Raw genomic sequence first — 114201 nt, forward strand, 5'->3', positions numbered from 1 at the left:
GCGCCGGATTCCGGCTGGCCCGGGCCGCAGTGAAGGCCCCTCCTTCCGGAGAGAGTTCTTTCACTGCGGCCGGGTGCCTACTTTCCTGCTGCCCCGGGAGCCTGTGCTCGTGCAGCGGCCTGGGGCCTCGGCGGCAGCGGCGCGGGCCGAAGTCCGGGGTACCCTTCCCGGGCCGGCGGCTGGTCCGTCGGGATCTCGGAGAGCATCTCCTTGAGGATCGCCACCCCGGCCTCCAACTGGGGATCCTCACCGGCAGCATAGGAATGCGGCGGGTACGGGACCTCAATGTCCGGCTCGACACCGCGGTTCTCGACCCCGAAGCCGACTCCCCCGGTGAACCAGAACGCATAGCGCGGCTGGGTGACCGATGTACCGTCCGCCAGCTGGAACCGTCCGTCGATGCCCACAACACCACCCCACGTCCGGGTGCCGATAACAGGCCCAATGCCGCGGAGCTTCGCTACCTGCGTGACGATGTCGCCGTCGGATCCGGCAAACTCATCGGCAAGGATCACGACCGGCCCGCGGGGCGACTGGGCAGGGTACGTACCCGCTTCCTGACCGCGCGGAAGCGACCAGGCGGTGACCTTCCTCCCAATCAGCTCGGCCACAAGCTGCGAAGTATGTCCACCGCGGTTGTGCCGGACGTCGATAATCAGCGCCCCCTTAGCTGCCTCGCTGTCCAGGTCCCGGTGCAGCTGGGCCCAGCCGCTGGCTACCATGTCCGGAATGTGGAGATATCCGAAGCGCCCGTCAGAGGCTGCGCGAACAGCCCGGCGGTTTCCGTTGACCCAGTTCTGGTAACGCAGGCGTTCTTCGCTGCGCAGCGGTACGACGGCGATCCTGCGATGCTGCGGTGCTGCGGACTCTTCGCGCCGGAGAACGGTAAGTTCGACCACGCGCCCGCCCGCGCCAACCAGCAGTGCTGCCGGCCCCTTGTCTTCCGGCACCGGCAGGCCATCCACCGCAGCGATCACGTCGCCGGGACGGACATCGGCGCCCGGGGCGCTCAGCGGGGAAATAGCCTGCGGGTCGGAGGACTCGGGATCAAGGATCCGGATTACCTCCCAGCCGCCCGGGCCGGGCCGGAGGTCTGCGCCGAGGAAACCCTGGGATCCACCGGCTTCAGCCACCGGGGCCGGAGTCACGTAGGCGTGGGATGTGCCCAGTTCCCCGTGCAGTTCCCAGAGCAGATCCACCAGGTCGTCATGAGAACCGAGGTTGTCCACCAGCGGACGGTAGCGGGCATGCACGGCCTCCCAGTCCAGGCCGCCCATATCCGGCGTCCAGAAGAAGTCGCGCTGCAGCCGCCATGCTTCATCGAAGGCCTGTCCCCAGACTTTCACCGGTTCCAGGAGAACCCGGATGCGGGTCAGGTCCACAGTGATGTTCTCGACAGAGTCCTCTTCTGTCCGGGAAGCAGCGGGCACCGCCCGGAGCCGGTGCTCATGACGCAGCACCACAGTGCTGCCGTCGCCGCTAAGCTCGTAATCGCCGAGTGCGGGGACAAGGACTGATACGTCCTTCGTGCCCAGGTCGAAGCGTTCGAGCCGCTTGCCCGGGTTACGGTCCGCTGAGGTGGCCCGGCCGTCGCCGGTGACGCCGTAGACGTCCTCAGCGAGCCAGAGCAGGGCACCGTCGGCAGCACGGAGTTTGGAATAGCGCCCCTGCGGAACGGGTACTGCAATGATGCGCTCGGCCAGCCGGTCCAGGTCAACGGCTGTTTCAGCTGCTTGTCCCGGGTCATCCTGGGGATCGTCCGATTCCACCGGCGCGGCAGGCCCGGCCGGCTCCACCACGTGCGCTGCCGGGCCGAACGGCGACGGCGTGGCAGCTGCCAGCGCCACCATGAAGGGCTTGGTGGAAGTGGGGAATCCCAGGTCGAAGCCGTGGGTGTCGTAGACCGGGTCGAAGCTGCGCTCCGACAGGAAGGCGAGGAACCGGCCGTCCCGGGTGAACGAGGGACTGTGGTCGTGGAACCTGCCGTCCGTCACGTCCTGGATCTGGTCTTCGGTGCCGTCTGCCTTCCGGAGCCTGATCCGGGTGCGTGCGCCTTCGCCCGATACTGGTTCCGCCCATGCCAGCCAGCGGGAGTCAGGGCTGAAGGCGAGGTCGTCCACCGCCCCGTGCCCGCTGTCCGCAACCAGGGACAGCTCGGCTGCCTCAACATCAAGGAGGTAAACCTGCCCGAACTCCGTTGCCACTGCCACCAGCCGCCCGTCCGGACTGGGAAGCAGCTCAGAGGTCCGTGTCGGCGAGGGAAACGCGATCCGGGTGAGCCCGGTCTCCGCAGCGGTGTCCTGGGAGGCGAGCACTGCTTCGAAGGCTCCTGTACCCGAAGGCATTGAGGGATCCTGCGGCTGCGTCTCTTCCTGCCCTGTGACATGAGCCGGCAGGGCAGCGCCCGACGCCGAAACCGGTTTGGGCAGCTCAGGCTCCTCCTGTACCGCGGCCGGTGCTGCCGGAACTGCCGAGGAAACCACCCGCTTTTCGGCTCCAGCGGGAAGGGAGCCAAACACGTCCTTGATGAACAGTGCTTCCTCGTTTCCCGGGTCAGCAACGAAGACGGCCCGCCCGCCGGCCAGCGGCCGGCCCAGGCGTGCACGGACGCCGGCCGTAGCTTCGATCACGCGAGAGGGGCCATCCTTGTGCGTGAGCCAGTGCAGCGTACCGTGGCTTTCCACCACGCTGGACTTCCCGGCGGTGTCCGGGGCGGCAGCCATAAGGTGCCGGGCCACGTTGAGCGGACGGGGACGCCGTCCGGTGCCTGCGGATCCAAGCGTGATGTCGAGGCGGACCGGCTCAGCCTCGAGGTCTTCCAGCAGCCACAGCGATCCGGCCGATTCGAAGACCACGCGCGTGCCGTCGGAGGAAGGATGCCGGACATAGAAGTCCTGGAAGTCCGTGTGGCGCCGAAGGTCTGTGCCTGCCGGCGTGACGGAATAGATGTTCCCATAGCCTTCATGGTCCGAGAAGAAGGCAATCCTGCCCTGCACCCACATGGGATAGGCAAGGTTCCCGTCCAGCTGGGGCATCAGCCGGGTGAACTCGCCGTTGCCATCCGCGTCGATCCACAACTTTCCTGCCGTACCGCCGCGGTAGCGCTTCCATCGTGCCGGTTCCCTGCTGAGCACCGACCCCAGGACCAGGGGACGTTCGTCCCCCAGCGCCGGACCGGCCGCAAGCGTGTCCACCGGCCCATAGGGCAGGCGGGACGGCGCCGAACCGTCCAGCGGCACCTCATACGCCCACCGCAGCCGCAGGTCCTCAAACTCGAACGGACTGGTGGCAATGATGTTCCCCGCCGGGCTGAAACCCCGGACCCGGGTGTGCTGGTTACCCCAGAACGTGAGCTGGCGGAAGTTTCCGCCTTCCGTGTCGGCAGCGACGACTTCGGGTGCTCCTCCCTGGACGACAGTCCAGGCGATCATGGACCCGTCGGGAGAGAATCTGGGGTTTCTCGCCGGCAGCTGCAGCGACGAAATACGCCATGCCCGTCCGCCGGCAAGCGGCGCAACCCAGACATCGTCCTCAGCTACGAATGTGACCTGGTCCCCGTGGAGATTGGGATAACGGAGGTAGGGAGTTGAACTCATATCTCCGATCCTATCTTTGTGCTCCCCCGCTCTCGGATTCCGTGCCGGGGAGCACGGCGGCGATCCGCCACCCGCTGTCTGTCAGCACCAGGTCCAGCACCACCTCCCGCCCGGCGGCTGAGCCCGGCGGCCCAACCGGGGACCCGTCAGCCTGGACGCGCTGGAAACCTGAGCTTCCCATGGCGACTGCAACGAGCTCGCCTTCGATCCCGGAGCCCCCTTCTCCCCTGGGAACGGCCCGCAGGACGTCCAGGCGCAGGCCGGAAAGCCGTTCACCCTTCTCCTGGAGCCGCCCAACCTCGGCCGCATCCGCTTCCTCCGCCGGGGACCCAGCCAGGTTGACCCAGCCGAGCAGCGCCGGATCGCCGCGTTCAAAGGACCGGGCACGCAGTGCGGACAGGACATGCACTGCGGCGAGGGGGTCCTGGCCCTGCAGCACGGAAAGCTCGTCGTCAGAAGGAACGTCCTGATCTGCCTGTCCCCGGTCGCCGGAGGCACTCGCAGAGGGGACATGCTCCCCCGCTGCTTCGGGCACAGAACTCTCTTCGGCACCGCCAACCGGGGGAACGTCCGTTGCCGCAGGCAGCAGCAGTTCCTTGGAGGGACCGAGCATTTCCGGCGCCAGCACGGCCACGGCTCCCCAGGCAGCCGTCACCGCCACGACCCCCGTTGCCGCGCCGAGCCACAGCTTCCTGAACCGCCCGCCGGCTGCCCGGCGCACCCTTACGGACCGGGGGTACCCGGTTCCCCATGTCCAGGCTTTCGGCAAACCGAACCGCCGCCGTCGCCTTCGCCCGCGCCGGGGGTGGGGGTGGGCAGTCTCCTGGGCAGCACGCCGGGTCCGCGGGTCAGGCCGGAGGCCGGAAGGGACATTTGCCGGCAAATGCACCGGTTCAGCATCAACAGCCCGGAATGCCGCGGCCGCGAATGCCTCCGCAGTGGGCCGCCTTCCGGCGTCCTCGTCGAGGGCCGCTTCCAAGAGGCTGCTGAGACGCGCGTTTACTCCGCCCAGCACGACAGCGAGCGGCGGACGCAGGCCCGGTTTGAGCGGCCGCCCGGTCAGCATCAACCAGCCCAGCGCTCCCAGCGAGAAAACATCCGCCTCCGGCCCCGCTGCGGAGGAGCCTGCATCGGAAGGGAACTCCGGCTCAAGCCCTGCGCTTCCCACCGGGACTTCCTGCTGCCCGGGGAACATCCGGCCGGTGCCAAAGTCCGCCACCAGCGGCTTGCCGTGCTCCGTGAACAGTACGTTCCCCTGCGACACGGCGCCATGAACGGCACCGTCGGCGTGCAGGCAGGCCAGGGCACGTGCCGCTGCCGTCAGCACGGTAACTACTTCGCCCTCTGAAAGTGTTCCCCGGAGCGCCAGCAGCCCGGCCAGGCTGCCCCCTGCAGCGTATTCCAGCAACAGGGCGGGCCCTTGCTCCGTGTTCAGCAGCCCATGGATGCCAAGCAGGTTCTCGTGCTGCAGCCGGGCGAGGATGGCGGTCTCGCGCCGGAGTTCAAACTCTTCCGCCGTATCCTGCGGCCGGTGCGGAACCTTGAGGGCGAAACCGGCGCCGTCGGCCAACCGCTCCGCTAGCCAGACAGTGCCGTGGCGGCCTTCCCCGAGCAGCCGCCCGATGCGCCACCCGGAACCGGGCACTACTGGACGGCGCATAGTCTGCTCCCCGTGTCCGCCGCCGTCCGGCGCCCGCCCGGCCAACCCAGGACGGTGCACGTCCTCCATAGCGTTCATGGGGACAGTTCTAGCGGGTTCGCGACCCTGCTGCAGGAGTTATCCACAGACAGGCGGCAACGTGATGTGATTCACATCGGCAAGTCTGGAGAACAGCCACTAGGCTGTCCCCTATGGATCTGCACTTCGTGCGCGCAGGGCTCGCTCCGGACTACCTTGATTACAACGACGGATGGGCGCTGCAGCGCACCGCCCACAGCGAGGTTCGGGGCGGCAGCAGGGCAAACACCGTCTTCCTGCTGGAACACCTTCCCGTCTATACGGCCGGCCGCCGCACCGAACCGCATGAGCGGCCTTTTGACGGTACTCCGGTGATTAACGTGGACCGGGGCGGCAAACTCACCTGGCACGGCCCCGGACAGCTGGTGGGCTACCCGGTACTCCGTCTTCCCGACCCCGTCCTCATCGTCGACTATGTCTCCGCCCTCGAAGAAGCGCTGATCGGCGTCCTCGCGGACCACGGACTGGCCGGAGCACGGATCGAGGGACGCTCCGGCGTCTGGATCCGCGGTACCGGCGGGCGCCAGGACCGGAAAATCGCCGCGATCGGAATCCGGGTGGACCACGGCGTCACCATGCACGGATTCTCCCTGAACTGCAGCAATGATCTGGCGCCCTACAGCCAGATCATTGCGTGTGGCATCACGGATGCCGGGACCACCTCGATCAGCGCTGAAACCGGCAGGCCGGTGACACCTGCCGACGTCGTCGGACAGGTGGAAACGCGGCTGCGGCAGAGCCTTGGCGCCCTGCATGCCCCAGCTGTCCGCCCAGACCCGGAACCCCGGGCAGAGTCCGGCACCTACAACGAAGGAGTCCTGAAGTGACACTTGCCCCCGAAGGCCGCCGCCTCCTGCGGATCGAGCAGCGCAATGTTGCCGTTCCGGTGGAACGCAAGCCGGACTGGATCAAAGCCAAGGTCAACATCGGACCGGAGTATGTGCAGCTAAAGGGGCAGGTGAAGAAGGAGGGTCTGCACACCGTCTGCGAGGAAGCCGGGTGCCCCAACATCTTCGAGTGCTGGGAAGACAAGGAAGCGACGTTCCTCATTGGCGGTTCCGAATGCACCAGGCGCTGCGACTTCTGCCAGATCGATACGGGCAAGCCCTCCGCACTGGACAGGATGGAACCGCTGAAGGTGGCACGTTCAGTGCAGTCCATGGGACTGCGCTACGCCACGGTCACCGGTGTGGCCCGGGATGACCTGGAGGATGAAGGAACCTGGCTGTACGCAGAGACCATCCGCCAAATCCATGCCGTGAACCCCGGCACCGGCGTCGAAATCCTGATTCCGGACTTCTCCGGCAAGCCCGAATACATCCAGGCGATCTGCGACGCGGCGCCCGAAGTGTTCGCGCACAACGTCGAGACGGTGCCCCGGCTGTTCAAACGGATCCGGCCCGCCTTCCGGTATGAGCGTTCCCTCGACGTCATTTCCCAGGGGCAGGCTTTGGGCATGGTCACCAAGTCCAACCTGATCCTTGGCATGGGCGAAACGCGGGAGGAGGTAACGGATGCCATGCGGGACCTTCGCGATGCCGGGTGCGACCTGCTCACCATCACGCAGTACCTGCGTCCCAGCGACCGCCACCTCCCCGTGGATCGCTGGGTCAAGCCGGAAGAGTTCGTGGAACTCAGCGCCGAGGCGGAGGAACTGGGGTTCCTGGGAGTCATGAGCGGACCCCTGGTGCGGTCCTCCTACCGGGCCGGCAGGCTGTGGGCGGGAGCGATGCGGAAGAAGGGACGCCAGGTTCCGGCGAACCTTGCACACATCGGGGATTCCGGGACAGCCGCACAGGAAGCGTCGGCAGTCCTGGCGCGCCGCTAGCCAAGCGTTTTCCCCCGTACGGAACCCGCTGCGCGAATGATCCCGCCGGGTGCTCCAGCCAGCCGTGTCACGCGGAGAAGATGCGGGGACTTCATCACGTAGAATTGACGCATTATGGCCAACAGCACTGATTCCGACGCATCCAAGGGCGCCCGCCGCGGCCTCTTCTCCCGCAAGCCGAAGGCGGAAAAGAAGAACAAGCAGCCCGGCCGCATGAAACAGATCGCCGATGTCTTCAAGATGACCCGGCGCAACGACCCCAGCGTTATCTGGCGGATGGTGGGGGCCTTCTTCGGCATCATCGCCATCGGCCTGATCATCGGTTTCCTGATCAACAACTGGGTCACGATGCTCATCATCGCGATCCCGCTTGGCCTGCTGGCCGCCATGTTCATCCTCTCCCGCCGCGCCGAGCGGGCCGCCTTCGCGCAGATCGAAGGGCAGCCCGGTGCCTCCGGCGCTGCGCTCTCCGTGCTGCGCCGGGGCTGGATCCTCGAAGAGCAGCCCGTGGCAGTCAGCCCCCGCACCCAGGACGCAGTCTTCCGCGCGATCGGCCGTCCCGGCATCGTGCTGGTGACTGAAGGCCCTGCCAACCGCGTCCGTGTCCTGGTCGACGGCGAACGCCGCAAGATGAACCGCATCGTTCCCAACGTGCCGGTCCACGTCATCCAGACCGGCCGCGGCGAGGGCCAGGTGCCCCTGCAGCAGGTGGCCAAGAAGGTCAAGAAGCTCAAGAAGTCGCTCACCAAGCAGGAAGTCCAGGCGGTCAACAAGCGGCTCTCCGCCCTCGGCCAGCGCCTGCCGATCCCCAAGGGCATCGACCCCTACCGGGCACGCCCTGACCGCAAGGCCGCACGCGGCCGCTAAGCACAGCAAAACGAACGCCCCCGGCAATCTGCCGGGGGCGTTCCGTTTGTCTACGGGGAGGTTTCAGCGCCCGTGCTTGACCTTCACCAGAACGGTGCCCATGGCCCGGTCGTGCAGGCCGCGCTGATCCGCGTCAAAGATCAGGGGTGGAATCACCAGGCACACCAGGAGTGCACGGACGACGCCGGCCAAGGGACCTGCGGCGCTTCCGTCCATTTTCTGTACCTGGAGGCTGAAGACCCGGTGGCCGATGCTGTACCCCAGCAGTCCCACCAGGACGATCTGCTCTGCGGCGAACACCAGGAGGATGGAAATTTCCGTCCCGCCGAAGAACGCGTAGGCAATGACCGAGGCAAGCGCCCAGTCAATGAGAATGGCACCCAGACGAGGGCCCACCCGTGCAATCGAGCCGGGACCGGACCGAGGGCGTCCGAGCCTCCGTCCCGGCCAGTTCTCTTCGTCGGACGGGGGGCCTTCGAGCCATGAACCTAAGCTTCTTCTGTCAACCACGTTTTAAGACTACCGGGTGGGGCTGCACGGTCCGCCCCCACTGTGACGGCGCCAATTATGACCCCGGGAGCGGACACAGGCTAGGGTGGAGGAAGGCGCCCGGCGCACGTAACGTTGCCGAAACATTGGTGACATGGGCGGGTAACGGGGCGCTCCTAGACTTACTGCTGTTACCGGCCGTCGCGGAACCGGCGCCCGGTGCATGGACAGGTCCACCGCCCGAGGCCCTTCCACTCAAACTGTAAAAGGAGCATAAAAACGATGTTCAAGAATGCGGACGAGGTCCTCAAGTTCATCGCTGACGAAGAAGTAAAATTCGTCGACATTCGATTCACCGACCTGCCCGGCGTGCAGCAGCACTTCAACGTGCCGGCAAAGTCCGTCGATGCCGATTTCTTCGTCAACGGCCAGCTCTTCGACGGATCCTCCATCCGCGGCTTCCAGGGCATCGCCGAGTCCGACATGCAGCTGATCCCGGACGTGACGACCGCGTTCCTGGATCCGTTCCGCATCGAGAAGACCCTCGCCCTGAACTTCTCCATCGTCAACCCGCGCACCGGTGAGCCGTACCACCGTGATCCCCGCGGCGTAGCCGAGCGCGCCGAAGCCTACCTCGCTTCCACCGGCATCGCCGACACCGCGTTCTTCGCTCCCGAAGCCGAGTTCTTCATCTTCGACAACGTCCAGTACGAATCTGCCCCTCAGGGCAGCTTCTACAAGGTCGACTCGATTGAGGCTCCCTGGAACAGCGGCCGTGAGGAAGAAGGCGGCAACCTGGGCAACAAGACCCCCTTCAAGGGCGGTTACTTCCCGGTCGCTCCCGTGGACAAGCAGGCTGACCTTCGCGACGCCATCTGCGTCGAGCTGGACAACGTCGGCCTCGAGGTTGAGCGCTCCCACCACGAAGTCGGCGGCGCCGGCCAAGCCGAGATCAACTACAAATTCACCACGCTGACGCACGCGGCCGATGACCTGATGAAGTTCAAGTACATCGTCAAGAACGTTGCAGATGCCTGGGGCAAGTCCGCCACCTTCATGCCGAAGCCCGTCTTCAACGACAACGGCTCGGGCATGCACTGCCACCAGTCGCTGTGGAACGGCGGCGAGCCGCTCTTCTACGACGAGAAGGGCTACGCCGGGCTGTCTGACGTCGCACGCTGGTACATCGGCGGCCTGCTGAAGCACGCTTCCGCCGTCCTTGCCTTCACCAACCCGACGGTCAACTCCTACCGCCGCCTGGTCAAGGGCTTCGAAGCCCCGGTCAACATGGTCTACTCGCAGGGCAACCGCTCGGCCGGTATCCGCATTCCGATCACGGGCTCCAACCCGAAGGCCAAGCGCATCGAGTTCCGCGCTCCGGACCCCTCCTCCAACCCTTACCTGGCATTCGCTGCGCAGCTCATGGCAGGCCTGGACGGAATCAAGAACCGGATTGAGCCGGCCGACCCGATCGACAAGGACCTCTACGAGCTCCCCGCCGAAGAGGCCAAGCACATCCAGAAGGCTCCGGGCTCCCTTGAGGAAGCCCTGGAAGCGCTGGAAGCCGACAACGAGTTCCTGCAGGCCGGCGGCGTGTTCACCCAGGACATGATCGATGCCTGGATCGAGTACAAGCGCGAGAAGGAAATCTTCCCGCTGTCCCTGCGCCCGAACCCCTACGAGTTCGAGCTCTACTACGGCGTCTAGGACTTCCCGCCGCTGAGGCGGCTAAGCTCCGCTCAAGGGTCCGTATCTTGCCGCAGGGCGGGGTACGGACCTTTTTGTGTTGTCCGGGGGCGGGCGACGCGTGGTTTCGGGTCAGGGTTGACCCGCCCCGGGGCCTGGGACAGGGTGGATCCATGCCTGGAATAACCGATGGACTGTGGGACAGCCTGGACGCCAAGGTTTCCTCGGGATGGTGCCCGGGGCTCGTGGCGGGCGTACGGGTCGGCGGCGAGGTGGAGGTGCACGCGGCCGGAACCTATGGACTCGAAAACCCCCGTCCGATGAGCCCCGTAACGCCGTTCCGGATCTCCTCCCTCAGCAAACTGGTGGGAGGCGCACTGGCCCTGTCGCTGGTTGCGGACGGGACCCTGGAACTGGACGACGACGTCTCCCGCTGGCTGCCCGAGCTGGCCGAACTCCGGGTACTGGCCACGCCCGACGCGCCGCTGGCCGTGACTGGTCCGGCCCGGGGGCCGATGACCCTCCGCCACCTCCTGACCATGACTGCAGGCTTTGGCATCGATTTCGGGCCCACGCCCTACGCCGCGGCTACCCGCGACCTGCTGTGGGGCCCCCATCCCCCGGCCCTGGGTCCGGACGAATACATGGCCCGGCTGGGAAGCCTTCCGCTCGCTGCGCAGCCCGGTGACCGGTGGATGTACCACGCGGGTGCCGATGTGCTGTCCGTGCTCCTGCCGAAAGTCGCCGGGATACCGCTGAGGGAGCTGCTGGCGGAGCGCATCACCGGCCCCCTGGGGCTTACCCGAACAGGCTTCCCGACAGGGCAGGAGGAGTTTCCTGCAGCCTATGAAGCCACGGCCGACGGTCTTCTCGAGGCAGCAGCCTACCAGGACGCGTTCGCGTCACCGCCGGTCTTTGAGTCCCTCGCAGGCGGCCTTGTCTCCACCGTTCCGGACTACGTGGCGTTCCTGGCGGCGCTGGCGGATGACGTCCTGCTTCCAACCGGCCTGGGAGCCCAGATGACCTCCGACCAGCTCACGGAGGCCCAGCGCACCGGATTTGCCGAACTGGCCGGACCGGAGGAGTCCTGGGGCTTTATGAGTGCGGTACAGACCGGTCCGGGAGCGAGCTGGTCCGAACCGGGCATGTGGGGCTGGGCGGGAGGTTCCGGCACCAGCGCCGCTGTCTATCCGAACGGGGACATCGGGGTGGTCTTTACCCAGCGCTTCATGACCGGGCCGGAGGAGAGCTTCGACTGGTTCTGGGCGCCCTTCGGCCAGGCGCGCAGCGAAGCAGCCCCGGACTGACAGGTTCAACGCACGACGGCGGTGCGGCGCCCAGCCGGGCACTGCACCGCCGTCGTCGTCAGCGTTGGCCTTAGAGGACCTTGGCCAGGAAGTCCTGCAGCCGCGGAGACTGCGGGTTCCCGAAGAGTTCCTCCGGGGAGTTTTCCTCCACAATGAGCCCGTCAGCCATAAAGACCACCCGGTCGGCAACTTCACGGGCGAAGCCCATTTCGTGCGTGACCACCACCATGGTCATGCCTTCCTTGGCGAGGTCACGGATGACCTGGAGAACTTCGCCGACCATCTCAGGGTCAAGCGCGGAGGTGGCTTCGTCGAAGAGCATCACGTCCGGCTTCATGGCCAGCGCACGGGCGATCGCCACGCGCTGCTTCTGGCCGCCGGAGAGCTGTGCCGGACGGGCATCGGCCTTGTCCGCCAGCCCCACGCGGTCCAGCAGGGCCAGGGCGTTGGTTCGGACCTCTGCCTTGGAACCCTTCTTCAGTTCCACCGGTGCCAGCATAATGTTCTCCAGCACGGACATGTGCGGGAAGAGGTTGAAGTGCTGGAAGACCATGCCGATGTGCTGGCGGACGTTGTTCAGGTCCACCTTCGGGTCGGTGAGGTCGAAGCCGTCGATCACGACCTTGCCGTCGGTGATGTCTTCGAGCTTGTTCAGGCAGCGCAGGAAGGTCGACTTGCCGGAGCCGGACGGGCCGATCACGCAGACCACTTCGCCCTCGGCGACAGCAACGTCCAGTCCCTTCAGAACCTCGACCGGACCGTAGGACTTGCGCAGGCCGATGGTTTGGATCTTGCTCACTTGTTGAACCTCTTATCCAGGACGTCCGCCAGCTTGGTCAGCAGCGTGATCACGATGAAGTACAGGGCGGCGACGATGATCAGCACCTCGGCGGTGCGGAAGTTCACCGCGTAGACCTGCTGTGCCTGGTACGTCAGCTCCGCGAAGCCGATGACAGCCAGCAGCGATGTGTCCTTCAAGGTGATCACGAACTGGTTGATGAAGGACGGCGTCATGATCTTCACGGCCTGCGGAATGATGATCTTCTGCATCGTCTTGCCGTAGCCAAGGCCCAGGCTGCGGGCCGCTTCCATCTGGCCCGGATCTACTGACTGGATGCCGCCGCGCACGATTTCGGTCATGTAGGCACCGGCGTTAAGGCTCAGCGTCAGGACGCCTGCGGTGAGGACGTCCACCGGCTGGCCGATGAGCTGGGGCAGGCCAAAGTAGAAGAAGAAGGCCTGCACCAGGACAGGGGTGCCGCGGAAGATGCTCACGTAAGTGGTGGCGATACCGCGCAGCACAATCTTGGAGCTGACCTTGAAGAAGCCGAAAATCACACCCAGGATCAGGGCGAAGAACAGGGACAGTGCGGTAGCCAGCAGCGTCAGGCCCAGGCCCTTGGCGAAGGCGGGTGCGTTATCGGTGACCAGGGACCAGAAGCTGGAATCGGCGGCGCCGGCATCCAGGTAGCGGTCCAGGATCTCGTCGTAGTCGCCGGACTCCTGCAGGTTCGCGAGTCCGGCGTTGAACGCCTCCAGCAGTTCCGGGTTGGTGTCCGCATTCACGGCAAAGCCGTAGGAGGAACCAACTTCCTTGTCGGTGACGGTCTTCAGCCCGTTGCCGGACTTGATGCCGTAGGCAAGGACCGGGTAGTCGTCGAACACTGCGACCGAGGAGCCGGCCTTGACGTCGTCGTACATCTGGGCCGACTGGGCGAAAGCGATGACGTCGAAGCCATACTCGTCCTTGATGGACTCGGCAAAGGCCTGGCCTTCCGTGCCGGTCTTGACGGCAACCCGCTTGCCTTCCAGATCTTCGTATCCGGACACGTCGTTGTTGTTCTCCGCCACGGCCATCTGGATGCCGGACTCGAAGTACGGGTCCGAGAAGTCGAAGACCTTCTGGCGTTCCTCGGTGATGGACATGCCGGCGATCACGCCGTCGACCTGGTTGGACTGCAGCGCCTGAAGGGCGGCGTCGAACCCGAGGGAACGGATTTCCACGGCAAAGCCCTGGTCCTCCGCAATCGCGTTCATCAGGTCGATGTCGATGCCGACGAGCTCGCCGTTTTCGCGGAACTCGAAGGGAGCGAAGGTGGTGTCAGTACCGATGGTGTAGGTTTTGCCCGCCACGCTGTCCGGCGCCGGTGAGGTGGCCGCGAAGGCCCCGGTTGCGGGGATGCCCAGCAGCAGCGCCAGCGCTGCAAGCAGGGACGTGAGGGGAACCGCGAGTGAGGCCGGGCTTTTCAGCGCCCGTTTGCCACTGTGCAAAGTAAACGTCTCCTAGCTAATGGTTCGCGGCGATGCGCAGCAAACGCCACCAAAAAGACTACTAGGAATGCGGGCACCCAAATGACAGCGGGCTCCGGGCTCAGGTCCCTTCGAGTCCGTAGCCGTAGAACCAGCGTTCGAAAACACCCCGCGCCCGGCGCGTGATCCGGAGGTAGTGTTCTTCCAACACGCCGCCCTGACCTGCGGAGTAACCGCACCAGCGGGCCACGGCTTCGAGTTCACGCCGCGAGGAAGGAAGCACATCGGCGTTCCTTCCGCCGCGGATCACGTTTGCACAACGGATCCGGCTCGCCAGCAGCCAGCTCTCCCTGAGGATCTGCACGTCGGCTTCCGGAAGGAACCCGCCGTCGCTGATCGCATCCAGCGCCGCCAGCGTCGCCGTGGTCCGCAGGGCTGGGTAGGAATGGGCATGCTGCAGCTGCAGCAGCTGCACGAGCCACTCGACGTCGCTGAGACCGCCGCGGCCCAGCTTGATATGCCGGGAGGGGTCCGCACCGCGGGGCAGGCGCTCGGCTTCGACGCGTGCCTTGATGCGCCGGATCTCCCGGACATCGGCCTTGGCGAGGGATTCGGGATAACGGATGGGGTCGACCAGGGCCAGGAAATCTTCTCCCAGCCTGTCATCGCCCGCCATGGGCCGGGCACGGAGCAGCGCCTGTGCCTCCCAGGCCAGGGACCAGCGTTCGTAGTAGCCCCGGTAGGAATCGAGGGTACGGACCAGCGGCCCCTGCCTGCCCTCGGGGCGCAGTCCGGCGTCGAGCTCCAGGACCCGTTCGGCCAGGACGGCGGGCTGGCAGGGCTGCTGCAGGAGGGATGAGATGAGCCCGACAATCCGCTCGGCCTGCTTCTGCGCAGCCTGCGGATCTGCGCCGGAAAGCGGGCGGTGGACGTACAGGACGTCGGCGTCTGAGCCGTAGCCGATCTCGCGGCCGCCCTGCCGTCCCATGGCAACCACCAGCATGTCCGTGAGCTGCTCCTCCGAGCTGTAGACCTCGTTTTCCGCGGTGTGCAGCATACCCAGCACGGCGGCACGGTCGTTGTCCGAAAGCGCCCGGCCGACTTCTTCCTGCGAAAGCAGGCCGGCACTGTCCGCCACGGCGATCCGGAGCATTTCCCGGCGCCGGATCAGCCGGATCAGGCGCGCGGCTTCTCCGGACCGGGGGTGGCGGGACATCTTGGCCCGTATTTCCTGCCAGAGGGCGTCGAAGCCCAGCGGGTTAAGGTCCTTGTCCGTGCCCAGCCACGCCGTGGATTCGGGGGAAACTTCCAGCAGGTCGCTGATAAAGCGGGAGGAGGAGAGAATGTGGCACAGGCGCTCCCCCGCCGCGGAAGAATCGCGAAGCATGCCGAGGTACCAGTGGCTGTCACCGAGCGACTCGCTGAGCCGGCGGAAGCCAAGCAGGCCGGCGTCGGGGTCCACACCGTCTGCCAGCCAGGCCAGCAGCACGGGAAGCAACTGCCGCTGCAGGGCCGCCCGGCGGCTGATGCCGTTGGTCAGCGCCTCAATGTGCCGCATGGCACCTTTGGGGTCCGCGTAGCCCAGGGCGGCAAGTCGTGCCTGCGCCGCTTCCGGCGTCAGCCGGACTTCGTCTTCAGACAGGTTGGAGGCGGTGTTGAGCAGCGGACGGTAGAAGATCGATTCGTGCAGCCGGCGGACCAGCCGTTTGGTCCGCTGCCAGGTCTCCAGCAGACGCTCGGCGCTCGGCCGGACCAGGGCCAGGGAACCGGCGGAGGACTTGGACAGGGCACGCAGCGCCGGATCCGACTCCGGCATCAGGTGCGTGCGGCGCATGTGGACCATTTGGATGCGGTGTTCCAGGACGCGCAGGTACCGGTACGCCGCATCAAGGTCCGCCGCATCCCCGCGGCCAATGTATCCGCCTTCGCTGAGTGCCGCGATTGCCGACGTCGTGGTGCGGACCCGCAGGCTTTCATCGATCCGGCCGTGGACCAGCTGAAGCAGCTGGACGGTGAACTCCACGTCCCGCAGCCCGCCCTTGCCGAGTTTGATCTGCCGGGCTTCCTCATGGGCCGGGATGTGGTCGGTGACCCGCCGGCGCATGGCCTGGACGGACTCCACAAACCCCTCCCGTTCGGAACTGGACCAGATCAGCGGCGCGACGGCGTCCTCGTACCGCCGGCCCAGATCGGGATCACCGGCGATGGCTCGCGCCTTGAGCAGCGCCTGGAACTCCCAGGTGTGCGCCCAGCGCTGGTAGTAGTTCAGGTGCGACTCCAGTGTCCGCACCAGGGGTCCGTCCTTGCCCTCCGGGCGCAGGTTCGCGTCAACGTCCCACAGACCAGGCTCGGTGGCCGAGGCGTTGATGGCACGGGAAACTCCGGCAGCCATGGCAGTGCCGATGCGGTTTGCCAGCGCTTCATCCAGGCCGGCCGCTTCGATGACATAGATGACGTCGACGTCGGAAATGTAGTTGAGTTCGCTGGCTCCGCACTTGCCCATGCCGATGATGGCCAGGCGTACCGCGGCAACGTCGGCCGGATCAAAGGCCGCGGCAAGTTCCGCCCGGGACACTGCCAGCGCCGCTTCCAGTGCAGCCGCAGCAAGGTCTGCCAGTTCCCGGCCCACCGCGGGCATCGTATCTTCCGGCGAGGCAGCGCCGAGGTCCCGGATGGTCAGGTCCAGCAGGTGCCGCCGGTACCGGGTGCGCAGGCTGACATAGGCCTCCGTGCCCGTCACCGCTGCCACCGTGTTCGGGCCTACGGCAGCACCCACTGATTCCAGCAGCGATGCACGCAGTGTCCGGCCCGGTACCGCCCCGGGTTCCGCGCGCAGCTTAGAAGCCAGCAGGTCCGCGTTCTCCGGGTGGCGCATGACAAACTCCGCCAGCGCCTCCGAGGCGCCCAGCACCCGGAACAGTGCCTCGGCGTCGTCCGGTTCCGCGTTGACCAGCTCGCCAAGGGACGGGATGCGGCTCAGGAGCCTGACCAGGGACTGCAGCGCCATGTCCGGGTTCGCGGCCCGGGCAAATCCGGCGAAGAGCCTCTCCTCGTCGATCCCCGACAGCTCGGGGGCAGCGAGGAAGCGTTCACTCTTCTCCAGGTCCGTAAACCCGGTGGCAATCATGCGTCTGGTCAGGCTCATCAGCTCACCGGCGCTTTCGCTAGAGGATGCTCAGGTTCTTCTTCAGCTCGAAGGCCGTGACCTGCTGGCGGTACTCGTTCCAGTCGGCCTGCTTGTTCCTCAGGAAATTCTCGAAGACCTGCTCGCCCAGGATGCCGGCCACAAGCTCGGATTCCTCCATCACGCGGATCGCGTCGTGGAGGCTCGAAGGCAGCGGAGAGTGGCCCATGGCGCGGCGCTCGGCCGCGCTCAACGACTCGATGTCGTCCTCGGCGCCCGGGGGCAGCTCGTAACCCTCTTCGATGCCCTTCAGGCCGGCACCAAGGAGCACGGCGTAGGACAGGTACGGGTTGGCTGCGGAGTCGATGCCGCGGTATTCGATCCGGGCGGACTGTCCCTTGCCCGGCTTGTACAGCGGAACGCGCAGCAGCGCAGAACGGTTGTTGTGGCCCCAGGAGAGGTAGCTCGGAGCTTCGCCGCCGCCCCACAGCCGCTTGTAGGAGTTCACGAACTGGTTGGTCACGGCGGTGAATTCCGGAGCATGGCGCAGGATGCCGGCCATGAACTGGCGGGCCGTCGTCGAGAGCTGGAATTCGGCGCCGGCCTCGAAGAACGCGTTGGAGTCGCCTTCAAAGAGCGAGAAGTGGGTGTGCATGCCTGAACCGGGGTGGTCGGAGAACGGCTTCGGCATGAAGGTTGCGTAGCAGTCCGTCATCAGTGCGACCTCTTTCACGACCGTCCGGAAGGTCATGATGTTGTCCGCGGTCTGCAGGGCATCCGCGTAGCGCAGGTCGATTTCGTTCTGGCCTGGACCGGCCTCGTGGTGGCTGAATTCCACGGAGATGCCCACTGCTTCGAGCATGGACACCGCAGTACGGCGGAAGTCCTGGGCCACACCGCCGGGAACGTGGTCGAAGTACCCGGCGCGGTCAACGGGAACTGGTTCACCGTCAGGACCAGGCTGGTCGGACTTCAGGAGGTAGAACTCGATCTCCGGGTGGGTGTAGCAGGTGAACCCCATGTCGGCCGCCTTGGCCAGCTGGCGCTTGAGCACGTTGCGGGGGTCCGCGGCAGACGGCTGGCCGTCAGGGGTCAGGATGTCGCAGAACATGCGGGAGGTCTGCTCCGCGTCGCCGCGCCAGGGAAGGATCTGGAAAGTGGACGGGTCCGGCTGGGCCAGCATGTCGGATTCGAAGATGCGGGCCAGTCCCTCGATCGAGGAACCGTCGAATCCGAGACCTTCCTCGAAGGCCCCTTCAACTTCGGCAGGGGCGAGGGCCACGGACTTCATGGACCCCACAACGTCGGTAAACCAGAGCCGGACAAACCGCACATCGCGTTCTTCGATCGTGCGCAGAACGAATTCCTGCTGGCGGTTCATGCTTACCTCTTTCGCTGTGGTTCGCTGTGGCGGGTCCTGATCTGAAACCCTTGTGCCCGTCCCCTGCGGCAAGGAAGCGCCCGGACCGGGATAGGGCCGGTGGTGTGCGCGGCCTGCAAATACTCTACCCAGCCGGAACCGGTTTTTCGGTCCGCGGCCCGCGTGTGGCCGGAGATTACGTGCCGGCCGGGGTCCGCGGGGCCCGTCCGTATGCGCCAACATTTAGTAGGCTCACATCATGACCAGCGCTGAACAGCCCAAACCGTACGGTACCGACCCGGTACAGGCCCCTGCCCTGCCGAAGCGGGTGCGTACGTCCTACCTCCAGCAGCTCAAGGATTCCGGCGGTAAGTTCGCCATGCTGACCGCCTATGACCAGTACACCGCGGCGATCTTTGACGAAGCCGGCATCGAGACCCTGCTGATCGGTGATTCCGCAGCCAACAACGTGATGGGCCACGACACGACGCTGCCCATCACGCTGGACGAAATGATCGTTTTCGCCAAGTCTGTGGCTGCCGGAGCCAAGCGCGCCCTGATCGTGTGCGACCTGCCTTTTGGTTCCTACGAGGTCTCCCCCGCCCAGGCCATTGAATCCTCGGTCCGGCTCATGAAGGAGGCAGGGGTACAGGCAGTCAAGATGGAGGGCGGCGCGCACTACGCCGGCCACGTCCGTGCAATGACGGCCGCCGGAATTCCCGTCATGGCCCATGTTGGCTTCACTCCGCAGAGCGAGCATGCCCTGGGCGGCTACAAGGTGCAGGGCCGCGGAGATGCCGCGCAGGCAGTGATCGACGACGCCGTTGCCCTCGCCGAAGCCGGCGCATTCTGCGTGCTGATGGAAATGGTTCCCGCCGACGTCGCCGCTGCCGTTGACGCGGCGGTGCCGGTTCCCACAATCGGCATTGGCGCCGGAAACGCGACGACCGGACAGGTGCTGGTCTGGCAGGACATGGCGGGCATGCGCGGCGGCAAGGCACCGCGCTTCGTCAAGGCCTTCGCGGACGTCCGGACGGTGCTCTCAACGGCTGCCCGTGAGTATGCCGAGGAAGTCCGCAGCGGAACCTTCCCCGGTCCGGAACACAGCTTTTAGTCCGGAACACGGTTTCCAGTCCGGACACAGCTTCGGCTCCGGGCTCAGTCCTCGTCCTGCCGGTCCCAGGCCTCGTTGCGGGCCTGCACCTTCTGCAGTGCGCGTTCGGCTTCCTCTCGGCTGGGGTAGGGTCCGATCAGCTTCGTCCAGTCGGACTGCGGCCCAACTTCGACTTCATGGGTCTGTACGTTGAACCAGAACTCGGCCATGGGCCCTCCTCAGGGTTGTGCGTCCGCGCCGTTTGGATGGCTGGACCGTGGACATTGCCGGCCCCATGCGAAGGCACGGAGCGCTGGCGATAAGATCGATACTATGCCCCAGAATATTGCCACTGCACCCCTTGGACGCCTGCAGCCGGGACGGGTCTCGCCCCGCCGCCCCGTGCCGGCGTCGATTCCCCGTCCGGAGTATGTAGACCGGGAGGCGCCGGCAAAGTTCACCGGCTCAGAGGTGAAGTCGGCGGAGACGATCGAGAAGATCCGCATTGCCGGCCGCATTGCGGCCCAGGCAATCGTCGAGGTTGGCAACCGCATCCAGCCCGGCGTCACCACCGACGAGCTGGACGCCGTCGCGCATGAATTCCTGCTGGACCACAAGGCCTATCCCTCGACGCTTGGCTACCGGGGCTTCCCGAAGTCCGTCTGCACCTCGATCAATGAAGTCATCTGCCACGGCATCCCGGATTCCACGGTCATCCAGGACGGCGACATCGTCAACGTCGACATCACCGCCTACATCAACGGGGTCCACGGAGACACCAACTACACGTTCCTGGCCGGCGACGTCGACGAAGAGTCCCGCCTGCTGGTGGAACGCACTGCAGAGTCGCTGCGGCGCGCCATCAAGGCCGTGATGCCGGGCCGCGAAATCAACGTGATCGGCCGGGCCATCGAGTCCTATGCCAAGCGTTTCGGCTACGGCGTGGTCCGCGACTTCACCGGCCACGGCGTCGGCGAGGCCTTCCACACGGGCCTGATCATCCCGCACTACGACGCCGCACCGGCGTACAGCCGGCTCATCGAAACCGGAATGGTGTTTACCATTGAGCCTATGCTCACTCTCGGGACCATCGAGTGGGACATGTGGGAGGACAACTGGACCGTCCTGACCAAAGACCGCAAGCGCACCGCCCAGTTCGAACACACGCTGCTTGTCACGGACAGCGGCGCCGAAATCCTGACCCTGCCGTAGCGCAACGCCTAGCACTGGAGAACCATGGCCAAGAAGCAGAAAAACAAGCACGATGCCGTCATCGGCATCGACATCGGCGGCACGGGCATCAAGGGCGGCATCGTCGACCTGAACAAGGGCAAGCTCATCGGCGACCGCTTCCGGATCCCCACCCCGCAGCCGGCCACGCCTGAGGCTGTCGCCGGCGTCGTCGGGCAGATTGTTGCCGAGCTCTCTTCACGGCCCGAGGGCCCGGGAACCGAGGTCCCCGTCGGCGTAACCTTCCCTGCCATCATCCAGCACGGTGTTGCCCGTTCCGCAGCGAACGTGGACAAGAGCTGGGTGGACACCGATGTGGATGCCTTGCTCACCAAGGCGCTCAACCGCGAAGTCCAGGTGATGAACGACGCCGATGCGGCCGGCCTGGCGGAAGCCCGCTACGGCGCCGGCAAGGGCGTGGCCGGAACCGTCCTGGTCATCACCCTCGGCACCGGCATCGGGTCCGCGCTGATCTCCAACGGCGCACTGGTTCCCAACGCAGAGCTTGGCCACCTTGAGATCGACGGCGTGGACGCCGAATCCCGCGCCTCCGCCTCCGCCCGGGAGCGGGACAACATCAGCTGGGAAGAGTACGCGCACCGGCTCCAGCGGTACTTCTCCCACGTGGAGTTCCTCTTCTCCCCCGACCTGTTCGTGATCGGCGGCGGCATCTCCAAGCGCAGCGAGGACTTCCTGCCGATGCTCGACCTGCGAACCCCCATGGTCACGGCCAACCTGAAGAACAACGCCGGAATCGTGGGTGGCGGCCCCCCCGCCCCCACTGCACTTCAACTACGTCAAGTAACCCCATCGAGATGGCAGAAACTGCTGGTTAGGGCTTCCAAACCAGCAGTTTCTGCCATCTCGTTTTTTGTGAGGGCTAGCTACTGGGCCGTCAGGGGACGCTGTGCTCCGGCAGGCACACTGCCGGCGCGGGCTGAATCGGCCCGCAGCGCGGCAATGGCCGTCTCGAAGTCTTCCAGTGACTCGAAGGACTGGTAGACGCTGGCGAAGCGGAGGTAGGCCACCTGATCCAGTTTCTGCAGCGGCTGCAGGATGGCCAGCCCCACTTCATGAGCCTGGATTTCGGCGACACCGGAGGCCCGGATGGTCTCTTCAACCTCCTGTGCCAGCAGCGCCAGGTCGTCCTCGCTGACCGGCCGGCCCTGGCAGGCCTTGCGGGCACCGTTGATGACCTTGCTGCGGCTGAAGGGTTCTGCCACGCCGGAACGCTTGATCACGCTGAGGCTGGTGGTTTCCACCGTGCTGAAACGGCGCCCGCATTCGGGGCACTGGCGGCGCCTCCGGATGGCGGAACCATCGTCAGCGAGGCGGCTGTCTACGACCCGCGAGTCGGCGTTCCGGCAGTACGGACAGTACATTCCTCGGTCCTTTCACGCACAAGCGGTGAGGGCTTGGCACCCCGTTGTAGGAAGTCTCCTGCGGGAGCTTACCCGGCGAACCGGATACTGACGGCATCACCGTGTGCGGGCAGGTCCTCGGCGCGTGAGAGCGCCACGACATGCGCGCTGACCTCGTTCAGGGCATCCCGGCTGTAGTCGATGACCTGGATCGCCCGCATGAACGTCGTGACGTTGAGCCCGGACGAGAACGCGGCGGTGCCTGCGGTGGGCAGCACGTGGTTTGAACCAGAGCAGTAGTCACCCAGGCTGACCGGGCTGTAGCTGCCCACGAAGATGGCGCCGGCGCTCGTGATCCGGCCGGCCACCGCCCTGGCGTCGGCGGTCTGGACTTCCAGGTGCTCTGCGCCGTAGGCGTTGCAGACCGCAATACCCTGCTCCAGTCCATCAACCAGGACGACGGCGGACTGGGCGCCGGAGAGCGCGGTGCGGACCCGCTCTGAGTGCTTGGTGGAGGCGACCTGGTCTTCCAGTGCAGCACGGACGGACCCGGCAAGCTCTTCGGAATCCGTCACGAGGACGGACGCGGCGTTAGGGTCGTGCTCCGCCTGGCTGATCAGGTCCGCGGCCACCAGCCCGGGATCGGCAGTCCCGTCGGCAAGAACGGCAATCTCGGTGGGGCCGGCTTCGGCGTCAATGCCGACGACGCCCTTGACCAGCCGCTTGGCCGTCGCCACGAAGACGTTGCCCGGGCCGGTGACGACGTCCACCGGTTCCAGTGCGGGACCGGCATCGCCGGCGGGAATGCCGTAGGCAAACGCGGCGATCGCCTGGGCACCGCCAACGGCGTACACCTCTTCGATCCCCAGCAGTTCGGCAGCAGCAAGGATCGTGGGGTGCGGCAGGCCGCCGAATTCTTTCTGCGGCGGCGAGGCCAGGGCCAGGGAAGCAACCCCGGCAGCCTGCGCCGGCACCACATTCATGACCACGGAGGACGGATAGACGGCCAGTCCGCCCGGAACGTAGAGTCCCACCCGGTTGACCGGAACCCAGCGGTGGGTGACCTTCGCGCCGTCGGCAATATCGACTTCCACGTCGGCCGGGCGGTGCGCTTCGGCAAAGATGCGGGCACGGCGGATCGACTCTTCGAGGCCGGCGCGTACGGCCGGGTCGAGTTCCTCCAATGCCGTGCGGAGGGCCTCGCGGGGAACCAGCGGATGGGCGAGCTCAACGCCGTCGAACTTTGCCGCCAGTTCCGAGAGCGCGGCGAACCCGCGGGCGCGCACATCGCTGATGATCGCGGCGACCGCATCCGACGCGACGTCGGTTGTGGTCTCGGCACGCGGCATGACCGCTTTCAGTTCTGCGGCAGAGAGCTGCCTTCCGCGAAGGTCCAGCGTGCGGAGGGCAGGAAACAGCAGGTCAGGACGAACATCAGGAGTGGAAGAAGTCACGGGTCCATTCTACCTAGGCATCGAGGCATGCGGGGCCCAGGAGCACCTTCAAGTCACCAAAGAGCGACGGCGTCGGGTTCACCCGCATGTCCACGCCCAGTTTCATGACCTCCACGGTGCGGCTGCCGTTGAGCCGGATCTGGACCTCCGAGGTTCCTGGGTGGGTGCGAAGCACGTCGCGGAGCTGCGTCACCACGGTTTCGGTCGCCTTGTAGGTCGCCATCGAAATAACGACTGGACCCGAATGCCCCTCACTGAGGTCCGGGACCGTCAGTTCCTGCGCGTTCAAGGTGACGGCGCCGTCGTCGCGCCGCTGCAGCCGGCCGCGGACAACGACGATCAGGTCCTCGGCAAGGACAGCGGCGATCGGCCCGTAGACCTGGCCAAAGAACATGACCTCCATGGACCCGGCCAGGTCCTCGATCTCGCAGCGCGCGTACGCGTTGCCGCTGTTTTTGGCGATGCGGCGCTGCAGGGACGTGATCATTCCCGCGATGGTGACGATGGAACCGTCCGCCGGACCTTCCTCGCTGACGATCGAGGTGATCGAGGAGTCGGCGTGCTGGCTGAGTATGCCTTCCAGGCCCTGCAGCGGATGGTCGGAGACGTAGAGTCCCAGCATGTCCCGCTCAAAGGAGAGCTTGTCCTTCTTCTCCCATTCGGGCAGGTCGGGAATGTCGATGCTGATGGACGCCTCGGGCTCCGCTTCACCGATGCCGGCAAACAGGTCGAACTGCCCCACTGCTTCGTTGCGTTTGAGCACGACGACAGAATCGATGGCCTCTTCATGGATCATGGCCAGCGGACGGCGGGCATGACCCATGGAGTCGAACGCGCCGGCCTTGATCAGGGACTCGATGGTCCGCTTGTTGCAGACCACGGCAGGGACCTTCATGAGGAAGTCCTTGAAGTTGGTGAAGGCTCCCTTTTCCTCGCGGGCGCCCACCATGGCCTGGACAACGTTGGTGCCGACGTTGCGGATGGCGCCCATGCCGAAGCGGATGTCCTTGCCCACCGGGGTGAAGTTCACGGAGGATTCGTTGACGTCCGGCGGCAGCACCGTGATGCCCATCTTGCGGCACTCGTTCAGGTACATGGCCAGCTTGTCCTTGTCATCCCCCACCGAGGTGAGAAGGGCAGCCATGTATTCGGCCGGGTACTTGGCCTTGAGGTAGGCGGTCCAGTAGGACACCACGCCGTAGGCCGCGGAGTGGGCCTTGTTGAAGGCGTAGTCGGAGAACGGCAGCAGGATGTCCCAGAGCGCCTTGATGGCCGCTTCCGAGTAGCCCCGGTCCACCATGCCCTGGTGGAAGCCGGCGTACTGCTTGTCCAGCTCGGACTTCTTCTTCTTGCCCATGGCGCGGCGGAGGATATCTGCCTGGCCGAGGCTGAACCCTGCCACCTTCTGGGCGATAGCCATAACCTGCTCCTGATAGACAATCAGGCCGTAGGTGGTGTTCAGGATTTCCGCGAGCGGTTCCTCGAGCTCCGGGTGGATCGGGGTGATTTCCTGCTGGCCGGTCTTGCGCAGGGCGTAGTTCGTGTGCGAGTTCGCGCCCATGGGCCCCGGGCGGTACAGGGCGATGACGGCCGAGATGTCTTCGAAGTTGTCCGGGCGCATGCTCTTGAGCAGTGACCGCATGGGACCGCCGTCGAGCTGGAACACACCGAGCGTGTCACCGCTGGCCAGGAGGTCGTAGGCTTCCTTCAAATCCAGCGGAAGGTCTTCCAGGACCAGGTCCTCGCCGCGGTTGTTCTTGATGTTCTCCACCGCGTCGGAGACGATCGTCAGGTTCCGCAGGCCGAGGAAGTCCATCTTGATCAGCCCCAGGCCTTCGCAGGTGGGGTAATCGAACTGCGTAATGACCTGCCCGTCCTGTTCGCGCCTCATGATCGGGATGATGTCGATCAGGGGGTCTGAGGACATGATGACGCCGGCGGCGTGCACGCCCCACTGGCGCTTCAGGCCTTCAAGCCCCAGGGCGGTCTCGAACACGCGCTGGGAATCGGGGTCGGTGCGCAGCAGTTCGCGCAGTTCCTCGGCCTCGCCGTAGCGCTTGGCTTCCTTGTTGTGCACGTCGGCCAGGGACAGGCCCTTGCCCATGACATCCGGCGGCATGGCCTTGGTCAGGCGTTCTCCGACCGAGAAGGGGTAACCCATCACGCGGGAGGAATCCTTCAGGGCCTGCTTGGCCTTGATGGTGCCGTACGTGACGATCATGGCTACGCGCTCGTCGCCGTACTTCTCCGTGACGTAATGGATCACTTCGGAGCGGCGCCGGTCATCGAAGTCGACGTCGAAGTCGGGCATGGACACACGGTCCGGGTTCAGGAACCGTTCGAAAATCAGGCCGTGCTGCAGCGGGTCCAGATCGGTGATCCCCATGGCGTAGGCGGCCATGGAGCCTGCGCCGGAACCACGGCCCGGGCCAACCCGGATGCCGTTCTTCTTCGCCCAGTTGATGAAGTCGGCCACCACCAGGAAGTATCCCGGAAAGCCCATCTGGGCGATGATGCCGACCTCATAGTCGGCACGCTTGCGCACGTCGTCCGAGATGCCGCCCGGGTAGCGCTTCTGCAGCCCCTTCTCGACTTCCTTGACGAACCAGGATTCCTCGTTTTCGCCCTCCGGGGTGGGGAACCGCGGCATGTAGTTGGCTTTGGTGTTGAACTCGACGTCACAACGCTCGGCGATGAGCAGCGTGTTGTCGCAGGCGTCCGGGTGGTCGCGGAAGATTGAGCGCATCTCGTCCGGGGATTTGAGGTAGAACTCATCGGCGTCGAACTTGAACCGCTTGGGATCTGCCAAGGAGGAACCGGACTGCACGCAGAGCAGCGCCGCGTGCGCGGAGGCGTCTTCGGCGTGGGTGTAGTGGAGGTCGTTCGTGGCTACCAGCGGGAGGCCCAGCTCCTTGGCAAGCTTGATCAGGTCAGCCTGGATATTGCGCTCAATATCCAGCCCGTGGTCCATCAGCTCACAGAAGAAGTTGTCCTTGCCGAAGATGTCCCGGAAATCGGACGCCGCCTGGACAGCTTCCTTGTAGAGGCCCAGCCGAAGCTTCGTCTGAACTTCCCCGGACGGGCAGCCGGTCGTGGCGATCAGGCCCTTGCCGTAGGTCTGCAGCAGGTCCCGGTCCATCCGCGGTTTGTAGAGGTAGCCCTCCAGGGAGGCCAGGGAGGACATTCGGAACAGGTTGTGCATGCCCTCGGTAGTCTCGGCCCACATCGTCATGTGCGTGTAGGCGCCGGCGCCGGAGACATCGTTCCGCCCGCCGTCGCCCCACTTCACACGGGTCTTGTCCTGGCGCGCCGTCCCCGGCGTCAGGTAGGCCTCGACGCCGATGATCGGCTTGATCCCGGAGTTGCGTGCCTTGTTCCAAAAGTCGAAGGCCCCGAAGACGAACCCGTGGTCCGTCGTGGCCAGGGCATTCATGCCCAGTTCGTCGGCATGGCTGAAGAGGTCGGTCAGCCTGGCGGCACCGTCCAGCATCGAATACTCGGTGTGGTTGTGAAGATGGACAAACGATTTGGACGAACTAGTTGCTGAAGCCACCTAACCATTCTAGGGGCGCGCAGCGCCCGTCTAGACGTCCCCGCGTTCCAGCGCGTCGAGCGCGTACTGCAGGTCCTGGGGGTAGGCAGATTCATACTCGACCCAGTTCCCGGTTCCGGGATGAGTGAAGCCCAGCTTCCGGGCATGCAGCCACTGCCTGGTCAGGCCCAGTTCCGCGGCAAGACGGGGATCTGCGCCGTACGTGAGGTCGCCGGCGCACGGGTGGCGGAGGGCGGAAAAGTGCACACGGATCTGGTGTGTCCGCCCGGTTTCGAGGTGTACTTCCACCAGTGATGCGCGGCCGAAGGCCTCAAGGACCTTGTAATGAGTGACCGAGTCCCGCCCCCCGTCGATGACGGCAAAGCGCCAGTCGTGTCCGGGATGGCGGCCGATGGGAGCGTCGATGGTTCCTTCAAGCGGATCAGGCAGCCCCTGCACCAGGGCGTGGTATTCCTTCTCCACCGTGCGGTCCCGGAAGGCCTGCTTCAGCACGTTATACGCGTGTTCGGTCTTGGCCACCACCATCACGCCGGAGGTTCCGACGTCGAGGCGGTGCACAATTCCCTGCCGCTCCCCCGCACCGGAGGTGGAGATGCGGTAGCCGGCGGCGGCGAGGCCGCCCACGACGGTGGGGCCAACCCATCCAGGAGACGGGTGGGCCGCAACCCCCACGGGCTTGTCGATGACGACGAAGTGCTCATCGTCACCAAGGATTTTCAGGTCATCGATGGGTTCGACGACGACGGCCAGCGGGTCCGGCAGCTCCGGCACGTCGGCGGCCACGACGTCGCCGGCCCGCAGGCGGTCCGACTTGGCCACAGGTTTGCCCGCGCGGGTCAGCCACCCCTCCGCGCACCAGCTGGCGGCAGTGGAACGGGAGATATCGAGCAGCGTGCCCAGCACGGCGTCGGCCCTGCCGCCGTCATGCTCCTCGCCGATGGTGAACGCGGCGTGGATCTCAGGCATCTGCAGCGTCCTTGCTGCTGGTGGCCCGGGTGCCGTCCATATTGATTCCGCGCAGCGTCAGCAGGCAGACCAGGATGACGCCCGAAACCACACAAGAGTCGGCAATGTTGAAGATGGCAAAGTTGGGGAGGGCAATAAAGTCGACGACGTGCCCCTGGCCGAACGACGGCTCGCGGAAGAGCCTGTCCGTCAGGTTGCCCAGAGCCCCGCCCAGCACGAGCCCCAGGGCGATGGACCAGCCCAGGGACCGCAGCCGGAACATGAGGTAGATGAGGAATCCGGAGACCACCACCATGATGATGGTGAAGACCCAGGTGTAATCCGTCCCGATGGAGAACGCCGCTCCGGGGTTGCGGATGAAGTGCCAGCGCAGCACCGAGCCCAGCACGTCGGTGACCTGGCCTTCGGTCATGGTGGAGACGACCCAGATCTTCGTGAGCTGGTCCAGCACCCACGCAGCCAGGGCGCAGCAGGCCATGATCAGGGCGTAGCGGGTCAGGGCAGCCTTGGGGCGCACGGGAGGCTGGGGCTGCTCGGCAGGTGCGTTCGGGGAGTCAGTCATGATGCTTTCATTTTCGGGACCTGGGCGGCCCGGGACAGGGCCAAAACGCCACGGGCCCGCCGGCCGGGCCGGCCCGGCCACCGGCCCGTGGTTCTGTAACCAGTCTAATCCTGATTTATATCCGTCCAGACGGATATGGGCGTTCGCTTACGCGTCAGCCGTCTCCGAGGCTACGGAACCGCGGGAATCGAGGTCGCGCAGCTGGCCTTCGATGTAGGCCTTCAGGCGGGTGCGGTAGTCACGCTCGAAGCCGCGCAGCTGCTCGACCTTGCGCTCCAGGAGTGCCTTCTGCTGTTCCAGGGAGCTGAGGATCTTGCGGCTCTTCTCCTGTGCCTCCGTGACCAGGCCGCTGGCTTCGATCTGCGCCTCGGCAATGATCTTGTCGCGCTGCTCAACGCCTGCGCTGACATAGTCGTCGTGCATCTTCTGGGCCATTGCCAGGATGCCCGCCGCGGACTCAGCCGGATTGGCGGCGGAAGAAGGTGCCTCCTGGGCACGCGGTGCTTCGGCCTTGGGAGCCTCGACCTTGGGCTCCGGCTTAGGCTCGGGCTTCTTCTCTTCCTTGACCGGCTGGGAAACCTGTTCGGTCTTCGAAGCCGCGGACACCGGTGCAGGGACCTGGTTGCCTGCGGGGGCACCTGCCACTGCTTCGGCGAGCTGCCGGCGCAGGTCTTCGTTCTCGGCGTTCAGGCGGCGGAGTTCCACAACGATTTCGTCGAGGAAGTCATCCACTTCATCCTGGTCGTAGCCTTCACGGAACTTAGTCGGCTGGAACCGCTTGTTGACAACATCTTCTGGCGTCAGAGCCATCTGGTCACCTCATACTGGTTATCAGGCTCCACCTGCTGTCTGGCAGGGTGAGCCTAGTTACAGAACTCGAACATAAAATCAGGGATCAAATCAATATAATTTTCACATTATATCTTTTGCGTTCCCGTTACGAACCGGGTCTCCGGGCCGCAGGTACTACGTGCCGGCGGCAGCCACGATCTGCATGGCGATGCCTACGACGATGAAAAGCACCAGGAACGCAAGGTCCAGGGATACCCCGCCCAGACGCAGCGGAGGAATGATCCGCCGCAGGGCCCGAACGGGTGGGTCAGTGGCACCGTAGACGGCCGTGGCCAGGACCAGGGCAGGTCCCTTGGGACGCCACTGACGGGCGAACATCTGGACCGCGTCGTACACGATGCGCAGTATCAGTGCGAGCTGGAAAAGCATCAGCACCAGATACAGCAGGGCAAAAATAATACTCACGCGTGTTTTCGTTTCCGCCGTAGGTTCAGGACTGCCCGCACGGTCCCCGGGACAGGGACGGCGGTTAGCTCTGGTTGAAGAAGGTGGACTGGGACTCGCTGACCTTCTTGTCGTCTCCCAGCACCTCGACGTAGGACGGCGAGAGCAGGAAGACCTTGTTGGTCACCCTTTCGATCGTACCGCGCAAACCGAAGACGAGTCCCGCAGAGAAGTCTACGAGGCGCTTCGCGTCGGACTCTCCCATGTCGGTGACGTTCATGATCACCGGGATTCCATCACGGAAGCTCTCGCCGATGATCTTGGCGTCATTGTAGGAACGGGGATGGACGGTAGTGATCTGCCGCAAGCCTGCCACGTCTTCCTTTGCCGATGAGGGGGCACGCTTGATGGGTGTCACGGGAGCACGGTATTCCTCTACCGCGGTGGAACGGACCGGCTGCGACTGGGCGGCCGGCTCGCGGTCGCTCCGCTCGTTCTCCGGCGCGTACTCTTCATCCCTGGCAGGGTTCTCGCGCACGGGCTTCTGCTCGTCCTCGTACAGCTCATCGCCATCGGCGAGCCCAAGGTAGATCATCGTCCTGCGCATTGCGCCAGCCATGGTTGCTCCTTCAGTCCTTCAGCGTCCCGCGTTATCCAGTGTTGGCATTGAGTTGCCCCTGCCAGTGTCGCCGGTCCCGCATGCTGGAACCTGCCATGTTTGACGCTACCGCACGGCAGGGCGGGGACCGAGAACATCTGAACCAATCCGCAGGTGTGTCGCGCCGTGCTGCACTGCCGCTTCAAGGTCCTGGCTCATGCCTGCGGAGATTGCGTCCGCGCCGGGATAGCGCGAGACCAGCAGCCGGGACAGCTCCTGCAGGCGGGCGAAGGCGGCCCCGGGGTCTTCTCCCAGGGGTGCGACCGCCATGACCCCGGCCAGCCGCAGCTCACGATGCTGCGCGACTGCGTCTGCCAGGGCAAGCAGTTCCGCCGGTTTTGCCCCTCCCCTGCCCGGCGCGGCGTCAGCTTCGGAGCGGAGATCGAGCTGCACAAAGCATTCCAGCGGGCCGCGCCCTGGCCCTCCGGCTTCCGCCCGGCGCAGGTTTTCCCCCGCCATTGCCTTGGCCAGGGCTGATACGAGTCCCGGACGGTCCACTGAATGCACGGCGTGGGCATACCTGGCCACTGACTTGGCCTTGTTGGTCTGCAGCTGTCCGATGAAGTGCCAGTTCAGGCCGGCGCACGCGCACTCGGCCGCCTTGGCCTCCGCCTCCTGCGCCTTGTTCTCCCCGACGTCCCGGACGCCAAGGTCCCAGAGCGCCGCAACGTCTGAGGCGGGGAAGTATTTGGTGACCACAATCAGCTGGGGAGCCGGCCGCCCGGCCGATGCGGCGGCGTCGGAAATCCGGGCTTTCACGGCGGTGAGGCGCTGCTCCAGCTCGAGGGCCCGGTCGGGGGATGTACTGCTCATGACTTCCTTGTGTTGCGGAGAAAGGGACTTACCAGATGACGCCGGCAAAGCGGCCCGTAGGCGCATCCCTGCGGTGGGAGAAGAGATCCTTCTCCTCCATGGTGCATCCGGCCACCCGCTCGGTGTCCACTGAGAGGCCGGCCAGCTGTGCCGCCGCGGCCGCCGGCAGGTCCAGCGCCGGGGTTCCCCAGCTGGTGCGGGAGACTGCGCCGGGCAGGTGGGCTGCCTCGGCAAGCATGGAGGCCGGAACTTCGTAGCACCGGCCGCACACGCCTGGACCAATCCAGGCCGAGATATCAACGGCTCCGGCTTCCCGCAGGGCGTGGACCGTATTGAGGAGGATCCCGTCCAGCAAACCGCGGCGCCCTGCGTGTGCAGCGGCCGTAACCAGCTTCCCGCCGGGGGCGGAGCCGGCGAAAAGTACGGGCAGGCAGTCGGCAACCATCACGGCCAGGGGCGTGGACCCGTCTGCGCTCAGCAGCGCATCCGCTGTGGGGACTCGGTCCGGCGCCGCGGGATCCGGAACACTGGCCACGGTCGCCGAGTGCACCTGCTTCATGAACTGCAGGCCGGCCGGACGGACACCCATGTGTTCCTCCAGGGCCCGCCGGCGGGCCAGCACCGCCACCGGATCGTCGCCAACGTGAAGCGCGAGGTTGCCTGCCGCCGTGTCAGTGAAGGCTACCCGCAGCCCGCCGGGGCCGCGCCCTTCCCACCAAAACACCGCTCAGCCAACCCCGCGCCGGTACCGCTGGAAGTCTTACTTCAGGAAATCCGGAACATCCAGGTCATCCTGGCGTCCGGCACTGAGGTCGGGCTCCACGACGGCAGGAAGGTCGATGTCGAACCCTGCGTCCGCCGGGACGTCGGAGGCCTGCGGGCGCTGGGCCCAGGCCGAGTTTCCGACACCGGCGGCAACTGCAGCGGCGGGGGCGGAGGGCTGTTCGGCCGGCTTGGCCGACACCGGCTGCGACGTGACGTCCACCTGGTCGAACCCTGCTGCAATGACGGTGACGCGGGCCTCGTCACCCAGCGCATCATCAATGACGGCACCGAAGATGATGTTGGCCTCGGGGTGGGCCACTTCCTGCACGAGGCGGGCAGCCTCGTTGATCTCGAACAATCCCAGGTCCGAACCGCCCTGAATGGACAGCAGCACGCCGTGGGCGCCGTCGATCGAGGCTTCCAGCAGCGGAGAGGCGATAGCCAGCTCGGCTGCCTTGACGGCCCGGTCTTCGCCGCGGGCGGAGCCGATGCCCATGAGCGCCGAGCCTGCACCCTGCATGACGGACTTCACGTCGGCGAAGTCGAGGTTGATCAGGCCCGGGGTGGTGATCAGGTCGGTGATGCCCTGCACACCCGAGAGGAGCACCTGGTCGGCGGATCGGAAGGCGTCCAGCATGGAGACGTTGCGGTCACTGATGGAGAGCAGGCGGTCGTTCGGGATGACGATCAGCGTGTCGACTTCATCGCGCAGCGTATCGATGCCGGACTCAGCCTGGTTGGACCGGCGACGGCCCTCGAAGGTGAACGGACGGGTGACAACACCGATAGTCAGGGCGCCGAGGGAACGTGCAATGCGGGCTACCACGGGAGCGCCGCCGGTGCCTGTACCGCCGCCCTCACCTGCGGTCACGAAGACCATGTCCGCACCGCGGAGCACCTCTTCGATTTCCTCGGCGTGGTCCTCGGCAGCCTTGCGGCCAACCTCGGGATCAGCACCGGCACCCAGGCCGCGGGTCAGTTCCCGGCCGACGTCGAGCTTCACATCGGCGTCGCTCATCAGGAGCGCCTGGGCGTCCGTGTTGATGGCGATGAACTCGACTCCGCGGAGTCCAACGTCGATCATTCGGTTGACGGCATTCACGCCGCCGCCGCCGATGCCGACGACCTTGATGACGGCCAAGTAATTCTGCGGTGCTGCCACGTCCTGTGTCCCTTGTTCGAAATCTGTGCAACTGATCCAAGCGGCCGGGACTTCCCCGGCCAAACCTTCAACCGAACAACCTTAACCCTCGAGTTGAGGGTTATAGTTATGTCAAGTAATGCTCTACTCCCGACGCTATGGGGCGGCGGTAGCTTCCGCAATTACCGTCCCGCGCGTGTCGGTGAGAATCTTGCTGTGAATTGTCCGAGAGCGTCATCGTGTGACCGGACGGTTGGGTGTACTGACGTCGAACACCGTGACCGGCGGATCCGCGGGCGGTATCAGCAGCAGGGCTTCCAGTGCCCTGGCTTTGGCCACACTGGCTTCGGCGCTCCCCCAGAATACCGTCTGGCCGTTCGCGAGCTTCAGTTCAACGGAATCCACGGTTTCCGCCGACGCATGGTCAAGCAGGGCCAGCACGTTGGGCGGCAGGGCAGCCAGTACTGCGGCCACCGTGGGAAAGACGTCGCTGTTCACTGCCTCGGTGCCGCCGTCGATCAGGGGCAGCGCCACGGCTCCGCGCTCCCCTACGGCAGCCAGCTGCCGGCCGGATTCGTCGATGAGCAGGAACTCGCGCCCACTCTGCAGGACGGCGACGGGCGTCCGTTCCCTGACGGTCACCAGAAGGTCCGACGGCGGCACCGCCGCGACCTCCACGCTTTCCACCTCGGGACGGTCGGCAAGGAGCTCTGCGGCATCGGCGTCGGAGATCAGGGTCAGCGGTTTGCCCATCAGTGGCGAGAGCGCCCTTTGGGCTTCTTCTGAGCTGAGCAGTGAGTTTCCCTCCACCTGGAGGTTCTTCAGGGCAAGGGCCGGCGAGAAGAACAGCACGGCGAACAGTGCTCCCAGCAGGACGACGGCGGTTGCGGCACCGGCGAGCACATAGCGCCGCCTGCGGCGGGCAGGGGGCTCGGGGAACGCGAGGATGCTTGCATCTGTGTCTGGAATCCTTGCAGCGGAGATGCTGTCCGCGGAAGAAGAACCGGCACGGTGCTTTTCGCTGCGCGCAGTGCTCTCCGGTGTGCTGTCCCACGTCCCCGGGGCCTCCCGGGTCGCGGAGATCACGGAATCGCTGGTAGGAGCTCCGGCCGGCCAGGTCTCCGGACGCAGCTCGTGGACCCTCGCACCTTCAGCTGGAAGCACCTGCACCTTGGCAGAATTCGCCGCGGAGGTCCCGGCCGCCTTGGGCGTCCGTTCGCGGGAGCCGTCCGCTCCGGACTGAGCAGCACCGGATGAACCGGAAGCGGCCTCGGCAGCGCCTGCACCGTCGGCTGACCCGGCCACGGACCGGCGTGTCCGGCCGGCCGCAGGGGTCGGTTGCCGCGGCTTCCTACCCGGCATCCGGACCGCTCTCCGGGCCGCCGGCAGCAGGACCCGTTCCTGCCGCCGCCAGCGCCTCGACGATGACGGGTCCGTACTGGGTGACGTCACCGGCACCAACCGTGAGGATGATGTCGCCTTCCGCGGCGCGGGCGGCGATGCTCCGGACAGCGGCCAGGGCGTCCGGTGCCGCCATTCCGGGAACCCGGAGCCTCTCGGTGATCAGTTCGCTGGTCACGCCTGGAATGGGGTCTTCCCGGGCGGGGTAGATGTCCAGGACGGTGACGGAGTCCGCCCGGTCCAGTGCGGAGGCAAACTCGGCCGCGAAATTCCTGGTGCGGCTGAACAGATGCGGCTGGAAGAGGACGTGGACCGCATGTTCCCCGGCCACGGCGCGTGCTGCCTGGAGGGCGGCGGCCACCTCGGTCGGATGATGTGCGTAATCGTCAAAGACACGGACGCCGCGCGCAGAGCCCTTGGCTTCAAAGCGGCGGGCAGCGCCGGAAAACGTGGCCAGGCCCTGCACGGCGGTCTCCGGCGGGACACCCAGTTCCACCGCAACGGCAAACGCCGCAGCGGCGTTCAGTATGTTGTGCCGCCCGGGCACCTGCAGCCGGAGGACCTGTTCCTGGTCGCGGCAGTCATGGCGGAAATGCAGCACGCTGGTGGTGCTGCGGCCCTCAGCCTGCGTGTTTGAAATACGGACATCGGCATCCGCTGCGTAACCGTAGGTGCGTGCCCGCGCCGGGGAGCTGCGCTGCAGCAGGTCCCTCGCGCCCTGGTCGTCGGCGCAGGCCACCAGGAGCCCCTGGTCCGGGAGCAGGTCCACAAAGCTGTCGAAGCTGGCAAAGACAGCCTCGGCCGTGCCGTAGTGGTCCAGGTGGTCGGCTTCGACGTTCGTCACCACGCTGATCCGCGGCGAGTAGTTCAGGAAGGACCCGTCCGACTCGTCAGCCTCCGCAACGAAGACGCTCCCGGAGCCGGCTTCGGCGTTGACGCCAAGGGCAGCGACGTCCCCGCCGATCGCGAAGGAAGGATCCAGGCCCGCCTCGCGCAGGGCCACGGTAATCATCGCCGTCGTCGTGGTCTTGCCGTGCGTTCCCGCCACCGCCACGAGGTCCTGGCCGCCCATCGCTGCGGCCAGGGCCACGGAACGGTGGATGATCCTCAGGCCGGCGGATTCCGCGGCCGCGAGTTCGGGGTTGTCGGGGCGGATCGCCGTGGAGATGACCACGGTGTCCACGTCCTGCACGTTGGCGGCGTCGTGCCCCACGGAGACCCTGGCACCCAGGGCTTCGAGTGCGCGGAGTCCGGCCGAGTCACGGGCATCGGAGCCGGAGACCCGGACACCCCGGCCAATCATCACCCGCGCAACCGCTGACATGCCCGCGCCGCCGAGTCCAATGAAGTGGACCCTGCCAAGGGCCGTGAGTTCTGTGCTCATGCTTCGTTCCGTTCCGCTGCCTCAAGGATCAGGGCGGCCATTTGTGCGTCTGCGTCCCGGATCCCCCGGGCCGCCGAGGCTTCAGCCATCTGCTGCAGTGCCGAGGTGTCCTGCAGCAGCGGAACAACGTTTCCGGCAATCCATTCGGGGGTGAAGAGGGAATCCCGCACCAGCAGCGCTCCCCCGGCCTGGACCAGGCCCGCTGCATTGAGCGCCTGTTCGCCGTTGCCGTGCGGCAGCGGCACCAGCACGGCCGGAAGCCCCACGGCCGCAATCTCGCTGACTGTCCCGGCACCGGAACGCGCCAGCAGCAGGTCCGCCGCCGCATACGCCTGTTCCATGCCGTCCACATACTCCACCTGGCGGTAGAGCGGAGCGGTCAGCGACTTGCCTTCAGCGTCAGCGGCGGCCTTGCCCCTTCCGGTCACGTGCAGCGTCTGGATACCGGCTGCGGCGAGGACAGGCAGGGCCGCCGTCACTGCGGCATTGATGCTGGCGGCACCGGAGGAGCCTCCTGTGACGACGAGGGTGGGCAGGTCCTGCTCCAGGCCCAGGGCCGCACGGGCGGAAGACCGGGAAGCTGCGCGGTCCAGCTGGGAGATTTCCCGGCGCATCGGCATGCCGACCCAGCGGGCTCCGGGGAGCTTGGTCTCTTCGAAGGCAACGCCCACCACTGCGGCGTTCCGGGCACCAACACGGTTCGCCAGGCCGGGCCGTGCGTTCGCTTCGTGCACAACGATCGGAGTCTTGCGTTTCCGTGCGGCCAGGTACACCGGTGTGGAGACGTATCCGCCAACGCCCACGACGACGTCGGCCTCCGCCTCGTCCAGGATGTCGCCCGCCTGCCGTACGGCGCGTGCCAGCCGTGCCGGAAGCCTCGCCAAGTCACCGCTGGGCCTGCGCGGCATGGGTACCCGGTCGATCACCGCGAGGTCATAACCGGCCGCCGGCACCAGGCGTGTCTCCATGCCGGCGGAGGTTCCCACGACTTTGATGCGGGCATCGGGACGTTCCCGCCGAACGGCGTCGGCGATCGCCAGCAGCGGGCTGATGTGCCCGGCCGTGCCGCCTCCGGCGAGGACTGCGGAAAGTGGGGACTGCGTCATGTAGCTGCGGGTTCGCTTTCAGGGATGGTGCGGGCAAAGGACAAGAGGACGCCGACGGCGGCCAGCGTGAACGTCAGGGAGGATCCGCCGTAGGAAATGAAGGGAAGCGGCACCCCGATCACCGGAAGCAGGCCGGTGACCATGGCGATGTTCACGGCAGCCTGGCCGATGATCCACACCAGGATGCAGCCGCAGACTATTCGGATGAACGGCTGGGTATGGCGCATGGTGACGCGCACGGTGGCCACTGCAAGGATACCGAAAAGAACGAGCACCACCAGCGTGCCGAGCAGCCCGAACTCCTCGCCGATGATGGCGAAGATGAAGTCGTTGTGGGCCTCGGGAATCCAGTTCCATTTCTGCCGGCTCTGGCCGATGCCCAGCCCCAGCCAGCCACCGGATGCAAGGGCATACATGCCGGCGTTGGCCTGGTCGCAGAGCCCGCCGGAGCAGTCCAGCTGCAGCCACGCGCTGATGCGGCTGGTGCGGTTGCCGCTGAACGCGGACATCACGGCTGCCAGCATGCCGGCGGCGGCACCAATCAGGAACAGGATCTTCAGGCGGACGCCGGCAAAGAAGAGGGCCGCGAGCATGATCAGGCCCATGATGATCACGGTACCGAGGTCGTGCCCCAGCAACACCAGGACGATCAGGATTCCGGCTCCGGGCACTGCCGGGACCAGCGCGTGGAGGGGCCTGGCAATGAGGCCCTTCTTGCGGGCGAGGACCATCGCCAGCCACATGGCCATGGCAAGCTTCGCGGCTTCCGACGGCTGACCGGTGACCGGGCCGAAGGTCAGCCAGTTCTTGTTGCCGTTCACTTCCTCACCGATGATCAGCACCAGCACCAGCAGGAATACGGCCAGGATCAGTGCCGGCCACGCCATGACGCGGTAAAAACGCGGTCCGAACTTTGAGAAAAGGATCATGGCGAAGACACCGAGGGCCGCGAAGCCCAGCTGCTTGGCGAACAGGTCGAAAGTGGTTGCGACGTTCGCTCCGGATCCTGCCGCATTCGCTATGGCTTCCACCGAAGAGGCAGAAAGGACCATCATCAGTCCGATGACGGTGAGCCCCAGGGTTGAGCCGAGGATCATGTAATAGCTGGATCCGGTCGCTTGGGAACCGCTGCCCTCGAGCAGGACCATGAAGGCTTCCCAGCGTTCCCGAAGCCTCAGGCCGCCCGGGGAGGATTTCCCCGGCTTCTGCCCGGCGGGAGACGCCTTTGGTGCTGCCTGTCCCCCGCTGCGCGCTCCAGGCGTCCCGGCCGCGGCTCTCTGGGCGCCTGCTCCCGCCGGGCGCTTCCGCGCTGTCGGCTTTCGCGCCTTGCCCGTGGGCGTGGTCACCATCTACGGCTCCTCGGTGGTCTGCGCCTGCCCTTCCACGTATCCGCGGACAGCTTCGATAAATGCCTCGCCCCGGTGGGCGTAGGAGCGGAACTGGTCCATTGACGCCGACGCCGGCGCCATCAGGACGGTGTCCCCGGGCTCCGCCGCAGCCGCCGCGGCCGTGACGGCTTGCACCATGACCGCTTCGCCCGTGGACGGGAATTCCCCTCCAGTGTCCGCCGCCGCTGCCTCGATTACCGGGACATCCGGGGCGTGTCGGGCCAATGCGCCGCGCAGCTCGCTGGAATCGGTTCCGATGAGTACGACGGCGCGCAGCCGCCGCGCGTGGGCCTGCACCAGATCGTCATAGGTGACTCCCTTGGACAGTCCGCCGGCAATCCAGACCACGGACGGGAAGGCAGCCAGCGAAGCTGCTGCCGCATGCGGGTTCGTGGCCTTGGAATCGTTGACCCAGAGGATGTCGTTCAGCTTGGCGACGGGCTCGATCCGGTGCCCGCCCGGAGCATAGTTGCGCAGACCGTCCCGCACGGCGACGGGCTCCACGCCGAAGGCACGCACCAGTGCCGCTGCCGCGAGGGCGTTGGCGGCCAGGTGCCGCGGTGCGCGGTCGCCCAGGTCATCGAGGGAGGCCAGCTCGGCGGCGGAGTCGCGGCGCTGTTCGATGAACGCGCGGTCCACGAGCAGACCTTCGACGATGCCGACCATGCTGATGGCCGGCATGCCGGTGGTGAAGCCAATGGCACGGCAGCCTTCCACCACCTCCGCTTCCTCGACCATGTGTTCGGTCTCGGCCTGTTCGGCGTTGTAGATGCAGGCTACCTGCGTGTTCTCGTAGACTTTGGCCTTGGCAGCGCGGTACCCGTCATAGCCGCCATGCCAGTCCACGTGGTCCTCGGCGATGTTCAGGCACACACTGGCCAGGGGTGACATGGTGTGGGTCCAGTGCAGCTGGAAGCTGGAGAGTTCGACGGCGATGACGTCCCAACCCTGCGGGTCACGGATCGCATCCAGGATCGGCGTCCCGACGTTGCCGGCGGCTATCGCCCGGAGACCGGCAGCCAGGAGCATGCTTTCGGTCATGGACACTGTGGTCGTTTTCCCGTTGGTCCCGGTGATGGCCAGCCAGGGTGCGGTGGGCCGGCCTTCGCGGATCCGGACCCGCCAGGCCAGTTCGACGTCGCCCCAGATGGGGATGCCCGCTGCGGCGGCCTGCGCCAGGACGGGATGCTCCGGGCTGAACCCGGGTGACGTCACCACGAGTTCGGCCTGCTCGCCGTCAACCAGAGGCAGTGCGGCAGCCGCGTCGGCGCCCAGGAGGACCGAGGCTGCCCCGACGATTCTCAGGGTATCGGCCTTGCCGCGGGTCTCTTCCGAATCCTGGCCGTCCACCACGACTACCCGGGCACCGAGCTCGATGAGGGTGTCGGCAGCGGAGAACCCGGAAAGTCCGATTCCGGTGACGACCACGCGGAGGCCGCGCCAGTCCGAGTCCCACGTGGTCAGGGACGCCAGCCGCGGGGTGTCAGTGTAGGTACCGCTCATTGTCCGGCCACCCAATCGGCGTAGAAGAGTCCAAGGGCAAGGGCAACGCAGAGCCCGCCGATGATCCAGAACCGGACCACCACGGTCACCTCAGCCCAGCCCTTGAGTTCGAAGTGGTGCTGGAGCGGTGCCATCTTGAACACCCGCTTGCCGCCGCTGAGCTTGAAGTATCCGACCTGGATGATGACTGAGGCGGAGATGATGACGAACAGGCCCGCCAGGATCACCAGCAGCAGTTCGGTCCGGGAGAGGATGGCGAAGGCTGCGATGGCGCCGCCCAGGGCCAGGGACCCGGTGTCGCCCATGAAGATCTTCGCCGGAGAGGTGTTCCACCAGAGGAACCCGATGAGGGCTCCGACCAGGGCACCGGCCAGGAGCGCCAGATCCAGCGGGTCACGGACCTCATAGCAGACACCGCTGTCAGCCGCGGCGCCAAAGCAGCTCTGGTTGGACTGCCAGATGCCAATGAGGAAGTAGGCACCGAACACCAGCACCGAGGCACCGGCAGCAAGCCCGTCCAGCCCGTCCGCCAGGTTCACGCCGTTGGTGGCACCGGTGATGATCACGCTGGACCAGAGGACAAAGAGGATCGCGCCGATGACCGTTCCGGCGAAAGCCAGGTCCAGCGCAGTGTCCCGGACAAAGGAAATGTTCGTCGACGCCGGGGTGAGGCCGCCCTCATCGGGGAACTGCAGTGCCAGGACGGCGAAGACCACGCCCACCAGTCCCTGCAGCGTGATCTTGGCTTTGGCGTTCAGGCCCAGGGAACGCTGGCGGGAAATCTTGGTGTAGTCGTCAATGAAGCCGACCAGGCCCATTCCCACCATCAGGAAGAGCACCAGCAGGCCGGACGCCGACGGGCCGAAACCTGTGGGGTTGATGGCATTGCTGATGAGATGGGTGATGAAGTAGGAGGCCACGACCGAGGCAACGATCACCGCACCGCCCATGGTGGGCGTACCGCGCTTGGTGTGGTGCGACGTCGGGCCGTCGTCACGGACGAATTGTCCATAGCCCTTGCGGACGAGGAAACGGATGAAAAGCGGGGTTCCGGCAAAAGCCAGGACAAGCCCCAGGGATGACCCGATCAGGAGGGAAATCACTTGCCCTCACCCCGCGTTGCGTTCTCGGCGGACGGCTCCGTGGCGGCAGCAGCTTCGAGTGGGGTTTTCAAGGCAATCCGATCTCCGAGGAACCGCAGTCCGGCTCCGTTGGAAGACTTAAAGAGGACGACGTCGCCTGGTTGGAGCGACGCTTCGAGAATGGCCTGCGCTTCTTCGGGAGTCTGGACGAACTGCGATTCGTCGCCCCACGACCCCTCCATGACGGCGCCGGTGTGCAGGGCACGGGCACCGGTTCCAACAACGATCAGTTTGGAGATGTTCAGGCGGACGACGTAGCGGCCGATCGCGTCGTGTTCGGTCACCGAGTCGGCACCAAGTTCGAGCATTTCACCGAGGACAGCCCAGGTGCGGTGTCCCTGGCCCAGTTCGGCCAGCGTGCGCAGTGCCGCGCGCATGGACTCCGGGTTGGCGTTGTAGGCGTCGTTGATCACCGTGACGCCGTCGGGCCGGTCAGTGCGTTCCATCCGCCAGCGGCTGGCAGCCTTTTGCCCGGACAGCCCGGCGGCAATCTCCGCCGGCGCGATCCCGGCGGCAAAAGCAGCGCCGGCAGCGGCAAGCAGGTTGGCCGTGTGGTGCGCACCGATCAGGCCTGATTCAACCCGGTGTTCCTCACCGTTCGGAAAGCGCAGGGTGAAGACCGGGCGGCCCTGTGAATCGGTTTCAGCGTCTACCGCACGCAGTTCCCTGTGGCCCCCGGGAAGCGTGTCGGTGGAAGAAGTGAAGAGCAGGACGTCGGCTGTCGTGCGCTGATCCATGGCAGCAACGCGGATGTCGTCGCCGTTGAGCACGACTGTTCCGCCGGGAGGCACAGCCTCTGCCAGTTCACCCTTGGCGCGGGCGATGTTCTCCACCCCGCCGAACTCGCCGGCGTGGGCACTGCCCACGCAGAGCACGACGCCGATGTCCGGGCGGACCATATCCGCCAGGTAGGTGATGTGCCCGACGCCGGTGGCGCCCATCTCCACAACGAGGTAGCGAGTACCGTACCCGGCCGAGAAAATGGTCAGCGGAACGCCGACCTCGCCGTTGTAGGATCCCACGGGAGCCACGGTCTCGCCGTGTGCCGAGAGCAGGCCGGCGAGCAGGTCCTTTGTGGTGGTCTTGCCGGCCGAGCCGGTGACGCCGATGACCGTGAGCGGTCCGTCGGCGCGCAGCCGCCGGACGATTTCGGCGGCAAGGGCGCCCATGGCGAGCACTGCATCGGGTACGACGACGGCGGGATAGACAGTGCCGCCGTCGTCAGTCACCGGACGTTCCGTCAGTGCCAGCGAGGCGCCGGACTCAAACGCCCGGCCCACAAACAGGTGTCCGTCGGAGAACTCTCCGGGCTTGGCAATGAACAGCGATCCGGATGCCGCTTCGCGGGAGTCCGTCGTGGCTGATGTCACTGGAATGGAAGGGTCGGCCGCTGCGGCTCCCACCAGCTCACCGCCCGTGATTGCCGCAATTTCGGCTGCATTAAGTTCAATCATGACGAATTAGGACTCTACCCCGTCCCCGGAAAGCACCGTGAATCCGGCAGTTTCCAGTGCAGTGCGCAGTTCCACCCTGTCATCCAGGGCCAGGTTGACTCCCTTGACTTCCTGCCAGACCTCGTGGCCGCGGCCAGCCACCAGGACGGTGTCTTCCGGGCGGGCAAGCTCCACGGCGCGGGCAATGGCAGCTGCACGCGGTGCCACTTCCAGCACTTCACACCCGTTCAGGCCGGTCTGCGCTGCACCGCGCGCACCGCGCAGGACGTCTGCCCGAATAGCAGCTTCATCCTCGTCGTGGGGGTCGTCATCCGTGACTATCACCACGTCGGCCAGGCGGGCGGCTATGGCACCCATCAGGGGGCGTTTGGTCTGGTCGCGTTCGCCGGTGGCACCAAAGACCACGATCACGCGCCCCTGGGGGCGCCGCACGGACTCCAGGGTGCGCGAGAGCGCGTCAGGGTTGTGCGCGAAGTCCACAATGGCTGCCGGGGCTTCGCTGATGAGCTGCATGCGCCCGGGAACTTCAACGGTGAACGGATCATGCTCATCCAGCACACGCTGCATCGTCTCGGCCGGGATTCCGGTCTGGAGGACCATGGTCAGCGCCAGCGCGGCGTTGGAAACGTTAAAGGCACCGGGCAGCCCGGTCCGGACCCGCAGCGGCTTGCCCTCTGCCGGCACCAGGTCGAAGGCATGTCCCAGGCCCTGGCGGGTTATCCCGCGAACCTGCCAGTCGGCGCTGCCGGTTTCGCCGGTGGTCAGCAGGGTCACGGCCCGCTCCCCCGCGGCGGCCGCCATCTGGCGGCCCCAGCCGTCGTCGACAGTGACCACGGCTCGCCGGCACCGGTCGGCATGGAAGAGGGCGGCTTTGGCGTCGAAGTAGTCCTCCATGGACCCGTGAAGGTCCAGATGGTCCTGGGTGAGGTTGGTGAAGCCGGCGACGTCGAAAACCACGCCGTCCACCCTGCGGTAGGAAATGGCGTGGGAGGAGACCTCCATGGCGGCCGCATCCAGCTTCCGCTCACGCATCAGGGCCAGCAGGCCATGGACCTGCGGGGACTCCGGCGTAGTCAGGACGCTGGGGATGGCTTCGCCTCCGGCCAGGATCTCGATGGTTCCGATCAGGCCGGTTGTCTGGCCGAGTGCCTTCAGCAGCGAGTTAATGAAGTAGGTGGTAGTGGTCTTGCCGTTGGTTCCGGTGACACCGAAGAGCACCGGTGCCGATCCGTCCCGGGGCTGGCTGTTGAACACCGCCGCGGACAGCGGGCCGACCAGCCGCCGGATATCCTCAGCCACGAAGACCGGCAGACCGTGCTCCCCCAGCTGGGACAGCCCGGCGGGGTCCGTCAGGACGGCAGCGGCGCCGGCTTCGGCAGCGTTCGAGGCGAACGCCGCGCCGTGGTGGCGGGCACCGGGCAGGGCGAGGTAGAGGTCCCCCGGGGCAACCTCGCGGGAATTGATGCTGATCCCGGTGACCTTGGTGCCCCAGGCCTCAGTGCCCGTTCCGGGCGCAGCCGTGATGGCCGGCGCACCCGGGGGAAGCGCTGCCGCGGCATCGCCCAGGGTGACCGGGCTGACCCGCTCAGGGCGCATGCCGTTTCCGGCGCGCTGAATTTTGCTTTGTGGCACTGCACTGCTCCAGCTTTTAGTACTCGATGGGGTAGATATCCGGCTCCCCGGTGGAGGGAGCGACGTTGTTGGTTGTCAGGACCTGTTCCATGACCTTCTGGAAAGTCTTGCCGGGTTCAATGTAGAAAAGGTCGCCCTTGGGCCGCTGCAGGGTTACCACCGCGACGTACTTCGGGTCATCCATTGGTGCAATTCCAGCATAGGAGACCGTGTAGCCGTCGTAACCTCCGTTGGGCCCGGGAGCCTCTGCCGTTCCGGTCTTGGCACCCACCCGGTACTTCTCCAGCGCGCCGGAGGCACCGGAGCCTTCCACCGTGACGGTCTCCAGCATGCGCTGGACCTCGGCGGCAGTCTTCTTGGAGACCACGCGGGTTCCGGTGCCTCGTTCCACAGGATGTTCCACGCCGTCGGCGTCGATCCGCGAATCCACCAAACGCGGCGGCAGCCGGACGCCGTCGTTGGCAATGGTCTGGTAGACCATTGCCGTGTGCAGCGCCGTCTGGGTCAGGCCCTGCCCAAACAGGACGGTGTACTGCTGGCGGGTGTCCCAGTTCTCCGGCTCCGGCAGCAGGCCCGGCGTCTCGCCGTTGAGCCCGGTATTCAGCGCGGTGCCGATCCCGAACTTGCGCAGCCAGTCATAACGCTGCTGCGGTGTGAGCTGCTGCCCGACCATGACGGTTCCCGTGTTCATGGACTTCGCCAGAACGCCGGCGGCAGTCATCTGCAGCGTTCCGTGGTCGAAGGCATCTTTGAAGGTCTGGCCGTCGATCGTGTACGTGGAGTCGATCCTGAACTGCGAGGTGGGGGTGATAAGGCCCTCTTCGATGGCAGCTGCCATCGTGATGACCTTGGTCGTGGAACCCGGTTCGAAGAAGTCCGTCACGGACCGGGCCTTGCGGGACTCGGCCTCCGTGGCGCCCGGGTTGTTCGGATCGACGGTGGTGGATTCGGCCATGGCGATCACATTGCCGGTCTCGACTTCCACCACGACGACGTTGCCCCAGTCCGCGTTGTAGTCCCTGACCTGGGCGGCAATGGCCTGCTGGGAGAACCACTGCAGGTCCTGGTCGATGGTGAGCTTGATCGACTCGCCGTCCTGGACAGGTTCGTCCTCATGGGTTGCGTAGGGAATCCTGATGCCGTCGCCGCCGATTTCATAGGTCTTGCTCCCGGCTTTGCCTGCCAGGATCTCGTCCTGGGTGAGCTCCAGCCCCTCCTGGGGGCCTTCCGTGCCGAGGAAGCCCACGATCGATCCTGCGACAGCACCGGAGGGGTAAGTCCTCAGGGTGGTCCGGTCAGCGTAGACACCCGGGAACTTGACCGCGAGTACTTTGTCCCGCACTTCGGGGGTCACGGTCTTGGCAACGAAGTTGAATCCCTTCTCGCCCAGGATCGAACCCCGCAGGGTAGCTGCGTCCTGGCCGAGGATGGCGGAGAGTTCGCGGAACGCTTCGTCGAAGGTGACGTCCTCCCATTCCCCTTCAGGGGTCCGGCGCTGGTACTCCTCCTCGTCGTAGGCAAGGGAAAGCCGCTGGTCCACCACTATGTCGAAGCGCTCGACGCTGCGTGCCAGGTAATTGCCGTTCGCGTCGAGGATCCCGCCGCGAAGGGCCGGAACGCCGACGGTTACCAGGCGGTTGGCGACGGCAGCGTCGGCCATTCCCCCGGGATCCACGGCCTGGACCTGGAAGAGGCGGACGCCGAGGACCAGGAGCAGAGACAGCGCGATAATCATGCCGGCACGGAGCCGCCGGCTGACGAGGGACACCCTGTGGTCCTCCGGGGCCGGAGTCTTTGCTTTTGCCACAACGTTTCCTCGTAGGTGGTAATCGGTCTACTGGCCGCTTCTCTGGCTTGGCGCCGGTATGGTGCCGCCGTTCAGGTCTTCTTCCACGGGCGCCGGAGCCGTGACCGCTTCCTCGGCGGTCTCAGCTGCGGCAGGGGCACTGTCCGCTTTCTCCTCGGCCGCCCGGACATTCTCTGCCGGTTCGGCCGCAGCAGGCTGGGCCGGTGCCACCGGCTGGGTCAGCACCTGCGGCAGGCCCAGCAGCGACTCGGGCTTGGCGCCGTCCTTCGCAGGTTCAGGTTTTCCGGTCACTGCCAGCGTCTGCAGGTCGATCGTACCGAACGAGGGGGAAACGACCATGCCGAGATCCGACGCGGCGGCCGCCAGCACCTGGGGTGCCATGTGGTTCTCGACCTGCTGGGTCAGTGCCTCGTTCTTCTGCAGGAGTTCGGTGCGCTGGTTCTGCAGCTGCACCAGCTGGTACTGGCCGCTGGAAACGGAAATGTTCAGCACCAGCACGGCCGCCAGGCCCACGGCCAGCGCGGCAAAGCACAGCGCAGCTACCGGAATGCGCCGGCGGCGGGCTGCGGCCGGCACCAGTGCCAGCGGAGTGCGGCGGCGGGGAGCGGGGGCTTCCGGACGCGGAGCCTCCCCCTGGAGATTCCGTGCCAGGTTGCCCTGGACCGCCTGCAGCGGCATGGCCGGGCGGCGCCGGCCTGTGCGTTCGGTCATGACCGTGCCCCATCCATGGTTGCGCGAATCCGTTCAACTGCCCGCAGCTTGGCTGAAGCCGCACGCGGGTTTTCAGCGATTTCCTGCTCGGTGGGAACTTCTGTCCCCTTGGTCAGCCGTTTCAGCTGGGCCTTGTGCTCTTCAAGCTCGACGGGGAATCCCTTGGGGGCTGAGGACCGTGAGCCTGCCGCGAAGATGTCTTTGACAATCCGGTCCTCCAGCGAGTGGTAGGACATCACGACGATGCGCCCGCCAACGCCCAGGACGGACAACGCAGACGGGATGGCGCGTTCAAGCACGTCAAGTTCCTCGTTGACCTCGATGCGCAGCGCCTGGAAAGTGCGCTTGGCAGGATGCCCGCCGGTGCGCGCTGCCGCAGCGGGGACGACGGAGCGGATCGCCTCGACCAGTTCTCCGGTCGTGGCGAACGGCTGCTTGGTCCGCGCTGCAACGATGGCCGACGCGATGCGTCCCGCAAACTTTTCCTCGCCCCAGCGGCGGATGATCGAGACCAGTTCCGCCTCGCTGTAAGTATTGACGATCTCCGCAGCAGTGCGGCCGCGGCTGGTGTCCATCCGCATGTCCAGCGGCGCGTCATAGGAATAGGCAAATCCGCGGTCGCGCTCGTCAAGCTGCATGGAAGAGACGCCGAGGTCAAACAGCGCGCCGTCGATTGAAGCGAAGCCGAGGTCCTCGACAACATCGGCAACTTCGTCATAGACCGCGTGGACCAGGTCAGTGCGGTCCTCGTAGGCGGCAAGCCGCTCCCCTGCCAGGGCAAGGGCCTGCTGGTCGCGGTCAATGCCGATGACATGGAGCGCGGGGAAGCGTTCCAGCATGGACTCGGTGTGTCCGCCCATACCCAAGGTGGCATCCACGACGACGGCGGTGCGGCCCGCGGCTTCCGCCGCTTCGATGGCGGGAGCCAGGAGGTTAATGCAGCGGTCACGCAGGACCGGGATATGCCGGTCTTCTGTGGGTCGTTCTTCAGTCATGTGGTCTCTCCTTCCGCTGCTGGCAGGATGCGGCGGGTTCTTGGACCAGATCCCCATCCGCGCCTCACGTTGTCAGCCTGGCTCCGGGGAAGGTGAGCCAGGAGGACTTCGCGGGGCGGCTGGAGGTCTCGTTCAAGATCCCGCCGGCTTCCCGGTGTGTCTTCCTTGGTGCTGCTGTACTTATTTTCCTGCTTGCAACGGTTAGAGGATTCCGGGGAACGCGTCTTCATCCGTTTCCGAGAATGCGTTTTCCTTCTCCTCCAGGTACTCCTGCCATGCCGCGGCGTCCCAGATCTCGGCCCGGGTGCCAGCGCCAATGACGGCGAGTTCACGACCGAGCCCGGCATAGGAGCGCAGAGCCGGCGGAATGGTGACCCGTCCCTGCTTATCCGGAACTTCATCTGAGGCTCCAGACAGGAAGACGCGAATGTAGTCACGGGCCTGGCGTGAAGACAGGGGTGCCTGCCTCATCTGCTCGTGGACCTTTTCGAACTCTTTCTGGCTGAAGACGTAGATACAGCGTTCCTGGCCCCGCGTCAGAACCAGCCCGTCGGCCAGTTCGTCGCGGAACTTGGCGGGAAGGATAAGCCTGCCCTTCTCGTCCAGGCGCGGTGAATGAGTTCCGAGGAACACCAGCCACCACCTGTCCGATTCGGGAGATTGTCCCCTCCTGCACTGCCCCTACCCTCTTACGCCCCCCACTTTACTCCACTTCCCTCCACAGTCAACGCAATTCGATAACGTTTTTGGGCGCGTCGCGCCCCGTGTTCCCCGCAGGACCGAGGGATGCCGGGCAGGGAGGCCCGGTGGAGGGAATCGGCGGCCAGCCGGACCCAGGACACAAAAAAAGACCCGACTCAGCGGGTCTTTTCCGGTCCCTGGGGAACCGTGGGGAGGAAAGTGGGCCCCTAGGGCTGGTCCCGCTTGCGCTCGTCCCATTTGTTCTCAAGATTGCTCATGAAGCCGCGCGGAGCAGCTTCTCGTTCTTTTCTTCCTGCGGGAACCGGCGTCTCGGCCTTTTTACCCTTGGTGGTCGCGTAGTACATACCGGCACCCATGACGATAAACCCGAGAATGCCGACCAGGATGTTGAACGGACTCTGCAGCGATATCCCGAGGATCAGTACTGCTATTCCCGCGACTGCCACGAGCGCGCCCAGCACGATGCGCCGGGTCGATACTCCACGGCCACCCGATGACGCCATGGAGTTGGCGAATTTCGGGTCTTCGGCGTGTAATTGCTGTTCCAGCTGGTCAAGCAAGCGCTGCTCGTGTTCTGAGAGTGCCATTACTGTCTCCTTGGGATCCAAATGTGCCCTGTAAACCAAGCAACGAACCCGCCGTGGTGGTAGTTCCCGCGGAGGTTTCGACGCTGATCTGCACTTAGGACAAGGATAGGTTGCATTCGGGCCGGGGGAAAGCCGCCCCTACGCATGCTTGTCCCCGGTACGCCTGGTCTCCTGGTTCTCCGGCCGCAGCAGCCGTGCGGGCATGATGCCGCCGGTTCCAAAGCGCCGGTTGATCCTGTCCAGGGCGTCTTCCGCGGAGCGCCAGTTGTCGTCCCTGCCATCCAGGGTCAATTGCTGCGCCGCGCCTTCGGCAGACTCCAGGTGCTCAGCCCTCAACCCCACCAGGCGGACGCTCATGGGACGCCGTCCCAGCCCGGCAAGCAGGCCGCGGACCGCTTCGTAGAGAAGCTGTGCACTGTCAACCGGTTCGGCAAGCGTGCGGGTACGGGTGAGCGTGGAGAAATCCGCGTAGCGCAGCTTCAGCGACACGGAGCGGCACTGCAGGCCGGCACTGCGCATCCGGGTGGCAGTGCGGTGCGCCAGCCTCAGGAGTTCGGTTTCCAGTGCCTCGTCGTCCTCGACGTCGGTCGCGAATGTCTCTTCGGCGCCGATGCTTTTCTCCACGCGGACGGGAGTCACTGCGCGGGGGTCGCGCCCCCAGGACAGCTCATGGACGTGTCGGCCCGTTGCCCCCAGCAAACGCTGGAGGACTGCCGGCGGCGTGTTCGCGACGTCGGCCACGGTCGAAATGCCCACCCGGGCCAGCGCTTCCCGGGTCTTGGCGCCGACTCCCCACAGCGCTGACACGTCGAGGGCATGGAGGAATGAAATGGTCCCGTCCCTCGGAACCAGCAGCAGGCCGTCCGGCTTGGACCGGGTGGAAGCGATCTTGGCAACGAATTTTGTCGAGGCGATCCCTACGCTTGCCGTGATGCCAAGTTCCGTGCGGACTCGTGTCCTGATGAGTTCTCCGATCGTGCGCGGCGGTCCGAGACGCCGCATGGAACCGGCGATGTCCAGGAAGGCCTCGTCGACGCTCAGGGGTTCGACCAGCGGGGTGATGGACTCGAAGATCTCCATCAGCCGCCCGGAAACGCGGCGGTAGACATCCTGGTGCGGCTCGAGGATCTCCGCCTGGGGACACAGGCGGCGGGCCGTGGCCATGGGCATGGCGGACCGCACCCCGTACCGTCTGGCCTCATAGGAAGCCGAGAGCACCACCGACCGTCCGCCGAGACCGCCGACGATGACCGGAACGCCGACGAGGTCCGGGCGCCGGAGCAGCTCGACGGACACGTAGAAGGCATCCATGTCCACGTGCATGATGGTGCAGTCGCGGTGCGCCTCCACTGCTTCCGGCTCTGTTCCCACGTCTTCATCGTAGACACCACAGGCGCCTCCTTGGTGGTCACCTAGACTGGAAACAGGCCCTGACCCTTCGTCGATGCGGATTCTCATGAAGAAACTCCTTGCCCTCGCCTGCAGTGCTGCCGTTGTGGCGGCTGTCGCCGGATGCGGTTCCGGAGACGGAACACCGCCGGGATCCACACCCTCGGCAACGCAGAGCCCAAGCACTTCGTCCTCCCCCGCTGCGCCGGCCACGACGGTGCCACCCACTGCCACACCATCCGAGACTTCAGCCATTGCGGAAGGCTTCCCCGAAGCCCTTCTTCCGCTTTACGCGGGCTCCGAAGCCACGGCGTCGAGCTTTGCCGAAGACAGCGAGCTCCTGACGGCCTCGCTCACGGCGACGTCGACGGCAACCCCGGAGGAGATCATCTCCTTCTACGTTGCCCACTTCGAGGCGAAGGGGTTCACCGCACTCGAAGGCGAGTCCGTGGATTCAACGCCCACCAAGGACCTGGCCCGCACCACCGGAGAAGAAACCGAAACCGTCAATGTGTCCGTCGTGACGCGTGACGGAGAAACCGTCTACACCGTCGGGGCCAACGTGCTTCCCGCCACTGCAGAGTAGGACAGCATCATGAGCCAGGCCCCCGTGAACGCAGCACCGGACGCGGACCCGGCTGCCCGGGAACAGGCAAGCTACCGGGCACGCCTCTCCGCCGACCTGGAGGATTTCCTGGCCCGGCAGCGGGAGGTCCTGCTGGAAGTCTCGGAAGAATCAGTTCCCCTGCTCGGTGCAGTCCATGCCCTGGCCCAGGGCGGCAAGCGGCTCCGGGCACTGCTGAACTACTGGGGGTGGCGGGGCGCCGGAGGCGAAGCACTTGGTCCTGCCCCGGTTCGTGCCGGCGTCGCACTGGAGCTTTTCCAGAGCGCCGCGTTGATCCATGACGACATTATTGACCGATCGGATACCCGCCGCGGGGCACCGAGCGTCCACCGCCATTTCAGCAACCGGCATGCGGAGGCAGCCTGGTTCCTGGACGGGACGCACTTCGGTTCCTCGGCAGCGATCCTTGCCGGGGACCTCTGCCTGTCCCTCAGCGAAGAGGCCTTCACCTCGGTGGGCGCGCGTGCCGGCTATGACACGCGGGCACGGGCGGTGTTCAACCGTATGCGTACCGAAGTCATGGCGGGACAGTACCTGGACATCCTGGAAGAAGTAGTTGGTCCCGGACATGAGCCCGAGCGCGCCGTAGTACGGGCCCGGAATATCCTGCGCTACAAGTCGGCGAAGTACAGCATCGAACACCCGCTGGCCATTGGAGGAGCACTGGCAGGAGCATCCGATGAGCTCTTGGCGTCCTATTCCGATTTCTCGCTTCCCCTGGGAGAAGCCTTCCAGCTGCGCGACGACGTGCTGGGGGTGTTCGGGGATCCGGCACTGACGGGGAAGCCTGCCGGCGATGACCTGCGCGAAGGCAAGCGCACCGTGCTGATCGCTTATGCGCTGAGCTTGGGCTCTCCAGCTGCACGGCAGGAGATCACGGCTGGCCTGGGGCGGCCCGACCTCGATGACGACGCCGTAGCGTCGCTTCGCGGGGTGATTGCGGACAGCGGCGCGCTGGCCACGACGGAGGCGCTGATCGCCGAGCATACCGAGCAGGCCTTCACCACACTGGCCAAACTGGCAGTGGATGAAACGACCCGCTCGGCGCTGGGCTCGCTGGCGCATGCAGCCGTCACCAGGACGGCCTAGGCCAAGCTTCCTGCTACCAGGCCAGTGCCTGGGCGCGGCGCCGGATCTCGGTCTTGCGCCCTTCCTTCAAGGCATCGACCGGCCGGCCCGGCAGGGTTTCGTCCGCCGTAAAGAGCCAGCGGATCATTTCCTCATCCGTAAATCCGGCGTCAGTGAGGACCGAAATCGTCCCCTTGAGGCTCTCAAGGATTGCACCGTCGTTAATAAAAGCGGCAGGCACGCTGCGTATCTTCCGCTCCCCGAGCCTCACGGCCAGGAGCGCGCGTTCTTCCAGCAGGCTGTGCACCTTGCTGATTGTCAGATCCAATTGTTCAGCCACATCGGGCAGGGTCAGCCAGTCGGAAACCAGTTCCTCGAGTTCATTCACGTTCACAACATTGCCACGTATTACACGGGCCAAGCCAGTCGGCAGCGCAGGCAGGGACACCAGCGGCCCCGAAGTTGCTACTAGGTATTGCAGAACGCACATTCTCGTGTAAATTCTCATTGGTCACACTATTCACATGTGCAACACTCGTATCTCTACTTGTTTTTTGTCACACGGATTGCGGTAGAGGCCGCACCGCTTACAGATGAGGAAACAACACGTTATGACCGTGCAGCCCAAACCGCGGGTGCGTTCCGCCGCCGCGGGCATGCCCCGCAAACTGAGCGTCGCTGTCACTACGGCAGCGATTCCTGCCGTCATGATGTCTTCCCTCGCCCTTGCCGAGCCCGCCGATGCAGCACCCCAGGCTCCGGCTAAAGCGCTGTTCCCCCAGATGCCGCTGCAGGCCAAGAAGAACATCACAGCGGGCGTGTCCATTCCCGCAGCCCAGCTTGCCGCCCAGGTCCCCGCCACTGTTGCGGCTGAGTCAGCGGTCCCGGAGAAGCACCGGATCATGCCCGGTGACACTGTCAGTTCCATTGCCGCCCGTTACGGGCTGGATATGAATGAGCTCCTGCGTATCAACAACCTGCAGTTGAGCTCGATCATCTATGCCGGCAAGGAACTGGTCCTCACCGGATCCGCGAAGGCCCCGGAAGCCCCTGCCGCTCCCTCCGCAGCACCTGCTAAGGCCACCGGCACCTACACCGTGGCTGCGGGCGACACACTCAGCGCTATCGCCGCCAAACACGGCGTCTCGCTGGCATCGGTGCTGCAGCAAAACAACCTGGGCATGACCTCGATCATCCACCCGGGACAGGAACTCACCGTCGGTTCCGACTCCGGGGCCCCGGTCACCACGGCCTCGAGCGCGCCCGCAGCACCGGCACCCGCAGATGCTCCGGCCGCTGCCCCTGCAGCCGCCGGAAGCTACACCGTTGTCCCCGGCGACACCCTCGGAGCCATTGCGGCCAAGCACGGTGTGTCACTGAAATCCGTGCTGGAGGCAAACAACCTGAGCATGACCTCCGTCATCCGGCCCGGCCAGAACATCGCCCTCGGTTCCGGATCAGGCGTCACCACCCTGGCCACCCCCGCCGCACCGGCGGAGGCTCCGACCGACCTGGTGCCGAGCACGTTCCTGCACTACACCTACCCGCAGCACGTTGTGGCCAACGCCAACCTCAACAAACAGGCCCTCATCGGCGTTGCTGTGCCCTCCCGCGCCGAGATGCAGCAGATGGTGGCTGATACCGCCCGCGCCATGGGCGTGGATCCGGCCCTGGCCCAGGCCTTCGCCCTGCAGGAGTCAGGATTCGACCAGCGCGCCGTCTCCCCCGCCAACGCCATCGGGACGATGCAGGTCATTCCGTCCTCCGGAGAGTGGGCCTCGGACCTTGTGGGACGGGAGCTGAACCTGCTGGACCCGCAGGACAACGTCACGGCCGGCGTCGCCATCATCCGTGCACTGGTCCGCACCAGCCCCAGCCTTGAGGTCGCGATTGCCTCCTATTACCAGGGCCAGTACTCGGTGACCACCCAGGGCATGTACAACGACACGAAGGCCTACGTGGCTTCCGTGCTGGCGCACCGGGCCACTTTCTAGGCTCCGCTGCTACCGCGGGGGGGGGGGGGGGGGGGGGGGGGGGGGGGGCCCCCCCCCCCCCCCCCCGTTTCCGCTTATAGGATCAAAGGGTGCATGAGCCCGTGAATGACCCACTTCTGGAGACCTTGGTAGACAGCCGCTACCTGGTGCGCTCCCGCATTGCCCGCGGCGGGATGTCCACGGTCTACCTCGCCACTGACACACGCCTGGACCGGGATGTGGCACTGAAGGTCCTCTATCCCCACCTGGCGGCGGACCGCGGATTCCTGGACCGGTTCGAGCGGGAAGCGAAGTCTGCGGCCCGGCTCTCCCACCCTCATGTCGTTGGCGTGCTTGATCAGGGCGTTGAGGGAGCACTTGCCTATCTGGTCATGGAATATGTCCCGGGCCGGACCCTGCGCGATGTGCTGAATGAGCGCACTGTCCTCACGCCGCGGCTGGCGCTGGCCCTGATGGACGCAGTGGTCGATGGATTGGCAGCAGCGCACGACGCCGGCTTGGTACACCGCGACGTCAAGCCTGAAAACGTGCTGCTGGCGGGCAGCGGAGCGATCAAGATCGCCGACTTTGGCCTGGCCCGTGCCGTTACCACGAGCACGAATACCGGAACCCTGGTCGGCACTGTGGCCTATCTGGCGCCGGAGCTCGTCACCGGCGCCGGCGCGGACGCACGCAGCGACATTTACTCGGCCGGCATCATGCTGTACGAAATGCTCACCGGCGTGCAGCCCTTCACCGGTGAGGTCCCCATCCAGGTTGCCTTCGCGCATGTCCACTCCACGGTGCCGGCACCGTCCGGCCTCTGCCCGGGCCTTGCCCAGGACCTCGACGAACTGGTCCAGTGGTGCACGGCCCAGGATCCGGAAGAACGTCCGGTGGACGGCAGCGCCCTGCTCGGGGAACTGCGGCACATCCGCACTTCCCTCACCGACGAGCAGCTCGACTTCCACGCACCCGGGACAACAGCGCCGCAGCTGCCCGGCCAGACCGATTCCACCACCCTGATCCGTCCGCCGTCCGGCGCTACGGAAGTGATCCCCCGCACCGATGCTCCGGGACGGACCGAGCCCAACGCCACTGAAATCCTTCAGCGCGCCGACAACGCCACGACGGTCCTTTCCGGAGTGGGGCGCGAGGACCAGGACGACTACGACGAGGGCGATGATAGAGACGAGGACTTCGTGTCGCCCCGGGCAGGACGGCGGCAGGCGCGCCGGGACTTCAAGGCGCGCCAGAAGCAGTCCAGCAGGCAGGCCCAGAGGCCCGAGGTTTCGCTTCGCTCGGGACGTCCGCGCAGACGCGGAGTCCTGCTGGCGCTCCTGTTGACCCTGCTGGTTGCCGCCGCGGCCTTCGCCGGCTGGTTCTTCGGGGCAGGACCCGGAGCCCTGGTAGCGGTCCCCGATGTTTCCAACACGTCGGTTGAGGCCGCAGGCGCACGCCTTGGGGATGAGGGACTGAGGTACACCACGGACGAGGTGTATGACGAAGTGGTGGCCGCCGGACTGGCCATCGGCACCGAGCCCGGTGCCGCTGAGGAGATTCGCAGGTTTCAGACCGTGACGCTGCTCGTTTCCCGCGGCCCCGAGCTCTTTGCCGTACCCAACGTTCTCCAGCGGACACAGGAAGACGCCGGCCGGGAACTCACGGACGCCGGGCTCACCGCCGGAGCCGTCACGGAGGAGTACAGCGAGGACATCCCCGCCGGGCAGGTCATTGCCCAGGTCCCGGCCGCCGATGCCGAGCTTCGCCGCGGGACCCCGGTGGACCTGACGGTTTCGAAGGGTCCGGCGCCCGTCGACGTTCCGGCGGTGGCAGGACTTTCCCAGGACGAGGCCGTGAAGCGCATCGAAGCCGCCGGCCTGGTGGCCGCCGTTGAGCCGGAGCGGGTCAACAGCCGCGACATCGCCGAAGGCTCCGTGGCCGCCCAGTCTCCCGAGGGGGGATTGCTGGAGCGCGGCGGGACGGTCACACTGACCATTTCGGACGGGCCGCGGATGGTCCAGGTCCCCAGCTACGTGGGGAAACAGGCAGACACTGCGCGCAAGGAGCTGGAAGAACTGGGCTTCGACGTGCAGGTCAACGAAATCCTGGGCGGCTTCTTCGGAACCGTCCGCGCGCAGGACCCCTCAGGCGGGACCGCGCCCGAAGGCGCGGTCATCACCTTGACGGTTGTCTAGCTTTTCTCTGCCAGCGCACCGGCGACCAGGAAGGCCATCTCCAGGGACTGCATGTGGTTCAGCCGCGGGTCGCAGACCGACTCGTAGCCTTCCACGAAAGCCTCCTGGTCCACGGGGTCGGCGCCGCCCAGGCACTCTGCGACGTCGTCGCCGGTCATTTCCACGTGCAGGCCGCCCGGGAAGGTGCCCAGAGAATTGTGCACCTCAAAGAATCCGCGCACCTCGTCCATGACGTCGTCGAAATTCCGGGTCTTGTACCCGTTGGGAGACGTCACCGTGTTTCCATGCATGGGATCGGTGACCCACAGGACCTGCGCTCCGGAGGCCGTGACCTTTTCCACCAAATTCGGCAGCTTCTCGCGGATGTTCTGCGCACCCATCCGCGTGATGAACGTCAGGCGTCCGGGTTCCCGGTGTGGGTCCAGCTTGTCGATAAGCGCCAGGGCATCTTCCGGGGTGGTGTTCGGACCGAGCTTCACACCGATGGGATTGCGGACACGGGAGAGGAAATCAACGTGGGCGGAATCGAGGTTCCGCGTCCGCTCACCGATCCAGAGGAAATGTGCGGAGGTGTCGTAGGGATAACCGGTACGGGAGTCGATGCGGGTCAGTGCACGCTCGTAGTCCAGGAGCAGGGCTTCATGGCTCGCGAAGAACTCCACCCGTTTCAGCGCCTCGAAGTCCGCGCCGCAGACGTCCATGAAACGCACTGCCCGGTCAATGTCACGGGCCAGGGATTCGTAGCGCGAATGGGCAGGGTTCGCAGTGAAGCCGCGGTTCCAGTGATGAACCAGGCGCAGGTCGGCAAAGCCACCCTGCGTGAAGGCCCGGATCAGGTTCAGCGTGGAAGCAGAGGTGTGGTACGCCCGGACCATGCGTGCCGGGTCGTGCCGCCGCGACTCGGGAGTGAATTCGAAGCCGTTGACCATGTCCCCGCGGTAGGCAGGAAGGGTCACGCCGTTGCGGGTTTCCTCGTTCGAGGAGCGGGGCTTGGCAAACTGTCCGGCCATGCGGCCCATTTTGATCACCGGCAGCGACGCACCGTAGGTCAGCACCACGGACATCTGCAGGATCGTGCGCACACGGGCACTGATCTTGTCCGCAGTGGCGGCATCGAACGTCTCGGCGCAGTCCCCGCCCTGCAGCAGGAATGCTTTGCCCTGGGCTGCCTGCGCCAGCCGGTCACGGAGAATGTCCACTTCGCCGGCAAAAACGAGCGGCGGAACCATGGACAGTTCCGCGACGGCGGCCTCGTAACCGGGATCGTCATGCCAGACCGGCTGCTGGGAGACAGGAAGGTCCCGCCAGTCATCGAGTCCAGGGTAGACGGCTGCACCGGAAGAGGGCGGGAAACTGGGATCGAGTTCAGCAGGTTTTTGGCTCACGCTTAAAGCCTACGTCCAGCAGGACCCGGCCCGGCGATCCAATGCGTCCTGTTACGCACTTCACAGCGGCCGCAGGGCCACCGGAGACTAGGCGCTGTGCGGAGTCTCCTGCTGTCCTTCAGCATCCTCCACTGGACCAGCCTGTTCCTGGCCCTTGGCCGGTTTCTTGGGTGCGGCTGTTCCGGGGGCACCGATCACCGTGATTTCGCCCGGTTCCTTGTGTCCGCCGCGGCGGCCGGCGGAAGGCCCGACGCCGGGTTCGGGTGATTCGGAATGCGGGAGCCGGACCGCAGCACTGCGGTTCTCCGCTGCCTTGGAAACCTTGCGCGCCGCGGACATCTTGTCCTTCACGGTGCTGGCATACACGTCGACGTACTCCTGGCCGGAAAGCCGCATCAGTTCATACATGATTTCGTCGGTAACCGAGCGCTGGACGAAGCGGTCGTTTTCCAGGCCGGCATAACGGGAGAAGTCGAGCGGCTCACCGACGATGATCCCAATACGACGAATGTTGGGGATGCGCCGTCCAATGGGCTGGACCTTGTCTGTCCCGATCATGGCTACCGGAATCACGGGAACACCGGTCTGCAGCGCCATCTTGGCCACGCCGGTCTTGCCGCGGTAAAGCCTGCCGTCAGGGCTGCGTGTCCCCTCGGGATAGATCCCCAGCAGGTTCCCTGATTCCAGGACCTTGACGCCTGCCCGCAGCGCCGCTTCAGACGCCGCGCCGCCGGAACGGTCGATAGGCAGCTGGTTGGTCAGGCGGAAGAATGCTGCCGTGAGCTTGCCTTTGAGGCCGCGTCCGGTGAAGTACTCGGACTTGGCCAGGAAGCTGACCGGCCGGGGAACGGCCAGCGGGAGGAAGATCGAATCGGAAAACGAGAGGTGGTTGCTCACGAGGATTGCCGGCCCGGCGGCGGGCACGTTATCCATGCCTTTGACCCACGGCCGGAACAGAAGATTTACCACCGGTCCGATGAAAATCGTCTTCATCACCCAATAGAACACGCGGCCAGCTCTCCCGTCGGACAAACAATGTGAGGAACCTGTTTTGGCTCCCCTAGGTACTACTCTATGCGCCCCGGCGGCAGGGCATAGTTCCTGCCGCGGCGCGGACGGGGACTTTGTTTCCTCCGGGGTGGAAAATCGGCGCCTAAATGCAACCATTGACTCATGACTTTCTCCGCGTCTCCGGCGCCCTTTTCGAGCCCCGGCAGTGGGCCGAACGCCTCCACCGGCGTGTTGCTCAGCCATGGCTTCACCGGGTCGACGGTGAGCCTCCTGGGCTGGGCCCGGTACCTCGCGGACGCCGGCTATGCAGTCAGCCTCCCTTTGCTTCCCGGCCACGGGACTACCTGGCAGGAGCTGGCACGCACGCCCTGGCAGCACTGGTACCAGGGTTATGAAGATGCGTACACCGAACTCGCAGGCCGGACCGAGAGGGTTTTTGCGGCCGGCCTCTCCATGGGCGGGACCTTGGCGCTCCGGCTGGCGGCCAAGCAGCCGGTTGCCGGTGTCGCCGTGGTAAACCCCGGACTTACGGTCGCGGACCCCCGGGCCCGCTATGCGCACCTGCTCAAATACGTGCTGCGCTCAGTGCCCGCGATTGGGAACAGCATCAAGCTGCAGGGGCAGGACGAAGGCGCGTACTCACGGACTCCTGTGGGTGCCGTCGCCGAAGTCCTGAAGCTCTTCAGGGACACCACAAACCTTCTGCCCCTCCTCAGCGTCCCGGTTATCGCTTTCCGTTCCGCCATTGACCCTGTGGTCCCGGAATCGAGCATGGATGTGCTGCGGCAGCTGTGCTCCGAACTGGAAGTCGTACCCCTGCCCAACAGCTATCACGTGGCGACCATGGACCACGACGCCCCGTTGATTTTTTCCCGTTCCCACGAATTCATCCAACATGTGAGTGCAGGTACATCGGCATGAGCGACCGCGAGCCGGACCGCAACGACTCCACGGACGAAGCCGCGTGGCTGGATCTGGTGGCGCGTCTCCAGGAGACTCCCGACTCCGATCCCCGCGGCGGCGGGCAGCCGTTCCGGGACACAGGAACGCCCGCTGCGGGACCGGCTCCGGCGTCCCCGGAGGGCAGCGGAACCGCGGATCCCCGGACGCCCGCCGAGCGCACCCGGGCAATTTTCGAGAACCAGCCGCTGCACAGGGCCCAGCCTGCGGAACCAGGCCCGCGCGACTACTCGCCGGCGGAAGACGATTCGGACGGCCGCTTCATCCCTGAGGAGCCGCCGCCCCTGGGCAGCGGTGAACCGCTGGTCATCCTGGCCTGGCTTGGTGCCGCAGGCGGACCGCTGATGCTCCTGCTGTTCGCCATGTTCTGGCGGAACGCTCCCTTGCCGGTAATCCTGGGAATTGTCACCATCTTCATCGCATCCTCCGGTTATCTCCTGTTCCGCCTGCCGCAGAACCGGGATGAGGACGACGACGGCGCTGCCGTGTAATCGCGGAAGGCGACCTCAGTGCCGGGCAGCAACCCGGGACAGGTCAGCCGCGCCGATCAGGCCGGCGGCAGGGCCCAGGGCCGCCTGCTCAATTCTCGCTTCGGGACGGAACCCCCGGCCCGTAAGGTTGCGTGAATACGCTCGCCGGGCGGGTTCCAGCAGCAGTTCACCGGCGGAACTGAGACCGCCGCCGATAACGAACATTCCGGGGTCCAGGGCGGCAGCAAGGTTGGCCAGGCCAAGTCCGAGCCACTCGCCCACCTCCCCGACAAGCTCGATGGCGGTCCGGTCGCCCTCCAGCGCCAGGCGCGTCACGACTGCCCCGGTGATATCGGGAATGCGGCCTTCGACGCTCCGCAGCAGTTCCTGGGCCACCGGAGAATTGGCGGCAGCGAGTTCCCGGGCCTCCCGGCCCAGTGCATTTCCGGAAGCGTACTGCTCCCAGCAGCCCCTGTTGCCGCACTCGCACCGCTGGCCCTGCGGCATGATGATCTGGTGGCCGAACTCCCCTGCCACACCAAAGCGGCCGCGTTCCAGCCTCCCGTCCATGATCATGGCTCCGCCGATTCCGGTGCCGAGCGTGATGCAGACCAGCCTGCTCTCCCCCACCCCGGCGCCAAAGCGCCACTCGGCCCAGGCCGCGCCGTCGGCGTCGTTGGCCAGATACACCCGCCGCTTCAGCAGCCGCTCCAGGTTCTGCTGCAGGGGTTCGTTGCGCCAGGCCAGGTGCGGACTGAAGAGGACAGTGCTGCCGGCCAGGTCCATCCAGCCTGCTGCGCCGATGCCCACCGACCACACGTGCTTGTCCCGGGAGAGTTCATGGACCAGTTCGACAATGACCTGTTCCACCTCGCGCGGGTCCTGTCCCGGTGTGGAGCGGCGGACCTCGGCCAGCACCCGGCCGCTTGAATCAACCAGTCCGGCCGCGACTTTCGTTCCGCCGATGTCGATCCCGATCGCGAGTCCGCGCCGCCGCATGGGACTGGGGAGCCGGACCGCCCGGCGTGGCCGGAAGGGGTCCCCAGTGCGCCGGGGCCACCGTACTGCGGGGGAAGGAGGGACTGGAGCTGGATTAAGGGGAGGCATCAAAAACCTATTCTAGGCAAAGCGCAACCCTCTGCGGGCCAACCGTTATCTTTTCGCAAGTTACCCTCCAGTACGAAAATGTGATCCAGGTTATAGGGTAGGGATCACATCCCGCCGTCCGAACAGATATCGAAGGAGCTATCGTGCGCGAATACAGCGTTCCCGTCCTGGTGGAATCACCGCCGGAGACGAACACTACGGACCTGCTGCTGGAACAGGCATCCAAGCCGTCCAATCCGGCTCTTTTCGCCGTGCGTTCAACCGGTGACACCTGGCAGAACATCACCGCGACGGAGTTCCTTGCCGATGTCTCCAGGATTGCCAAAGGACTGATTGCTTCCGGTATCGGTGCCGGCGACCGCGTGGGCATCATGGCCCGCACCCGCTATGAGTGGACCCTGGTCGACTTCGCCATCTGGTTTGCCGGAGCCGTTTCCGTTCCCGTCTACGAAACCTCGTCCCCCGCGCAGGTCGCCTGGATCCTCGGCGATTCGGAGGCTGTTGGCGTAGTCGTGGAAGCTGCCCGCCATGAAAACGTCGTGCGCCAGGCTGCAGCCGACGAAGACCTCTCCGGCGTCAAGAATGTCTGGCAGATGGACGGCGGCGGACTGGACACGCTCCGGGAAGCCGGTAAGGACGTCACCGACGAGGAACTCGAAGCGCGCCGTTCCAAGGCCGGCCTCGAAGACACCGCCACGATCATCTACACTTCCGGCACCACGGGCAAGCCGAAGGGCTGCGAACTCACGCACAGCAACTTCGTCGAGCTCTCCCGGAACTCCACCATGGCACTGCCGGAGGTCGCCAAAGAAGGCGCCCAGACCATTATGTTCCTGCCGCTGGCCCACGTCTTCGCCCGGTTCATTTCGGTGCTGGCCGTGGCCGCCGGCTCCACCGTGGCCCACACCGCGGACGTCAAGAACCTGCTTCCGGATCTGCAGAGCTACAAGCCGACCTTCCTGCTGGTAGTTCCGCGCGTCTTCGAAAAGGTGTACAACTCCTCCATGCTGAAGGCCGAAGACGGCGGCAAGGGCAAGATCTTCCATGCCGGCGCCAAGACTGCCATTGAGTGGTCCAAGGCCGCTGAAACCGGCAAGATCCCGCTCGGACTCAAGCTGCGGCACGCGCTCTTCGACAAGCTGCTCTACACCAAGATCCGGACCGCGATGGGCGGACGGGTGAAGTACGCCATTTCCGGCGGCGCACCCCTGGGTGACCGGCTTGGCCACTTCTTCCACGGCATCGGCGTCGTAGTCCTGGAAGGCTACGGCCTGACCGAAACCACTGCCCCCATCAGCGTGAACACCCCGAAACTGATCAAGATCGGCACCGTTGGCGCACCGCTTCCGGGCAACTCGGTCAAGATTGCCGACGACGGCGAAATCCTCACCAAGGGCGTTTCCGTGATGAAGGGTTACTTCAAGCGGCCGGACCTGACGGAGGACAACTTCATTGACGGCTGGTTCCGCACCGGTGACATTGGCCAGCTCGATTCTGACGGGTACCTGAGGATCACGGGCCGCAAGAAGGAAATCATCGTGACCGCCGGCGGCAAGAACGTTATCCCCGCCATGCTCGAAGACTCGATCCGCGCCGACGCCATCGTTTCCCAGTGCGTTGTTGTCGGCGACCAGCGGCCGTTCATCTCCGCCCTGATCACCATCGACGAGGAAGCCCTTCCGGGCTGGCTGGAACGGCACGGCATGCCGGCCGACACGACGGTGGCTGACGCCGCCCAGTCGCAGAAACTGCAGGACGAACTGCAGGCACTGGTGGACCGGGCCAATAAGGCCGTTTCACAGGCCGAGGCAATCAAGGTGTTCCGCGTGGTGACCACCGACTTCACCGAAGCCAGCGGACACCTCACTCCCTCCTTGAAAATCAAGCGGGCCCAGGTCCTCAAGGACTACTCCGACGTGGTCGAAGACATCTATTCCGGCCAGCGCGTCTAGCGGCACACGGATAAACCACAGCGGGAGCCCGGCCATGTGCCGGGCTCCCGCTGCATGTTCCCGGACTCTGCCGCTACGCCCGAAGCGCCGTGTCCTGCGGATCGGTGCCCAGCGACAGCAGCGCGTTTTCGACTACCTCGGTCAGGGCCGGATGGATCCAGTACTGTCCGCGGGCCATGGTGTACGCGTCCAGGTCGAAGGCCATGGCCTGGACCAGGGGCTGGAGGAGCATGGAGGCTTCATGTCCCATGATGTGGGCGCCCAGCAGGCGGCCGGAGGTGCGGTCCGCCAGCAGCTTCACAAATCCCGTGCTGTCTTCCATGGCCCAGCCGTACGCCGTCGAACCGTATTCCTGGACTGCCATCACCAGGTCCATCCCGTTCTCCAAGGCGTACTCCCTGGCCTGCGCTTCGGTGAGGCCCACCGAAGCGATCTGGGGATGGCTGAAGACGGCGGCGGGGACAAAGCGGTGCGACGCTGCCTGCAGGTCATCCGGGTGCAGCAGGTTGTGCGTCACGGTGCGGGCTTCGAGGTTGGCGACGTGTTTGAGCTGGTGCTCACTGCTGACATCACCCAGCGCCCAGACCCCGGGCACCGGGTTGCCCTCGCTCAGGACCCGCTGGTACTCATCCACGGCGAGGCGGCGGTCCGGTTCCAGGTCGAAACCTGCGGCTGCCGTGTCCAGGCGGTCGGTGTTGGGGACGCGTCCGGTGGCCACCAGGACCAAGTCGACGTCGAGCGGTGAAGCGCCGGCGGGTCCGGACAGCATGGCCCGCACCGAGCCGTCAGGGTTTTCCGCCAGGGACTGGACTGTGGTGTTCAGCCGGAGATCCCACTGGGCAGCGGCGGCCTCGGTGAAACGCTCGGAAACGGTTTCATCCTGGGCGCGCAGCAGGGCGCCGGAGCGGACGGCCATGGTCACGCTGGAGCCGAAAGCAGAAAAGACGAAGCCAAACTCGGCTGCAATGTAGCCGCCGCCCAGGATGAGGACCCGTTCGGGCAGTTCTTCAACACGCATCACGGTGTCGGAGGTATGTACCTGCGGCAGGTCAATCCCGGGGATGTCCGGCAGGACCGGACGCGATCCGGCGGCGATGACGATCTGGTCCGCTGTGATCTCGGCTCCGGACGCTGTCTCCAGGCTGTGCGTTCCCGTAAACCGGACGAACTCGCTGTACAGGGTGACGTTCTCCAGCTCCTCGTCCCGGTAGCGTCTTCCACCCTCGGAGATCGAGTCGATCCGGCTGAAAATCCGGTCCCGGATCTCGCGCCACCGGACGCCTTCGATCCGCGCATCCACGCCGAGCCGGGCCGCTTCCGCGGCCTGTGCTGCCAGCTGCGCCGGATACACGAACATTTTCGTGGGGATGCAGCCCACGTTCAGGCACGTGCCTCCAAAGGTCCCGCCGTCAATGACGGCTACCTTCCGGTCATCCCATGCGGGAGTGATAAGGGAGTTGCCGGAGCCGGAGCCGATGATGGCGAGGTCGTAATGAGTCACCTCTCCAGTCTATCGGCGCCGGCTCCGGCCTCCTTCGCGGCCGGACGCTAGCTGGGTTCGATCACTACCAGCAGGTCCCCGCCGTCGACCTGCTGAACTCCGCTGACCGCCAGGCGCCTCACCTTCCCGGTGACCGGCGCGGTAATGGAAGCTTCCATCTTCATCGCTTCAATCGTGGCAACGGTCTCCCCTGCCGCTACGTCAGCGCCTTCTTCGACAGTCACCGTCACAGCACCGGCGAACGGTGCCGCTACCTGTCCCGGCTCCGCGGGATCCGCCCGCTCTGCCACCTTGGTGTCCGTGGTGACGTTGCGGTCACGCACGACGACCGGGCGCATCTGCCCGTTCAAGGTCGCCATGACCGTGCGCATGCCCTTGTCATCAGGTTCGGACACGGCTTCAAGCGTTGCGATCAGGCGCACACCCTTCTCCAGCTCCACGACGTGCTCCACTCCGGGGCGGAGGCCATACAGGTAGTCCCGGGTATCCAGCACCGAGAGGTCCCCGAAGGTCTCCCGCGTTGTGGCGAATTCGCGGGCAGGACCGGCAAAGAGCAGCCGGTTGAGGGTGGCCCGGCGCGTCGCGGAATCACCGGCCAGTCCCTCCTCGTCGACCTCGGTGAGCTCCACGTGGCGGGGCTTCGGTGTGCGGCCCTGCAGCGCCTTGGTGCGGAAGGGTTCCGGCCAGCCTCCGGGCGGATCGCCCAGTTCCCCGCTCAGGAAGCCGATCACCGAATCCGGAATGTCGTAGTTCTGCGGGTTCTCCTCGAAGTCTTCGGGAGAGACGTTCCCGCCCACCAGCTGCAGGGCGAGGTCCCCGACCACCTTGGACGAGGGAGTCACCTTGACCAGGCGGCCCAGGATCCGGTCCGCGGCCGTGTACATGTCCTCAATCGCTTCGAACCGCTGGCCCAGGCCGAGCGCAATTGCCTGCTGGCGGAGGTTTGAGAGCTGGCCGCCGGGGATTTCGTGCCGGTAGACACGGCCCGTAGGACCAGCCAGCCCGGATTCGAACGGTGCGTACACCCGCCGCACCGCTTCCCAGTACGGCTCCAGGGAACTGACAGCCTTCAGGCTGAGGCCGGTGTCCCTCTCGGTGTGGGCAAGGGCTGCCACAAGCGACGACGCCGACGGCTGGCTGGTGGTGCCGGCAAGCGTGGCACTGGCGACGTCCACGGCATCGACTCCGGCTTCGGCTGCGGCTAGCAGCGTGGCCAGCTGGCCGCCTGCGGTGTCATGGGTGTGCAGGTGGACGGGCAGGTCGAAGCGTTCCCGCAGGGCGGCAACCAGCTTGGCGGCGGCCGCCGGACGCAGCAGCCCGGCCATGTCCTTGATCGCCAGGATGTGGGCTCCGGCGTCGACGATCTTCTGGGCCAGATCCAGGTAATAGTCCAGGGTGTAGAGCTTTTCCTCCGGATCCATCATGTCCGCGGTGTAGCAGAGGGCGACCTCGGCGACGGCAGTTCCGGTACGCCGCACGGCCTCAATGGCGGGCGCCATCTGCTCGACGTCGTTCAGCGCGTCGAAGATGCGGAAAATGTCGACGCCGGCAGCAGCTGCTTCCTCGACGAAGGCATCGGTGACTTCCGTGGGGTAGGGCGTATAGCCCACCGTATTCCGGCCGCGGAGCAGCATCTGGATGCAGATGTTCGGAAGGGCCTGGCGCAGCGCGTCCAGCCGCTCCCAGGGGTCTTCGCCCAGGAAGCGGAGCGCGACGTCGTAGGTAGCTCCGCCCCAGGCTTCCACGGACAGCAGTTCCGGCGTCAGGGCAGCCACGGCGGGTGCCGCGCCCACCAGGTCACGGGTGCGGACGCGGGTGGCGAGCAGGGACTGGTGGGCGTCGCGGAAGGTTGTATCCGTTACCGCGAGGGCCCTCTGCGCACGCAGTTCCGCGGCGAACCGCTCGGGGCCCAGCTCCTGCAGCCGTTGCCTCGAGCCCGGTTTCGGCTCCGGCAGGTCCTGTGGAAGCTTCTCCCGGGGATCGATCTGGGCTTCGGGCTCTCCATGCGGCTTGTGCACAGTGACGTCGGCCAGCCAGTTCAGCAGCTTGGTACCGCGGTCGGCAGGTCCGCGGGCGTTCAGCAGTTCGGGCCGTTCCTCGATGAAGGACGTCGCGACATCACCGGCCACAAAGTCCGGGTCTTCCAGCACAGCCTGCAGGAAGGAGATGTTGCTCGAGACCCCCCGGATCCGGAATTCGGCCAGCGCCCGGCGGGCACGGTTCACGGCTGCCGGGTAAGTCCTCCCCCGGCAGGTGAGCTTGACCAGCATCGAATCGAAGTGCGGGCTGATGTCCGCGCCTGCGTACACCGTGCCGCCGTCCAGCCGGACACCGGCGCCGCCGGCGGATCGGTAGGCGCTGATCTTGCCGACGTCGGGCCGGAAGCCGTTGGCCGGGTCTTCAGTCGTGATACGGCACTGCAGGGCCGCACCGCGGATCCGCAGTTCATCCTGTGCCAGGCCGAGATCCGCCAGGGTCTCCCCCGCTGCGATCCGCATCTGCGACTGCACGAGGTCTACGTCGGTAATTTCCTCGGTGACGGTGTGCTCGACCTGGATACGGGGGTTCATTTCGATGAACACGTGCTGTCCGGCGCGTTCACCAACGGTGTCCACGAGGAATTCGACCGTGCCGGCGTTGACGTACTTCAGCGCCTTCGCGAACTTCACCGCGTCCCGGTAGAGTGCCTGCCGGATTTCCTCATCGAGGTTCGGAGCAGGGGCGATCTCGATGACTTTCTGGTGGCGGCGCTGCAGGGAGCAGTCGCGCTCGAAGAGATGGATGATATTGCCTTCGCCGTCAGCAAGGATCTGTACCTCGATGTGACGCGGACGCAGCACCGCCTGCTCCAGGAAGACCGTGGGGTCGCCGAAGGCCGTGTCAGCCTCCCGCATTGCGGCGTTCAGCGCTTCAGGCAGGTCGCTGGCCGTGTCCACCCGGCGCATGCCGCGTCCGCCGCCGCCGGCCACAGCCTTGACGAAGATGGGGAAGCCGATCTCTTCGGCCTCGGCGAGGAGCTCCTCGGGGTCTGAACTGGGGGCAGTGGAGCGCAGAACGGGAATCCCCGCCTCCCGCGCGGCGTTCAGGGCGTGCACCTTGTGGCCGGCGAGCTCCAGGATGTCCGCTGCCGGACCGATGAAGGTGATGCCCGCAGCCTTGGCTGCACGTGCCAGCTGGGGATTCTCCGACAGGAAGCCATACCCCGGGTAGATGGCGTCGCAGCCGGCTTCGCGGGCAACCCGGATGATTTCGTCTACGTCGAGGTAGGCCCGGACGGGATGACCTTCGCTGCCGATCAGGTAGGCCTCGTCGGCCTTCTGGCGGTGGATGGAGTTGCGGTCCTCGTGCGGGAAAACCGCCACCGTCTTCGCGCCGAGCTCATAGGCCGCACGGAAGGCGCGAATGGCGATTTCGCCGCGGTTGGCGACCAGAATCTTCGAGAACATAGCACTCCTGCATCGTTGCGAGTGGATGGAACCGGTGACCGCATGAACCTTCAGTGTCTGTACGGGCACCAAAAACAGCAAGCAGACGTTACGGACGTCACATCGAGCATAGTTCAGTGCCGGACGCAGATGTGCAAACCCGTGCCTGCCCGGCTTGCCCGCACGCGTCACATAGAATGAGTACGGTTCCCTGGCACGGACCCGGCGCCCGTGATCCCTCGACACGTTAGGTATTGGTTCAACAAGTGCAAGTAGTGAGCATCAGCAGCCTGAAAGGCGGCGTCGGCAAGACCTCCGTGACCTTGGGACTGGCTTCAGCCGCACTGGCCGCCGGCATCCCTACCCTGGTGGTTGACCTCGATCCGCATGCGGATGCCACAACCGGACTTGCGGTATCGGCCGGAGACAACCTTGGCATCGGCGACATGCTGCGCAATGCGCGCCGGGCAGACCTCGCAGCGAACGTAGTTCCCAGCGGGTGGGTGGAAACAGCCAAGAAGCGCAATGAGGGTTCGAACCGTGCTCCCGTCCTGGATGTGGCCATGGGTTCGGCCTATTCGGGTATCTACGACCGGCCCGATCTTGGCAAGCGGGACCTCAAGAGGCTCTCCACCCTTCTGGCCAAGGTCAACGGTTACGGACTGGTCCTCATCGACTGCCCTCCGTCACTCAACGGACTGACCCGCATCGCCTGGACGGCGTCAAACCGCGTCCTGCTGGTTGCCGAACCCGGCCTCTTCTCCGTGGCGGGCACCGAACGCACCATGCGGGCCCTGGACCTGTTCCGCCGCGAGTTCGCACCTAACCTGGCCCCTGCCGGAATCGTGGCGAACCGGGTGCGCCCCACCTCGAACGAACACACCTTCCGGCTGGCCGAAATGAAGCAGATGTTCGGCGGCCTGCTGCTGGAACCGAATATTGCCGAACACGCCAACTGGCAGCAGATCCAGGGGGCGGCACACTCTGTCCACCACTGGCCCGGCGAATCGGCCAAACAGGCAGCCTCGACTTTTGACGCCTTGCTCAAGAACCTTGTCCAAACCGGCAGCGTCCGCAACCGCGTGATGCGCCGGCCGGCCGGCTGACACTTCATCTACCGAACGCCCGACGCACAAGAGGCCGCTTCCTGACGGAGGCGGCCTCTTTGGTGTTCTTGGGGACTAGCTGATTTTGCGCGTTGCGCGCCTGCGGCTGAGTTCGTCTTCCGGGAAGGAATGCTCATCGGCGTGTTCGCTGGGCAGCTGGGCCAGGCTTCCTTCGACTTCGCGCCAGACGCGGCCGACGGCGATGCCAAACACACCCTGTCCGCCCTGGACCAGGTCGATTACCTCATCAGCCGACGTGCACTCGTAGACGCTGGCGCCGTCGCTCATCAGCGTGATCTGGGCGAGGTCTTCAACGCCCCGCTCCCTCAGGTGCTCAACAGCGGTGCGGATCTGCTGCAGCGACACACCCGTGTCCAGCAGCCGCTTGACCACCTTCAGGACCAGGATGTCGCGGAAGCTGTAAAGCCTCTGTGTGCCGGATCCCGAAGCACCGCGGACGGCGGGTTCAACCAGGCCCGTGCGCGCCCAGTAGTCCAGCTGGCGGTAGGTGATTCCGGCGGCCTTGCAGGCCGTAGGGCCACGGTAGCCTGCGTCTTCGTCAAGCACCGGGAGGTCCTCGGTAAACAGCAGTCCCTGGGCACTGGCCGGCAGCGTCTTTCCGGGTGCAACGGCGCGGTGTTCGCCGGCATCGCCTTTCAGACTCACTGTTCCTCCTCGTAATGGTTCCCGCAAAGTCGGCAGCTGCCGCAGGCCACCGGACAAAGACCCGGTCCTGTTACCGGACCTGGCCGCACTAGCCTGTTCTCACTAGTGTGTCTGCGGTACCCCACTGGCGCAATGGGAACTCTATGCCTTTGACGTTAGATCCGAGCACGTCCAAGGTCAAAGATGCCGCCTGTTTTTTTTGAGTGCGTGTCGGCGCCTCAGCGCTCGAAATCCTCGGGTTCGACGTCAGCCAGGAACTCCCGGAACTGCCGCAGCTCCTGCTCCGCTGTTTCCTGGTCATCCTCATCGGCATCGCCGTCGGACTCCGTGATCCGTACGCCTGCTTCGTCAAGCACACTGTCTGCGCAGAAGATCGGGCAGGGAACCCGCAGCGCCACGGCAATCGCATCCGATGCGCGGGAGCTGACCCGGGTTCCGTCCTCGAAAACCAGTTCCGCATGGAACACGGTGTCCTCAACGGTCACGAGCCGGACTTCCGTGACCCGGTGGTTCAAGGCCTTGATAACGCTGACCATCAGGTCATGCGTCATGGGCCGGGGCGGAACAATTCCCTGCTGCACGAACGCGATGGCGCTGGCTTCGGGGGCACCGATCCAGATGGGCAGATGCCGTTCCCCCTCGAGCTCCTTGAGCAGTACCAGGGGCTGGTTGGACGGCAGTTCGATCCGTACGCCGACTACTTCGACTTCCTGCATGGGCTTCAGCTCTCCATCCGGGCGATCTGCCCGTTCACCAGGGCACTGTGCAGATTGAGGCACAGGTCGCTTATCTCCCGTGCCGTCTCGGCCGCCCGAGCCTTCGAGGCGACGTCCCGGCGTGAGGCTACCGGCGCGATGACCCGCTCCACCAGTCCCAGTTCACGGTCTGCAGCTGCTCGGAACGGCCGCAGGTGCCGTGGTTCGATCCCGTGGGCCTCCAGCTGGCTGCAGGCCTTGGCGACCTTCAGGGCGTGTTCATCATACTGCTGGTCAGGGGCACTGATAAGACCAAAACTGATGAGGCTGCGGACCAGCTCCGCGGAGGCACCGGACTCGGCCACCAGTTCATCGAAGGACAGCGCCCGGGGCCTGGTCCTGCCTGCCAGTTCTTCGGCCAGCTGCTCTGACACGGCTCGGGGTGCCACGCTGAGTCCGCCCGGGAGCGACTCAGGACGCTCTCCCCTGTCGATCGCGTCAAGGTAGTCCTTGATGACTTTGAGGGGAAGGTACTGGTCGCGCTGCAGGGCCAGCACGAACCGCAGGCGCTCAACATCCTGGGCGGAGTACTTGCGGTACCCGGCGGACGTGCGCTGGGGTGCCACCAGCCCCTTTTCCTCGAGGAAACGGATCTTGGAGGCGCTGATCCCGGGGAACTCACCGCTGAGCTCAGCAAGGACCTGTCCGATGTTGAGAACGCGCGGACGCACGCGCTCCGCGGCTGAGCCGAGGGCGCGCCGTGCGGACTCTGGTCCTGGCATCCGATTCTGCCTTTAGGCCGTGCCGGCAGCCGGGCGTGCAGCGTAGAAGGTAAGGCGGAACTTGCCGATCTGGACTTCGTTCCCCGTGCGCAGCAGCAGCTGGTCCACCCGGTCATTGTTGACGTACGTGCCGTTGAGGCTCATCGAGTCAACGACCCGGAAGCCTTCGGCAGTCCGGCGGAACTCAACGTGCTTGCGGGAGACAGTCACGTCGTCCAGGAAAACGTCCGCATTGGGGTGCCGCCCGGCCGTGGTGACATCCTGGTCCAGCAGGAAGCGCGCACCGGCGTTGGGGCCGGAGTGGGCGATCAACAGGGCGGATCCGGAGGGAAGGGCTGCCACGGCGGCCCTCTCATCGGCACTGAGCTTTGGCTCTACCGAGGTGGCGTCCGAGGCCGGCGGAAGACTGATCGACGTCGTGTCCTCCGCAGTGAAGCCACGCTGATCCGGTTTTTCGGCGTTGTAGTCCTCGCCCGCCATACTGTTTCCTCCCCAAAAAGAACCGGCCATGCTGCCATTGCGGCGACTGGCCATGTGTACACTCGCTTACCGTTCGTGCCTTACCGGCTGTCTTAGCCTACCTGCTATGGGGCATCTGCGGCACAGGGGATTCACACACAGTGTTACGGCCCATCCGCTGCCCGCTTCCTTGGTGCCCTCAAGACGCCAAATGAGGCGCTGACGTGGGAGGACCCATGCAGCCGCGAGCCCCACGTACTCACTGTCAGCGGACGAGCCGTGTGGACAGCCCGGCACCCAAGACCGCAGCCAGGGCGAGAAGGTGGAATGGCTCGACGGCGGGTGCAAAAACACCCAGGGCTGTTCCCGGACTGGCCGCGCACCTAGTTACGCCGAAGCCCCGGGAGCAGCCGCACCGTAGAGCGCCTGGTCGACCAGCTTCGGGACGAGGGAATCGTCGAAGGGAACTTTCAGAACCAGCAGCCGGTGGTAGCAGGCGCCCCACAGCTGATCAACGATGACCTCCAGATCCGCGTCCCCCCGCAGCTGCCCGTCCCGTTGCGCGATCCTGAGCCTGGCAAGGGCGAGGTCGCGGCGCGGCAATGCGTATTCCGCTGTGAATGCCCCCGCCAGGGCCGAATCAGACTGTGCAGCACCAATGAGTTCAGAGATGGGCCGTCCTGCACCGTCGATGGTGAGCCAGCGGACAAAAGACCCGAGCTGCGCAACCAGGTCGGCCCGGACGTTACCCGTATTAGGAAACTCCAGTAAGTGCTCACTGCGGCTGAAGTAGGCCTCTGCCGCGAGCGCTCCGGGCGACGGCCACCACTTGTACAGGGTCATCTTGCTTGAACCGGCTTCCGCTGCGACCCGGTCAAAGGTTACTCCGGACATGCCGTCGCGCAGCAGGATACGCGCGGCAGCCTCCAGCACACCGGCCCGGACTTCCGCTGAAGGCCGCCGCCCCCTGCCCCGCCGAACCGCGGTTTCCTGTGCCATCCTGTTCTTCCTTTGGTAGACATCTTGTCCATTTACGCAAACCAGAGTAAATGTATGAATTATCCATATACGTTAGCGGAGGGCAGAACAATGAACCAGAACCCACAGCGCGTCGCCATCCTCACCGGCGGGTCGGGCGGAATCGGGCGGGCCAGTGCGGTGCGGCTGGCAGCGGACGGCACCGCCGTCGTCGTGCACTACGCAGGCAATCGTGACCTGGCGGAAAAAACGGTGCATTCAATCACCATCGACGGAGGTTTAGCTATCGCAGCGGGGGGAGACATTGCCGATGAATCCGCTATGGAGGTGGTCTTCGACGCGGCACGGAAGGAGTTTGGCGGCGTCGACGTCCTTGTGCACACTGCGGGCATCATGCCCCTTGCACCCGTTGCCGAGATGGATCTGGAGACGTTCGACCGGATCCAACGCACCAACGTGCGCGGAACCTTCGTCGTCAACCAGCTCGCGGCCCGCCGGGTCCGCAGCGGCGGGGCCATCATCAACTTCTCCACGTCCGTCACCCGCCTTCAGCTCCCCGGATATGGCGCCTATGCCGCTTCCAAGGCGGCCATTGAAGGCATGAGCCTGATCCTGGCACGTGAACTGCGCGGCAAGGACATCACCGTCAACGCCATTGCACCCGGGCCCACGGCGACCCCGCTGTTCTTCGAGGGTAAGAGCCCTGAAACAATCAAACAGATCTCCGGCCTGAACCCGATGGAGCGCCTCGGCACACCGCAGGACATTGCCGAGACCGTAGCCTTCCTCGCCGGACCCGGCCGCTGGGTGAACGGCCAGGTTCTCCATGTCAACGGCGGTGCGGCCTGATGGCCGCGGAATCCAGTTCCCGTGCGCCCGGGCAGCGCCGGAGCACGAACGCCGCAGCAGCCGCTGCCCTCATCGCGGGAACACTGGGGGCCTGTTCGGCACCGGCGGACACGGCAGACAGCACTCCGCCTGCGGCATCGTCTTTACCGTCTTCCACCCCGCCTGCGGCAGCCGCTTCGCTGGGCGAGCCCCGGGAACTGACGTCCGGGCTGGACGCCCCGTGGGGGCTGACCTTTCTGCCGGACGGATCTGCGCTTGTGTCCGAACGCATCAGCGGCGACATCCTGCGCGTCCCGCCCGAAGGGGGCAGCGCCCGGACCATCGGCGTCGTTCCTGATGTGGAGCACTCCTCGGAAGGCGGATTGCTGGGCATCGTGGCATCGCCCCGGTTCGCAGAGGACCGCACAGTGTTTGCGTACGTGTCAGGGCAACAGGAAAACCGGGTGGTGGCCCTTACCATTGCCGGTGACTTCACCTCTCTTGCCGTGGACCGCGTGCTGCTGGACGGCATCGATACCGCTGACCGCCACCACGGCGGGCGCATTGTCCTCGGACCAGACGGGCACCTCTGGATTGGGACCGGAGATGCGTTCGAGCCGGAAAACGCCGCCGAACCGGAATCGCTCAACGGCAAAATCCTGCGTATCGGAACTAACGGTTCAGTCCCGGAGGACAACCCCGGTGCCTCCCCGGTGTTCTCCGGAGGGCACCGCAACGTGCAGGGGATCGCGTTCGGCCCAGAGGGGACAGCGTATGCCTCGGAACTTGGGCACCGGACCTGGGACGAGGTAAATGTGCTCCGCGCAGGGGCCGACTACGGCTGGCCCGAAACCGAAGGCATCGCGGGGTCGACCGGTGAGGCGCCTATCGCCACATTCTCCCCCGATGAAGCGAGCCCTTCCGGTGTTGCCTACGCTGCAGGATCGCTGTGGATCGGCGCCCTCGGCGGCCAGCGGCTCTGGCAGCTTCCCGTCGACGGCTCGGCCGCCGCCGAACCGGCAGCGCACTTTGTGGGCAGTTTCGGGCGGATCCGTACGGTAGAACGCGCGCCCGACGGGTCGCTGTGGCTGCTCACCTCAAATACGGACGGCGCAACCTGGGGCGGCACCACGCCGCGCGAAGATGATGACAGGATACTCAGGGTGGAAGTCATTCCGCCCGGAAACTAGTGGTCCGAGGAGCCGGACCCCGGCGGCACGTGTGCTGCGGGCCCTGCACAGCGGCATCCTCGATTAGGCTTCGGGACCGGCCGCGGATGGAACAGACGGCGAGCGCCCGGGCAGTGCCGTTTCTGTAGCTGCGCTCCCCTGCGGTGCCGTAGCATCCCGGCGTACACCGCCTGGGTAAAGGAACATCATGCACAGCAGCAGCACTCCCGTCCGCCTGCACCGCCGTGCCCTCGTTACCGGTGCTGCCACGGGTATTGGACTGGCCGTCTGCCAGGCGCTCTCCCTGCAGGAGTGGCACGTGCTGGCAACCGCCCTGCCGGGACAGGACAGCTCGGCCCTCCGTGAACTGCAGCGAACTGAGGTGGTCGAAGCAGACCTCAGTGATGATTCGTCCCTGCAGGCGCTCGTGGACCGGGTTCGGAGGGAACCTGGCCTTGATGCGTTCATCAGCAGCGCCGGAATTGCCATTCCCGGCCCGCTGGAGGCAATCCCTGCAGAAGCACTGCGGGAGCAGTTCGAGGTGAACGCCTTCGCGCCGGTTCTGCTGGCCCGGGCAATACTGCCCCTGATGCGGAAGTCCAAGGGCACCCTGCTCTTCATCGGCGCCGGCCAGGGAAGGGTTGCGCTGCCTTTCGGCGGCCCTTACGCGGCCAGCAAGTCTGCGCTCGCTGCCTTGACCGATGCCCTGCGTGCCGAGACGGCGGACAGCGGCATAACGGTGACCCTGCTTGAACCCGGCGCTGTTCGCACCGGCATCCTCACGGACAGCAGTGCGCGTGCCCTGGCCCAGCTTGAGGGCATGCCCCAGGCGATGGCGGACCTGTACCGGAGCCCGCTCCTTGCCGTGCTTCAGCGCTCAGAACACGCATTCCGGCAAGCACTTCCGGTGGAAGTTGCTGCCCGCCTCATCATTCGAACCCTCGATTCCCCAAATCCGCCGCCGCGCCGGCTCGTTGGCAGGGACGCCCTGCTGCTTGCCGCGGTTGCCAGCCTCCCCGCCAGATGGCGGGCGCGCCTGGTCCGCCGCCTGATGCGCGTGCCTAAAGCGTGACCCCTTAGTCGTTCTGAGGCGACTCAGATGTCGATACACGCACCACTCCCCGCCGGGAGGCAGCGGCCTACGGTTTCGGCATGGTCCCTTCACCCAGCTCCCTGCCGACATCCCGCAGGACCAGGACCCGCCGGAACGCGCTGCGGCGGGTCCTGGTCGCCGCAGTACTGGCCCTCTTTGCCGTTTCCGGATGTGTCCCTGCCACTGAGCCCATGGAACAGACCAAATTCCCCTTCGACCGCCGGCTGCCCATTCCGCCGCTTGCCGAGTCCCAGATGGTCAACGGCACTCGGGTGTTCCAGCTTGAGGCGCAGGAAGGGTCCAGTGAACTCGTCCCCGGTCTCCAGACACGCACGTGGGGGTTCAACGGTGACGTGCTGGGACCGACGCTGCGCGCCCGGGAAGGAGAGCGGGTCGCCGTCGAGGTCCGGAACTCCCTCTCCGAAGCAACCACCGTGCACTGGCATGGAATGCATCTGCCCGCTGCCATGGACGGCGGACCGCACCAGAGCGTTGATCCCGGCGGCTCGTGGCGTCCGGAATGGCAGATTGACCAGCAGGCTGCGACCCTCTGGTACCACCCGCATCCACACGGCCAGACAGAGAAGCATGTCTACCGGGGGCTGGCCGGAATGTTCCTCCTCGATGATGCGCGGTCCCTGCAGCTGGGCCTGCCCAAGGACTACGGAAGGGACGATATTCCCGTCATCATCCAGGACAAGCGCTTCGACAGTGAGGGCGGACTGATCGAGGACTCCCAGGGCAATGAGCTGGGACTGCTTGGAAACACGGTCCTGGCCAACGGGGTCGCCGGAGCGGTGCAGGAGGTGGACACTGAACTGGTGCGCCTGAGGCTGCTGAACGGTTCCACCGCCCGCACTTATGACTTCGGCTTCGACGATGACCGGCGCTTTGACCAGATCGCCACCGACGGCGGTTTGCTGGCTGAGCCGCTCCAAACCACCCGCGTGCGCCTCTCCCCCGGCGAGCGCGCCGAGATCGTCGTTCCGATGGCCCCGGGTGATGAGACGATGCTGACGTCCTTCCCGCCGGACCTCGGCGATGTCCTGGTGCCCTCTGCTTTCGGTTCCCGTGACCGGCTCGATGTCCTGCTTCTGCGTGCTGCCGACCAACTGCAGCACTCCCCTCCGCTGCCCGGGCGCCTGAACGACGACGCCGCGGGGCCGGTTGCCTCCGAGGCCACCGTCACCCGCACCTTTGAAGTCCGGGACCGGCAGATCAACGGACGCAGCATGGACATGGACCGGATCGACGCCACCCCCGAACTCGGCAGCACGGAGATCTGGGAGGTTACGAACACCCATGGCGTTCCGCACAACTGGCACGTGCACGACGTCCAGTTCCAGGTACTGGACATCGACGGCGCCGCCCCTCCACCGGAGCTGCGGGGACGCAAGGACACCGTGTATCTGGAACCGAACCGCACCTACCGGCTCATCATGCGGTTCGAGGACTATGCCGACCCGGACTCCCCGTACATGTTCCACTGCCATCTCCTGCTGCATGAGGATCAGGGCCTGATGGGACAGTTTGCAGTCACGGACCCGGGACCCGGTGATGGACAGGGTGACGGGCAGGATGACGGCAGCGGTCAGGGCGCGCCTCCGGGCGGCGCCGAAGAGCGCCCGGAATCCGGTCACCCGGAAAGCGGACACCGCCACTGACTGCCGGGGCAACCCCGGGAATCAAACCCACTGAACCAGCTGGATGATCAGGCCGTTCGGGTCCCGGTACTGGGCGTAGCGTTCTCCCCAGGGCTCGGTTTCCGGCGGGGTTACGACGTCCGTCCCCTCGGCTGCCAGCCGTTCATGGCGCGCGTCCAGATCTCCGACCACCAGCACCAAAAGGAGTCCGTCCCGGGCACTCCCTGCGATCTCCGCAGGCTTGAAGGTAGGCAGCCCGGTGCGCAGGAAGACAACATTCGGACCGCCGTCCGGATGCTTCAGCGAAATGAACCCGTCATCCTGCATTTCGGAAAGAAAACCAAAGTTCTGGATCAGGAACGCAGCTGAGGCAGCCGGATCGGGAACGTTGAGGGAAACGCCGAACGCGAGTATGCCGTTATCCACTGGTTCTCCTTTGCCTGCCGGCAGCCGACGGGGCTGTCCGGTCATTCAGTTCACGTCGGCCAGCTTCACCATGCGCGGCAGGCTGGGCGGCCCAAACCAGGTTTCCAGGGCATCCGCCAGGTCAGCCTGGCTCCCGGACGTGGGTCTGCCGCCGTAGCCGGGTTCACCTTCCAGCCAGGCGATGTGCCCGTCCGGACGCAGCAGCAGCGAGGACGTCAGCGGATCGGAGCCCGGTTCAATGATCTGGTCCACCCGGTCTTCCCAGCCTTCAAGCAGCAGCTCTCCGGTCCGGTCCAGGAGGACTCCGCGCCCGGTATGCATCCGCCCATAGAGTGTTCCCTGCGCCAGCCGGACATCCCGCTGCCGGCGCCCGAGCAGGTCGGGGCCGGGCCCGAAGTCGTACCGGATGTCCAACGACGTGATCTTCCCGATCAGGCGCCGGTTCACGGCGTCGAACTCCATCAGCTCGGTGAGCAGCTTCCGCACGGCCTGCGGTCCCGGTTCCGTCGAGGCCAGCTCGGACTGGGCGCGGGCGGTGTTCAGGACGTCGGCTGCCACTGGATGCCGTTCGGTGAAGTAGGTGTCCAGCAGTTCGGCCGGTGCCCATCCGTTCACGGCCGCGGCAAGCTTCCACCCAAGGTTCAGGGCGTCCTGCAGGCCAAGGTTCAGTCCCTGGCCGCCGAAGGGCGGGTGAATGTGCGCGGCGTCGCCGGCCAGGAATACCCTGCCGGCCCTGTAGGCGTCAGCCAGCCGCGTTGCATCCCCGAACCGGGAGATCCACCGGGGTGAATGTGCACCAAAATCCGTGCCGGCATAGGTATTCAGCTGCTGTTTCAGTTCCTGAAGGTCTGGCGGAACAGCGCGGTCTTCCGCCACGCCGTCCGCGGGAACCACCACTCGGAAGGCACCGCCTTCCACGGGTCCCGCTCCGAAGTCGCGGTGGATCTCACGGACCCGTGCTGACACGGCGGCCACGTCTTCCGGTGCAGCTGTGAGCTCCACCTCGGCCAGCAGGAATTCCCTGCTGCTCGGCTCCCCGGGGAACCCGATGCCCGCCAGTGACCTAACGGTGCTGCGGCCTCCGTCGCATCCCACGAGGTAGCGCCCCCGGACATCACTCCCGTCTGCCAGGGTAACCACGACGCCGGCGTCGTCCTGCATGAGGCCGGTAATCCCATGTCCCCGGCGGATGTCAACGCCAAGTTCGACGGCGCGGCGGGTCAGCACGGCCTCGGTCTCGGTCTGCGGGATTCCCAGTACGTACGGATGGGTGGTGTCCAGGTCCGGCGCCGTGCGGAGAATGCCTGCGAAGAACCCGTCGAGCGGATGCCGGGTGCCGGCAGCAGCGAAGTGCTGGCCCAGTCCGCGCTGGTCCATGATCTCGATGCTGCGTGAGTGCAGGCCCAGGGCGCGGACGATACTGGTTGGCCCCGGTTCCCTGTCCAGGACCAGCACGTCCACGCCGTGCAGGCGCAGCTCACTGGCCAGGAAAATACCGGTTGGTCCGGCTCCGGCAACGATTACTTCGGGCACGGATATCCCCTCGCGAATGCTGGCAGCTGTGTTCTCGACGAGCGTACGTCCGCCCCGGCGAAAAGTTGAGGGGGCGGTTCAGTGTTGGAGTTCCAGGCGCAGAATCCGGTCATCCTCCGCTCCCGGATTTCCCCGCCCGTCCGTGTTGCCCGTCAGGACCCAGAGGCTGCCGTCCGGCGCAGCTGCAGCATCGCGAAGCCTGCCTTCGCCGGAGACGTGTTCGACGGCGCTGCCCGTCTCCTCCAGCGGCACCTCCCGCAGGCGTTCCCCGCGGAGGTTGGCGATGAACAGGGAGTTCCCCAGTACTGCAACGCCGCTGGGACTGGCGGCACCGGGTTCCCACTGCTGCACCGGGTCGATGAACCCCGCCCGCCCGGCGATTCCTTCGGCCTCCGGCCAGCCGTAGTTTCCTCCGCGTTCAATGACGTTCAGTTCATCCCAGGTGTTCTGTCCGAATTCGCTGGCATACATCGTTCCGTTGCCGTCCCAGGCAATGCCCTGCGGATTCCGGTGCCCGTAGCTGTACACCGGTGACCCGGGGAACGGATTGTCCGCGGGGATACGGCCGTCGGGCGTCAGCCGCAGGATCTTTCCGCCAAGGGACCCGGTGTCCTGGGCGCTCTCCCGGCTTCCGGCGTCACCCGTCGTCGCATACAGCATGCCGTCCGGGCCGAAGGCGATTCTTCCGCCGTTGTGGACGGTCCCGGAGGGAATCCCTTCCAGGATGGTCTCGGGCTCCGCGAGAGACAGGGAACCCGGCGAGCCAGTGATTTCGCGGCGCTCAATCCGGTTCCCGTCTTCCGCGGTGAGGTAGCTGTAGAGGTTGCCGTCCTGCACGGCCAGGCCCAGCAGGCCGCCCTCTCCACCGCCGCCGGCCTCGACCAGGCCCGCTTCACGCTGGTTTCCCGCGGCATCCAGTTCCAGGATCCGGCCGGAGTCCCGCTCGCTGACCAGCGCGGTGTCTCCGTAGAAGGCCACGGACCACGGCGCCCGGAGACCGGTGCTCAGCGTCTCAGGTTCGGAGAGGCCGGCCGTGGAGGCCGTGGGCGCGGGAGGGCTGGGCTGGTCAGCACCCATGCCGCTGCAGCCGGCAAGCACCAGTACGACGGCGGCGGCCGGGGCGGTTTTCCGTGTCGGGGACGGCGGGGAACCCATGGCAGCTCCTAGGTAGGCATCTTCCCGCGAAGGTACCAGTTTTGGACGCTGGCCGCCTGAGGCACCGCGGGCACCCGCCATGGCCGCGGCCGTCCCGGGCGGTTCCCAGCTCAATCCGGGCTCATGCCGCCGGTCAGGTTCAGCACCGTGCCGTTCATGCTGGCCGCCCCTCCGGTGGCTAGGAAGACGGCCGCCCGTGCCACGTCGCCGAGTGTGGGGAGGGTACCGCTGGTGGTCAGGGATTCAAGGAAACGGGTGAACTCCTCCAGCCCCATGGGCAGGTCCGGAGTGCTCCCGATGGTTTCGCGGATCCGGTGCGGCCGCAGGCACACGGTCCGGACACCGGCGGCACCGGTCTCCGCAGCGATCGTTCGCGTCAGGCCCTCTACCGCGGCGCAGGCGGCGGAGAACCCGCCAACTCCGGCGAGAGCCAGCCGCGCCGGTGACGCCGAAAGCATCAGGATCGTTCCGCTGCCCTGGGTCACCATGTACCGGGCCGCCGACCGTGCGGTGAGGAACTGGGTGCGCAGCCATGCGGCGGCGGGAGCCACGACGTCGTCCGCGTCCATCTCCAGCAGCGGGGTGCCCTGGACGCGCGGAATCTCAACGGCATTCAACAGAACATCGATCCGCCCGGCCAGGTCCGCCACCGCATTGGTATGGGCATCCACCTCCACGGGACTGAAGGCATCCACGCCGCTGACGTGCGCTTCGGCTCCCAGTGCCCGAACTTTTTCGGCGGTGGCATGAACGGGCGGTTCACGGTGCCCGGCGAGGAAGAGTTTCGCACCCTGCCGGGCGAATTCCTGTGCCACGGCCCCGCCAATCGCTCCCCCGGCACCGTGGATGATCACATTCAACGGCGGCTGCTGTTCTGAGGGCATCCTGGGCTCCTGTTGGTGCAGGGAGGAACCAGCCGGAGAACTCCTGCCGGTGGATGAACGCTAGCAGCGCGGCATCCCGCCGTCAGCAGGATCAGCGCGTGAAGCCCTGCCTGACACCGAACCAGGGCATTTTGTCCCGCCCCTGTTTCCGGGCCGGCAGCTGCGGGACAGTGGAAGGAACGTCCCGGACTCAACAGGAAGCAGGTGGTGCCCGTGGAGGTGCTCTTTCTGCACGGAGCAGGCGGGTGGAAAGATGATCAGCCGATCGCCGGGGAACTGCGTTCCCGGCTGCGGGTTCCGGTGGCCATGCCCCGCCTCCCTGACCAGGAGATGACCGCGGAGGCCTGGCTTGGGGGCCTCGATGAAGCCCTGGAGCCGATGGGAGAGGAAACAGTCATTGTGGGTCACTCCTTTGGTTCTTCCATGGCACTGCTCCGGCTCGCTGCTGCTCCCCCGGAACCGCTGCCCCGGGGAATGGTGCTGCTGGCCACTCCGTTCTGGGGGCAGGAGGGCTGGCAGGCCGGGTATGCGCTGCCCGCGGACTTCGCGCTGCCCCCTGGCCTGCCGGTATTCCTGCACCACTGCCGCGACGACGGCACGGTTCCCTTCGAGCACCTGGCCCGTTACGAAAGGCTGCTGCCCGATGCAGTGATCCGCCGCCACAAGACCGGCGGACACCAGTTCGAGGAGCGGATGGACGCCGTAGCCGGGGATGTGGCGTCCCTGCTGGGCTCCTAGACCCCGACGACGAACCGAAGGGCGCTCCAGATCAGCAGGGTTGAGATGGTGGTCCAGAGAAGAATCGCCACGCCCTGCCACAGCAGAACCCACCGGCGGGAGGTACCTCCGGCCACAAGGATCGATGCCGTGAACTGGGTGGGGATGGCCAGCGGACCCAGGATGCTTGCTCCGGGAACACCAAAGCGGACAAGCCACCGCTTGAAGCGGATGCGTCCCTTTGACTCCGGCTTGGCAGGACGGGTCGCAACCAGTGTCGGTGCACTGCCGTCTGCTGCGACCGCTGCCGCCGCCCGGGCATCAGCGCGGTTGGTAACGGCGGTCCGCGCCCCGGAGGTAAGCATCACCACGAGCAGGACGCTGGCAAAGTTGCCGATTGCTGCCGCGACCGCCGCGAGGACGGGATTGAGTCCGCCGACGATCCCGATCAACGCGCCGGCTTCATTTTCGAGAAACGGGATGGCCGCGGCGAGCATCAGAATAAAGGGCTGAAGGAACTCAGGCACCTGGCCTAGAAGCTCCTGAAAGTTGTGGACGAGTTCCTGGATGGGGTTCATCTGTCCTGTTCCTACTCTTCTGGACGAGGGCCTGTCCCTCGGATTGGTGACAGTAGAAACCGTGTTCCCGGAACAGGGTCAACCCCTCTGTTCCGGGGGTTGACCCTGTTCCGGGAACACAGTGTTCGATGGTTCGAACCAGGGGCCGCCCATCCGGGGCGGACACGGTTTGGAGGCCGGACATGCAAGTGAAACCAGACAGCGCACCCATGCTGCAGCCTTTCCGGTGGTGGCAGGCGTTTTCCCGCTCCCTGTTCCATCTGCGGATCAGGGACAGGGAGGGACTGCCGGAGACGTGGTCAGTCGAGGTGAGGCACGGCGGGGACGACGAGGGCGATGTGTACGTGAACCTCTACCGCAGCGGTCTGCACATGACCCGCGCCAAGCCTCCGGCCAGCTTTCCCCTTCCGGGTGGGACCATCCGCGTGGCTGTGAGCATGTACGGCGTGAGGCGGGCCGACTACGTTGCCCATGACGGCACCGTGCAGAAGCTCACCCCTGATATGTCCTCGGCTGAGGGGCGGCGTGCGCATCTGGACCAAACGCGGCCGGTTCTGAGCCGGTTCCTTGGGGTGTTGTCCGTGATGGTGCTGCTCGTGAGCCTCGCGATCGGTGTGCCGCAGCTTCTGGAGTCTGTCACCTCGATCCCCCCGGTCGCGGCAGCCATCGGCACGTTTGCCAGCCCGTTCCTCCTCCCCGGGTGGGCGAACACGGCACTCGTGCTGGCCGGCGCAGCCGCCAGCACGGAGCGGGCGCTGCGCCTGCGGTATAACCGGCTGCTCGACGGAGGCCTGTTCAGCGGCGATGACTAGGTGGTACGGGCACCAGGTCCTTCGGCGCGCTGATCCTGCACGGCGCTGTGTTTTTGCACCCCGCTTTGATCCTGCGTGTTGGTGAGCAGCTCGCCGGCCATCACGTTCGCACGGAAGAGTACGTCCAGCTGCGCTTCGTTGTAGAGCTCGGCCAGGGCATCCCCGAACGTCTGGGTGCTGACTTCGGTTCCCTTGGGCAGGTGGGCGGCAGGGTCGCTCAGCCACGGATACGCGGCGAGGTGCTTCACAATGACCGCCGCCACCCTCCGGGCCAGTTCCTCCCGGGTCTGCTCATCGGCGTCCGGGGGCAGGTTGTCAATGTCCGGACCCGTGTCATCGGTCTCGTCCGCCGTCATTTCCCGAATGTCCGCCAGCGCGTCCTCATCGTAGAGCTGGCTCATGATGTGAACGATTGAGCGGTCATTCTCCGACAGGCGGGAGGCGACGGCTTCGAAGCCTGCAGGCACGTCCGCCGGTGCCTGGTGCTGGAAGATCGCGGCAAGGTGGGCGCGTGCTTCCTGCAGGGACTCGATGCGCAGCTGGAGCTCGGCGTCTACGTCCCGCAGCACATCGGGGGTGCCGCCTCCTCCCGCGCTGACTTCGCGCATCTGTGAGAGCGGAATGCCCAGGACTGCCAGCCGCCGGATACGCAGCAGGCTCACCAGATGCCGCACCTCGTACTGCTTGTAGCCGTTGTACCGGCGGTCGGGTTCAGGGAGCAGACCCAGCCGGTGGTAGTGGCGGACCGTGTTCACCGTCGTACCCGCCAGGTCAGCCAGTTCACGCGTGCTCCACGGCATCTCAAGCTCCTTCCCGCCCAAGGTGACCACAAAATAGACCCCGCGGCCCTTCAGGCTGAGCCGCTGCACGAGTTCCAAGAGCATACGCCGTGCCAGGTCGGCAATCGAGGAAACCAGGGCAAGTCGAGTACCACCCTGCTCTCGCCGATGTCACTGAACACGAGCTCCCGGACAGGGCGGTACCCCCATGACGTGCAGCCCCACATCCGAGGACCGCCCACCCTCGGTCAAAAGCTTTCGGAAACCGGCGGTCACGAACCGGTGTGGGCTGCCCGGGCCACCATGGCGAAGTCTGCGGGTGTCGGCAGCCGGAATATCCCGCCGCCGGCCCGGAACTCGTCGCCGTGTTTTTTCATATGGCGTCCGAACAGCGGGCACACGGGAACGAGGGTGAGATTCCTGAGGGTGACGTCCGCGAGCACCTCGCGGAGCAGCAGCCCGGCGAGGCCGCGTCCGGCGAACCGTTCATCCACCTCGGTATGGAAAACGATGCGTTCATCTTTCGGGCCGGGAGGATCGAGGAAGTGCCTCCAAAAACAGCACGTGGTGGGCATTTGGGAATGTAGTTGACATATCAATCACCGGGGATATGATTCATATGTCAACTACTTAGGAGATTTTGATGGATGCAGGGAAGCGCAGAAAGCTCCCCACCAGCGGGGAACTCGCCGTCTGGCGCGCCCATCACGAGGCCGTCGAAATCGCCCGCTCCCGTATCGAGTCGCGGATGCGTAAGGATTCGGGGCTTTCGGACGGCGATTACCGGGTTTTGGTTACCCTCAGCGAGGCAGAGGGGAAGGCTATGCGTTCGTCGCGGCTCGCCGCCCAGCTGGAGTGGGAGCGCAGCCGGCTCTCCGGCCAGCTGGGCCGAATGGAGAAACGAGGGCTGCTGCGCCGTGAACCGAGCCCGGAGGATGCGCGCGGCTCACTCGTCATTCTCACCGATGAGGGTGCCCGCGCCTTTCGGGGCAGCACCCTCCCCCACCTCGCTGCCATCAAAGAGATCTTTATCGACGCGTTTACGCCGGAGCAGCTGGCCAATTTGGAGGACGCTGCTGCGGCACTGCGCACCCATTTGGGAATGCCGGCACGCTGACGGCTGCCGAAGCCCGGCAGCGCTACGAAGGGAATGAACCGATGCATCCAGGCATTTACGCAGTGATACTCATAGCCCAGGAGGCCCCAGGATGCATCCCGCTTGGCCGCAGCACAGCACCGATACATGGGACCACCCAGTTCGCCGGGCCGACGTCGTCGTCATCGGTGCAGGCCAGGCAGGACTTTCAGCCGGCTATCACCTGAGCCGGCGCGGCTTCGGCAGCGCCCTTTCCGGCAGCGGCGCCGGACGCAGCTTCGTGATTCTCGACGCCGAGGCTGCGCCCGGCGGAGCCTGGCAGCACCGCTGGGAATCCCTCACCATGGCCACTGTGAACGGCATCTTCGACCTCCCGGGGTTCAGGCAGACAGCTCCCGACCCCGGCACGCCGGCCCGCATCGCCGTGCCGGAATATTTCGCGGCATTCGAGGAGCGCATGCAGCTTCCGATCCTGCGCCCCGTGAAAGTACTCTCAGTATCCGCAGCTGATGGAGACCCGGACGGCGAACTCCTCATTGAATCTGACACCGTTGAATCCGACACCGGAACGTGGATTGCGCGGGCAGTCATCAACGCCACGGGAACCTGGGACAACCCCACCCTGCCCGACTACCCGGGACGGGAGAGCTTTGCCGGACGCCAGCTTCACACCCGGGACTATGCCTCGTTGAAGGAGTTTGCCGGAAAACGGGTCGCCGTCGTCGGTGGCGGGATTTCCGCCCTCCAGCAGCTCGAAGAGATTTCCCGGGTCGCAGAGGTGTTCTGGTACACGCGGCGGGAACCGATTTTCCGCGACGAGCCGTTCAGCGCGGAGGTCGGGAAGGACGTGGTAGCCAGGGTGGCTGCCGATGTGGAGGCCGGAAACCCCACCGGCAGCGTGGTCTCCTACACAGGCCTGCTGTGGACTGACTACGCCCTGGCGGCGAAGCAGCGCGGTGCACTGCAGCGGCGGCCCATGTTCACGCGGATCGAACCGGACGGAGTGCGTGAGGCTGATGGCAGCCTGACCCGCCTGGATGCGATCCTCTGGGCCACAGGGTTCAAGGCGTCCCTCGGCCATCTGGATCCGCTGCGGCTGCGCAATGACCGCGGGGGCATCCAGGCGCACGGCACTGTTGCCGCTGCCGATCCGCGCGTACAGCTGGTCGGGTTCGGTCCCTCACAGTCGACGGTCGGCGCCAACCGGGCGGGGCGGGAGGCAGTTCGGGCAGTAGAGGAACGGCTCGAAGCCGCAGCTGTCCGGAGCTGACGGCTGCCGATGCTCGGGCAGCACGCTGGGGCTCAGGCAAGTCCACCGTTGGGATAGATGACCTGGCCGTTAATCCAGCGCGAGGGCCCTGCGAGGAAGGAAGCAACCTCGGCGACGTCTTCGGGGGTTCCCAGCCGTTCAAGGGGCGCGAGCTGGGCCAGCCGGTCGATGGCCTCCTGGTCCTTGCCGTCCAGGAACAGCGGAGTAGCCGTTGGGCCGGGCGCGATCGCATTCACGGTGATGTCCCGCCCGCGGAGTTCCCGTGCCAGGACCGGGGTGAGCGCCTCAACGGCGGCTTTGCTGGCGGCGTAGGGCGCATAGGTTGGATGCTGCATCCGGGTCTGGCTGGTTGAGATGTTCACCAGCGCGCCTCCGCTCCGCAGCCGCTGCGCGGCCAGCTGGGAGACCACAAAGCTGCCGCGGATGTTCGTGCGGTGCATCCGGTCGAGCTCATCGAGGTCCAGGTCCACCACGGTCGAAAGGACCATGATTCCGGCAGTGTTGATGACGACGTCGATTCCTCCGAAGGCAGCCTCGACCTCGTCAAAGAGCCGGGTCATGGCAATGTCGTCTGCGACGTCCCCGCCAACGGCGATGGCCCGGCCGCCGGCTGCGTTCACTTCCTCGACTACCCCCGCGGCCCTGTTCCCGTTCCCGGCGTAATGGACGGCGACGGCAAAGCCGTCTGCAGCGAGGCGCTTGGCGATCGCTCGGCCCATACCCCCCGATCCGCCGGTGACGACGGCGACCCGGGGATCATGGGATTCGGTGGGCTCGGACACTTTGTGCTCCGATCGAGGAGGGACCATAACTACATACAGCCACCAAATGGACGCAGAGGCCACCACTTTCGAAAAGACGCCTGCGACCAACGACACTTTAGCCACACCAGGGCTGAATCCATGCCCCGGGAGCACAAAAAAGCTCCGGCGGACATACTGTCCGCCGGAGCTTTGTCTGTCGGGTTGACAGGATTTGAACCTGCGACCCCTTGACCCCCAGTCAAGTGCGCTACCAAGCTGCGCCACAACCCGTTCCGCTGATCCGTTGAGCCGGTTTGTTTCCGGCCGAACCAACTCAAATACTCTACAGCATCGTCAGCGATTTTCCCGCATCGGCGGCGCCCCCGGGAGTTACCGTGACACCGGGGCCGCCCGCCGTGCTGAAAGAGCTAGCGCTTGCTGGTCTTGCCGCGCTTCTCACGGACGCGCATGGAGACCTCGATCGGCGTCCCCTCGAAACCGAAGGTCTCACGCAGGCGCCGGGTAATGAAACGGCGGTAGCCCGGATCCAGGAACCCGGTGGTGAAGAGAACGAACTTCGGCGGACGCGACGAGGCCTGCGTGCCGAAGAGGATGCGGGGCTGCTTGCCGCCGCGCACCGGGTGCGGGTGCGCTGCCACGAGCTCGCCGAGGAACGCATTGAGCTTGCCGGTGGGAATACGCTTGTCCCAGTTCTCCAGGGCCAGGTCAAGGGCCGGAACCAGCTTGTCCTTGTGCCAGCCGGTCTTGGCAGAGATGTTGACGCTCGGTGCCCACTCCACGTGTGCCAGGTCGCGCTCGATTTCGATCTGCAGGTAGCGGCGGCGTTCGTCGTCGAGCAGGTCCCACTTGTTGAATGCCAGGACCAGTGCACGGCCCGAGTCGATCGCCAGCTGCAGGATGCGCACATCCTGCTCGGAGAGGACCTCGTCGACGGCCAGGAGCACGACGGCGACCTCGGCCTTTTCGAGGGCGGCCTGCGTGCGGAGGGACGCGTAGAAGTCGGCGCCCTGGGCCATGTGCTGGCGGCGGCGGATACCGGCGGTGTCAACGAAGCGCCAGGTGCGCCCGCCGAGTTCGATCAGTTCGTCAACGGGGTCGCGGGTGGTGCCGGCCGTGTCGTCAACGACCACACGCTCGCTGCCAACCAGCTTGTTCAGCAGCGAGGACTTGCCCACGTTCGGACGGCCGATCAGTGCGATGCGGCGCGGTCCGCCGCTGGATTCCAGTCCCCCGTAAGCCGAGTACTCGGGCAGTACCTCAAGGACGGCGTCGAGCATGTCACCGGTACCGCGGCCGTGCAGCGCCGAGACGGGGTACGGCTCACCGAATCCCAGGCCCCACAGGGTGGAAGCATCGGCTTCGTTCTGGATGTCATCGACCTTGTTGGCGACGACGATGACCGGCTTGCCCTTGCTGCGCAGCATCTTCACCACGGCTTCGTCCGTGGCGGTGATGCCTACAGTCGCGTCAACCACCAGCATCACGGCGTCAGCGACGTCGACGGCGATTTCTGCCTGGTCGGCAACACGGGCGTGGATGCCCCGGGCATCGTGCTCCCAGCCGCCGGTGTCCACGAGCGTGAAGTTCACGCCGTTCCAGGTGGCCGGGTAGGACACGCGGTCACGGGTGACGCCGGGGGTGTCTTCCACGACGGCTTCGCGGCGGCCAAGGATACGGTTCACCAGGGTGGACTTGCCGACGTTGGGACGGCCGACGATCGCCACCACCGGGTCCAGGCGCAGCGGGGCGTCTTCGTCGTAGTCGTCGTAGCCGCCCGAGAGCAGTGCGGCGTCTTCCTCGTCGAGCTCATAATCAGAAAGCCCGGCGCGCAGGGTTTCGGCGCGCAGGTTGGCTTCGTCGTCGTCAAGGGCGGCAAGGCGCTCGTCGATCTGGTCCTCGCCTGCCGGGATGTACTCTTCGCCGTCAAAGGTCGGGTTGGCGTTCATAAACTATTGCTTTCTTTCCGTTGAGACCGTCAGCGCAGGTGCGCCCGGCCGTCTCCGGACGTTCAGCCCGGGTAAGTTTTTTGGGGGCCGGACACGGAAATATTCCGTGCCGCCACCAGTCCATTGAAACACGGCGAGGCGCGGGGCCCCATTCGGGCCCCCGGCGCAGCACCTGCAGTCCGTGGTTAGTGCGTACTGGCGAAAACGACGTCCAGGACAGCCCGGACCGTTTCTTCGAAGTCCAGGTCGGAGGAATCGACCGTCACCACGCCGTCGGCCGCCTGCTGGAAATTGACCACTGTGGAATCCTTCACGTCGCGCGTCAGGACCTGTTCGCGCAGCGCGGCGGCGCTCTGCGAGCCGCCCAGCTGCACACCCCGGCGGCGCAGGCGTGCCTCCTCGGAGGCGGTGAGCAGGATCCGGACTTCGGCAGTGGGAGCCACCACCGTGGTGATGTCCCGTCCTTCGGCGACGATCCGCAGTCCGGAGTCCTTGATCAGCTGCTGCTGGCGGCGCACCAGTTCGGCGCGGGCACCAAGGGTGGTGGCCACGGCGGAGACATTGGAGGAAACCTCCGGTTCACGGATCGCCTGGGTGACGTCCTCTCCCCCCACGAGCACCCATTCTGCGTCCGGTGAAGTGCTCAGCTCAATGTCCGCAGTGCGGGTGGCGGCTTCCACGGCCACGGCATCGGTCAGGTCGATGCCGGCCCGCATGCAGGCGATGGTGACTGCCCGGTACATGGCGCCGGTATCCAGGTAGTTGGCATGCAGCCGGCGCGCCACTTCACGGCTGATGCTGGATTTACCCGAGCCCGAGGGGCCATCGATAGCCACCACCAGCGGCTTGCCCAGCCGGAACTGTGCCGGGTTCTGCTGTGCGTTCACTCCACTACCTTCCAGCCGCGGGCAGTCAGTGCGCTGACCAGCCCGTGCATCTTGCTCGGAAGAACCGAGATTTCCGCCCGTCCCACCTCGCGGCCGGAGGCATGCTCCAGGCGGAGGTCTTCCAGGTTGACGCCGATTTCCCCGATTTCGGTGAGCAGGCGAGCGATTTGGCCGGGCGTGTCATCCACCAGCACGGTGAAGCTGACGAACGACTGCGGCGGGGTGCCGTGCTTGCCCGGAATCCGTGCCTGGCCGGTGTTGCCTTCGGAGATCAGCTGCGCCATGTCCAGGCGCGCGCCGTCTGCCGTCGGGTTTTCCAGCGTGTTGATCAGGCGGTTCAGGTCCTCGCGGACGCCGTGCAGGATGTTCACCAGGCGCGGCGCGTTGCCGCTGAGGATCTGCACCCAGAGCTTGGGATCGCTCGCGGCGATCCGGGTGACGTCGCGCAGCCCGTTGCCCGCCAGCGCGAGTGCCGACGGCGGAGTCTCCTGCAGGCGGCTGGCCACCAGTGAGGACATCACCTGCGGCAGATGGGAAATCAACGCTACGGACTGGTCGTGGTCCTCCGCGCTCATCCGGGACACCACGGCACCGAGGTCGATAGCGAGGGCTTCGGCCACCTTCACGGCGTCCGGGGAACTGTGTTCCCCCGCGCAGATGACCCACGGCATCGACATAAAGAGGTCGCCAAGGGCTGCCACCGGACCGGACTTCTCCCGCCCGGCCATCGGGTGCGTGCCCACGTAGCGGGACAGGTCGGCGCCGGAGTCCTGCAGGTCGGCAAGCACGGCGGCCTTGACGCTGGCAATGTCCACGACGACGGCGGAGGGCCAGTCCTCCAGGGCCTGCGCCACCAGGGAAGCGGTAACGTCCGGCGGCGCGGCGACCACCACGAGCTGGGGAGCGAATCCGGCCTCAGCCTCGGCGAGCCGGCGGCCGGCACCAATGTCCCGTGCCACGGCTTCAGTGGAGGGAGAGATGTCAGAAAGAGCGACGTCGATACCCCGGGCCCGCAGGCCAAGCCCGATGCTGGCGCCAAGCAGCCCGGTGCCGATCACCAGGACCGGTCCGGACAGGTGTGTACCCCCGTTGGCCAGTACCGTCACCGGCTACAGCCCTACGGAAGCCAGCAGGTGGCCCACTTCGTGGCGGCCGAGGACGCGGATGCTGCCCTGGCGCTGGTCGTTGAGGCGGATCGGCCCCATCTGGGTGCGCACCAGGCGCTCCACCGGGTGGCCGACGGCGTCGAACATCCGGCGGACAATGCGGTTGCGGCCGGAGTGCAGGACAACCTCGACGAGGATGTGTCCGGGCGTGGAGTCCACCAGGCGGAAGGAATCGACCTTGGCGAAGCCGTCCTCGAGTTCGAGGCCTTCGCGCATCTGGGCGCCGACGCCGTGGGCCATCGGACCGCGCACCTGGACCAGGTACGTCTTGGGAACCTCATAGGAGGGGTGCGTGAGGCGGTTTGCCAGCTCACCGTCGTTGGTCAGCAGCAGCAGGCCTTCGGTGTTGTTGTCCAGGCGCCCAACATGGAACAGCCGCTCGTGCTTGTTCGTGTTCTTGAGGTAATCGCTGATGCAGGGACGGCCCTCCGGGTCCTCCATGGTGGAGATCACGCCGCGGGGCTTGTTGAAGACGTAGTACTTCTGGGTGTCATCCAGCTGCAGGCTCATACCGTCCACGTGGATGGACACCGTCTTGGGATCGACGCGGACACCGAGCTCGGTAACGACCTCGCCGTCGACCTCCACCCGCCCTTCCTGGATCATTTCCTCACACACACGCCGGGACGCCACGCCGGCGCTGGCCATGACCTTCTGCAGCCGGATTCCCTCGGGATCGTGGTGTTCGGAGACTACGGGCTTGCCCGGACGGCGGGTGTGCGTGCGCTTGGTGACCGGACCCAGGTTCTTGCCGAAGCGCTCATTGCGGAAAGCACGCTCTGAACCGCCCTTGCCCTTCGGTGCACCGGTCTTGGGGCCGCCGGGCTTGAAACCGCCCGCTTTGGGCGCGCCGGACTTGAAGCCGCCCGCCTTCGGGGCACCCGACTTGGGTGTACCGGACGAAGAGGACTTGGGACCCCCCGTGCGTCCGCCGGCCGGCTTGGAGCCCTTGCCGAAGCCGCGGCCGCCTTCGGCGCCGCCTCCGCGCGGGTTGTTGCGGCCTGATCCGGAACGGGGTGCCTGTGTCATTGAGAAGTCCTTCGGGTGTAGCGGTTAATAAGTAGTTTCTTCAAATTCTGCGAGGTTTTCCAGCCCGGGCAGGTGGGGAGCAATCTGCGGCAGCTCCTCCAAGCTGCCGAGCCCCAGCTTCTCCAGGAAGTACGGAGTCGTGCAGTAGAGCAGCGAACCGGTTTCGGGTTCCGTTCCGGATTCCGCGACAAGCCCGCGCTGCAGCAGCGTGCGGACCACGGAATCGACATTGACTCCACGGATGGCGGAGACCCTGCTCCGCGACACCGGCTGGCGGTAGGCAATCACCGCCAGAGTCTCCAGTGCCGCCTGTGAAAGCCGGGCACTTTGTCCCTCGAGTACAAACTGCCCAACGACGTCGGCGAAGGCGGGACGGGAGTAGATGCGCCAGCCGCCGGCAACTTCCCGGAGCTCGAATCCACGCGGTTGCGGTGCAGACGGGCCAACGGGTCCGCCCCCAGTATAGCCGTCATACTCCTGGCGCAGATCGGCAAGGGTTTGTTCGGCTTCGACCGGCTCCACACCGAGCGCTTCGGCCAGCTGCGCAGCCGTGATGGGTTCGTTGATCACCATCAGCACAGCCTCGGCCGCAGCCTTGACCCCGCCGGGACGTGCCGCCAGGGTGCCGCTTGCGGCAACGGCGTCCTCAGGGGTGGGCCGCTGCATGGGTCTCCTCGTCATATTCTTCGGTCAGGTCCTCTGCCGTCCAGCCGTTTCCGGCGCCTTTGCCGGTCCAGGCGACGCGCAGTTCTCCCAGCGGTTCGGGCTGGTCAAAGGACAGCACGCCGTCACGGAACATTTCCAGCAGGGCCAGGAACCGGGCAACTGTTTCCAGCGCCGTGGCATCAGCGGTGAGCTCTCTGAAGGTGAGCGGACTGCGCTCCTGCAGCCGGCCGCTGATGATCCGGGCCTGCTCCCGGACGCTGACCCGCGGTGCATGCAGGTGGGCAAGCCCCACTTCCGTCGGAGGACCCGGCTTGGGTTCCAGCGCTTTGACCGCCAGAGCGGCGAATTCCTCCGGGCTGCTGCGCCAGGCCAGCTCCGGCAGCATGGCTGCCAGGTGCGGCTCAAGGGCTGTGTCACGGGGAAAACGCAGGCCCTCCTCGGCCAGGCGGGCGCCCATGAGGGAAGCCATCTGCTTGAAGGCGCGGTACTGCAGGAGCCGGGCGAAGAGCAGGTCCCGTGCTTCGAGCAGGGCAATGTCCTCGTCGTCCTCCACGTCCCCGGCCGGGAGCAGCCTAGCTGCTTTCAGATCCAGCAGGGTGGCGGCAATAACCAGGAACTCGCTGGCTTCATCCAGTGCCCAGCCCTGGCCGGACTCGGTGAGGGCGCGGATGTAGGCAATGAATTCATCCGTGACCGTCGCCAGGGCAATCTCGGTGATGTCCAGCTCGTGCTTCGAGATCAGGCCCAGCAGGACGTCGAAGGGTCCGCGGAAGTTCTCCAGCCGGACCTGGAATCCGCCGGCCGCTGCCTCCTGCTCCCCCGCGCTGCCCGGACCTGCGTCCGCCGCCAGGCTAGGGAGCGCCGCCGCGGGCAATCAGTTCCTTGGCGAGGCGTCGGTAGGATTCAGCTCCGGCGTGGTTGCCGGCGTAGGAGGTGATCGGTTCGGCGGCGACGGTGGCGTCGGCGAACTTGATGGTGCGCTTGATGACGGTCTCGAAAACCTTGTCCCCGAACGCCTCGACCAGGCGGCCGATGACTTCCCGGCTGTGGAGGGTCCGCGCGTCGTACATCGTGGCCAGCACGCCGTCGACCTGCAGGCCCGGGTTGAGGCGGTCCTGGACCTTCTCGATGGTTTCGACCAGCAGCGCCACGGCACGCAGGGCGAAGAACTCGCAGATCAGCGGAATGATGACGCCGTGGGCGGCGGTAAGCGCGTTGACGGTCAGCAGGCCAAGGGAGGGCTGGCAGTCGATGAGGATGACGTCGTAGTCGTCCGAGACCCGGCGGAGGGCGCGTTCGAGCACCTGTTCGCGGGCTACCTCGTTGACGAGCTGGACTTCGGCAGCGGAGAGATCGATGTTGGCGGGCAGCAGGTCGATGTTCTCGACGTGCGTTTCCTGGATCGCGTCGCGGATGTCGACCTTGCGGTCCATCAGGACGTTGTACACGGTGACGTCCAGCTCGTGCGGGTTGGTTCCCAGGCCTGCGGACAGTGCGCCCTGCGGATCGAAGTCAACCAGCAGGACCTTGCGCCCGGCTTCTGCGAGCGCGGCGCCCAGGTTGATGGTCGAGGTCGTCTTGCCGACGCCGCCCTTCTGGTTGACCATCGCAATAATGCGGGCGGGCCCGTGGGACGTCAGGACCGGAGGCTCGGGGAATTCCGTCAGCGGACGGCCTGTGGGGCCCATGGCTTCATCGGCCGCGCCCTGCGTTGCGTCCTGCAGAGTTGTGGAACCCTGTTCGCTGCTCACGTATAAATCCACGCTTCCGTATCTAGCTCTCCTGCTGTCTTGTCCAAGGTTACAACTGTGCAACTGCTATCCCGCGAATCGGTGCCCTGTAACCGCGCGAGCCTTGACGCTCAACCTTAACTCGAACCTTGGCGGATTTTTCCTGCGCACGGCTCTGGGGCCACCCCTCCACGGTGAGGATCCGGACATAATCCGCCCCAGCCGTTGACCTATCCCTGTTCCAGACAATAGCGTGTGGGTAAACATTAGTTGACTGTTAGGCAATACCCAGCGAAGCCCTTGTCAGAGGGCAGTCTCCGCGAAACGACAGGACCCCCAATGGAATACGTAAACGCCGCGATTGTTGTGGCCTATCTTGTGGGCATGCTTGCCTTCGGCTGGTGGGGCAAGTCCCGCACCAAGAATGAAAGCGACTATCTGGTGGCCGGACGCCGCTTGGGTCCGGTGTTCTACACCGGCACCATGGCCGCCGTCGTTCTCGGCGGAGCATCCACCGTCGGCGGCGTCGGCCTCGGTTATCAGTACGGTGTCTCCGGCATGTGGCTTGTCGTCGCCATCGGCATGGGTGTGCTGCTGCTCAGCCTGCTGTTCGCGTCCACGCTGCAGAAGCTGAAGATCTACACCGTTTCCCAGATGCTCACCCTGCGCTACGGCGGCGGGTCCACCCGCATGTCTTCCGTGGTCATGCTGGCCTACACGCTGATGCTGTGCGCCACGTCGACCGGTGCCTACGCCACCATCTTCGTGGTGCTCTTTGGCTGGGAGCGCTGGCTCGCCATCGCCGTCGGCGGTGCCGTGGTGCTGATCTACTCCACGATTGGCGGCATGTGGTCCATCACCCTGGCCGACATGGCGCAGTTCATCATCAAAACGATCGGCGTCTTCGCCCTGATGCTCCCGCTCACGTTCTCCAGCGCCGGGGGCCTGGACGGCATCCGTGAACGCGTGGGCGACGAGTTCTTCAGCATCACCGGCATTGGCGCGCAAAGCATCATCACCTACTTCGTTGTCTATACCCTCGGGCTGCTCATCGGCCAGGACATCTGGCAGCGGGTCTTCACGGCCCGCACCCCGCTGATCGCACGCTGGGGCGGCACCGCAGCAGGCATCTACTGCATCCTCTACGGCGTCGCCGGAGCCCTGATCGGCATGGCCGCCTCCGTCGTCCTGCCGAACATCGCTTCCAAGGACGATGTCTACGCCGACGTGGCGATGAACCTGCTCCCGGTGGGCATCGGCGGACTGGTGCTGGCAGCAGCCGTGGCCGCGATGATGTCCACCGCCTCGGGGTCGCTTATCGCGGCGGCCACAGTGGCACGGACCGACGTCGTGCCCTTTGTCCGCAGCTGGTTCGGGGCTTCCCCTTCCCAGGCCCCTGCCGCCTCCGGAGAAAACCCGGAACACGACGTCGCCCGCAGCCAGGTCTGGGTGCTGGGACTGGGCATCGTGACCATCGTGCTGGCGATCGTGGTCCAGGACGTGGTGGCTGCGCTGACGATCGCTTACGACATCCTCGTCGGCGGACTCCTGGTCGCCATCCTGGGCGGCCTGGCGTGGAAGCGCGGCACCGGATTCGGCGCAGCAGCCTCAATGGTGGCGGGGTCAGTGGCCACGCTTGCCACGATGATCTACCTCGAAATCACCGGCGACCAGCCCTACGACGGTGTCTACGCCAATGAGCCGATCTACTTCGGGCTCGTTGCCTCGGCCGTGGTGTACGTCGTCGTTTCCCTCCTGACTCCGCGGACAGACGCTGCAGTGATGTCCGCATGGGAAGACCGTCTGGCTGGCCGGGAACGAGAGGATGCAGCGGCGTCGTCGTCGCCGGCTTCCGCCTAACCGCACCGCCGCCCGTCGGCACACACACACGAAAGGGTGCTCCCGCTGCATGCGGGAGCACCCTTTCCGGCTGGCGGAGCAGCTTCGTGAAACTAGCTGCGGCCCCCGGCCGAGGACGGAACGGAGCTTTCCACTTCCCTGGATTCCTCCGTCGGCTCCGGCTCCCCGGACCCTGCGTCGATGTTCATGCTCGCTTCGTCGAAGGGCAGTTCCTTGTCCAGGACGCGGCGGACCTGCTCCTTGTCGATCTCCTTGGTCCAGGTTCCGATCAGCACGGTGGCCACAGCATTGCCGGTGAAGTTGGTGAGTGCACGCGCTTCGGACATGAAGCGGTCAATGCCCACGATCAGGCCAACGCCTTCGATCAGGTCCGGGCGGTGGGACTGCAGGCCGCCGGCCAGCGTCGCGAGGCCTGCGCCGGTGACACCGGCGGCACCCTTGGAAGTCCGTTTGGGCGTGGCCGGGGACGAAGGATCGCGCGGATTCGAGCTCACCGTCCGGGACAGCGGACCGGGGATTCCCGCCGAGTCGAGGACCCGCATCTTCGAGCAGGGATTCAGCACCAAGGATCCCGTGCAGACTGCGGGGGCGGGGCGCGGTTTCGGCCTGGCACTCGTCAACCAGGCGGTCCTGCGCCTCGGCGGGACGCTGGACGTCGGCTCCCACCATGCCGGCGGGGCCCGCTTCACGGTCAGGCTGCCGCTTCCGGAAGGAGCGCGGCCATGACCCAGGGTTCCGATATCGCTGTCCTGGTGGTGGAGGACGAGTCCGTGGTGGCTGAGGCGCACGCGGAGTATGTGCGGCGCACCGAGGGGTTCGCCCTGGCCGGCACCGCCCGCACAGCCGCAGAAGCCAAGGGATTCCTCGACGGCCCGCGCGCCGGCGTGGATCTGGTCCTGCTGGATATGAACCTTCCGGACCTGCACGGGCTGGACCTGCTGCGCCGAATCCGGGGAGCCGGAATTCCTGCCGATGTTATTGCCATTACCGCTGTCCGCGACCTGGCTGTGGTGCGCGGGGCGATGTCCGCAGGAATTGTCCAGTACCTGATTAAACCGTTCACCTATGCCACTTTTGCCGCCAAGATGGCCTCCTACCGCGAGTACCACGCGAACCTGGCCGGCCAGGGTTCCTCGGCAAAGCAGTCGGAAGTTGACCGCGCCCTGGCCGCGCTGCGTCCGTCAGTGCCGGCGGCCCTGCCGAAGGGACTGTCACCGGAGACGCTGCGGACGGTGTCCGAGCTGTTGAAGGACGCCCCGGACCCGATGTCCGCCTCCGAAGTTTCTGCAGCACTGACAATGTCGCGGATCACGGTCCGGCGCTACCTTGAGCACCTCACTGTCCAGCGGGCCGTCGTCCGTTCCCCGCGCTACGGCTCCCCCGGCCGGCCGGAACTCGAATACGCCTGGCGCCGCTGAGCTCCTCCGGGATCAGGTGCCGGGACGGAGCAGCGGAATCAGGTCATCCAGCACCGAGCGGTCCTCAATGGTGGAAGGCACGACGAAATCATCGCCGTCGGCAATCTGGCGCATGGTCTTGCGCAGGATCTTCCCGGAACGGGTCTTGGGCAGTGCTTCCACGACCCTGACGTCGCGGAAGTCCGCCACTGGACCTATCTGGGTCCGGACCAGGTCCGCGAGCGCTGACTGGACCTCTTCTTCCGTCGCCGTGGATCCGGCCTTGAGCACCACGTACCCGCAGGGGCGCTGGCCCTTCAGGCTGTCCCGCACACCGATGACGGCGCACTCTGCCACGTCCGGGTGCTTCGCCACGGCCTGCTCGATTGCCCCGGTGGACAGGCGGTGCCCTGCCACGTTGATGACGTCATCTGTCCTCCCCATGACAAAGACATAGCCGTCCTCATCCACATATCCCGAATCCCCCGTCGCATAGCTGCCCTCGAAGGCTTCAAGGTAGGAGGCGCGGTAGCGGTCATCGCTCCCCCACAGCGTCGCGAGGGTTCCGGGCGGGAGCGGCAGGTCCAGCACAATGTTGCCCTCAGAGCCCGTCGCCACTTCGGTACCGCTTCCGTCCACGATGCGCACCCGGAATCCAGGCACCGGGAACGTTGGCGATCCGGCCTTGATCGGCTGCGGGTCAAGGCCCATCGGATTGGCACAGATCGCCCAGCCGGTTTCTGTCTGCCACCAGTGGTCCACCACGGGAATCCCCAGCGACTCCGACGCCCAGCGGAAGGTCTCCGGATCAAGCCGTTCACCAGCTGCGAAGAGGGTCCGCAGCTTCGACACGTCGTACCCGGCCAGTAGCGCAGCCTCCGGATCCGCGCGCCGGATCGCACGCAGGGCCGTCGGCGCCGTGAAGAGAACCTCCACGCTGTGTTCTGCAGCCACCCGCCAGAACGCGCCGGCATCGGGAGTCCCTACCGGCTTGCCCTCGTACAGCACTGTCGCCGCGCCCGCGATCAGGGGGCCGTAGACGATGTAGGAGTGCCCGACTACCCAGCCGACGTCAGACGCCGTCCACATCACCTGGCCGGGGGCAATGTCGTAGATGTTGCGCATGGACCAGGCCAGCGCGACGGCGTGGGATCCGTTGTCCCGGACCACGCCCTTGGGCGACCCCGTGGTTCCAGACGTGTAGAGGATGTACAGCGGATCGGTCGCGGCCACGCTGACCGGCCCCTGCGGTTCGGCTGCCTCCGCCAGCTTTGCCCAGTCCCGCCACACCGTGCCGCCGGCGCCGTCGTATTCCCCTGCTGTATGGCCAAAACCGTTCCGTGCGGCAACGACGACGGAACGCACCCGGTGCGATGCGGTTTCCAGGGCCTCGGCCACAGCAGGCAGGTACTCAACCCTGCGCTTGGGCTCCAGTCCCCCGCTGGCCGTGACCACGACGTCGGGCCGGGCGTCATCGATGCGCGCGGCAAGTTCCGCGGCGGCAAACCCGCCGAACACTACCGAATGCACGGCGCCCAGCCGGGCTGTTGCCAGCATCGCGATGACTGCTTCGGGAATCATGGGCAGATAAATCACTACCCGGTCTCCGGCACGGATCCCCTGGCCGTGCAGCACGCCCGCGAAGATCTCCACCTCGGCCAGCAGTTCGCTGTAGCTGTACATCCGCTTGGTGTCGAGCATGGCGGAGTCGTAGATGAGGGCTGCATCGTCACCGCGGCCGGCCAGGACATGCCGGTCCAAGGCGTTGAAGCTGGTGTTCAGCTGCCCGTCGGGGAACCAGCGGTAAAGCGGTGCGCCCTGATCATCCAGGGCCTGCCGGGGCGCAACGTCCCAGTCGACGAGGCCTGCGGCGTCCAGCCAGAATCTCTCCGGATCCTCAACACTTTCGGCATAGGTCTTCGCATAACCGTTGGTTCCCATGAATCCTCCTTGATCCGCAGGTTGGCGCGCGCCGCGGCCGGCGTCGTTCCCGCCATCCTAGGGGACACACGTCAGACTGAAAAGAGCCGCGTGTATACACACCACCTCTGGCGTTGAGTTAATTTGGTGGCCCAGTTCACTATCAGGCCTTCTGTGTATACACTGAACCGGAAACAGACCACTCTGCGGGAAGGGCAATCATGCGGGCCAGCGACCGGGCCTACGCCATGCTGCGGGAAGACATCGTTGAATGGCGGCTTCCGCCGGGAACGGTGCTGGGAGAGGTGGAACAGTCCCAGCGCCTCGGCATCTCCCGCACACCGCTGCGTGAAGCCCTTGCCCGGCTCACTGCGGACGGGCTGGCGGCACCCCACAACGGGCGCGGCGTCGTCGTCACCCCTATATCCGCGGAGACCGTCGGTGCGCTCTTTGAACTGCGGCAGGCCCTTGAATGCCAGGCCGCTTCCCTGGCCGCGGTCCGCTGCAACCCCGACGTGTTCCGCGCCCTGCGTGCCGACTTCGAAGCCGCGGCAGCCCGGCTGGATGCCGACCCGGACGAGGACCCGGCCCGGCGCGGCTACTACGCACTGGTCGCCCGGCTCGATGCCGCGATCGATGAAGCCGCCGCGAACCCCTACCTCACCCAGGCGCTGGGCAACGTCCGCCTGCACCTTGCGCGTGTCCGCCGCCTCGCCAAGGACAACCCCGGCAGGCTCAGGGACACAGCAGCCGAGCACGCCACTATCGCCGGAGCCATTGCCGCGGCGGACCCCGCTCTGGCCGCAGCGGCCACCCGCATCCATCTGCACAAAAGCCTTGAACACTTCACCACCGTCCACCACCCTGAAAGGACCCCTCAGTGAAATCCCATAACGTCCGCGTTTACCGCAGCGAGGAAAACCTCCCCCGCGAAGACCAGCTGGCCTGGAAGATCGCTGCCGTCGCTGCCGACCCCGTAGCCGTCACCGACGACGTCGCGGACATGGTCATCAACCGCATTATCGACAACGCTTCCGTAGCCGTCGCTTCACTGAACCGCGGTCCGATCGTCGCTGCCCGCGCCCAGGCGCTCTCCTTTGCCCCGTCCTCAGGCGGTTCGGGCGCGTCTGTCTTTGGCGTCCAGGAGAAGACCTCCCCCGAGTGGGCTGCCTGGGCCAACGGCGTGGCCGTGCGTGAACTGGACTACCACGACACCTTCCTGGCCGCGGAATACTCCCACCCGGGTGACAACATTCCCCCGATCCTCGCCGCAGCGCAGCACACCGGGGCCTCAGGCGCGGACCTGCTGCGCGGCATCGCCACCGGCTACGAGATCCAGGTCGACCTGGCCAAGGCCATCTGCCTGCACAAGCACAAGATCGACCACGTGGCCCACCTCGGCCCGTCTGCCTCCGCCGGCATCGGCACCCTGCTGGGACTGGACACCGAAACGATCTTCCAGGCCGTCGGCCAGGCACTGCACACCACCACTGCCACCCGGCAGTCGCGCAAGGGAGAAATCTCCACCTGGAAGGCACACGCCCCGGCGTTCGCCGGCAAGATGGCCGTCGAAGCCGTCGACCGGGCGATGCGGGGACAGACCTCCCCCACCCCGATCTACGAAGGTGAAGACGGTGTCATTGCCTGGCTGCTGGACGGGCCCGACGCCTCCTACGACGTGCCGCTGCCCGCCCCGGGCGAGGCGAAGCGCGCGATCCTGGACACCTACACGAAGGAACACTCCGCGGAGTACCAGGCTCAGGCGTGGATCGACCTGGCGCGCAAGATCCACCGCGAGCATCCGGAAACCGCGGATCCGGCCAACGTCGCCTCCGTGCTGATCTCCACCTCGCACCACACGCACTACGTGATCGGCTCGGGAGCCAACGATCCGCAGAAGTACGATCCCGCGGCGTCCCGCGAAACCCTGGACCACTCCATTCCGTACATTTTCACGGTCGCCCTGCAGGACGGTGCCTGGCACCATGTGGATTCCTATTCCCCCGAACGTGCCGGCCGCCCGGACACCGTGGCACTCTGGCACAAGGTGACCACCGTGGAGGACCCGGAATGGACCCGCCGCTACCACTCGGTGGACATCGCCGAGAAGGCGTTCGGCGGCCGGGTGGACATCACCCTCACCGACGGAACCGTCATCACCGACGAGATCGCCGTCGCTGACGCGCATCCCCTCGGTGCCCGTCCGTTCGTTCGTGCCGACTACATCAACAAGTTCCGCACCCTCGCTGCCGGACTGGTCTCCGAAGAGGAAATGGACCGCTTCATCGCCGCCGCCGAACGCCTGCCCGAACTCGCCGCAGGTGAACTCGGCCAGCTCAACATCACCGCCGCCGCCGGGATCATCGATCCCGCCGCCGCCCCGAAGGGACTGTTCTAAATGCTGTACTCCTCCACCACTCCCGAGCAGAAGCGCATCGCGATGCGCGAAGGCCTGTCCTCCGGCACCCTGCAGCAGTATCCGGGTGCCTTCAACCCGCTCTCGGCCCGGCTGATTGAAGAAAAGGGATTCGACGGCGTCTACATCTCCGGTGCGGTCCTCGCCAACGACCTTGGCCTGCCGGACATCGGGCTGACCACTCTCACCGAGGTGGCGACCCGCGCCGGCCAGATCGCGCGGATGACCGATCTGCCGGCAATTGTCGACGCCGACACCGGCTTCGGCGAGCCGATGAACGTGGCCCGCACCATCCAGGAACTCGAGAACGCCGGCCTGGCCGGCTGCCACATCGAGGACCAGTTCAATCCCAAGCGCTGCGGGCACCTCGACGGGAAGAACGTCGTCGACCTGGACACCGCCACCAAGCGGATCCGCGCTGCCGCTGACGCCCGCCGGGATCCCAACTTCCTGATCATGGCGCGGACCGATATCCGCGCCGTCGACGGACTGGAAGCGGCCCAGGACCGGGCCCGGGCGCTCGTGGAAGCCGGCGCCGACGCAATTTTCCCCGAGGCCATGAAGACGGTGGAGGAATTCGCCGCCATCCGCGCCGCCGTCGACGTCCCGATCCTGGCGAACATGACCGAATTCGGCAAAAGCGAGCTGTTCACCTATGACCAGCTCGCCGCCGCCGGCGTCAATATGGTCATTTACCCGGTGACCCTGCTGCGCAGCGCGCTGGGCGCAGCAGAGCGCACCTTGGAAACCATCAAGGCCGACGGCACGCAGGAAGCAGCGGTTCCCAGCATGCTCACACGTGCACGCCTGTACGATCTGGTGGATTATGAGGCGTACAACCGCTTCGACACTTCGGTGTTCAACTTCCAGGTCCCCGGCACAACCGCCACCTCGGCGCCGGCCTAACCCGGCTTCCGTTCCAGTTCCACCACGCAAGAAGAAGGCACACGCACCACCACTGAACTGCGCACCATGACGAAGGAGTCCCAGAATGACCGACACAAACATCCACAAGGGCCTGGCCGGAGTGCTGGTGGACACCACCAGCATCTCCAAGGTAAATCCCGACACCAACTCGCTGCTGTACCGCGGCTATCCGGTGCAGGAGCTGGCCGCCAAGTGTTCCTTCGAGGAAGTCGCCTACCTGCTCTGGAACGGTGAGCTGCCCACGGATGAGCAGCTGGCCGAGTTCGTGGAGGGTGAACGGTCCCAGCGGGCGCTGACCCCGGAACTGAAGGCTGTCATCGACGCCCTGCCGGTGACCTGCCACCCGATGGATGTCTGCCGCACGGCTGTGTCGGTCCTGGGCGCCCAGCATCCGCAGGCAGACGATTCCTCCGTTTTGGCCAACATGCAGAAGTCGGTCAGCCTGTTTGCCGCCATGCCTGCCGTCGTCGCGTATGACCAGCGCCGCCGGCGCGGCGAGGACCTGGTGGAGCCCAGGGATGACCTGGACTATTCCTCGAACTTCCTCTGGATGACCTTCGGTGAGGAAGCCGCCCCCGAGGTGGTGGAGGCGTTCAATGTGTCGATGATCCTGTACGCGGAGCACTCCTTCAATGCCTCCACGTTCACCGGCCGTGTCATCACGTCCACGCTCTCGGACCTGCATTCGGCCGTGACCGGTGCCATCGGCGCGCTGAAGGGGCCGCTGCACGGCGGCGCCAACGAGGCAGTGATGCACACGTTCGAGGAGATCACCTCCAGCGCCGGCGAGGGCGACGTCGCCGGGCACGCGGCAGGCTGGCTGGATGCCGCGCTGGAGGACAAGAAGAAGATCATGGGCTTCGGCCACCGCGTGTACAAGAACGGCGACTCGCGGGTTCCCACCATGAAGGCCTCCCTGGACAAGATGGTCAAGCACTATGACCGTGCCGACCTGGGTGAGCTGTACACGGCCCTGGAATCGGCCATGGGTGAGCGCAAGAACATCCTGCCGAACCTGGACTACCCCGCGGGGCCCGTTTACCACCTGATGGGCTTTGACACGCCCACGTTCACTCCCCTGTTCGTGGCGGCCCGGATCACGGGCTGGACCGCGCACATCATGGAGCAGCTGGAGGCCAATTCCCTGATCCGTCCCCTCAGCGCCTACGACGGCCCCGAGGAACGGCACCTGGGCTAGCCGGGTCCGAACACACGAAGGCCCGCCGCAGGGGAATCTGCAGCGGGCCTTCTGCTGTTCGGATCAGGAGTGTTTCGGCGCAGTTTCGCCGGCGGACGACGGCGGCGGCGCGGTTTCTGCGAAGTTCCCGGCGGAGACATCCTGCTGTGCCAGGCGGCGCAGCGCCAGGAGCAGCGGCTCGGTGAGGATGGTTCCCAGCACCACATACCGCATGGCTTCCGAGGAGCTCCCGAGCGGCACCTCTTCCAATTCCCGGACGGCCAGCTGCCGCATGGCCGAGGCATACATTTCCGGGAACCCGGGCGGGGGCACAAACCCCGCGGCCTCCAGGCCGGCCAGTGCCTCTTCGAGCCGGTACCGGGAAAGGTGGTCGTCCGGATCGATGTTCCAGCCCAGCGAGGCAACCATCGCGTCCGCTCTCGGGTGCGCCGTTAGTGAGTGGCCGGCCCTCGCACGCACGCCAGTGTCTAGCGCGTGATGTGCCGCGCCGAGAAGCCCGTGGGTCGATTCCGGTGGCTCGTCCAGTTGTTTCAACACCTCACCGGCAGCCGCAATCGACAGCCCTCCGGCGCCCAGAAGGGCGCGGATAAGCCGCAGCCGGGACAGATGGTCTTCGCCGTACTCTGCCTGCCGGGGAGCTGTCTGCCGGCCTTCCGGAAGCAGGCCGCTCCGCAGGTAGAACTTGATGGTGGCCACCGGAACCCCGGATTCTGCCGCCAGCTCTGAAATTCGCATGGAGAACCCCCTTGTGCTGGATAGTGTAGCTCTCTAGTCTGGATAGTGTAGCTCTCTAGTCTGGATAGCAACACTATCCTGTTATGGAAATCAGGTGCCGTTATGGCTCGCGTTCTCAGCCACCGCTCAACCCACCAGCACACCGGTCCCCTGGTGGTGTTCCTTATCGGCATGAGGATCAACCGCCCGTGGCGCCCGGATCTCTGGGTCCCGGCCTTTGCCGCCATGCCGCGTATGCTCAAGGAGCTTTCTTCCGACCCCGGCTCCGGTCTGCTGGGTTACCGGATAACCGTCGGATCCGGCGGTCCGCTTGTGGTGCAGTACTGGAAGAGCACTGAAGAGCTCTATGCCTACGCCAGCCAGACGAATGCAGAACACCGGCCGGCCTGGGCAGCCTTTAACCGCCGGGCCCGGAAGGCACCGGGAGCCGTAGGCATCTGGCATGAGACCTTTCCGGTGGAGCGGGCCGAATCAATGTACGTCGGCATGCCGGTATCCGGCCTGGCCCAGGCGACCGCCAACCGGCCCGCGCCAGACGGCAGCCGGGCAGCGGACCGGCTGGCCGCCGCGGGACACTAGCCGCGCGAACCCTTCCGCCCCTCGGGGCGGGCATCGTTTGAGGGCACGCAGCCGTCAGCGAACCCTTCCGCCCCTCGGGGCGGGCATCGTTTGAGGGCACGCACCCGTCAGGGCGAAGAGAAAACCACGCTGCCCACGCACTCGTTGTCTTCGGCGAGCGTCACGGCTGCGGCGAAGTATTCGCCGGAAAGCACCTTCGGCATCCAGTACGCGGAGTCCTCCCACATAGCCGTATAGGGAACGGCATCCATCGGGTACCACGCAGGTTCGATCTCCGCTGACGGCGCCGGTGTCCCGGACCAGTTCCAGGACCGGTAGACCACGGTGGACATGTCCCATTCCGGGCGTGAGGGAAACATGAACTCGATGGATCCGGCGGGTTCCAGGTCCCCTTCGGCAACGGTGACGCCGGATTCTTCGAAGACTTCCCGCACGGCCGCCTGTTCGGGGCTCTCCCCCGGCTCCACATGGCCGCCAAGCGTCACGATCCGGCCAATACCGAATCCGGTTTTCTTGAGTCCCAGCAAAACCTGGGGTCCCCCGCTGGTATCGCGCATCAGGAAGCACAGTACTACGGGCGTGGCGCGCGGGGCCTGGGGACCGAGATGCGGCACCGGATTCACAGCGCCCGCGGGTGGGCTGCGGCGTAGACCTCGCGCAGTGTGTCGGCGGTGACCAAGGTGTACACCTGGGTGGTCGTTACGGATGCATGGCCGAGCAACTCCTGGACAACCCTGACATCTGCGCCGCCTTCGATCAGGTGCGTGGCGAAGGAGTGGCGCAGGGTGTGCGGAGAGACATCCCTGTCAATCTTGGCGCGTTCCGCCGCGGTCTTGAGAATGGTCCAGGCGCTCTGCCGGCTCAGTCTGCCGCCGCGGGCGTTCAGGAACAAGGCAGGTGTGCCCTTCCCCTTTGCGGCAGCTCCGGGACGTCCCCGGACAAGGTAGTCATCCAGCGCCCGGGCAGCATAAGAGCCCAGCGGGACGAGACGTTCCTTCGAGCCTTTGCCGAAGAGGCGGACGACGTCCGGCCCGTTGGCCGGGATGCGTTCCAGGGACAGGTCATCGATATCCAGGCCCACTGCTTCGCTGATGCGCGCCCCGGTGGAATAGAGGAACTCCAGCAGCGCGCGGTCGCGCAGTCCGGTGGGCGTGTCCAGCGGTACAGCCTCGAGGATCCGGGTGACTTCGTCCACGCTGATGGCCTTGGGCAGGCGCTTGCCCGCCATCGGCGGGTGGACATCGGCTGCCGGGTCGGATGTGGTGATCCCTTCAAGGGCCCAGAACTTATGCAGGCCGCGGACCGCCACAACCGTCCGGGCCGCCGAACGCATGCTCAGCGCCGCAGCGCCGTCGGATCCTTCTGCGATGGAACGTGCGAACGCCGTGACGTCATGCCGTGTAATGGCAGTCGGATCGGCACGGTCATTGGAGGCCAGGAACCGGGCATACCGCACCAGGTCCCGCCGGTAGGCGTCCACTGTGTTCCGGGCGAGCCCGCGTTCCACGGCCATGTGCTGGAGATAGGCGCCAATGGCACGTCCTACGGCGGTGGTCCGGAGGTCGTCAGCGGCTCTCTGTGAACTGCGGGCAGCGGTCGCGGACGGTGCCGGCCGGGCAGCAGCACCGGACTCCCCCGGATCGGCTGATACAGCGTCCGCTGTTTGAGGGGCTGCTGCCAGCGCGGACCGGTCAAGGATCAGGGTGGGGTTCAGCTGGGCCTTGAGATCAAGCTCAATGGTGTCGTTGATCGAAGGCACAGGCAGGTCACCAACCCGCGGGTCAGGGACCCGGGAGTCTTCGGCCGGCCCTTCAGCAGAGCTCATGCCGCCTGCGGCAGGGAAGGCGGGTATCACCCATGCCCCTAGCGGACGGATCCGTTGGGCCAGGTGTGGTGTTCGGTGTGGTGCTCAGGCCACGGTGCATCGGCTGGACGCAGATTCGCGTAGCCAGAGTTCCGGGCGGCAGCAGCCGCCAGCACGGCGGCGGCCGCCGACGGGCTGTGCATCCGCCCCTCAAGGACTGCGTTGACGGCGTCGTCGAGGTCAACCCACATCATTTTGATCTCCGCTTCCTCGTGGAAGCGCTCATGCCGCTCGTCGGCCGGCACATCATGCAGGCCGCGGGCAAGGTAGATCCGCAGTTCTTCGCGGGATGATCCGGGTGAGAGGAAAAGGTCTGCCAGGACGTTCCAGTCCTCGGCCACCAGGTCGGCTTCCTCAGCCAGTTCGCGGACGGCTCCGGCAAGGTAATCCTCGCCCTCCACGTCCAGGAGCCCGGCGGGGATTTCCCAGAGTGTCATACGGACCGGGTGCCGGTACTGGTTGATCAAAAGCACCTGGCCGGCGTCGTTCATGGCCAGGATGGCCACGGCACCGGGGTGCCGGATGTAGTCGCGGACCAGGGGTTCGCCGTCGTCAGTCAGGGTGAACTTCTCGCTCACCACGTCCCAGATGGGACCGCTGTAGACCACTGAGGACTCCAGCAGCCGTCGCGGACTCTGCTCGTCGGCAAACCCCTGGTTCTCGCTCATGCCTTACGCGTCCGCGCCCTGGTGAGCCAGTGCGGCCTTGATCAGGCCGGCAAAGAGCGGGTGCGGGCGGGGGGGCCGCGAGCTCAGTTCCGGGTGCGCCTGGGTGGAGACGTAGTACGGGTGCACGTCCTCGGGCAGTTCGACATATTCGACGAGCTGTCCGTCGGGCGAGGTGCCGGAGAAAACCAGGCCTGCTTCGGCGATCTGCTTCCGGTACTGGTTGTTGACCTCGTAGCGGTGGCGGTGGCGTTCGGCGACGGCGGTCTTGCCGTACGTCTTGGCCACGACCGAACCTTCGTCCAGCTTCGCGTCCCAGAGACCCAGGCGCATGGTGCCGCCCATGTCGCCCTGGCCTGCCACGATTTCCTTCTGCTCCGCCATGGTCGCGATGACCGGGTACTTCGTGTCGGGTTCGAACTCACTGGAGGAAGCGCCTTCGAGGCCGACGACGTTGCGGGCGTACTCGATGACCATGCTCTGCAGGCCAAGGCACAGACCCAGGGTCGGCAGCTTGTGCTCGCGTGCAAACTTCAGTGCACCGAGCTTGCCTTCGAGGCCGCGGATACCAAAGCCGCCGGGGACGCAGATGGCGTCCACGCCGGCCAGTGCCTTGCGGGCACCTTCTTCGGTAGCGCAGTCATCGGAGGGGACCCAGCGGATCTTGACCTTGGTGCTGTTGGCGAAACCGCCGGCACGCAGGGCCTCAGTCACGGAGAGGTAGGCGTCGGGCAGGTCGATGTACTTGCCGACCAGTGCCACCTCGACGTGGTGCTTCGGGTTGTGCACAGCTTCAAGCAGGCGGTCCCACTTAGTCCAGTTGACGTCCTTGAACTTCAGTCCCAGGTGCTGGACGATGTACGCGTCCAGGTTCTGGGAGTGCAGTGTCTTCGGAATGTCATAGATGCTCGGAGCATCCGGGCAGCCGATCACGGCGTCGACGTCGACGTCGCACATGCGGCCGATCTTGTCGCGCATCGCGTCAGGGACCGGGCGGTCCGAGCGGATGACGATTGCGTCCGGCTGGATGCCGATGGAGCGGAGGGCTGCCACGGAGTGCTGGGTCGGCTTGGTCTTCAATTCCTGCGACGGGCCGATGTACGGGACCAGGGAGACGTGCAGGAAGAAGACATTGTTCCGGCCGATATCCTGGCGGACCTGGCGGGCGGCTTCAAGGAAGGGCTGAGACTCGATGTCGCCCACGGTGCCGCCGATTTCGGTGATGATGACGTCGGGGGTCTTCTTCGCCTCGGAGGGCAGGCGCATCCGGCGCTTGATCTCATCGGTGATGTGGGGAATGACCTGGACGGTGTCACCGAGGTACTCGCCGCGGCGTTCCTTGGCGATGACGGTGGAGTACACCTGGCCCGTGGTCACGTTGGCGGACCCGTCGAGGCTCTCATCGAGGAAGCGCTCGTAGTGTCCGATGTCGAGGTCGGTCTCAGCGCCGTCGTCGGTCACGAAAACTTCACCGTGCTGGAAGGGGTTCATTGTGCCCGGATCCACATTGAGATAGGGATCGAGCTTCTGCATCGTCACGGAGAGGCCGCGTGCCCGAAGCAGGTGACCGAGGCTGGAGGCCGTCAGTCCCTTACCAAGGGACGATGCCACGCCTCCGGTAACGAAGATGTGTTTGGTCGTAGAAGACGACTTGGGAAACCTGGAATTTGATCGCTGCACCACGGAATTCGAGCCTATCACCTTTTGTTGGTCTGGGTAGTATCCCCACTGGGAACGGCTGCCGTCGCCAGTAGTTCCTCGGCGTGGGCACGGGCCGACTCCGAGTCCTCGTGACCTGCGAGCATCCGGGCCAGTTCCCTGATCCGGGCTTCGCGGTCCAGCACGACGACGTCGCTGGCGGTGACGCCCGACCCGTCATCCGCGGAGGAAGAGGTTTTAATCACGCGGATGTGATGGCCCGCGAAGGCCGCCACCTGCGGCAGATGGGTCACCACGATCACCTGCACGTGGCGGGCCAGCATCGCCAGCCGCCGGCCTATTTCGATGGCTGCCTTGCCGCCGACACCGGCGTCGACCTCGTCAAAGACGAAGGTCGGAACCGGATCCACTTCGGCGAGCACGACTTCGATGGCGAGCATCACGCGGGACAGTTCGCCGCCGGATGCGCCCTTGCCCAGCGGCCGCGCCGGTGCTCCGGGATGCGGAGCCAGGAGGAACTCGATCGTGTCCGCGCCCTGCGGCCCCAGGGCCGTGCTGGGATCCACGGTGATCACCAGCCGGGCGTCGGGCATGGCCAGCGCGGTGAGCTCGTCGCTGACCCGTCCGGAGAGTTCGGCTGCGGCGTCCGTGCGCAGCTTGGTCAGCCCCGCGGCCTGTTCCCAGAGACGTGCCTGGAGCTCGGTCAGCTCGGCTTCGAGGGATTCGATCCGGCTGCCGTCGTCTCCGAGCTCCCCCAGGCGGGCCCGGCCGGTTTCCGCCCATTCCAGGACTTCGTCGACTGACGGTGCGTACTTCCGGACCAGAACAGCCAGTTCCGCGCGGCGGGCTTCCACCTCGGCCAGCCTGCCGGGGCCTTCGCCGTCCAGGGAGGCGCTGTAGCTGGACAGCTCGGCCGCAATGTCGGCCAGGATGTAGCCGACTTCCGCGAGCCGCGCTCCGGCCTGTGCCAGGGCCGGATCGTGCTCACCTGCCAGTTCCAGCTGGCGCTTGGCTGCGTCCACCAGCGACGTGGCATCCGATCCGTCGGCGAAGTCACCTGCGACAAGCGCCTGGTGCGCCCCGACGGACGCAGAACGTAATTCCTCGATATTGCCCAGGCGCATGGCCTCGGCCTTCAGCGTCTCGTCTTCCGCCGGCTCGGGTGCGACGGCGTCGATCTCTTCCAGGGATGCGGCGAGGTACTCCGCTTCACGCAGGCGTTCCCGTGCGGTCTCGCGCAGTTCCGAGAGCTCGGCCTCGGCTGCCCGCCAGCGGCTGTAACCTGCACGGTACTCTTCCAGCGCGGCTGCCAGCGACTCCCCCGCATACTTGTCCAGCGCTTCGCGCTGTGCCGCGGAACTCTTGAGCCGCAGCTGGTCAGTTTGTCCGTGGACGGCCACAAGGTGGTTGCCCACCTCGGACAGGACGCCCACGGGTGTCGCGCGGCCGCCCAGATGGGCGCGGCTGCGTCCGTCAGCGTTGACGGTTCGGGCAACGATGAGTTCGACGGCGCCGTCGAACTCTTCCAGTTCTGCTCCCGCCTCCGCGGAACGCTCCACGGCAGGACTCTGCGGCGGCAGCCGGACGACGGCCTCCGCCAGCGCCGATTTGGCGCCCGTACGGACGGCTCCGGCGTCTGAGCGGGCACCGAGCAGCAGCCCCAGGGCAGTGATCACCATGGTCTTGCCGGCGCCGGTTTCACCGGTCACCACAGTGAAACCAGAGCCCAGCGTCAGCGTTGCGTCGGTGATGACGCCCAGGTCCCGAATGCGTATTTCTTCGATCACGGGAGGATGCCTCCGTTCGCTGCCTGCTCTGAAGGCTGGTTCACCGGGCCCCGCCAGCCCTGGGTGGGGAGCTGGAATTTGTTGACCAGCCGCTCCGAGAAAGGCGTGTCGTGAGTACGGGCCAGCCGGACCGGCACGTTGGAGCGGGTCACCTCCACGCGGGAGCCCGGCGGCAGGTCGATGCTGCGGTGTCCGTCGCACCAGAGGATGCCGTTGGCGGCGTTCCGGGACAGGATCTCCACCGCCAGGATGGAGTCCGGGGCGACAACGAGCGGCCGGGAGAATACGGCGTGGGCGCTGATGGGTGTGATCAGCAGAGCTTCGACGCCGGGCCACACAACGGGCCCGCCAGCAGAGAACGCGTAGGCAGTCGAGCCTGTCGGGGTCGCCATGACCACGCCGTCGCAGCCGAAGGAGGAAATGGGACGCGCATCGACCTCCATGACTACTTCCAGCATGCGCTGCCGGTCTGCCTTTTCCACCGCGGCCTCATTGAGCGCCCAGGTGTGTGCCAGCAGCGAGCTGTCCAGCCAGACCTTGACGTCGATGGTCAGCCGCTCTTCGACGGTATAGTCCCGGTCCACGACCCAGCCGACGGTCTTGTCCAGGTCTTCGCGTTCACTTTCGGCCAGGAAGCCGACGTGGCCCAAGTTGACCCCCAGCAGCGGCACTTCCGTGTCCCGTACCAGTTCCGCCGCGCGCAGGATGGTCCCGTCTCCCCCCAGCACCATGCCAAGGTCGACTTCGCTGAGCTGGACGTCTTCGTCCAGGATTTCGGTCGGTGCGGTGAGCCGGCCGTACTCGGCCTGGATATCTTCGAGATCTTTCCGCCGCATGACAGGAACCAGTCCTGCAGCGTGGAGCTGGGTGCAGACTTCCTGGGCCGCAGCCATCGCGGCACTGCGGCCGGTGTGCGCGATCACCAGTATGCGTCTGCTCATGTTGTCTCTGTGTCCTCTTCTGCCCCTGGAAAGGAAGCCGTGTGTAGCCGTCCCGTCAGTCTTCTATGCCATCCGGTGCGTCCGCAAACGCAGCGGGCGCATCGAATACCCGGTTGACCAGAGCCGTTGCCGCCACGGAGCGTTCCGCGGCGTCCGGGAGGGTCCCTGCGGGAACGCGCATCCACATAAAGAATTCCACATTCCCGTTCTGGCCGGGCAATGGACTGCGGGCGATTCCGGATATTTCCAGTCCGGCACCCACTGCCGCGTCAGTGACGCGGTCCACGGCGAGGCGGTGCCTGGCGGGATCGGTGACGACGCCGGTGCGGTTCAGCAGCTCGCGTCCGACCTCGAACTGGGGCTTGACCATCAGCAGCAGGCTGCCGCCGGGAGCGGTGGCTGCGGCCAGGGGCACGATGACCATGGTGAGCGAGATGAAGCTGAGGTCGGCGACCGTCAGGTCCACCTGCCCGCCGATGTCCCCGGGGGTGAAGTAGCGCACGTTCATGCCCTCGAAGACCCGCACGCGGGGATCTGACCGGAGGGAATCAACCAGCTGGCCGTGGCCGACGTCGACGGCGGCAACCTCACGGGCGCCTGCCCGCAGCAGCACATCCGTGAACCCGCCGGTCGAGGCGCCGGCATCCAGGCAGCGCAGTCCGGCAGGATTGACGGTCGGAAAGGCCTCAAGTGCACCGGCCAGCTTGTGCCCGGCGCGGCTGACATAGTCCGGGCCGCCGTCATCTGTCACCTGCAGCGGATCCTCCGGCCGGATTGGTGTCGAGGCCTTGGTGAGGACGCTGCCGGCGCGCAGGACGCGTCCGCCGGCGATGAGCTTTCCAGCGTGGGTACGGGAACGGGCCAGCCCGCGGGTGACAAGCTCCTGGTCCAGCCGGGCCACCGCTAGCCTGCTTCCGGAGAGGCGGGTTTGGTGGGCAGGCCCGGCTTCATGGACTGCGGAACGCCGGCATCCGGACCAGTGCTCCCGGGCAGCGCGGCGGCGTCGTCGTTCAGCGCGGCCAGCAGACCGTCATGAAGCGTGCCGTACAGGGCGGCATGCTCTGAGACGGGCATGTCCGCCACCTTGCCGAGGGCCGCGAGAACGGCATCGACGCCGGGGTCCCCTGTCTGCGGAACCGCCGGGCTGTCTCCATTGATTTCTTCCACGCTCAAACCCTAGCTTCCGGCACCGACAACCCAGCGGACTTCGGGGGAAACAGCCGCCGTGACTTCGGGGTTGGCGTCCCACCAGGCCGCGCAGGCAGCGCGCCAGCCGTCCAGGTCTCCTTCGGGGGCCGTGATCTCCACCGTTTCGCCGGAGACTGATGCCAGCGCGGCACCGCAGCGGAAACCCTCACGGGTGCGCTGCACGCCCGGGTACGGCTCGTAGAGCGCGCCAAGGTTCGGGATGAGGAAGTCCGGACGTTCAGCGGTGCGTGCTGC

At 65.9% G+C, this 114201-nt stretch carries 101 protein-coding genes, 1 tRNA gene and 2 pseudogenes (1 of these 104 only partly in view); 32 read left to right on the forward strand and 72 right to left on the reverse strand.

Annotated elements, in window-relative coordinates; genetic code table 11:
• Positions 1 to 77 precede the first annotated feature (77 nt).
• Both TVB01_RS05700 and TVB01_RS05705 read right to left on the reverse strand, forming a co-directional pair.
• Complete coding sequence (locus TVB01_RS05700) at positions 78 to 3596, reverse strand: S41 family peptidase (RefSeq protein WP_422454811.1); 3519 nt, start codon at positions 3594 to 3596, stop codon at positions 78 to 80.
• A gap of 10 nt (positions 3597 to 3606) precedes the next feature.
• Entirely contained in the window at positions 3607 to 5256 is a 1650-nt protein-coding gene (locus TVB01_RS05705) for a serine/threonine-protein kinase (RefSeq protein ID WP_422454813.1), read from the reverse strand.
• A gap of 191 nt (positions 5257 to 5447) precedes the next feature.
• Here TVB01_RS05705 and lipB point away from each other — a divergent pair, with 191 nt between their 5' ends.
• From lipB to TVB01_RS05720, 3 genes are all read left to right on the forward strand, one after another.
• On the forward strand, positions 5448 to 6161 hold the full coding sequence (gene lipB, locus TVB01_RS05710) for a lipoyl(octanoyl) transferase LipB (protein WP_422454815.1): 714 nt from the start codon (positions 5448 to 5450) through the stop codon (positions 6159 to 6161).
• Positions 6158 to 7162, forward strand: coding sequence for a lipoyl synthase (gene lipA, locus TVB01_RS05715; RefSeq protein WP_422454817.1), 1005 nt, complete (start codon positions 6158 to 6160; stop codon positions 7160 to 7162). The genes lipB and lipA overlap by 4 nt, the downstream gene beginning before the upstream one ends.
• A 114-nt stretch (positions 7163 to 7276) precedes the next feature.
• Positions 7277 to 8029: a DUF4191 domain-containing protein gene (locus tag TVB01_RS05720; protein ID WP_422454818.1), complete on the forward strand. Its 753-nt coding sequence runs from the start codon at positions 7277 to 7279 to the stop codon at positions 8027 to 8029.
• Between the two features lie 63 nt (positions 8030 to 8092).
• Here the strand turns inward: TVB01_RS05720 and TVB01_RS05725 are convergent, their stop codons facing one another.
• Positions 8093 to 8539 (reverse strand): RDD family protein, encoded by a 447-nt coding sequence (locus tag TVB01_RS05725; RefSeq protein WP_422454820.1) that lies wholly within the window; start codon positions 8537 to 8539, stop codon positions 8093 to 8095.
• A 261-nt stretch (positions 8540 to 8800) separates the two neighbouring features.
• On the opposite strand from TVB01_RS05725, the gene glnA reads away from it, so the two are divergent.
• Both glnA and TVB01_RS05735 read left to right on the forward strand, forming a co-directional pair.
• Positions 8801 to 10225, forward strand: coding sequence for a type I glutamate--ammonia ligase (gene glnA, locus TVB01_RS05730; RefSeq protein WP_422454822.1), 1425 nt, complete (start codon positions 8801 to 8803; stop codon positions 10223 to 10225).
• Between the two features lie 152 nt (positions 10226 to 10377).
• Complete coding sequence (locus TVB01_RS05735; RefSeq protein WP_422454823.1) at positions 10378 to 11511, forward strand: serine hydrolase domain-containing protein; 1134 nt, start codon at positions 10378 to 10380, stop codon at positions 11509 to 11511.
• A gap of 70 nt (positions 11512 to 11581) precedes the next feature.
• Here TVB01_RS05735 and TVB01_RS05740 read toward each other — a convergent pair whose 3' ends face one another.
• The 4 genes from TVB01_RS05740 to TVB01_RS05755 form a co-directional block, all read right to left on the reverse strand.
• Positions 11582 to 12310: an amino acid ABC transporter ATP-binding protein gene (locus TVB01_RS05740; RefSeq protein ID WP_422454825.1), complete on the reverse strand. Its 729-nt coding sequence runs from the start codon at positions 12308 to 12310 to the stop codon at positions 11582 to 11584.
• A complete protein-coding gene (locus TVB01_RS05745) occupies positions 12307 to 13782 on the reverse strand; it encodes an amino acid ABC transporter substrate-binding protein/permease (protein ID WP_422454827.1) in 1476 nt (491 codons plus the stop codon). Before TVB01_RS05745 ends, TVB01_RS05740 begins: the two co-directional genes overlap by 4 nt.
• A gap of 100 nt (positions 13783 to 13882) precedes the next feature.
• Positions 13883 to 16906, reverse strand: coding sequence for a bifunctional [glutamine synthetase] adenylyltransferase/[glutamine synthetase]-adenylyl-L-tyrosine phosphorylase (locus TVB01_RS05750; RefSeq protein WP_422454829.1), 3024 nt, complete (start codon positions 16904 to 16906; stop codon positions 13883 to 13885).
• A 19-nt stretch (positions 16907 to 16925) separates the two neighbouring features.
• The gene (locus TVB01_RS05755; protein WP_422454831.1) at positions 16926 to 18266 is read right to left on the reverse strand and encodes a glutamine synthetase family protein; all 1341 of its coding nucleotides are present in this window, start codon (positions 18264 to 18266) and stop codon (positions 16926 to 16928) included.
• A 238-nt stretch (positions 18267 to 18504) separates the two neighbouring features.
• Here TVB01_RS05755 and panB point away from each other — a divergent pair, with 238 nt between their 5' ends.
• The gene (panB, locus tag TVB01_RS05760; protein WP_422454833.1) at positions 18505 to 19359 is read left to right on the forward strand and encodes a 3-methyl-2-oxobutanoate hydroxymethyltransferase; all 855 of its coding nucleotides are present in this window, start codon (positions 18505 to 18507) and stop codon (positions 19357 to 19359) included.
• 44 nt (positions 19360 to 19403) lie between these two features.
• Here the strand turns inward: panB and TVB01_RS05765 are convergent, their stop codons facing one another.
• Positions 19404 to 19568: an SPOR domain-containing protein gene (locus TVB01_RS05765; RefSeq protein WP_227897118.1), complete on the reverse strand. Its 165-nt coding sequence runs from the start codon at positions 19566 to 19568 to the stop codon at positions 19404 to 19406.
• 103 nt (positions 19569 to 19671) lie between these two features.
• On the opposite strand from TVB01_RS05765, the gene map reads away from it, so the two are divergent.
• The gene (gene map / locus TVB01_RS05770) at positions 19672 to 20550 is read left to right on the forward strand and encodes a type I methionyl aminopeptidase (RefSeq protein ID WP_422454834.1); all 879 of its coding nucleotides are present in this window, start codon (positions 19672 to 19674) and stop codon (positions 20548 to 20550) included.
• Positions 20551 to 20574: 24 nt separating this feature from the next.
• Positions 20575 to 21330 (forward strand): annotated as a pseudogene (gene ppgK, locus TVB01_RS05775) (polyphosphate--glucose phosphotransferase); the annotation flags it as partial.
• Between the two features lie 122 nt (positions 21331 to 21452).
• Here ppgK and nrdR read toward each other — a convergent pair.
• From nrdR to dinB, 25 genes are all read right to left on the reverse strand, one after another.
• A complete protein-coding gene (gene nrdR / locus TVB01_RS05780) occupies positions 21453 to 21950 on the reverse strand; it encodes a transcriptional regulator NrdR (RefSeq protein ID WP_227897121.1) in 498 nt (165 codons plus the stop codon).
• 68 nt (positions 21951 to 22018) lie between these two features.
• Entirely contained in the window at positions 22019 to 23383 is a 1365-nt protein-coding gene (gene hisD / locus TVB01_RS05785; protein WP_422454836.1) for a histidinol dehydrogenase, read from the reverse strand.
• A gap of 13 nt (positions 23384 to 23396) precedes the next feature.
• Positions 23397 to 26936, reverse strand: coding sequence for a DNA polymerase III subunit alpha (gene dnaE, locus TVB01_RS05790; RefSeq protein ID WP_422454838.1), 3540 nt, complete (start codon positions 26934 to 26936; stop codon positions 23397 to 23399).
• Between the two features lie 30 nt (positions 26937 to 26966).
• On the reverse strand, positions 26967 to 27902 hold the full coding sequence (locus TVB01_RS05795; RefSeq protein ID WP_422454839.1) for an RluA family pseudouridine synthase: 936 nt from the start codon (positions 27900 to 27902) through the stop codon (positions 26967 to 26969).
• On the reverse strand, positions 27895 to 28464 hold the full coding sequence (gene lspA / locus TVB01_RS05800; protein ID WP_227897125.1) for a signal peptidase II: 570 nt from the start codon (positions 28462 to 28464) through the stop codon (positions 27895 to 27897). Before lspA ends, TVB01_RS05795 begins: the two co-directional genes overlap by 8 nt.
• A 147-nt stretch (positions 28465 to 28611) precedes the next feature.
• Positions 28612 to 29274 carry a DivIVA domain-containing protein gene (locus TVB01_RS05805; RefSeq protein ID WP_422454842.1) on the reverse strand — a complete coding sequence of 221 codons (663 nt, stop codon included), beginning with the start codon at positions 29272 to 29274 and terminating at the stop codon, positions 28612 to 28614.
• Between the two features lie 156 nt (positions 29275 to 29430).
• Positions 29431 to 29721: a YggT family protein gene (locus TVB01_RS05810; RefSeq protein WP_227897127.1), complete on the reverse strand. Its 291-nt coding sequence runs from the start codon at positions 29719 to 29721 to the stop codon at positions 29431 to 29433.
• A 64-nt stretch (positions 29722 to 29785) separates the two neighbouring features.
• Entirely contained in the window at positions 29786 to 30319 is a 534-nt protein-coding gene (locus tag TVB01_RS05815) for a cell division protein SepF (protein ID WP_422454844.1), read from the reverse strand.
• A 105-nt stretch (positions 30320 to 30424) separates the two neighbouring features.
• Positions 30425 to 31171, reverse strand: coding sequence for a YggS family pyridoxal phosphate-dependent enzyme (locus TVB01_RS05820; RefSeq protein WP_422454846.1), 747 nt, complete (start codon positions 31169 to 31171; stop codon positions 30425 to 30427).
• 28 nt (positions 31172 to 31199) lie between these two features.
• The gene (locus tag TVB01_RS05825) at positions 31200 to 31895 is read right to left on the reverse strand and encodes a polyphenol oxidase family protein (RefSeq protein ID WP_422454848.1); all 696 of its coding nucleotides are present in this window, start codon (positions 31893 to 31895) and stop codon (positions 31200 to 31202) included.
• 36 nt (positions 31896 to 31931) lie between these two features.
• On the reverse strand, positions 31932 to 33098 hold the full coding sequence (gene ftsZ / locus TVB01_RS05830; protein WP_227897131.1) for a cell division protein FtsZ: 1167 nt from the start codon (positions 33096 to 33098) through the stop codon (positions 31932 to 31934).
• 213 nt (positions 33099 to 33311) lie between these two features.
• Positions 33312 to 34382 carry a cell division protein FtsQ/DivIB gene (locus tag TVB01_RS05835; RefSeq protein ID WP_422454850.1) on the reverse strand — a complete coding sequence of 357 codons (1071 nt, stop codon included), beginning with the start codon at positions 34380 to 34382 and terminating at the stop codon, positions 33312 to 33314.
• A gap of 46 nt (positions 34383 to 34428) precedes the next feature.
• Positions 34429 to 35862 (reverse strand): UDP-N-acetylmuramate--L-alanine ligase, encoded by a 1434-nt coding sequence (gene murC / locus TVB01_RS05840; RefSeq protein WP_422454851.1) that lies wholly within the window; start codon positions 35860 to 35862, stop codon positions 34429 to 34431.
• The gene (gene murG / locus TVB01_RS05845) at positions 35859 to 36968 is read right to left on the reverse strand and encodes an undecaprenyldiphospho-muramoylpentapeptide beta-N-acetylglucosaminyltransferase (RefSeq protein WP_422454853.1); all 1110 of its coding nucleotides are present in this window, start codon (positions 36966 to 36968) and stop codon (positions 35859 to 35861) included. Before murG ends, murC begins: the two co-directional genes overlap by 4 nt.
• Positions 36965 to 38317: an FtsW/RodA/SpoVE family cell cycle protein gene (locus TVB01_RS05850; protein ID WP_422454854.1), complete on the reverse strand. Its 1353-nt coding sequence runs from the start codon at positions 38315 to 38317 to the stop codon at positions 36965 to 36967. Before TVB01_RS05850 ends, murG begins: the two co-directional genes overlap by 4 nt.
• The gene (murD, locus tag TVB01_RS05855; RefSeq protein WP_422454856.1) at positions 38318 to 39859 is read right to left on the reverse strand and encodes a UDP-N-acetylmuramoyl-L-alanine--D-glutamate ligase; all 1542 of its coding nucleotides are present in this window, start codon (positions 39857 to 39859) and stop codon (positions 38318 to 38320) included.
• Complete coding sequence (gene mraY, locus TVB01_RS05860) at positions 39856 to 40962, reverse strand: phospho-N-acetylmuramoyl-pentapeptide-transferase (protein WP_422454858.1); 1107 nt, start codon at positions 40960 to 40962, stop codon at positions 39856 to 39858. Before mraY ends, murD begins: the two co-directional genes overlap by 4 nt.
• Entirely contained in the window at positions 40959 to 42455 is a 1497-nt protein-coding gene (locus TVB01_RS05865; RefSeq protein WP_422454859.1) for a UDP-N-acetylmuramoyl-tripeptide--D-alanyl-D-alanine ligase, read from the reverse strand. The genes mraY and TVB01_RS05865 overlap by 4 nt, the downstream gene beginning before the upstream one ends.
• A 6-nt stretch (positions 42456 to 42461) precedes the next feature.
• Positions 42462 to 44051 (reverse strand): UDP-N-acetylmuramoyl-L-alanyl-D-glutamate--2,6-diaminopimelate ligase, encoded by a 1590-nt coding sequence (locus tag TVB01_RS05870; RefSeq protein WP_422454964.1) that lies wholly within the window; start codon positions 44049 to 44051, stop codon positions 42462 to 42464.
• A gap of 52 nt (positions 44052 to 44103) precedes the next feature.
• Entirely contained in the window at positions 44104 to 45894 is a 1791-nt protein-coding gene (locus TVB01_RS05875) for a peptidoglycan D,D-transpeptidase FtsI family protein (protein WP_422454860.1), read from the reverse strand.
• 27 nt (positions 45895 to 45921) lie between these two features.
• Positions 45922 to 46605, reverse strand: a complete 684-nt coding sequence (locus TVB01_RS05880) for a hypothetical protein (protein WP_422454861.1) — start codon at positions 46603 to 46605, stop codon at positions 45922 to 45924.
• A complete protein-coding gene (gene rsmH, locus TVB01_RS05885; protein ID WP_422454862.1) occupies positions 46602 to 47600 on the reverse strand; it encodes a 16S rRNA (cytosine(1402)-N(4))-methyltransferase RsmH in 999 nt (332 codons plus the stop codon). Before rsmH ends, TVB01_RS05880 begins: the two co-directional genes overlap by 4 nt.
• Before the next feature lie 201 nt (positions 47601 to 47801).
• Entirely contained in the window at positions 47802 to 48233 is a 432-nt protein-coding gene (gene mraZ / locus TVB01_RS05890) for a division/cell wall cluster transcriptional repressor MraZ (protein ID WP_422454864.1), read from the reverse strand.
• Between the two features lie 275 nt (positions 48234 to 48508).
• Positions 48509 to 48889, reverse strand: a complete 381-nt coding sequence (locus tag TVB01_RS05895) for a DUF3040 domain-containing protein (RefSeq protein WP_422454866.1) — start codon at positions 48887 to 48889, stop codon at positions 48509 to 48511.
• A gap of 138 nt (positions 48890 to 49027) precedes the next feature.
• A complete protein-coding gene (gene dinB, locus TVB01_RS05900) occupies positions 49028 to 50347 on the reverse strand; it encodes a DNA polymerase IV (protein ID WP_422454867.1) in 1320 nt (439 codons plus the stop codon).
• Here dinB and TVB01_RS05905 point away from each other — a divergent pair.
• Together TVB01_RS05905 and TVB01_RS05910 are read left to right on the forward strand one after the other, a co-directional pair.
• The gene (locus TVB01_RS05905) at positions 50346 to 50864 is read left to right on the forward strand and encodes a hypothetical protein (RefSeq protein ID WP_422454868.1); all 519 of its coding nucleotides are present in this window, start codon (positions 50346 to 50348) and stop codon (positions 50862 to 50864) included. The two genes, dinB and TVB01_RS05905, sit on opposite strands and share 2 nt — an antisense overlap.
• Positions 50865 to 50873: 9 nt before the next feature.
• Entirely contained in the window at positions 50874 to 51992 is a 1119-nt protein-coding gene (locus TVB01_RS05910; RefSeq protein WP_422454870.1) for a polyprenyl synthetase family protein, read from the forward strand.
• A 13-nt stretch (positions 51993 to 52005) separates the two neighbouring features.
• On the opposite strand, the gene TVB01_RS05915 is transcribed toward TVB01_RS05910, so the two are convergent.
• Positions 52006 to 52359, reverse strand: a complete 354-nt coding sequence (locus TVB01_RS05915) for an Rv2175c family DNA-binding protein (RefSeq protein WP_422454871.1) — start codon at positions 52357 to 52359, stop codon at positions 52006 to 52008.
• Between the two features lie 223 nt (positions 52360 to 52582).
• Here TVB01_RS05915 and TVB01_RS05920 point away from each other — a divergent pair, with 223 nt between their 5' ends.
• On the forward strand, positions 52583 to 53965 hold the full coding sequence (locus TVB01_RS05920) for a LysM peptidoglycan-binding domain-containing protein (protein WP_422454872.1): 1383 nt from the start codon (positions 52583 to 52585) through the stop codon (positions 53963 to 53965).
• 101 nt (positions 53966 to 54066) lie between these two features.
• Positions 54067 to 56142, forward strand: coding sequence for a Stk1 family PASTA domain-containing Ser/Thr kinase (gene pknB, locus TVB01_RS05925; protein WP_422454874.1), 2076 nt, complete (start codon positions 54067 to 54069; stop codon positions 56140 to 56142).
• Here pknB and TVB01_RS05930 read toward each other — a convergent pair.
• Positions 56139 to 57527, reverse strand: a complete 1389-nt coding sequence (locus TVB01_RS05930) for a class II 3-deoxy-7-phosphoheptulonate synthase (protein ID WP_422454876.1) — start codon at positions 57525 to 57527, stop codon at positions 56139 to 56141. The genes pknB and TVB01_RS05930 overlap by 4 nt on opposite strands.
• An 87-nt stretch (positions 57528 to 57614) precedes the next feature.
• On the reverse strand, positions 57615 to 58535 hold the full coding sequence (locus TVB01_RS05935; protein ID WP_422454878.1) for a lysophospholipid acyltransferase family protein: 921 nt from the start codon (positions 58533 to 58535) through the stop codon (positions 57615 to 57617).
• Between the two features lie 165 nt (positions 58536 to 58700).
• On the opposite strand from TVB01_RS05935, the gene TVB01_RS05940 reads away from it, so the two are divergent.
• Together TVB01_RS05940 and TVB01_RS05945 are read left to right on the forward strand one after the other, a co-directional pair.
• Positions 58701 to 59459 (forward strand): alpha/beta hydrolase, encoded by a 759-nt coding sequence (locus TVB01_RS05940; protein ID WP_422454879.1) that lies wholly within the window; start codon positions 58701 to 58703, stop codon positions 59457 to 59459.
• Complete coding sequence (locus tag TVB01_RS05945; RefSeq protein ID WP_422454881.1) at positions 59456 to 59989, forward strand: hypothetical protein; 534 nt, start codon at positions 59456 to 59458, stop codon at positions 59987 to 59989. Before TVB01_RS05940 ends, TVB01_RS05945 begins: the two co-directional genes overlap by 4 nt.
• Positions 59990 to 60004: 15 nt before the next feature.
• On the opposite strand, the gene TVB01_RS05950 is transcribed toward TVB01_RS05945, so the two are convergent.
• Positions 60005 to 60967 carry an ROK family glucokinase gene (locus TVB01_RS05950; RefSeq protein WP_422454883.1) on the reverse strand — a complete coding sequence of 321 codons (963 nt, stop codon included), beginning with the start codon at positions 60965 to 60967 and terminating at the stop codon, positions 60005 to 60007.
• Positions 60968 to 61218: 251 nt separating this feature from the next.
• On the opposite strand from TVB01_RS05950, the gene TVB01_RS05955 reads away from it, so the two are divergent.
• Positions 61219 to 63027 (forward strand): AMP-dependent synthetase/ligase, encoded by a 1809-nt coding sequence (locus TVB01_RS05955; protein WP_422454885.1) that lies wholly within the window; start codon positions 61219 to 61221, stop codon positions 63025 to 63027.
• A 73-nt stretch (positions 63028 to 63100) separates the two neighbouring features.
• Here TVB01_RS05955 and TVB01_RS05960 read toward each other — a convergent pair whose 3' ends face one another.
• The gene (locus TVB01_RS05960) at positions 63101 to 64528 is read right to left on the reverse strand and encodes a mycothione reductase (RefSeq protein WP_422454886.1); all 1428 of its coding nucleotides are present in this window, start codon (positions 64526 to 64528) and stop codon (positions 63101 to 63103) included.
• Positions 64529 to 64575: 47 nt separating this feature from the next.
• Complete coding sequence (locus tag TVB01_RS05965; protein ID WP_422454887.1) at positions 64576 to 67974, reverse strand: pyruvate carboxylase; 3399 nt, start codon at positions 67972 to 67974, stop codon at positions 64576 to 64578.
• A 245-nt stretch (positions 67975 to 68219) separates the two neighbouring features.
• On the opposite strand from TVB01_RS05965, the gene TVB01_RS05970 reads away from it, so the two are divergent.
• The gene (locus TVB01_RS05970; RefSeq protein ID WP_422454889.1) at positions 68220 to 69059 is read left to right on the forward strand and encodes a ParA family protein; all 840 of its coding nucleotides are present in this window, start codon (positions 68220 to 68222) and stop codon (positions 69057 to 69059) included.
• Between the two features lie 75 nt (positions 69060 to 69134).
• Here the strand turns inward: TVB01_RS05970 and TVB01_RS05975 are convergent, their stop codons facing one another.
• The 5 genes from TVB01_RS05975 to TVB01_RS05995 all read right to left on the reverse strand — a co-directional run bounded on the left by TVB01_RS05975 (position 69135) and on the right by TVB01_RS05995 (position 72660).
• A complete protein-coding gene (locus TVB01_RS05975) occupies positions 69135 to 69725 on the reverse strand; it encodes a MerR family transcriptional regulator (RefSeq protein ID WP_279324720.1) in 591 nt (196 codons plus the stop codon).
• A 218-nt stretch (positions 69726 to 69943) separates the two neighbouring features.
• Positions 69944 to 70441 (reverse strand): bifunctional nuclease family protein, encoded by a 498-nt coding sequence (locus tag TVB01_RS05980; protein ID WP_422454891.1) that lies wholly within the window; start codon positions 70439 to 70441, stop codon positions 69944 to 69946.
• 5 nt (positions 70442 to 70446) lie between these two features.
• Complete coding sequence (locus TVB01_RS05985; protein WP_422454892.1) at positions 70447 to 71202, reverse strand: MerR family transcriptional regulator; 756 nt, start codon at positions 71200 to 71202, stop codon at positions 70447 to 70449.
• A 12-nt stretch (positions 71203 to 71214) separates the two neighbouring features.
• On the reverse strand, positions 71215 to 71682 hold the full coding sequence (locus TVB01_RS05990) for an FHA domain-containing protein (RefSeq protein WP_422454894.1): 468 nt from the start codon (positions 71680 to 71682) through the stop codon (positions 71215 to 71217).
• A 366-nt stretch (positions 71683 to 72048) separates the two neighbouring features.
• Complete coding sequence (locus TVB01_RS05995) at positions 72049 to 72660, reverse strand: TetR/AcrR family transcriptional regulator C-terminal ligand-binding domain-containing protein (protein WP_422454896.1); 612 nt, start codon at positions 72658 to 72660, stop codon at positions 72049 to 72051.
• Positions 72661 to 72750: 90 nt separating this feature from the next.
• Between TVB01_RS05995 and TVB01_RS06000 the strand changes: the two genes are divergently transcribed.
• The 4 genes from TVB01_RS06000 (at position 72751) to TVB01_RS06015 (ending at position 77393) form a co-directional block, all read left to right on the forward strand.
• Positions 72751 to 73488, forward strand: a complete 738-nt coding sequence (locus TVB01_RS06000) for an SDR family oxidoreductase (protein ID WP_422454898.1) — start codon at positions 72751 to 72753, stop codon at positions 73486 to 73488.
• Positions 73488 to 74657, forward strand: coding sequence for a PQQ-dependent sugar dehydrogenase (locus TVB01_RS06005; RefSeq protein ID WP_422454900.1), 1170 nt, complete (start codon positions 73488 to 73490; stop codon positions 74655 to 74657). Before TVB01_RS06000 ends, TVB01_RS06005 begins: the two co-directional genes overlap by 1 nt.
• Before the next feature lie 187 nt (positions 74658 to 74844).
• Positions 74845 to 75708, forward strand: a complete 864-nt coding sequence (locus TVB01_RS06010) for an SDR family NAD(P)-dependent oxidoreductase (RefSeq protein WP_422454902.1) — start codon at positions 74845 to 74847, stop codon at positions 75706 to 75708.
• Positions 75709 to 75788: 80 nt separating this feature from the next.
• Entirely contained in the window at positions 75789 to 77393 is a 1605-nt protein-coding gene (locus TVB01_RS06015) for a multicopper oxidase family protein (RefSeq protein ID WP_422454904.1), read from the forward strand.
• A 21-nt stretch (positions 77394 to 77414) separates the two neighbouring features.
• Here the strand turns inward: TVB01_RS06015 and TVB01_RS06020 are convergent, their stop codons facing one another.
• From TVB01_RS06020 to TVB01_RS06035, 4 genes are all read right to left on the reverse strand, one after another.
• A complete protein-coding gene (locus TVB01_RS06020) occupies positions 77415 to 77798 on the reverse strand; it encodes a VOC family protein (RefSeq protein ID WP_422454906.1) in 384 nt (127 codons plus the stop codon).
• A 45-nt stretch (positions 77799 to 77843) separates the two neighbouring features.
• The gene (locus tag TVB01_RS06025; protein ID WP_422454907.1) at positions 77844 to 79331 is read right to left on the reverse strand and encodes an FAD-dependent monooxygenase; all 1488 of its coding nucleotides are present in this window, start codon (positions 79329 to 79331) and stop codon (positions 77844 to 77846) included.
• Between the two features lie 78 nt (positions 79332 to 79409).
• Positions 79410 to 80486, reverse strand: coding sequence for a PQQ-dependent sugar dehydrogenase (locus TVB01_RS06030; RefSeq protein WP_422454908.1), 1077 nt, complete (start codon positions 80484 to 80486; stop codon positions 79410 to 79412).
• A 110-nt stretch (positions 80487 to 80596) separates the two neighbouring features.
• Positions 80597 to 81370 carry an SDR family NAD(P)-dependent oxidoreductase gene (locus TVB01_RS06035; protein ID WP_422454910.1) on the reverse strand — a complete coding sequence of 258 codons (774 nt, stop codon included), beginning with the start codon at positions 81368 to 81370 and terminating at the stop codon, positions 80597 to 80599.
• Between the two features lie 213 nt (positions 81371 to 81583).
• Between TVB01_RS06035 and TVB01_RS06040 the strand changes: the two genes are divergently transcribed.
• Positions 81584 to 82108 (forward strand): alpha/beta fold hydrolase, encoded by a 525-nt coding sequence (locus tag TVB01_RS06040; RefSeq protein WP_422454911.1) that lies wholly within the window; start codon positions 81584 to 81586, stop codon positions 82106 to 82108.
• On the opposite strand, the gene TVB01_RS06045 is transcribed toward TVB01_RS06040, so the two are convergent.
• Positions 82105 to 82665: a small multidrug efflux protein gene (locus tag TVB01_RS06045; RefSeq protein WP_422454913.1), complete on the reverse strand. Its 561-nt coding sequence runs from the start codon at positions 82663 to 82665 to the stop codon at positions 82105 to 82107. The genes TVB01_RS06040 and TVB01_RS06045 overlap by 4 nt on opposite strands.
• Positions 82666 to 82847: 182 nt before the next feature.
• Here TVB01_RS06045 and TVB01_RS06050 point away from each other — a divergent pair, with 182 nt between their 5' ends.
• On the forward strand, positions 82848 to 83477 hold the full coding sequence (locus tag TVB01_RS06050) for a hypothetical protein (RefSeq protein ID WP_422454914.1): 630 nt from the start codon (positions 82848 to 82850) through the stop codon (positions 83475 to 83477).
• On the opposite strand, the gene TVB01_RS06055 is transcribed toward TVB01_RS06050, so the two are convergent.
• Together TVB01_RS06055 and TVB01_RS06060 are read right to left on the reverse strand one after the other, a co-directional pair.
• Positions 83474 to 84361, reverse strand: a complete 888-nt coding sequence (locus tag TVB01_RS06055; RefSeq protein WP_422454916.1) for a MerR family transcriptional regulator — start codon at positions 84359 to 84361, stop codon at positions 83474 to 83476. The two genes, TVB01_RS06050 and TVB01_RS06055, sit on opposite strands and share 4 nt — an antisense overlap.
• Before the next feature lie 167 nt (positions 84362 to 84528).
• Positions 84529 to 84831 (reverse strand): GNAT family N-acetyltransferase, encoded by a 303-nt coding sequence (locus TVB01_RS06060; protein WP_422454918.1) that lies wholly within the window; start codon positions 84829 to 84831, stop codon positions 84529 to 84531.
• 68 nt (positions 84832 to 84899) lie between these two features.
• Between TVB01_RS06060 and TVB01_RS06065 the strand changes: the two genes are divergently transcribed.
• Entirely contained in the window at positions 84900 to 85373 is a 474-nt protein-coding gene (locus tag TVB01_RS06065; protein ID WP_422454919.1) for a MarR family winged helix-turn-helix transcriptional regulator, read from the forward strand.
• Positions 85374 to 85464: 91 nt separating this feature from the next.
• The gene (locus TVB01_RS06070; RefSeq protein WP_422454921.1) at positions 85465 to 86622 is read left to right on the forward strand and encodes an NAD(P)-binding domain-containing protein; all 1158 of its coding nucleotides are present in this window, start codon (positions 85465 to 85467) and stop codon (positions 86620 to 86622) included.
• 32 nt (positions 86623 to 86654) lie between these two features.
• Here the strand turns inward: TVB01_RS06070 and TVB01_RS06075 are convergent, their stop codons facing one another.
• The 9 genes from TVB01_RS06075 to TVB01_RS06115 all read right to left on the reverse strand — a co-directional run bounded on the left by TVB01_RS06075 (position 86655) and on the right by TVB01_RS06115 (position 94831).
• Complete coding sequence (locus tag TVB01_RS06075) at positions 86655 to 87404, reverse strand: SDR family oxidoreductase (protein WP_422454923.1); 750 nt, start codon at positions 87402 to 87404, stop codon at positions 86655 to 86657.
• 178 nt (positions 87405 to 87582) lie between these two features.
• A tRNA-Pro gene (locus tag TVB01_RS06080) sits at positions 87583 to 87656 on the reverse strand.
• A 137-nt stretch (positions 87657 to 87793) separates the two neighbouring features.
• Positions 87794 to 89332, reverse strand: coding sequence for a ribosome biogenesis GTPase Der (gene der / locus TVB01_RS06085; protein WP_422454924.1), 1539 nt, complete (start codon positions 89330 to 89332; stop codon positions 87794 to 87796).
• 185 nt (positions 89333 to 89517) lie between these two features.
• Complete coding sequence (cmk, locus tag TVB01_RS06090) at positions 89518 to 90219, reverse strand: (d)CMP kinase (protein WP_422454925.1); 702 nt, start codon at positions 90217 to 90219, stop codon at positions 89518 to 89520.
• Entirely contained in the window at positions 90216 to 91325 is a 1110-nt protein-coding gene (locus tag TVB01_RS06095; RefSeq protein ID WP_422454926.1) for a prephenate dehydrogenase, read from the reverse strand. Before TVB01_RS06095 ends, cmk begins: the two co-directional genes overlap by 4 nt.
• A 3-nt stretch (positions 91326 to 91328) precedes the next feature.
• Positions 91329 to 92414 (reverse strand): pseudouridine synthase, encoded by a 1086-nt coding sequence (locus tag TVB01_RS06100; protein ID WP_422454928.1) that lies wholly within the window; start codon positions 92412 to 92414, stop codon positions 91329 to 91331.
• A 24-nt stretch (positions 92415 to 92438) separates the two neighbouring features.
• Entirely contained in the window at positions 92439 to 93080 is a 642-nt protein-coding gene (scpB, locus tag TVB01_RS06105) for an SMC-Scp complex subunit ScpB (protein ID WP_422454929.1), read from the reverse strand.
• Positions 93061 to 93930: a segregation and condensation protein A gene (locus tag TVB01_RS06110; protein ID WP_422454966.1), complete on the reverse strand. Its 870-nt coding sequence runs from the start codon at positions 93928 to 93930 to the stop codon at positions 93061 to 93063. The genes scpB and TVB01_RS06110 overlap by 20 nt, the downstream gene beginning before the upstream one ends.
• 1 nt (position 93931) lies before the next feature.
• Complete coding sequence (locus TVB01_RS06115) at positions 93932 to 94831, reverse strand: ParA family protein (protein WP_227897200.1); 900 nt, start codon at positions 94829 to 94831, stop codon at positions 93932 to 93934.
• A 318-nt stretch (positions 94832 to 95149) separates the two neighbouring features.
• Between TVB01_RS06115 and TVB01_RS06120 the strand changes: the two genes are divergently transcribed.
• Complete coding sequence (locus tag TVB01_RS06120) at positions 95150 to 96670, forward strand: sodium:solute symporter (RefSeq protein ID WP_422454931.1); 1521 nt, start codon at positions 95150 to 95152, stop codon at positions 96668 to 96670.
• Positions 96671 to 96762: 92 nt separating this feature from the next.
• On the opposite strand, the pseudogene TVB01_RS06125 reads toward TVB01_RS06120, so the two are convergent.
• A pseudogene (locus tag TVB01_RS06125) lies at positions 96763 to 97113 on the reverse strand (cation:dicarboxylate symporter family transporter); the annotation flags it as partial.
• Between TVB01_RS06125 and TVB01_RS06130 the strand changes: the two are divergent.
• Both TVB01_RS06130 and TVB01_RS06135 read left to right on the forward strand, forming a co-directional pair.
• Positions 97007 to 97396 (forward strand): sensor histidine kinase, encoded by a 390-nt coding sequence (locus TVB01_RS06130; protein ID WP_422454932.1) that lies wholly within the window; start codon positions 97007 to 97009, stop codon positions 97394 to 97396. The pseudogene TVB01_RS06125 and the gene TVB01_RS06130 sit on opposite strands and share 107 nt — an antisense overlap.
• Positions 97393 to 98088, forward strand: a complete 696-nt coding sequence (locus TVB01_RS06135; protein WP_422454933.1) for a response regulator — start codon at positions 97393 to 97395, stop codon at positions 98086 to 98088. The genes TVB01_RS06130 and TVB01_RS06135 overlap by 4 nt, the downstream gene beginning before the upstream one ends.
• 12 nt (positions 98089 to 98100) lie before the next feature.
• Here TVB01_RS06135 and TVB01_RS06140 read toward each other — a convergent pair whose 3' ends face one another.
• Complete coding sequence (locus TVB01_RS06140) at positions 98101 to 100008, reverse strand: AMP-binding protein (protein ID WP_422454934.1); 1908 nt, start codon at positions 100006 to 100008, stop codon at positions 98101 to 98103.
• Between the two features lie 200 nt (positions 100009 to 100208).
• Between TVB01_RS06140 and TVB01_RS06145 the strand changes: the two genes are divergently transcribed.
• The 4 genes from TVB01_RS06145 (at position 100209) to TVB01_RS06160 (ending at position 104528) form a co-directional block, all read left to right on the forward strand.
• On the forward strand, positions 100209 to 100871 hold the full coding sequence (locus tag TVB01_RS06145) for a GntR family transcriptional regulator (protein ID WP_422454936.1): 663 nt from the start codon (positions 100209 to 100211) through the stop codon (positions 100869 to 100871).
• Positions 100868 to 102385, forward strand: a complete 1518-nt coding sequence (locus TVB01_RS06150; RefSeq protein WP_422454937.1) for an MmgE/PrpD family protein — start codon at positions 100868 to 100870, stop codon at positions 102383 to 102385. Before TVB01_RS06145 ends, TVB01_RS06150 begins: the two co-directional genes overlap by 4 nt.
• Complete coding sequence (gene prpB, locus TVB01_RS06155; protein ID WP_422454939.1) at positions 102386 to 103309, forward strand: methylisocitrate lyase; 924 nt, start codon at positions 102386 to 102388, stop codon at positions 103307 to 103309.
• A gap of 85 nt (positions 103310 to 103394) precedes the next feature.
• The gene (locus TVB01_RS06160) at positions 103395 to 104528 is read left to right on the forward strand and encodes a bifunctional 2-methylcitrate synthase/citrate synthase (RefSeq protein ID WP_422454941.1); all 1134 of its coding nucleotides are present in this window, start codon (positions 103395 to 103397) and stop codon (positions 104526 to 104528) included.
• 63 nt (positions 104529 to 104591) lie between these two features.
• On the opposite strand, the gene TVB01_RS06165 is transcribed toward TVB01_RS06160, so the two are convergent.
• Positions 104592 to 105263 carry a MerR family transcriptional regulator gene (locus TVB01_RS06165; protein ID WP_422454942.1) on the reverse strand — a complete coding sequence of 224 codons (672 nt, stop codon included), beginning with the start codon at positions 105261 to 105263 and terminating at the stop codon, positions 104592 to 104594.
• Positions 105264 to 105365: 102 nt separating this feature from the next.
• Here TVB01_RS06165 and TVB01_RS06170 point away from each other — a divergent pair, with 102 nt between their 5' ends.
• Positions 105366 to 105842, forward strand: coding sequence for a DUF4188 domain-containing protein (locus TVB01_RS06170; RefSeq protein WP_422454943.1), 477 nt, complete (start codon positions 105366 to 105368; stop codon positions 105840 to 105842).
• Between the two features lie 107 nt (positions 105843 to 105949).
• On the opposite strand, the gene TVB01_RS06175 is transcribed toward TVB01_RS06170, so the two are convergent.
• The 9 genes in view from TVB01_RS06175 to TVB01_RS06215 are tightly spaced (at most 55 nt apart) and all read right to left on the reverse strand, a layout consistent with a single transcriptional unit that may run on beyond the window.
• The gene (locus TVB01_RS06175; protein WP_422454945.1) at positions 105950 to 106465 is read right to left on the reverse strand and encodes an 8-oxo-dGTP diphosphatase; all 516 of its coding nucleotides are present in this window, start codon (positions 106463 to 106465) and stop codon (positions 105950 to 105952) included.
• Positions 106462 to 107667 carry a site-specific tyrosine recombinase XerD gene (gene xerD, locus TVB01_RS06180; protein WP_422454946.1) on the reverse strand — a complete coding sequence of 402 codons (1206 nt, stop codon included), beginning with the start codon at positions 107665 to 107667 and terminating at the stop codon, positions 106462 to 106464. Before xerD ends, TVB01_RS06175 begins: the two co-directional genes overlap by 4 nt.
• A 38-nt stretch (positions 107668 to 107705) precedes the next feature.
• Positions 107706 to 108374 carry an NUDIX domain-containing protein gene (locus tag TVB01_RS06185; protein WP_422454948.1) on the reverse strand — a complete coding sequence of 223 codons (669 nt, stop codon included), beginning with the start codon at positions 108372 to 108374 and terminating at the stop codon, positions 107706 to 107708.
• Between the two features lie 3 nt (positions 108375 to 108377).
• Positions 108378 to 110072, reverse strand: coding sequence for a CTP synthase (locus tag TVB01_RS06190; protein WP_422454950.1), 1695 nt, complete (start codon positions 110070 to 110072; stop codon positions 108378 to 108380).
• Positions 110069 to 111817, reverse strand: coding sequence for a DNA repair protein RecN (gene recN, locus TVB01_RS06195; RefSeq protein ID WP_422454951.1), 1749 nt, complete (start codon positions 111815 to 111817; stop codon positions 110069 to 110071). The genes TVB01_RS06190 and recN overlap by 4 nt, the downstream gene beginning before the upstream one ends.
• Positions 111814 to 112758 (reverse strand): NAD kinase, encoded by a 945-nt coding sequence (locus TVB01_RS06200; RefSeq protein ID WP_422454953.1) that lies wholly within the window; start codon positions 112756 to 112758, stop codon positions 111814 to 111816. Before TVB01_RS06200 ends, recN begins: the two co-directional genes overlap by 4 nt.
• A 55-nt stretch (positions 112759 to 112813) precedes the next feature.
• Positions 112814 to 113659, reverse strand: coding sequence for a TlyA family RNA methyltransferase (locus TVB01_RS06205; protein WP_422454955.1), 846 nt, complete (start codon positions 113657 to 113659; stop codon positions 112814 to 112816).
• Positions 113660 to 113661: 2 nt separating this feature from the next.
• Positions 113662 to 113925, reverse strand: coding sequence for a hypothetical protein (locus TVB01_RS06210; RefSeq protein WP_422454957.1), 264 nt, complete (start codon positions 113923 to 113925; stop codon positions 113662 to 113664).
• Between the two features lie 9 nt (positions 113926 to 113934).
• Positions 113935 to 114201: the 3' end of an HAD-IIA family hydrolase gene (locus TVB01_RS06215; RefSeq protein WP_422454959.1), read on the reverse strand. Its footprint extends 729 nt past the window's final position; 267 of the gene's 996 nt are visible here — the last part of the coding sequence; the start codon falls outside the window, past its right edge; it ends in the stop codon at positions 113935 to 113937.

The sequence above is a fragment of the Arthrobacter sp. 7Tela_A1 genome, assembly GCF_049311065.1.
GTDB lineage: Bacteria > Actinomycetota > Actinomycetes > Actinomycetales > Micrococcaceae > Arthrobacter_B.

What these genes read in the sequence shown, in the direction of transcription:
- TVB01_RS05990 (WP_422454894.1), bottom strand. Translation starts at nt 71,682, where the DNA reads ATGGCGGGCGAGGACTACAACGCCGAAAAACCGGATCAGCGTGGCTTC.
- murC (WP_422454851.1), bottom strand. Translation starts at nt 35,862, where the DNA reads ATGAGCACAGAACTCACGGCCCTTGGCAGGGTCCACTTCATTGGACTC.
- TVB01_RS06035 (WP_422454910.1), bottom strand. Translation starts at nt 81,370, where the DNA reads ATGCCCTCAGAACAGCAGCCGCCGTTGAATGTGATCATCCACGGTGCC.
- TVB01_RS06160 (WP_422454941.1), top strand. Translation starts at nt 103,395, where the DNA reads ATGACCGACACAAACATCCACAAGGGCCTGGCCGGAGTGCTGGTGGAC.
- glnA (WP_422454822.1), top strand. Translation starts at nt 8,801, where the DNA reads ATGTTCAAGAATGCGGACGAGGTCCTCAAGTTCATCGCTGACGAAGAA.
- murG (WP_422454853.1), bottom strand. Translation starts at nt 36,968, where the DNA reads ATGACGCAGTCCCCACTTTCCGCAGTCCTCGCCGGAGGCGGCACGGCC.
- TVB01_RS06185 (WP_422454948.1), bottom strand. Translation starts at nt 108,374, where the DNA reads ATGAGCGAGAACCAGGGGTTTGCCGACGAGCAGAGTCCGCGACGGCTG.
- nrdR (WP_227897121.1), bottom strand. Translation starts at nt 21,950, where the DNA reads ATGTACTGTCCGTACTGCCGGAACGCCGACTCGCGGGTCGTAGACAGC.
- TVB01_RS06170 (WP_422454943.1), top strand. Translation starts at nt 105,366, where the DNA reads ATGGCTCGCGTTCTCAGCCACCGCTCAACCCACCAGCACACCGGTCCC.
- TVB01_RS06005 (WP_422454900.1), top strand. Translation starts at nt 73,488, where the DNA reads ATGGCCGCGGAATCCAGTTCCCGTGCGCCCGGGCAGCGCCGGAGCACG.
- TVB01_RS05765 (WP_227897118.1), bottom strand. Translation starts at nt 19,568, where the DNA reads ATGGCCGAGTTCTGGTTCAACGTACAGACCCATGAAGTCGAAGTTGGG.
- TVB01_RS06030 (WP_422454908.1), bottom strand. Translation starts at nt 80,486, where the DNA reads ATGGGTTCCCCGCCGTCCCCGACACGGAAAACCGCCCCGGCCGCCGCC.
- TVB01_RS05940 (WP_422454879.1), top strand. Translation starts at nt 58,701, where the DNA reads ATGACTTTCTCCGCGTCTCCGGCGCCCTTTTCGAGCCCCGGCAGTGGG.
- TVB01_RS05720 (WP_422454818.1), top strand. Translation starts at nt 7,277, where the DNA reads ATGGCCAACAGCACTGATTCCGACGCATCCAAGGGCGCCCGCCGCGGC.
- TVB01_RS06100 (WP_422454928.1), bottom strand. Translation starts at nt 92,414, where the DNA reads ATGACACAGGCACCCCGTTCCGGATCAGGCCGCAACAACCCGCGCGGA.
- TVB01_RS06145 (WP_422454936.1), top strand. Translation starts at nt 100,209, where the DNA reads ATGCGGGCCAGCGACCGGGCCTACGCCATGCTGCGGGAAGACATCGTT.
- TVB01_RS05985 (WP_422454892.1), bottom strand. Translation starts at nt 71,202, where the DNA reads ATGCCAGGACCAGAGTCCGCACGGCGCGCCCTCGGCTCAGCCGCGGAG.
- TVB01_RS06050 (WP_422454914.1), top strand. Translation starts at nt 82,848, where the DNA reads ATGCAAGTGAAACCAGACAGCGCACCCATGCTGCAGCCTTTCCGGTGG.
- TVB01_RS05865 (WP_422454859.1), bottom strand. Translation starts at nt 42,455, where the DNA reads ATGATTGAACTTAATGCAGCCGAAATTGCGGCAATCACGGGCGGTGAG.
- TVB01_RS06165 (WP_422454942.1), bottom strand. Translation starts at nt 105,263, where the DNA reads ATGCGAATTTCAGAGCTGGCGGCAGAATCCGGGGTTCCGGTGGCCACC.
- TVB01_RS06015 (WP_422454904.1), top strand. Translation starts at nt 75,789, where the DNA reads ATGGTCCCTTCACCCAGCTCCCTGCCGACATCCCGCAGGACCAGGACC.
- lspA (WP_227897125.1), bottom strand. Translation starts at nt 28,464, where the DNA reads ATGACTGACTCCCCGAACGCACCTGCCGAGCAGCCCCAGCCTCCCGTG.
- TVB01_RS06010 (WP_422454902.1), top strand. Translation starts at nt 74,845, where the DNA reads ATGCACAGCAGCAGCACTCCCGTCCGCCTGCACCGCCGTGCCCTCGTT.
- TVB01_RS05750 (WP_422454829.1), bottom strand. Translation starts at nt 16,906, where the DNA reads ATGAGCCTGACCAGACGCATGATTGCCACCGGGTTTACGGACCTGGAG.
- rsmH (WP_422454862.1), bottom strand. Translation starts at nt 47,600, where the DNA reads ATGACTGAAGAACGACCCACAGAAGACCGGCATATCCCGGTCCTGCGT.
- TVB01_RS06000 (WP_422454898.1), top strand. Translation starts at nt 72,751, where the DNA reads ATGAACCAGAACCCACAGCGCGTCGCCATCCTCACCGGCGGGTCGGGC.
- TVB01_RS05965 (WP_422454887.1), bottom strand. Translation starts at nt 67,974, where the DNA reads ATGTTCTCGAAGATTCTGGTCGCCAACCGCGGCGAAATCGCCATTCGC.
- murD (WP_422454856.1), bottom strand. Translation starts at nt 39,859, where the DNA reads ATGAGCGGTACCTACACTGACACCCCGCGGCTGGCGTCCCTGACCACG.
- TVB01_RS05735 (WP_422454823.1), top strand. Translation starts at nt 10,378, where the DNA reads ATGCCTGGAATAACCGATGGACTGTGGGACAGCCTGGACGCCAAGGTT.
- TVB01_RS06070 (WP_422454921.1), top strand. Translation starts at nt 85,465, where the DNA reads ATGCATCCCGCTTGGCCGCAGCACAGCACCGATACATGGGACCACCCA.
- TVB01_RS06045 (WP_422454913.1), bottom strand. Translation starts at nt 82,665, where the DNA reads ATGAACCCCATCCAGGAACTCGTCCACAACTTTCAGGAGCTTCTAGGC.
- TVB01_RS06060 (WP_422454918.1), bottom strand. Translation starts at nt 84,831, where the DNA reads ATGCCCACCACGTGCTGTTTTTGGAGGCACTTCCTCGATCCTCCCGGC.
- lipB (WP_422454815.1), top strand. Translation starts at nt 5,448, where the DNA reads ATGGATCTGCACTTCGTGCGCGCAGGGCTCGCTCCGGACTACCTTGAT.
- prpB (WP_422454939.1), top strand. Translation starts at nt 102,386, where the DNA reads ATGCTGTACTCCTCCACCACTCCCGAGCAGAAGCGCATCGCGATGCGC.
- TVB01_RS05895 (WP_422454866.1), bottom strand. Translation starts at nt 48,889, where the DNA reads ATGGCACTCTCAGAACACGAGCAGCGCTTGCTTGACCAGCTGGAACAG.
- TVB01_RS06200 (WP_422454953.1), bottom strand. Translation starts at nt 112,758, where the DNA reads ATGAGCAGACGCATACTGGTGATCGCGCACACCGGCCGCAGTGCCGCG.
- xerD (WP_422454946.1), bottom strand. Translation starts at nt 107,667, where the DNA reads ATGAGCTCTGCTGAAGGGCCGGCCGAAGACTCCCGGGTCCCTGACCCG.
- map (WP_422454834.1), top strand. Translation starts at nt 19,672, where the DNA reads ATGCCCCAGAATATTGCCACTGCACCCCTTGGACGCCTGCAGCCGGGA.
- TVB01_RS05805 (WP_422454842.1), bottom strand. Translation starts at nt 29,274, where the DNA reads ATGGCTCTGACGCCAGAAGATGTTGTCAACAAGCGGTTCCAGCCGACT.
- TVB01_RS05995 (WP_422454896.1), bottom strand. Translation starts at nt 72,660, where the DNA reads ATGGCACAGGAAACCGCGGTTCGGCGGGGCAGGGGGCGGCGGCCTTCA.
- TVB01_RS06140 (WP_422454934.1), bottom strand. Translation starts at nt 100,008, where the DNA reads ATGGGAACCAACGGTTATGCGAAGACCTATGCCGAAAGTGTTGAGGAT.
- TVB01_RS05945 (WP_422454881.1), top strand. Translation starts at nt 59,456, where the DNA reads ATGAGCGACCGCGAGCCGGACCGCAACGACTCCACGGACGAAGCCGCG.
- TVB01_RS05705 (WP_422454813.1), bottom strand. Translation starts at nt 5,256, where the DNA reads ATGCGCCGTCCAGTAGTGCCCGGTTCCGGGTGGCGCATCGGGCGGCTG.
- scpB (WP_422454929.1), bottom strand. Translation starts at nt 93,080, where the DNA reads ATGCAGCGGCCCACCCCTGAGGACGCCGTTGCCGCAAGCGGCACCCTG.
- TVB01_RS05795 (WP_422454839.1), bottom strand. Translation starts at nt 27,902, where the DNA reads ATGCCTGAGATCCACGCCGCGTTCACCATCGGCGAGGAGCATGACGGC.
- TVB01_RS06120 (WP_422454931.1), top strand. Translation starts at nt 95,150, where the DNA reads ATGGAATACGTAAACGCCGCGATTGTTGTGGCCTATCTTGTGGGCATG.
- TVB01_RS05870 (WP_422454964.1), bottom strand. Translation starts at nt 44,051, where the DNA reads ATGCGCCCTGAGCGGGTCAGCCCGGTCACCCTGGGCGATGCCGCGGCA.
- TVB01_RS06055 (WP_422454916.1), bottom strand. Translation starts at nt 84,361, where the DNA reads ATGCTCTTGGAACTCGTGCAGCGGCTCAGCCTGAAGGGCCGCGGGGTC.
- TVB01_RS05755 (WP_422454831.1), bottom strand. Translation starts at nt 18,266, where the DNA reads ATGAACCGCCAGCAGGAATTCGTTCTGCGCACGATCGAAGAACGCGAT.
- panB (WP_422454833.1), top strand. Translation starts at nt 18,505, where the DNA reads ATGACCAGCGCTGAACAGCCCAAACCGTACGGTACCGACCCGGTACAG.
- TVB01_RS05880 (WP_422454861.1), bottom strand. Translation starts at nt 46,605, where the DNA reads ATGACCGAACGCACAGGCCGGCGCCGCCCGGCCATGCCGCTGCAGGCG.
- TVB01_RS05950 (WP_422454883.1), bottom strand. Translation starts at nt 60,967, where the DNA reads ATGCGGCGGCGCGGACTCGCGATCGGGATCGACATCGGCGGAACGAAA.
- TVB01_RS05910 (WP_422454870.1), top strand. Translation starts at nt 50,874, where the DNA reads ATGAGCCAGGCCCCCGTGAACGCAGCACCGGACGCGGACCCGGCTGCC.
- TVB01_RS05815 (WP_422454844.1), bottom strand. Translation starts at nt 30,319, where the DNA reads ATGGCTGGCGCAATGCGCAGGACGATGATCTACCTTGGGCTCGCCGAT.
- TVB01_RS05820 (WP_422454846.1), bottom strand. Translation starts at nt 31,171, where the DNA reads ATGAGCAGTACATCCCCCGACCGGGCCCTCGAGCTGGAGCAGCGCCTC.
- der (WP_422454924.1), bottom strand. Translation starts at nt 89,332, where the DNA reads ATGAACGCCAACCCGACCTTTGACGGCGAAGAGTACATCCCGGCAGGC.
- dinB (WP_422454867.1), bottom strand. Translation starts at nt 50,347, where the DNA reads ATGAGAATCCGCATCGACGAAGGGTCAGGGCCTGTTTCCAGTCTAGGT.
- TVB01_RS05920 (WP_422454872.1), top strand. Translation starts at nt 52,583, where the DNA reads ATGACCGTGCAGCCCAAACCGCGGGTGCGTTCCGCCGCCGCGGGCATG.
- TVB01_RS05980 (WP_422454891.1), bottom strand. Translation starts at nt 70,441, where the DNA reads ATGCAGGAAGTCGAAGTAGTCGGCGTACGGATCGAACTGCCGTCCAAC.
- TVB01_RS06130 (WP_422454932.1), top strand. Translation starts at nt 97,007, where the DNA reads ATGCCCACGATCAGGCCAACGCCTTCGATCAGGTCCGGGCGGTGGGAC.
- TVB01_RS05905 (WP_422454868.1), top strand. Translation starts at nt 50,346, where the DNA reads ATGAAGAAACTCCTTGCCCTCGCCTGCAGTGCTGCCGTTGTGGCGGCT.
- TVB01_RS05850 (WP_422454854.1), bottom strand. Translation starts at nt 38,317, where the DNA reads ATGGTGACCACGCCCACGGGCAAGGCGCGAAAGCCGACAGCGCGGAAG.
- TVB01_RS06065 (WP_422454919.1), top strand. Translation starts at nt 84,900, where the DNA reads ATGGATGCAGGGAAGCGCAGAAAGCTCCCCACCAGCGGGGAACTCGCC.
- TVB01_RS05700 (WP_422454811.1), bottom strand. Translation starts at nt 3,596, where the DNA reads ATGAGTTCAACTCCCTACCTCCGTTATCCCAATCTCCACGGGGACCAG.
- TVB01_RS06135 (WP_422454933.1), top strand. Translation starts at nt 97,393, where the DNA reads ATGACCCAGGGTTCCGATATCGCTGTCCTGGTGGTGGAGGACGAGTCC.